We start from the raw sequence: 109,218 nt of genomic DNA, 5'->3' as shown, positions 1-109,218 counted from the left end.
GGGTACTCCAGCAGCATCGTGGTCAGCGAGCACTTCGTGGTGCGCATACCGGCCGGCATGGACCTGCCCAGCGCTGCACCTATTCTGTGTGCCGGCATCACCACCTATTCGCCGCTCAAGCACCACGGCGTTGGCCCAGGCCACAAGATCGGCATCCTCGGCATGGGCGGCCTGGGTCACATGGGCATCAAACTGGCCAAGGCCCTGGGTGCGGAAGTGACCCTGTTCACGCGCTCCCAAGCCAAGGCCGAGGAAGCGCGCCGCCAGGGGGCCGACCATGTGATTGTCTCCACTGATGCCGAGCAGATGCGCGCCGCTGCCGGCCGTTTCGATTTCCTGCTCGACACCATTCCGGTGCAGCACGACCTCAACCCGTACCTGGAAACGCTGAAGTTCGACGGTGTGCACATCCTGGTCGGCCTGATCGAACCGATCGACCCGGCATTGCACGCGGCCAACCTGGTGATGAAGCGCCGGGTGCTGGCGGGGTCGTTGATCGGGGGGATTGCCGAGACTCAGGAAGTGCTGGACTTCTGCGCCGAGCACGACATCCGTTGCGATATCGAGATGCTGGACATCCGCAACATCAACCAGGCCTATGAGCGGATGATTGCCGGTGATGTGAAGTACCGGTTCGTGATCGACATGGCCACGCTACAGGGCTGATTGATCGGTTGCCTGTACGGGCCTTTTCGCGGGCAAGCCCGCTCCTACACAGGAGCGGGCTTGCCCGAGGTCGGGCCGGTACAGGCAGCAACGATGCAGCCGTTTTACCAGGCCATTGGCTTGTCCCAGCCCTTCCAGAACAACCATCGCCGCACCTCGCTGTGCGCCCCGGTACCGATCTGCCACTCGGGCCGCCCGCTATCCAGCGCAATCACCGAAATAACCCCCGCATGGCTCGCCGCCACCAGCGTTTGCCCGTCGGCGCTGATATCCATCGCACTGATGGTCGAGCCCAGGTAATGCTGCCAATGCTCCGTACCCTCTTCGCCAAACGCCCGCAGGTAGCCATAAGCATCCCCTACGATGTACTCGCCATTGCGCGCAACCCCCGCATACACCCTTGCGCCATCCTGCACCAGCGGGGTACGCGGGTCCTGGCTGTAGTAATCGGTATCCAGCCCGTGCAGGTCTGCCACCCTCACGGCCAGCGTGGCACCGCTGTAGAAATGGCAGGCATTGACGATCAACTGGTCCCCCGCGCGGTTGAACAAGGCAAAGTGCGGGTATTCACTGCCCGGGCCGATGTGCGCCAGCGGCTTGAGTCGTTCGTCCAGAACAAGATGTCGGCTGCCTTGCTCACCCACGACGATCAGCCGGCCATCCGCCGACACCGCACCATGCTCCATGCTCAGCCCCAGGCTGATGTCGTCCGGGTCGGTGCCCTCGGCCAGCTCTTCGAGCACGCGTGCCTGCTGTGGCAGCAGGCGAGTCGCACCTTGAGTGGCCAGCACGAAGATACCTTCGGCGCTCACCAGCAGTACTCGCTGGCCATCGGGGAAGGGGATCAGCGCGGTCGGTGTGGGCGGCAGGTCGAACGGCTCGAACGGGTAACCTGGCGGCAACCCCTCCAGCCCCGTGGGCCAGGCCAGGCGTTGCACTTGCGGGCCGCCCCAGCCATCGGTCACACGCACGCCCTCGGCATTGGCCAGGGCGAAGTAGCGCCGCGCGGGGCAGCGGCCAAAGTGTTCGATGCCGATGACCGGGGTTACCCCATGGTGGTCGATACGCACCACCTGGCCCTTGTCGTAAGGCATGCCGATGCGGGCCAGCAGGCTGCCATCTTCCAGCAGCAGGACATGGCTGATGCCTTGGCCGTGGTCTTCGAGCAACGGTATCAAGGGGTGGTGTGCGGGTGGCCAGGCCTTGCGGAATGCCTGGCGCTGCGGTTCGTCGACGCCAGGGCGGTTGGCTGCCTGCAGGGCTGCCAGCCAGGCATCGAGCAGGTGTTCGGTGGCGGGTGCCTGCGGCTCTTCGAGGTTGTCCCAGCCGTGCGCACGGCCCTGCGCGACGTAGTCGTTGACGGCCTGGGCATAGGCGATGACTGCCTGCTGCCACTGCTGCTGGGGGTGTTGCTTGTCCATGAGCGGATCGGGCTCCTTGTTGCACACGCGTTTCACACAAAGCGCGCATGGTACTCCTTCTGCCTGCCTTGCGGTTGTGAGGCCCCAGCTTGGCGCGTACCATGCCGGGCATTCCTATCCATAACAAAAACGTACGTTGGCAGCCCTGCAAGCGGGTGGCTGGCGTGCGACCTGTTGCCTTGTCTGCGGAGAAGCGGTTTCCACCCATGAACGGACCCATACCCACTCACCTGCCGCCCACAACGGGCAGCGGCAGCTGGCTGAGCGTCATCGCCCTGGCCTTGGCGGCCTTCATTTTCAACACCACCGAGTTCGTCCCGGTGGCGCTGCTCAGTGACATTGGCCGCAGCTTCGACATGAGCACTGCCCAGGTCGGCCTGATGCTGACCATCTATGCCTGGATCGTGGCGCTGGCCTCGTTGCCCATGATGTTGCTGACCCGCAACATCGAACGGCGGCGTCTGCTGCTGTTCGTGTTCCTGGTGTTCGTTGTCAGCCACTTGCTGTCCTGGCTTTCGCAAAGCTTCGCCATGCTGCTGGTCAGCCGCATCGGCATTGCCCTGGCGCATGCGGTGTTCTGGTCCATCACCGCTTCGCTGGCGGTGCGTGTGGCGCCGCCGGGCCAGCAGGCCAAGGCGCTGGGCCTGCTGGCCACCGGTACTACCCTGGCCATGGTCCTGGGCATCCCGCTGGGCCGTGTGGTGGGCGAGGCACTGGGCTGGCGCATCACGTTCCTGAGCATTGCCGGGGTAGCGCTAGCCGCCATGCTGTGCCTGATGAAATCGCTGCCGCTGCTGCCCAGCCAGAACTCCGGTTCGTTGCGCAGCCTGCCGGTTCTGTTCAAGCGCCCGGCACTGGTCATTACCTACTTGCTGGTAACGCTGGTCATTACCGCGCAGTTCACGGCCTACAGCTATATCGAGCCGTTCGCCCTGCACGTAGCGCAGATCGGCGGCGACCGCACCACGCTGTTGCTGCTGTTGTTCGGCGGTGCCGGGGTTTTTGGTTCGTTGTTGTTCAGCCGTTACAGCGAACGCTTCCCGCATGGCTTCCTGGTGGGTTCGATCGGGGTACTCGCCGCGTGCCTGTTGCTGATGTTGCCGCTGTCGGGCAACTTCTATGTGTTCGCAGTGCTGAGCATGTTCTGGGGCGTGGCAATTCTCAGCTTCAGCCTGGCGCTGCAGTCCAAGACCCTGAAGCTGGCGTCCGACGCCACCGATGTGGCCATGGCGCTGTTCTCGGGTATCTACAACATCGGCATTGGCGGTGGTGCGCTGCTCGGCAGTATCGTCAGCAGCCAGATGAACGTGGCGGATATCGGCCTAGTGGGCGGCAGCGTGGCAGTGGTCGGGCTGGTACTGGCCGTTGCCAGTACCCGGCGCTTTCGCGAGGCGTTGACACGTTGAGCCGAGGCCGCTCAGGCCCCTTGCCAGTCAAGCAGAGACTCAGGCCAATACTGCAGCCCATGCTGATATCAACAAAACCCCCGCCAATACCTGGTTGAACACCCGCAATCGCCCCGGTGCCTGCAGCCACCGGGCGCTCCCCACCCCCAACACCGCCCAGGCGGCCATGCTCGGCAGAGCGATCAGCAAGAACACCAGCGCCAGCTGCCACACGGGCAACGACGGCGCGGCAAATACCCCGACCACCGCCACGGCCATCAACCACACCTTGGGGTTCACCACCTGCAACGAGGCCGCACTGAGCGCACTGAAGCCTTGTGCCGTGGCCGCGTGGAGCGGGGCGGCGGCACTGCGCAGCATCTTCCACGCCAGGCTGCTCAGCCACAGCACCCCGGCCCAGCTCATCAGCTGTTGCGCCAAGGGGTAGCGCAGCAGCAGTTCGCCCAGCCCCAGCCCGACGAGCAGCACAATGGAGGCAGCCGCGCCACACGCCGCCACGATCGGCGCCAGGCTTGCGCGCAGGCCCCGGCGGGCGCCATGGGCCAGGATCAACAGGTTGGTCGGCCCCGGGCTGATACTGGACACCAGGGCAAACAGAATGAAGGGCAACAGCGACTCAGACATGGTTCATGGGCTCCGTAACATCGAAGCACCATGCTCGCTGCCCGCCGGCACTCAGTCTGGAAGGTTTGAGCAGCGCCTGCGGTAGTCGGCGGGGGTCAACTGGTAGGCGCGGCGGAACCAGCGCCCCAGGTGGCTCTGGTCGGCAAAGCCCAACGCCACGGCCACTTCGGCAGGTGTCTGGCCTTGGGCAAGCAGGCGCCGCGCGCGGGCCAGGCGCAGCTGGATCAGGTAGGCATGGGGTGCAATGCCGAACGCTGCCTTGAACGCACGCGTCAGGCGGAAGCGGTCGATGCCGCAGGCCTGGGCCAGGTCCTCCAGGCCGATGTCGCGTTCCAGGTTGGCATGCAGGAAGTCCCGGGCGCGCTGTGCGGTCAGCGGCAGGCGCGGGTCGGGGTTGATGCGGCGGCGCCAGTGCAGGTGGCGGGTCAGGCAGGCCAGCAGATCGTCCATGGCCGTTTGCCTGACGATGCGCAAGTCCTGGTGATGCACGGCCCTGAAGGCCAGGGCGGTGGCCCGTGCCAGGCGTTCGTCGTGGCACAGGGTGTCGGCGAAGCTGGGCAGGCTGTCGCCCGGCGCGTGCTCGTACAGCGCGCGCAGCTGTTGGTCGAGCCAGGCGGGCTCCAGGTACAGCGTCGAATAGGTGAAGCCTTCTTCGGTGGGCGCCAGGCCATCGTGGATGTCGCCAGGCTCAAGTAAAAATACCTGCCCCGGCGTGCTGCGGTGGCGCACCCGGCGGCAGTTGAACTGCTGCACGCCCTGCTCGGTCACGCCGACCAGGAAGCTGTCGTGCCAGTGGGGGTCATAGGCATGGCCGACAAAATGCGCACGGACCGACTCGATGCCGGTGTCGGCGTCTTGTTTGAAGTCGATCCAGTTGCTCATGGACGTGTACCGTGGGGTAAATGGCTACCTTAGCGCAACGCCCCCGGCTCAGTCTGGAACGATTGTGCAGCCGTTGGTCAGTGCCCGGGCGCGCAGGGCCTCGAAGCGTTCGCGTAGCCACAGGTGCAATTGCGTCACGGCAGGCGTGAGCTGCTTGCGATGAGGGCAGACCAAGGCCAGCGGGGTAGGCTCGCCGATCAATTCGGGCAGGACGATTTCCAGTTCACCTGCCGCGATATTGGCGCTGACATCCAGCCACGACTTGTAGACGATACCTTCCCCCTGGATGGCCAGGCGGCGGATGACGTCGGCATCGTCACTGACCAGCGGCCCACGCACCTGCACGGTGCGGTTACCCAGCTGCCACTTGTCGTACACCCGGCTGTGCTGCATGTACAGCAGACAGGCATGCTGCTGCAGCGCGTCGGGGGTAAGCGGGCGGCCGTGGCGGGCCAGGTAGTCGGGCGAGGCCACCAGCACGCGGCGGTTCCATTCGGCCAGTGGCAGGGCGATGTAGTTGGCATCCTGGTTGAGGCCATAGCGGATGGCCACATCCACAGGGTCGCGGTTGAGGTCGGCCATCTGGTCGGACAGGAAGAAGCGCAGTTGCAATGCCGGGTGGTCGCGGCGGAAAGCGCTGAGCCAGGGCAGCAGCATGTTGCGGCCCATGTCGGAAGGGGCCGACACCTGCAGGGTGCCGCGCAGGCTATTGGGGTTGCCATGCAGATCTTCATGGCCCTGGCGCAGGCTTTCCAGCACATTCAGCGCGGTTGGCAGGTAGCGCTCGCCCTCGGCGGTCAGGCGCAGGCTGCGGGTGGTGCGGGCGAACAGGCGTACATCCAGGTCGCGTTCCAGGCGTTTGATCGCGGCCGCCACCTGGCCTGGCAGCAGGCCTGCTTCATGGGCAGCGGCAGTGAAGCTACCCAGCACGCTGCTGCGGGCAAACAGTTCGAGGTCGGTGATGCGCAGCATTTTCATTCCAGGGATGAAAGTGTTGTTACATTGTGCCGCTTTTTCTTTTTTGCTGGAAAGATAAGATGCCCGGCAAACCCATTGTTCACTCCGGAGTTGTCGCATGGATACCGTATCGCTGGCCAAGCGCCGTTACACCACCAAAGCTTACGATGCCTCACGCCGCATTCCCCAGGCCACTGTCGATGCCCTGCTCGAACAACTGCGCCACAGCCCGTCGTCGGTCAATTCCCAGCCTTGGCATTTCATCGTCGCCGACACGGCCGAAGGCAAGGCCCGCCTGGCCAAGAGCACTGCTGAGGGTTATGCCTACAACACGCAGAAGCTTCTCGATGCCTCGCACGTGATCGTGTTCTGCACCCGTACCGAGATGACTGAAGAACACCTGAACGCCGTGCTCGATCAAGAGGCCGCCGATGGCCGTTTCCGTGATGAGCAAGCGCGCGCCGGGCAAAACCAGAGCCGCCGCCACTACGTCAACCTGCACCGCTTCGACCAGAAGGATGTGCAGCACTGGATGGAAAAGCAGACCTACCTGGCGCTGGGTACTGCCTTGCTGGGTGCGGCGGCGCATGGGCTGGATGCCACGCCGATCGAGGGCTTCGACAGCAAGGTCCTCGATGCCGAACTGGGCTTGCGTGAGCGTGGGTTCACCAGCGTGGTGATCCTGAGCCTGGGTTACCGCAGCGAGGCGGATTTCAACGCCGGGCTGAACAAGTCGCGGTTGCCGGCATCGCAAGTGTTCACCTTCCTCTGAAGTTTTTGGGGCCGCTTTGCGGCCCTGGCAACGCTGGCGGTCAATCTGGCAAAGCCCTGGCTTCGACCGCCCGACCCGGCAAACTGGCAATGACCCGGCATATACCGCATACTTGTCGGCAAATGCCGAAAAGGAGCATGCCATGCTTGCCGAAGTGCTTCGCGACAACGGTTATCACGAGTACCGGGCGCGCCTGCAGGCGCTGCTGGACATTCCCGAGCTTGCCAGCGACTTCGAAATTCACACCCGCATCACCGATGGTTTTGCCGCCACCTGGTTGGTGAAGCTGACCGAGCGCGGTGTGCTCACCCCGGTGGAGCGCGACCAGATCATTCCGCTGCGCACCCTCAAATCCCGTATCGAGCGCGACCAACCGCTGACCGTGGATGAGAGCGATCGGCTGTTCCGCTCGGCCCACATCACCGCCATGGCCGAGGCCGTGTTCGGTGAAGCGGGCAAGGCCAAACGCTGGCTTTCCAAGCCCAAGGAACGTTTCTCGGGGCTGACGCCGATGCAGATGCTCACCACCCAGCAAGGCACCACTCAGGTCGAAGAAATGCTGCTGCAGATTGCCGAGGGCTATGGCCTGTGATTTTGTGGCGAATCAGCGCCTATGCAGACTTGAGCGGTACGGGGGGCTTGCGTGTAAGTGGCCGCTGGCACCAGGCGGGTCGGCCGGTGGTGTATGCCGCCACCAGTCCTCCCGGGGCGATGCTGGAAGTGTTGGTGCACCTGGAGATCGACCCCGAGGATTTCCCTACCACCATGCGCTTGCTGCGCATCGAACTGCCTGACACGGTTTCCCAGGCGCAGTTGCCCGCTTTGCAGCCCGGCTGGTCTGCCCAGCCTGAGTTGACCCGTACGCTGGGCAATCGCTTTCTGGATGACTGTTCGGCATTGCTGCTGCCGGTGCCAAGCGCGATCATGCCCAGCACCACCAATTACCTGTTCAACCCACGGCACCCGCAGGCGCAGAGCGCGAAAATCCAGGTTGAGGATTTCACGCCGGACAGCCGCCTGTTCTAGTGTGGTGTTTCTGAAACACCACACTAGGGCGTGGTCACCACAGTGCGGCCGATGCTGACGCCAGCACCCGGCCAAACACGTCGAGTGCCTTGTCCACGTCCGCCTCGGTGCTGAAACGGCCGATGCTCAAACGCACACTGTTGCGTGCCTGACGCTCATCCAGCCCCAGTGCCAGCAGCACGTGCGAGGCAGCGTTGCTCGCCGAGTTGCAGGCCGAGGTGGTCGACAAGGCCAGCTCGCCGGCCAGCGCCGCGCTGTTGAAGCCCTTGCTGTCGATGCACAGGTTCAAGGTATGGGGAATGCGTTGCTTGGCGCAGCCGTTCAGGGTAATGCCGGGCATGGCCAGCAGGCCTGTGCGCAGGCGTCTTGCCATTTGCTCGAGGCGCTGGTGTTCGCTGTCGCCAGGTTGGCCGGCCAAGGCAAAGGCACTGCCCATGCCCGCTATCTGATGGGTCGCCAGGGTGCCGGAACGCAGGCCCTGCTCATGGCCGCCGCCGTGCATCTGCGCACGCATCAGCACGCGGGCGCGCGGCCCGACATACAGCGCGCCGATGCCTTTTGGCCCGTAGACCTTGTGCGCCGAAAAAGACATCAGGTCCACGGCCATCGTATGCAGGTCGATAGCCAGCTTGCCCACGGCCTGCGCGGCATCCACGTGCAGCAGGGCACCGTGGGCACGCACCTGCTCGCCGATCGCGGCAAAGTCGGTGACCGTGCCCAGTTCGTTGTTGACCGCCATCAGCGATACCAGGCGGGTGTCAGCGCGCAACGCTGCCTGCACGCTTGCAGGCTGGATCAGGCCATCGGCATCCGCTGCCAGGCGAGTAACGGCCCAGCCCTGGCGCTCCAGTTCGGCCACGGTGTCGAGCACGGCCTTGTGTTCCAGCTGGCTGGTGATCAGGTGTCCGGGCTGGCCGATGCCTTGGGCAATACCCTTGAGCGCCAGGTTGTTGGACTCGGTCGCTCCCGAGGTCCATACCAGCTGCTCGGCGTGCGCGCCGACGCACTCGGCGACTTGCTGGCGCGCCTGCTCCACGGCGTGACGTGCAGCCTGGCCGAAGGCGTGGCCGCTGGAAGCCGGGTTGCCGAAGTTGGCCTGGTTACCCAGGCAGGCGAGCATGGTTTCGATAACCCGGTCGTCGACGGGGGTAGTGGCGGCGTAATCGAAGTAGAGTGGGGCGCTAGGCATTGAGGGCGGGTCCGTGTCAGTGGCCGTGAAATCGGCGATCATTGACGTAAGCGTACCTGCCTACAGCGGTATTTTTTTCGTTTCCCTCAGGTCGATTCGCGATTATTTTAGAAAAAAATTCTCTATAGAAGATTTTTCATGGAATTTTCTACTTTGCCTGGTGAGGGGCCATCAATGGCAGCTCACCGGCACCTTCAGGCGTGCTCCAGAGCCTTTTCTTCCTCTGCCACCACGCGCTCGCACAATTCGGTGATCTGTTCGCGCATCCAGCGGTTGGCTGGGTCCTGGTCGGTGCTTTCATGCCAGTACAGGTGCGTTTCCAGTGCAGGGACCTCCACCGGCAGCGCCTGATAACGCAATTGATGGCGACGGGCGAAGCGCTCGGGAACCGTCATCGCCATGTCGGTCTGCTGCAACACCTGTGACGCCATCAGGTAGTGTTGCGAACGCAGGGCGACCTTGCGTTGAACACCCATCTTGCCCAGTGCCAGGTCGACGTAACCCAGGCCGTTGCGGCGGCTGGAGATATGGATGTGGGTCATGCCCAGGTAGCTGTCGAGGGTCAGCTTGCTGTCGGCCAGCGGGTGACCCTGGCGCAGGGCGCAGACATAGCGGTCCTGCATCAGTTTGATGTGGCGCACCTGCGGGTCGGTGTTCAGTGGCGCGTCGATGGCAAAGTCCAGGCGGCCGGCCGCGAGTTCCTTGGTGGTCTCGCGGCGCTTGCACAGGAAACTCTCGATCATTACCGCCGGCGCCAGGCGGCGCAGGCGCTGGAACAGCGGCGGCAAGATGACCGCCTCGGTCAGGTCGGTCATGCTGATGCGGAAGGTCTTGTTGGCCTGCTGCGGGTTGAACGTGCGGCTTTCCTGCACCGATGTCCGCAACAGCGCCAGCGCGTTGCGCACAGGGCCGATGATGTTCTGCGCCATGGGTGTGGGCACCATGCCTTGCGCGGTACGCACGAACAGCGGGTCATTGAAGGTTTCGCGCAGGCGCGACAGGGCATTGGACACTGCCGGCTGGGTAATGCCGACGATCTGCCCGGCGCGGGTCAGGTTGGCTTCGGTGTAGATCGCATCGAACACGATGAACAGGTTGAGGTCGACCTTGCTAAGGTTCATGGGCGCCGCTCTTTGTTGGAATTATCGGCCGATCATATATCGGTTATGAATGTTTATACACGCGGAAAATAGACTAGGTGGATGGAGCAATGCTGCTCTAGGCTCTGGCCCACGTACTCCGAACTGTGAAGGTAGCCCAGATGGATTTCGCCTATTCGCCCAAGGTCCAGGCACTGCGCGAGCGTGTCACTGCGTTCATGGACGCTTATGTCTACCCCGCCGAAGCCGTGTTCGAGCGCCAGGTCGCCGAGGGTGACCGCTGGCAGCCCACTGCAATCATGGAGGAGCTTAAAGCCAAGGCCCGCGCCGAAGGGTTGTGGAACCTGTTCTTGCCCGAGTCGGAATACGGCGCTGGCCTGAGCAACCTGGAGTACGCCCCGCTGGCAGAGATCATGGGCCGCTCGTTGCTCGGGCCGGAGCCGTTCAACTGCTCCGCGCCGGACACCGGCAACATGGAAGTGCTGGTGCGCTATGGCAGCGAGGCGCAGGAACGCCAGTGGCTGGAGCCGCTGCTGCGCGGCGAGATCCGCTCAGCGTTTGCCATGACCGAACCGGACGTGGCCTCCTCGGACGCCACCAACATGGCTGCTACCGCCATACGGGACGGTGACGAGTGGGTGATCAACGGCCGCAAGTGGTGGACGTCCGGCGCCTGCGACCCGCGCTGCAAGGTCATGATCTTCATGGGCCTGTCTGACCCTGAAGGGCCACGCCACCAGCAGCATTCCATGGTGCTGGTGCCTACCGACACGCCGGGCGTGAAGATCGTTCGCCCGCTGCCGGTGTTCGGATATGACGATGCGCCCCATGGTCATGCCGAAGTCCTTTTCGAGAATGTGCGGGTGCCGTACGAAAACGTGATCCTTGGCGAAGGCCGCGGCTTCGAAATTGCCCAGGGCCGCCTGGGTCCAGGGCGTATCCACCACTGCATGCGCTCGATCGGCATGGCCGAGCGCGCACTGGAGCTGATGTGCAAGCGCTCGGTGGAGCGTACTGCTTTCGGTCGGCCACTGGCACGCCTGGGCGGCAACGTCGACAAGATCGCCGACTCGCGCATGGAAATCGACATGGCCCGGCTGCTGACGCTCAAAGCGGCCTACATGATGGACACTGTCGGCAACAAGGTGGCTCGTAGCGAGATCGCCCAGATCAAGGTGGTGGCGCCGAACGTGGCCTTGAAAGTGATCGACCGGGCTATCCAGATACATGGTGGGGCAGGGGTAAGCGGCGATTTCCCGCTGGCCTACATGTATGCCATGCAGCGCACCCTTCGTCTGGCTGACGGGCCGGATGAAGTGCACCGGGCCGCGATTGGCAAGTACGAAATTGGCAAGTATGTGCCGGTGGAGATGTTGCGTAGCGGGCGGTGAACGCGTCAGCCTGCGCCGGCCCATTCGCGATCAAACCCGCGCCTGCAGTGATTGCGCAAAGTCCTGCAACTTGTAGGACGTATCTGAATTTTGGCTGAGGCCACTTGAATCTCCCTTGCTGGTGATAGGTTTCCAACCTGAATCAAGTACAGGGAGTTCATATATGCGCGTCAATCTAGAGGGGAAAGGTCAGGCGGTAGATGGCGATGTCACCACAACGGGTGCTGTCTGTATTGCGACGGGGGCCGGCTATCTAGACGAAGGCCGAATGGTGCTCCGTGAAGGCGACCACACCACGCCATGCCCTCTTTGTGGGCAGGCGGGAACTGTCGCCGAAGGTGTGGATCACTTTATTTCAGATGGCCAGCGGGTGGCTATGGATGGTGCGTTGGTTGTCTGTGGCTGTTCGCCGGGCACCAACCGGGTAGTCGCGCCCTTGTATGAGGCTCCGCCCTCCATGCACTCCATTGCAGGGCGTGCCAATACCCACGCTGCCGAGCTGTCACCCACCTTCAACCCCGAGCGCTTCTCCCAACCGGTAATAGGTGCACTGCCTGGTTCGCTGGAGCCTGGCTTCTACGTGGTTCCACGACGCATGTCGTTTCCCCAGATACTGCTTCAACTGGCCGGTCACGATTCCACGTTGCCGGTCTCACGGTTACAGCGGCTCAATCCCACGTATGCGCAAGGGTTCAAAGCTGGGGAAATCTTCGTTATCGGTGATCCTGACAATGGAAATGCCTGCACGCGCGAAGAGGGAGAGCTTATGGCGGCTGCGCAGCATGCGCGGCGTGCGCTGGAGGCACTCGACTACGTCGAAGCGGATTTCATGATGCAGCACCAGGCCGAAATCGCCGGCTTGCTCAGCAACGCCAGTCTGTCCATGGGCGTGGGCAAGGACATGCTGGATCAAGGCTTGAAACAAGTAAGCGATACCTTGACCAGCATCGAGCAATTGCACCAGCGTGAGTTCATGCACCATGGCCATTTGAATAGTCCGGGTTTCTTCGCCGAGCGCAGGCGGTTGTTGCAGCAACTGGATGGCCAGTTGAAAGCGGCGTTGCTTAATAAGCAACTGAATCTGGGGAGCTATGAGCGGCTGAAGAAGAGCTTGAATATCTCTACCAAGAGCCTGGTGCACCATTGGTCGAAAGCGGGCGGACCGGGGCAGATTCCGGGGTATGCGACACATCTTGAGAAGGTGGCGCGGTTAAGTAAGTACCTGCAATACGGAGGGTATGCAGCGATTGGGCTGGGCGGGACCTCGTCTTATCTGAAAGTAAAAGAAGTCTGTCGGGCCGGGGAGACTCGTGCTTGTCGAAAGGTTCGGTTTACTGAAGCGGGAAATTTTGTAGGGGGTCTAACGGGAGGGTTGGTAGGTGCCTCTGGTGGAGGTGCTGCAGCAGCTGCGTTATGCGGTATTTTTGCGGTGGGTACCGGTGGGTTTGGTGCAGTGTGCGGGATTGCGATCGTTGGCGCAGCCTCTTCTGCAGGCGCTATTGGTATTGGCGCCCTCGGAGAGCGGACCGGTGAACTCCTTCATGAGGTGACTGATGATTGACTTTGACAATTGGTCCCCATTGTTGCAGATAGGATTCCTGATTGCGCCTTTCGTCCTAGGCCTTGCGGGGATCGCTATCAATGTGAAAATTGCTTTGTCGAGTGATTTTGATGTCGCCCTTTCAGCGATCACGAGCAACCCCTATCTTGAGCAGATGAAACCCGTATGGGGCGGACGAAACCTAAGGCATCGATGCCTACTGATGAGTACAGTAAGCGCTTTGGTCACATTCCCAAGGTTACATTCACGCCTCGGATGGTTGAACGAAGCGGAGCTTGACAATTTTCCCCCAAAGTTGAGGCGAGATATGGGAGCAGCCCTTTGGTTGATCTTGATTGCCTCACTTTGGGGAGCGGTTGGTTACTTCATCATCAAGCAATGATTGCAACTCAGACCCGTAACTGTGGGTCATTCTTTTTTTGTCCCGTTGTTTTCTTATCGTTAGCTGCTTTTTCTATCGTCTTGTCGTCTTTATTCAACGTCTGCCCCCGCGTCTTGATCAACGAAATCACCACCCCACCCAGCAACAACCCGAATGTCACGCCCAACGACAGCAGCGCCGGCACCTTGCCCACCATGCCGTGGTAGAAAATCTTGCAGCCAATGAAGATCAACACCAGCGCCAGTGCGTACTTGAGGTAAACGAACCGGTGCATCAGCGCCGCCAGCGCGAAATACAGCGAGCGTAAGCCGAGGATGGCGAAGATGTTGGAGGTGTAGACGATGAACGGGTCCTGGGTGATAGCGAAGATCGCCGGCACGCTGTCGACGGCAAATACCAGGTCGGCCAGTTCGATCAGTACCAGCGCCAGAAACAGCGGGGTGGCATAACGCAGCGCCTTGCTGTGCCCGGCCGGGGTGTGGCGTACGAAGAAGTGCGAGCCATGGATCTGGTCGGTAACCCGCATGTGCCGCCGCACGAACTTGAGGATCGGGTTGTTGGCCAGGTCTGGGCGGCTGTCTTCCTTCGACAGTGCCATTTTCACCCCGGTAAACAGCAGGAAGGCACCGAAGATGTACAGGACCCAGGCAAAGTTCTGTACCAGCGCCGCGCCCACGCCGATCATGATGGCCCGCAGGAACACCACGCCCAGGATGCCCCAGAACAGTACGCGGTGCTGGTAGCGGCGGGGGATGGCGAAGTAGCTGAAGATCATCGCCATGACGAACACGTTGTCCATCGACAACGATTGCTCGACCAAAAAACCGGTGTAGAACTCCAGTGCCGACTGCGCGCCCAACTGGTACCAGACCCCCGCGCCGAACAGTACACCGACACTGAAATAGCCTGAATACAACAGCAGGCTCTCGCGCATTTCAATTTCCCGGTCGTGGCGGTGCAGCACGCCCAGGTCGAGCACCAGCAAACCGATGACGATGGCCATGAACACCAGCCACAACCAGGCGCTGGTACCGAGGACAGGTGTTGTGAGGAATGCTTGCAGAGCTGTCATGAGCCCCTCCTTGAATGTCGACGTTGCAAGGCAACAGTGATCCGACATGGCGGCTTGGCAGCCGTCAGAGGGGCCCGGTATCACATGGGCTTGAGCCTAGACCCGTTTGCCCGTGATGCCGAATGGGGAGCTGTTACATTTCTTTGCCAGTGCAGAGCTCAGGTCCGCAATCCTTTGCTCAGCCCTTTCCCTTCTATTAAGTAGCCCCGGTTATAGCCAAAACCAATCGAAAGCATGAGCTTTGCCAATGAGCCTTCAGCGGGATGATTAGTTAGGATTCTATCCATCAACTGATTCCAACCCCATGAAGGAGCGTCTCTCATGCCAATCATCAACAGCCAGGTCAAACCCTTCAACGCCACCGCCTACCACAAAGGCGAGTTCGTTCAGGTCAGCGAAGCCGATCTGAAAGGCAAGTGGTCTGTCGTGTTCTTCTACCCGGCCGACTTCACCTTCGTTTGCCCGACCGAGCTGGGTGACCTTGCTGACAACTACGCCGAGTTCCAGAAGCTGGGCGTGGAAATCTACGGTGTTTCCACTGATACCCACTTCACTCACAAAGCCTGGCACGACACTTCGGACACCATCGGCAAGATCGAATACCCGCTGATCGGTGACCCGACTCACGTCATTTCGCGCAACTTCGACGTGCTGATCGAAGAAGCTGGCCTGGCCGACCGCGGTACCTTCGTGATCAACCCGGAAGGCCAGATCAAGATTGTCGAGCTGAACGACGGTGGCGTAGGCCGTGATGCTGCTGAACTGCTGCGTAAGGTCAAGGCTGCCCAGTACGTTGCCGCTCACCCAGGCGAAGTGTGCCCGGCCAAGTGGAAAGAAGGCGAAGCCACTCTGGCGCCGTCGCTGGACCTCGTAGGCAAGATCTAAGGTCATGCCCATAACGCGGGCGGTAAGCAGCCGCCAAAGCTGAAATACCTACCGCCCCGTCAAGCGCCCGGGCGACCTCGCCTGGGCGTTTTTGTATCCGAGTTTTGAAAAAGGAATCGCCCGTATGTTGGACGCCACGCTTAAATCGCAACTGAAAACCTACCTGGAGCGGGTCACCCAGCCGATCGAGATCGTTGCTTCCCTCGACGACGGCGCGAAGTCCCGCGAATTGCACGACCTGCTGGTGGAGATTGCCGGCCTGTCGAACCTCATTACCTTCAGCGCGGACGGTACCGATGCCCGTCGCCCTTCGTTCTCGCTGAACCGCCCGGGTGCCGATATCAGCCTGCGCTTCGCCGGCATCCCCATGGGTCACGAGTTCACCTCGCTGGTGCTGGCACTGTTGCAGGTCGGTGGCCACCCGTCCAAGGCCAGTGCCGAAGTGATTGAGCAGATCCAGGCCCTGGAAGGTGAATTCAACTTCGAAACCTACTTCTCGCTGTCGTGCCAGAACTGCCCGGACGTGGTCCAGGCTCTGAACCTGATGGCGGTACTCAACCCCAACGTGCGCCATGTTGCCATCGACGGTGCGCTGTTCCAGGACGAAGTGGAATCGCGCAAGATCATGGCGGTACCGAGTATCTACCTCAACGGTGAAGTGTTTGGTCAGGGCCGTATGGGCCTGGAAGAAATCCTTGGCAAGATCGACACAAACGCCGGCGCCCGCCAGGCCGAGAAGATCAACGCCAAGGATGCCTTTGACGTGCTGGTTGTCGGCGGTGGCCCCGCTGGCGCCGCGGCTGCCATCTACGCTGCCCGCAAGGGCATCCGCACCGGTGTTGCCGCCGAGCGCTTCGGCGGCCAGGTGCTGGACACACTGGCCATCGAGAACTTCATCTCGGTGCAGGAAACCGAAGGGCCGAAGCTGGCCACGGCGCTGGAAGAGCACGTCAAACAGTACGACGTCGACATCATGAACCTGCAGCGCGGTGAAGCGCTGATTCCGGCCGCCGAGGGCGGTCTACACGAAGTGCGCCTGGCGGGGGGCGCTTCGCTGAAGGCCAAGACCGTGATCCTGGCCACCGGCGCCCGCTGGCGCGAAATGAACGTGCCGGGTGAGCAGGAGTACCGCGGCCGCGGCGTGGCCTACTGCCCGCACTGTGACGGCCCGCTGTTCAAGGGCAAACGTGTGGCAGTGATTGGCGGCGGCAACTCGGGTGTGGAAGCGGCTATCGACCTGGCTGGTATCGTCGCCCAGGTGACGCTGATCGAGTTCGACAGCCAGTTGCGTGCCGATGCGGTGTTGCAACGCAAGCTGCGCAGCCTGCCGAACGTCAACGTGATCACCAGCGCGCTGACCACCGAGGTGCTGGGCAATGGCGAGAAGGTGACTGGCCTGCGCTACAAGGACCGCACCACGGATGAAGAGCACGAAGTGGCACTGGAAGGCATCTTCGTGCAGATTGGCCTGCTGCCCAACACTGACTGGCTGAAGGGCACCGTCGAGCTGTCGCCGCGTGGCGAAATCATTGTCGACGCCAAGGGCCAGACCAGCATCCCGGGTGTGTTTGCCGCAGGTGACGTGACTACCGTGCCGTACAAGCAGATCGTCATTGCGGTGGGTGAGGGGGCCAAGGCGTCGCTCGCGGCCTTTGACCACCTGATTCGGACTTTGGCACCGGCGTAAGCCTGTACGGCCCTTTCGCGGTTGAGTCCGCTCTCACAGGACTGCGCAGTTGTTGAAACTGTGAAGATCCCCGTAGGAGCGGGTTTACCCGCGAAGAGGCCGGACCTGCTGGCCAGTCTCCACCCGTCGTTCACCGTTGTCGCCGCTACCGTATTCGCGGGTAAACCCGCTCCTACCACACTGATCGGTGGTGGCCACACATCAGGGGTTGGCCACAGGCCGTCGTGTAGGAGCGGATTCACCCGCGAAGAGGCCGGCCCTGCTGGCCAATCTCCACCCGCCGTTCACCGTTGCCGCCGCCACCGTATTCGCGGGTAAACCCGCTCCTACGCAGATTGGTGGTGGACATACCTCGGGGGTTGGACACAGGCCGTCGTGTAGGAGCGGGTTCACCCGCGAAGAGGCCGGCCCTGCTGGCCAATCTCCAACCGCCGTTCACCGTTGCCGCCGCTACCGTATTCGCGGGTAAACCCGCTCCTACGCAGATTGGTGGTGGACACACCTCGGGGGTTGGACACAGGCCGTCGCGTAGGAGCGGGTTCACCCGCGAAGAGGCCGGCCCTGCTGGCCAGTCTCCACCCGTCGTTCACTGTTGCCGCTACCGTATTCGCGGGTAAACCCGCTCCTACGCAGATTGGTGGTGGACACACCTCGGGGGTTGGACACAGGCCGTCGCGTAGGAGCGGGTTTACCCGCGAAGAGGCCGGCCCTGCTGGCCAGTCTCCACCCGTCGTTCACCGTTGCCGCCGCTACCGTATTCGCGGGTAAACCCGCTCCTACGCAGATTGGTGGTGGACACACCTCGGGGGTTGGACGCAGGCCGTCGCGTAGGAGCGGGTTCACCCGCGAAGAGGCCGGCCCTGCTGGCCAGTCTCCACCCGTCGTTCACCGTTGCCGCCGCTACCGTATTCGCGGGTAAACCCGCTCCTACGCAGATTGGTGGTGGACACACATCGGGAGTTGGACACAGGCCGTCGCGTAGGAGCGGGTTCACCCGCGAAGAGGCCGTCCCTGCTGGCCAGTCTCCACCCGTCGTTCACCGTTGCCGTCGCTACCGTATTCGCGGGTAAACCCGCTCCTACGCAGATTGGTGGTGGACACACCTCGGGGGTTGGACGCAGGCCGTCGTGTAGGAGCGGCTTTAGCCGCGAAAGGGCCGGTACAAGCAAAGCATCAACCCGAGGGTGTCTATGCTTACACGTAAACCCCTCAGGAATCACCCGCATGACCCTGATCAGCCGCGAACCCTGGTGGCTAGTCCCCCCAAAGCCCGGGCAGCAAGAGCAGGACCTGCACTGGGGCTACCTGGAAATCTACGCCGACGGTCGCGCTGTGTTTGTCGACCAGCGCCCCACTGACCGGGAACTGGCCGAGCGCAAGAGCTGCCGCAATTTCCCCGACCCCGAGCCGTGACGGCTCAGCCTTCCAGCTCAGCCAGGCGCGCTTCCAGCGCCGCAATGCGGGCTTCGAGGGCTTCGATGCGGTCTTCTGACACACTGCCGCCAGTGGTGCGCGCGCCGCCTTCCTGCTGCCGTGCAGCGAGAATCGCCTCGATTTCCGCCGGGTCGCCCAAGGCATGGGTGTAGCGGTCTTCACGCTGGCCGGCCTGGCGTGGCAGGTGCAAGGCCAGGTCCCGCGAGATCAGGCGCTCCAGCTGATGCTGGATCTGCTCGGTGTCGTCAAAGTCGTGCAGGCGGTTGCTACGAGTCAGCAGTTCGTTGAGGGTTTGCGGGCCCCGCAGGAACATCAGGCCCATCAGCACCAACTGCGCGGGCACCAGCTCCAGTGCCTTGTCTACCCGATGTTCCCAGCGGTCGGCACGGCTGCCCATCTGCAGGCGGGTCATGCCCTGACCTTCGAGGGCGCGCAATGCCTGGCCGACCTGGCCTTGGGTGAGGTTCATCACCGGCTCGCGGCTGGTCTTCTGGTTGCAGGCCAGGACCAGGGCATTGAGGGTCAGCGGGTAGCTTTCCGGGCTGGTGGCCTGCTTTTCGATCAGCGAGCCGAGAACGCGGATCTCGATGCTGTTGAAGCGGCCTTCACCTGCGGTTTCGTGTTCTGACATGGCCCTGTCTCGTGGCTGGGGAAAGGCCACTAGGGTAGGTAATGCCATCGCGTAAGGCAATTGGGGCCGCAAAGCGGCCCCGGCCCTCTTAGCCGTTGCGCTGCTCTTGAGCCTGGCATGCCGCGGCAGTGAACAGCACATCGGTCGAAGAATTCAGCGCCGTTTCGGCCGAGTCCTGCAGCACGCCGATGATGAAGCCCACCGCAACCACCTGCATGGCAATTTCGCTTGGGATGCCAAACAGGCTGCACGCCAGCGGAATCAGCAGCAGCGAACCCCCGGCCACGCCCGAGGCGCCGCAGGCGCACACTGCTGCCACCACGCTGAGAAGCACGGCAGTCGGCAGGTCCACCTGGATACCCAGGGTATGCACTGCGGCCAGGGTCAGCACGGTAATGGTGATCGCCGCACCGGCCATGTTGATGGTCGCGCCCAGTGGGATCGACACCGAGTAGGTGTCTTCATGCAGGCCAAGGCGTTCCGACAACGCCAGGTTCACCGGGATGTTTGCGGCCGAGCTGCGGGTGAAGAACGCGGTAATACCGCTTTCACGCAGGCACAGCAGCGTCAGCGGGTAGGGGTTGCGGCGGATCTTCCAGAACACGATCAGTGGGTTCATCACCAACGCCACGAACAGCATGCAGCCGATCAGTACCGCCAACAGGTGCAGGTAGCCGAGCAGCGCGTCCAGGCCCGACTGGGCCAGGGTGGAACTGACCAGGCCAAAGATGCCCAGCGGGGCGAAGCGGATGACCACGCGCACGATCAGGGTTACACCCGTGGACAGGTCTTCGACCACGGTACGGGTGGTTTCGCCGGCGTGGCGCAGGGCCACACCCAAGCCGATGGCCCACGTCAGCACGCCGATGAAGTTGGCATTGAGCAGGGCATTGACCGGGTTGTCTACCGCACTCAGCAGCAGGTTCTGCAGCACCTCGGTGATGCCGCCTGGCGCGCTCAGCGTGGCTTCGCTGGTGCTTAGTGCCAGGTGCGACGGGAACAGCATGCTGGCAACCACGGCCACCACTGCTGCGGCAAAGGTGCCCAGCAGGTACAGCCAGAGGATCGGGCGAATGTGGGTTTCCTGGCCGTGACGATGGTTGGCGACCGAAGCCATGACCAGGATGAACACCAGCACGGGCGCAACCGCCTTCAGGGCGCTGACAAACACCTTGCCAAGAAAGGCCAGGTCGCGGGCGATGGCAGGTGCCAGCAGGGCGAGGGCGATGCCGGCGAGCAGGCCAATGACGATCTGAGTCACCAGGCTGGTGCGGTTGAGGATGCGGAGGAAAGGGGTCATGTGCAGCGGTATCTCGGAATCTGGAAAGGGCGGACTTTACCATAGAGCACCTATGGCGCATGTCGGGCCGTGTTCTTTGTCAATCAGGCTTTTGCGGCTACCAGTGAAACAACTCCCGCCGGGCCCCCTCGGTAATCGCCACGATCCCTGGGTGCTTGACCTTGCGCTCCACCGAAATGGCATAGAACGATTCGTGCACGGCCTCGGTCTGCCCGATCAGTTGCACGCCATACTGACGGCACACCTCCTCGGCGATTACGCTGGGCGCTACGAAAATGCCGCTGCCCGACTGTCCGAACGCTTGCATCAAGGCACTGTCATCGAACTCCCCCACGATCCGTGGCTGCACCTGCTGCTCGCCCAGCCACCGCAGCAAGCGGCTGCTTACCACGGTCTCCTGGCCGGGAACCAGCAGCGGAGCATCCTGCAGGCAAGCTGGAAAAGGACCTTCAAGCCGTTGTGCCAGCGCCGGGGTGGCGAAGAAGCTCAGCCCGCACTCGCCCAGCTTTTGGCTGTAGCACTTGATGTCCAGGTGGTTAGGCATGGGGCTGTCGGAAATCACCAGGTCCAGGCGCTGAATAGCCAGGTCTGCCAGTAACCGCTCAAGTTTGTCTTCGCGGCAGTTGATGCGCAGCACCTCCTCCAGGTCCATGGTCGGTGCCAGCAGGCGGTAGACAATGGATTTGGGCACCACGTCAGCCACCCCCACACGAAACAGGATCTGCTCCTGAGGGCCGGCGCGCAGCATGGCTTCAAGCTCGCTGCCGATCTGAAACATCTGTTCTGCATACACCAGGGCCTGGCGGCCGGTTTCTGTCAGTTCCAGCTGCCGGCCGGCGCGCTGGAACAGCTCCAGGCCGTAGGTTTGCTCGAACAGGGTGATCTGCCCGCTAATGGTTTGTGGGGTGAGGTTCAGCTGTTGGCTGGCGCGGGTGATGCTGCCCGTCTTGGCCACGGCCCAGAAGTAATGCAACTGGCGATAGTTAAGCACCGTCGGTCGTTCCGATTCGTAAAAACCGAAGTATATGCCATGAAAATACGAATTTTCCTGAACTATTGCCGTCTCTAGAATGCACGGCTATCAGGCGCCATGCGCCGCCGGGTTATTTCAAGCGAGGACACCATGCTGCAACTCAAATCCATAGGCACCCCGTTGGTGCTGGCTTTGGCCCTGTTCACCCTGGCAGGCTGCGACCAGGCCGAGAAATCCGCCCAGCAGATGCTCGACCAGGCCGCGCAGTCGGCCAAGCAGGCCATCGACGACACCAACAAGGCTGCCCAGCAGGCGCTGAGCGAAGCCATCGGCGGCGAAGGGCAGAAGCCCAAGGATGCCGAGAAGAAAGAAGAAACCCAGGAAATCTGACCCCAACCGCTGCTGCAGGATTTGAACAATGGAATATTTGCTGGAACTCGCCGCTAGCCCAACCGCCTGGGTTGCCCTGGCTACGCTGGTGGCCATGGAAGTTGTACTGGGCATCGACAACCTGATCTTCATCTCGATCCTGACCAACAAACTGCCGGTGGAGTACCGCTCCAAGGCGCGGCGTATCGGTATCAGCATGGCCTTGGTCATGCGGCTGGCCTTGCTCAGCACCGTGGCCTGGATCGTCCAGTTGACCGACCCGGTGTTCGAAGTGTTCGGCAACGCCTTCTCGTGGAAGGATGTGATTCTGATTGCCGGTGGTTTGTTCTTGCTGTGGAAGGCGACCAAGGAAATTCACGAAAACGTCGACCCGCATGGCGCCAAGGAGGAAGCCAAAGTCTCCTCCACGGTGACCCTGGGCTTTGCTGCGGCGATCTTCCAGATCCTGCTGCTGGACATCGTCTTCTCGGTCGACAGCATCATCACCGCCGTGGGCATGACCGAGCACCTGCCCATCATGATTATCGCCGTTATCACGGCTGTGATCGTGATGATGGTGGCCGCCGACCCGCTGGCCAACTTCATCAACGACAACCCGACCGTGGTCATGCTTGCGCTGGGCTTCCTCATCATGATCGGCATGACGCTGATCGCCGAAGGCTTTGGCGCCCATGTACCCAAGGGCTATGTGTATGCGGCCATGGCGTTCTCGACGGCTATCGAGGTCCTCAACATCCTGGCCCGCCGAGCGCGTCTGAAGCGTGAGGCGGCTGAAGGTTGATGTAAAAAAGGGGCGCTTCGCGTCCCTTTCGCGGACAAGCCCGCTTCCACAGGTACCTCGCGTGGCACTGACATTGCGAATACCTGTGCAGCGGGCTTGTCAGTCAGTGGGCTTCGGGAAATCCTGAGGTTAGCTCACCCCGGCATGCCGCCGCGCCCGCCTTACTGGCTGTGGCTTGGCGGGTGCCTGCGGTGGCAGGTGGTGTACATGACGCCGCACGATACGCAGTACACCCCACAGCATGGCGGCTGCGACGCTCAGCCACATGCCTACCAGCATGAGAATTGCCATGGTCAGGCTCATCTGTGCCTCCATCTTTGCGGCAAGCGCTTGATTGGGCCGCGTTTACCTTCCAGACACTGCTTTAGTCTAGCCCTTCGTCTGTGACGTTCCATCGAACAATGGTCTATCTCTAGGGCCGATTCGCTCCAAGGCGCTGTCGGACTATACCCGCGCCGCTGTCGGACCTATGATCGGTGGCCAGAGCCGGGCGCTGCCTGCCTGGCGTTGGAACAAGCGAGTGTCCATGGAGCAACATTCCTTCAAGGCTGCCCCCCGGCGGCTACTGGCTGCCTGCCTGCTGGCTGCCACCCTGGCCGGCTGCGCCAGCGCACCGCCCGGCAACCTCAAGGGCCTGCCGCAGCGAGTCGAGATCAGCAGCGTGCCGTTCTACCGTGGCAACGCCAACCACAGCGGGGCCATGGCGCTGGCGGCAGTGCTGTCGCAGCAGGGGGCGCCTATTACGCCGGGCTTGCTGGATAAGCCGCTCAACCTGCCTCAGGGCGCCGAAACGCTGGATACCGCTATTCCCCGTGTGGCGCGGGACTACGGTAGGGTGGTGTACCCGCTGGACAAGCAACTGGACGCGCTGCTGACCCAGGTGGCAGCGGGCAACCCGGTGCTGCTGCGTTACGAGGACGGTTCGGCCTGGTGGAGCGAGCCGCGCTATGCGGTGTTGATGGGCTATGACCGTTACAAGCAGCGGGTGCTGCTGCGCTCGGGCATGCACCGGCGGCAGGTGATGGCATTCGATGAATTTGCATCGGCATGGGAGAAGCAGGGGAGTTGGGCGGTGCTGGTGCAGCCACCTCGGCAACTGCCGGCCCAGGTTGATCGCCAGCGGTGGTTGCATGCTGCGGATGAATTGGCCAAGGCCGGGCAAGAGATTGCGGCGAAGCAGGCGGTCAATAGCCTGAACGAATAGCGTTGCCTGTGCCGGCTTCTTCGCCGGCAAGCCCGCGCCCACAGGATTTGTGCTTATTGCACAGTCCGTGTGGGCGCAGGTTTGCCGGCGAAGAGGCCAGGCCTGCCTGAATCAGAAGCCCAGGCGATCGCGCAGGCTGTAGTACCAGGCACCGATGGCGCTGAAGGGTACGCGCAGCATCTGGCCACCCGGGAACGGGTAGTGCGGCAGGCCGGCAAAGGCGTCGAAACGCTCTGCCTGGCCGCGCAGGGCCTCGGCCAGCACCTTGCCCGCCAGGTGGGTATAGGTCACGCCGTGGCCCGAGCAACCCTGCGAGTAGTAGATGTTGTCGCCAATCCGGCCAACCTGTGGCAGGCGCGACAAGGTCAGCAGGAAGTTACCGGTCCAGGCGTAGTCGATCTTCACGTTCTTCAGCTGCGGGAAGGCCTTGAGCATTTTCGGGCGGATGATCGCCTCGATGTTGGCCGGGTCACGCGCGCCGTACACCACGCCGCCACCGAAAATCAGGCGCTTGTCGCTGGTCAGGCGGTAGTAGTCGAGCAGGTAGTTGCAGTCCTCGACGCAGTAGTCCTGCGGCAGCAGAGTGCGTGCCAGTTCTTCGCCCAGTGGCTCGGTGGTGATCACCTGTGTGCCGCATGGCATGGACTTGGCGGCCAGCTCGGGTACCAGGTTGCCCAGGTAGGCGTTGCCGGCAACGATGATGAACTTGGCGCGGACCTTGCCCTGCGGGGTATGCACGACCGGGTTGGCACCGCGTTCGATGCGCACGGCCGGGGTTTGCTCATAGATGATGCCACCCAGCGACTCGACCGCGGCAGCTTCACCCAAGGCCAGGTTCAGCGGGTGGATGTGGCCGCCGCTCATGTCGAGCATGCCGCCGATGTAGCTGTCGCAGGCAACCACTTCGCGGATGCGCTTCTGGTCCATCAGCTCCAGCTGATTATGGCCAAAGCGTTCCCACAGGCGCTTTTGCGATTCCAGGTGGCCCATCTGCTTGCTGGTAAGGGCGGCGAATACGCCACCATCTTTCAGGTCGCACTGAATGTTGTACTTGGCCACGCGTTCACGAATGATGCGCCCGCCCTCGAAGGCCATGTGGCCCAGCAGTTGCGCCTGCTTGGGGCCGACGGTGCGTTCGATGACATCAATGTCGCGGCTGTAGCTGTTGACGATCTGGCCGCCGTTGCGGCCCGATGCGCCGAAGCCGACCTTGGCCGCTTCGACGATGCTCACCTTGAAGCCGTTCTCCAGAAGGAACAGGGCGCTGGACAGGCCGGTGTAGCCGGCACCGATGATGCACACATCGGTTTCCACCTCACCCTGCAGCGCCGGACGTGGCGGCACCGGGTTGGCCGAGGCGGCGTAGTAGGACTGGGGGTAGGGGGTGTTAGCCATGCTGCAGGAACCTCGTGTTTTATATTTTTAACGAATGTACCGATGCTATCAATAATAATAAACACCCGCTAGTCGTCTGGTGAAAATCCTTTACGGGTCCCCCCTTAGCCAGCCTCTCTATAAAGAGTTTAAGATTCAGTAGGTTAGCGCGAAAAAAAGTGTTGACAGGGTTTTTGTAATGCGTAGAATGCGCACCACACGACAGGCACATAGCTCAGTTGGTTAGAGCACCACCTTGACATGGTGGGGGTCGTTGGTTCGAGTCCAATTGTGCCTACCAAATCGAAAAAGGGGTGATCCGAAAGGGTCACCCCTTTTTTCATTGTCCATTGCGCGTGTGCCGGAAAACCGCGGTCTGGACGCGAAGCGCCTGCATTCGAAAGTTTTTGATTTTTCTCAAAAAAAAGCTTTACAGGTACGCATCGGGCCACTAATATGCGCACCACACGACAGGCACATAGCTCAGTTGGTTAGAGCACCACCTTGACATGGTGGGGGTCGTTGGTTCGAGTCCAATTGTGCCTACCAAATCGAAAAAGGGCGATCAGAAATGATCGCCCTTTTTGCATTTGCGCCCGAAGCAGCGTGTAACGTTTGGTCGCGGTTCGGGCATACCCCGGCGTGCTAGAATCCGCCCCTTCGAATCTGGAGGTACACGCGTGCGCAAACTGGCTGTGGTAATGGCAGTGCTCGCCCTGGCGGGCTGTGAGAACGAGGTCGAAGGCGTGCACAAGCAGGTGGCCGAACACCTGCACAACCCCAAGACCGCCAAGTTCGGCAACGTGCGGATCGACACCCAGGGCACCATCTGCGGTCAGGTCCGCGGCAAGGACGATGCCGGGCAGTACGAAGCCTACCGCAGCTACGTGGCGATCAAGCGCGATGGCCAATACGACATCATCGTCGACGATACCGGCAACAACCTGCGTATCCGTGAGCTCTGCGGTGGAGCCGACCTGCAGCGCCGTGCCGAGGCGCTGGCAGACCAGCCGGCGCCACAGGGTTGGGACGTGGAAGTGGTGCAGGGCGCCAACATGGGCGCGCTCAGTGACATGACGGCGCGCCTGATCGAAAAGGGTATCCCGTCTTCGGTGGAGTACCGTGACGGCAAGCCGGTGGTGCTGCTGGGGCCGTTCCCCACCCGCGAAGAAGCGCAGGCGCGCAGGGATGAAGTGATGGCCAAGCTAGGTACCGATTCGGTGGTCATCCAGCACGGCGCAGCACGCTAAGCCAGTAAAAGTGGCGCCGCAGTCAAGGCTTGTGTCAGGCGCTGTTCACACAAGTTTGGCTATGCTTGGGGTGGTAGCTGCCAAACGGGGAGGGCCTCATGTCTACACTGGAGCGGGCCATTGCCGTGGCCGCCAGGGCGCATGAAGGGCAATACGATAAGGGTGGGGCGGCTTATATCCTCCACCCGTTGCGCGTGATGATGCGGGTTTCCACACCTGAACAGCGGATTGTGGCGGTGCTTCACGATGTGATCGAGGACACCTCGCTGACCCTGTCCGACCTGGCGCGTGAGGGCTTCGCGCTGAAAATCCTGGCTGCGTTGCTGGCGCTTAGCCGCCGCGAGGGCGAGCCTTACCAGGATTTCGTGATGCGCCTGGGCGACGACCCGCTGGCGCGCACCGTCAAGCTGGCCGATCTGGCCGACAACAGTGATCTCTCGCGCATCCCCTGTCCGGGCCCCGCCGACCTGGCGCGGCTGGCCCGTTACCGGGAAGCCAGCGCCTACTTACAAACGCTGGCCTGAGGATCAACCGCACGCCTTGAGGTTGACCGGCCCCACGAACGCGTTTCCCCGCCCCATCACGCAGGCGACCTGTTGGTTGCGTTGCCGCTCCCAGGCTTGCGGCGGGTAGGTCTTGTTCCAGGCCTCGAAAAGCTGGCGGTCCTGTTTGGACAGGCGCAGGTTGTACTGCTTGCTCATGTAGAAGTAGGTGCGGGCGATCATGCCGCGGATCGACGGGCGCGGCATCACCTTCCTCGCCTTGAAGTCGACCTGGGTCAGGCAGCGGCCATACTGGCCGCGTTGTTCTGGTAGCCAGCCGAAACTGAAGTTGCTGCGGTCGCCGTTGACCTCACCGATGCTTGGCACCAGGTTGTGCAGGTCGGCTTCGGCGCGTTGGTACACTTCGTCATGCTGCGAGCACTGCTTGCGCCCGCCACTCTGCCAGCATTGGCGCTGATGGCCGATCTGCCAGGCGGGTACGATGTGCTCCCACTCGATGCGTGACGCGCGCTGGGCATTCTTGCGCGGGGCATAGCCGCAGGAGGCCAGGTCGACCTTGTTGCCCTTGTATTTACAGCCGCAATAGAACTCGGTCGATTGTGGCGCGTAGAGCTTCCAGGCGACCTTCTTGGCCTCCTGGAAGGTACGCGGAGCGTCGGCTTGAACAAACGGAGCGGTCAGTAACAGGCAGGCTGCTGCGAAAAGCGAAACTCTCATGCGCAGTCAATCTTCCTTCGGTACCGTCCAGAAAATCTGCACACCGCCATCGTCGCGATGGGCGAGGGTGACGTTGTCGTTTTCTGCGATCTCCTGAAGCAGGGTCTCCCAGTCATCCGGGCTTTCCTGTTCCAGGCGGAAGATCAGCGCCGCACGGCTGCGCTGGGCGGTGGGGCTGTTGATGATCTTCTGGATGCGTACACCCAGCTGTTCATAGCTGCTCGGAGTGGCGGAGGCGGTGCTGGACACAGGAGTTTCCTTGTTTTGCTGTATGTGCATACAGTATTTCACTGTAATTAAATTCGCAACAGCTTGTCAGGGGAAATCCAGCGTTGGTCTGTAAGCCATGACACTGTTCTGAAATGTAAACGATGTTCGGGTTAGAGGCAGTGCAAAGCAAAACCTGAAGTGAGACAGGCGGCGACTGAGGCTGCCTGCCTTCTTTATAGCTTCAGCAGGCTGTTGCGCTGGTAACTTTCTTCGCGGCCGTACGGATGTGGGTGCCGTACAGCGTCAGGCCTGTGAAGGCCAGGCCGCCCACCAGGTTGCCCAGTACGGTGGGGATTTCGTTCCACACCAGGTAGTCCATGAGCGAGAAGTCGCCGCCCATGATCATTGCGGATGGGAACAGGAACATGTTCACGACCGAGTGCTCGAAACCCATGAAGAAAAACAGCATGATCGGCATCCACATGGCGATCACCTTGCCGCTCACAGAGGTGGAGATCATCGCGCCGACCACGCCCATCGACACCATCCAGTTGCACAGCACGCCACGCAGGAAGATCGTCAACCAGCCTGCCAGCCCGTATTGCTCGTAACCCAGGGTGCGGGCCTCACCGATGCTGGCAATTTTCTCTCCCACGGCACCGGGGGAAGCATGGAAACCATAGGTAAAGACGAAGGCCATCATGCAGGCGACCGTAAGGGCGCCGGCGAAGTTGCCGACGAACACCAGGCCCCAGTTGCGCAGAATTCCCCTAACGGTGACCCCGGGGCGTTTGTCCAGTAATGCCAGCGGGGTGAGCATGAAGACCCCGGTGAGCAGGTCGAAGCCCATAAGGTAGAGCATTGAAAAACCAACCGGAAACAGTACTGCGCCTATCAGGGCTGAGCCTGTCTGCACTGCGATGGTCACTGCGAATACGGCCGCCAGGGCCAGAATTGCCCCGGCCATATAGCTGCGGATCAGCGTGTCGCGAGTGGACATGTGGACCTTTGATGCGCCGGCATCGAGCATCTTGGTGACAAAATCGGTGGGTAGCAGATAAGACATGGCGGTTCCCTCAACTGCGGGTAATAGGCGGCACCCCCGGAGGGATGCCGAGGGTTGGATGGGTTTACCAGGAACGGTATGGCAAGAACTTGCCATTGAGAGTCAACAAAACCCGGTCGCCTTTGGGATCTTCGATTCGCTCGACATGCATGGAAAAGTCGATGGCACTCATGATGCCGTCGCCAAATTTTTCCTGGATAACGTCTTTCAGGGTTGGGCCATAGACGCCCACGACTTCGTACAGTCGATAGATCAGCGGGTCTTGAGGGATGGACTTGTCCCAACCCTTGACCGGGAAAGCGGTTAAGGTAGCGGCGACTTGATCATCCAGCTCCAATACCTCGCAAAGATGCGTTGCCACTTCCAGCGGCGCGCTGTTCATGCCGTAGCAAACCGATGCAAGCCATACCGGGGCCTTGCCCACTGCGTTGGCAAGATCATCCCAGCTCAGGCCCTTGCGTGCTTTCGCGGCCATGATCAGGTGATGCATTTCAAGTTTGTCCATTATTTCTGCTCCCGCAGTTTTGTTTAAGGTGAGAACACCCATAGCGAGAGATGTGCCAACTTCCAACATTTTGTAACTACCTGATTTTATTGGTTTATTTTTTGGTTTCTGGCGGGGTGTATTTACGAAATTTCGTAAATTACGAACTGTCGTAATATTGTTCACGAAATTTCGTGAAAATCGGTTCGAGGATATCCATCAGTGACAGACACCGTCGCCCTCGGAGTCGCGGCCGACTCCGCCGTTGCCATGCTGTTAATCCACCCGGTAGCTGATCGAGTACTGCAAGCCAACAACGCCGCGCTTGATTTACTTGGCTGCGCCGCAAATGAGCTGCCCGGTCATGCCTTTAGCCATTTTCTGCGAGGGGGAATCGCACTGTGGGTGAGCTTTACGGATGAGGTGCTGACTCAAGGCGAAGCGTGGTCGGACGACCTGCTGCTGGTGGATCTGCAACTGCGGCAAATAGCGGTGGAGGTTTCGGCTAGCGCGGTTGAGGGCGGGAAAATTGTGCTGGCGGTGCAGCGCCGCGACCTTCTGGAGCAGCGCCGTAACCGTGCTGAGGCGCGCCGGCAACACCGTTTGGGCCACGTGGGGTGGGAACGAATCAGCCAGGTGTTCGAGCGCATCCAGCAGCAAAACCGGCTGATTCTTGGTGCAGTTGGCGAGGGCATCTATGGGCTCGATACCCGGGGCCAGACCACGTTCATCAACCCCGCCGCCGAGCGTATTTTGGGGTGGAGTGCCGTCGACATGATTGGCCAGGATGCCCACCATTTGTTCCACCACAGCCATAGCGACGGACGTGCGTTCGAGGTCAATCAGTGCCCCATCCATGCTTCGTTCAGCGATGGACAAGTTCATCGCGTGGACCACGAGGTGTTCTGGCACAAGAGCGGCGAACCAATCGCCGTCGAGTACACCAGCACTCCAATCTTCGAGATGGGAAGGCTGGTAGGGGCGGTGGTGTTGTTTCGGGACATCCGCGAACGACAACGCACTGAAGCGCGCCTGCGCGATGCGCTAAGTGAAGTAGAGCAGTTGAAGACTCGGCTGGAAATGGAAAACCAATACCTGCAGGAGGAAATCAACGCCCACGGCAATCACCACGAGATCGTCGGCGAAAGCCCTGCGGTCAAGCATCTGTTACAGCAGATCGACCTGGTCGCAGCTACCGACGCCAACGTGTTGGTCACCGGCGAGTCAGGCACGGGTAAAGAGCTTGTTGCTCGCGCTATTCATGCCAGCAGCCCCCGGCGCGACCGCCCTCTGATTCGGGTCAATTGCGCCGCGGTGCCCCGTGAATTGTTCGAGAGCGAGTTCTTCGGCCACCTCAAAGGGGCCTTCACCGGAGCGGTCAGCAACCGAGTGGGTCGCTTTGAGTTGGCAGACGGCGGTACCTTGTTTCTCGATGAGGTGGGAGAGATTCCGCTGGAGCTACAAAGCAAGTTGCTCCGCGTTCTACAGGACCGCCAGTTTGAGCCTGTAGGCGACAATCGCACCAGGGCCGTTGATGTGCGAGTTATCGCCGCAACGAACCGTGACCTACGCGATATGGTCGCCCGAGGTGCGTTCCGAGAAGATTTGTACTTCCGCTTGAATGTGTTCCCTATACGCTCGGTGCCCTTGCGGGAGCGACTTGAGGACATTCCTTTGCTCGCCAGCCATTTTCTTGAAAGGGCTAGCCTGGCGTTCAACAAACCGGGCATTCGCATGTCGCTGACCCAAGTCGCGGTGCTTCAGCAGTACGCTTGGCCGGGCAACATTCGCGAGCTTCAAAATGTGATTGAGCGACAGACCATTGTCTCCCGAGATGGTCGCGTGAGCTTTCATGAGGTTCTGGCGCCAAGCGCCCCGTCCAGTGGCCCTGTATCTTCAACTTCACAATGCCCGCCCGAGCCGACTGCCGACAAAGACTGGGAGCGGCAGATGAAGCTGAATGCGATCTCTGTGCTCAAACGAACAGCAGGGAAAGTCTCCGGCGAGGGTGGTGCTGCGCAATTGCTGGGGTTGAAGCCCACAACCCTGGCGTCTCGACTCAAAAAGTGGGGCGTTGATCCGAGAGATTACAAATAGAGCTACTCGCGCAACCCTGAGAAGAAACCCACTGATGCGAGCCCCAGTTGAGTGGCGGCGGGGCGGGGTTGATCTGGAAAAGGAAGAATGGCCGGTGATGTGGGGCACCGGCCATGGGTGGTTGATCAGTACTCCCAGAAGATGCGCTGCAGCTCTTTGCTGTCCTGGGTCTTGGTCATTGCCACCATCGCCAGGATCCGCGCTTTTTGCGGGTTCAGGTCGTGAGCCACGACCCAGTCGTTCTTGTCATCCGGCTGTTCGGCGTTACGCAGTACGAAACCACCCTGGTTGACATGCGACGAGCGGATGATCTGCACGCCGTTCTTGCGCAGTTCTTGCAGCGCCGGGACTACCCGCGACGATACCGAACCGTTGCCGGTACCGGCATGGATCAGCGCCTTGGCGCCGTTCTGTGCCAGCGCCTTGTAGGCGGTGTCGGTGACGTTGCCATAGCCATAGGCAATGTCCACCTGCGGCAGGCTGCTGATCTGCTTGATATCGAACTCGGAATTGACCGTATGGCGCTTGGCCGGCAGGCGGAACCAGTACGATTTGCCTTCCACCACCATGCCCATCGGGCCCCAGGCGCTCTTGAAGGCTTCGGTCTTGATGTTGACCGCTTTGCTCACATCGCGGCCGGACTGGATCTCGTCGTTCATGGTCACCAGCACGCCCTTGCCACGCGACTGTTTGTCGCTGGCTACGGCCACGGCGTTGTACAGGTTGAGCATGCCGTCGGCGGACATGGCGGTACCCGGACGCATCGAGCCGACCACCACGATTGGCTTGTCGGTCTTCTCTACCAGGTTGAGGAAGTAGGCGGTTTCTTCGAGGGTGTCGGTGCCGTGGGTGATGACGATGCCGTCGACGTCCTTGCTTTCAGCCAGCTCGGCGACGCGCTTGCCCAGCTTCAGCAGGTCGTCATTACTGATGCTCTCGGAGGCGATCTGCATCACTTGCTCGCCACGTACATTGGCGATGTCGGCCAGTTCCGGCACGCCGGCGATGAGCTTGTCGACGCCCAGCTTGGCAGCCTGGTAAGTGGCGCTGTTGGCAGCGCTGGCACCGGCGCCGGCAATGGTGCCGCCGGTGGCGAGGATGACCACGTTGGCCAGCTTCTGTTGGGTTTCGGCTTCTTTGGCCGAGGCGCTGGATGGCAGGATCAGCAGCAGGGCGAGTGCGCTTGGGGCGAAGGTTTTCAGTGCGGCATTCATCGTTATTGTTCTCGCTTCCTAGTGAGTTAGTTATTGAGTCGCGCAGGGCTATAGGCATTTTTCGTACCAAGGCGCCACGCGTTGCCTGGGTTGGAGCGGCCTTGCGTTGCAATGGGCTGTGTAGCAGCCCCGACAATGTGTGGTGTTGCACCGAGCCGCGCCTGCCAAGGCGGCATTGCATTCGTAATTCCGAACAGATAAAGGAAAAGGTGTTCGGTTTTTCGGAAAAGGCTGCATAATCGGCCCCAGCAGCACTTTGGCCTCCGAAAGCCAAACGGATTTGACAAACAACGGTCCTGTTACCATAGTTGGTCAACGCAAACGTTTGCGATCCGACAAAAAACACAAGATTCGGAGTCATCGTTCATGAAGCTGCCGTTCCCCGGTCGTCTGCTGGCCCTCGCTGTCATTTCCTCGCTTAGCCTCGCCTTGCCATTGTCTGCCGCCCACGCTGAAGACAAGCCCAAGGTCGCCCTAGTCATGAAGTCGCTGGCCAACGAGTTCTTCCGCACCATGGAAGACGGCGCCAAGGACTACCAGAAAACCCACGCCGACGAGTTCGAGCTGATCGCCAACGGCATCAAGAACGAGACCGACACTGGCGAGCAGATCCGCATCGTCGAGCAGATGGTCAATGCCGGCGCCAAGGCGCTGGTGATTGCCCCGGCTGACTCGAAAGCACTTGTGTCGGCGGTGAAGAAGGCCATGGACCAGGGCGTGGTGGTGATCAACATCGACAACCGTCTGGACCCTGATCTGCTCAAGAGCAAAGGCATCAGCGTTCCCTTCGTCGGCCCCGACAACCGCAAGGGCGCGCGCCTGGTTGGCGATTACCTGGCCAGCCAGAAGCTCAAGGCCGGCGACCAGGTGGGCATTATCGAAGGCGTGCCGACCACCACCAATGCCCAGCAGCGTACCGCCGGCTTCAAGGACGCCATGGACGCCGCGCAGATGAACATCGTCTCGGTACAAAGCGGCAATTGGGAGATCGACAAAGGCAATGCCGTCGCCGCCTCCATGCTCAACGAATACCCCGACCTGAAGGCCTTGCTGGCCGGAAACGACAGCATGGCACTGGGCGCTGTGTCCGCCGTGCGTGCCGCTGGCAAGGCCGGCCAGGTGCAAGTGGTGGGCTATGACAACATCAATGCCATCAAGCCAATGCTTGAAGACGGTCGCGTGCTTGCCACCCTCGACCAGGCCGCCAGCCAGCAGGCGGTGTATGGCATTCAGGCGGCGCTGAAAATGGTCAAGGGCGAAAAGCCTGATGTGGATGCCGACAACGTCATTCAGACCCCGGTCGAACTCATCACCAAGAAGCCCTGATGCTGCCAGGAGAATCGGCCATGCCTGCATCGGCCAATGAAGTGGTGCTTGCCGCCAGCGGCCTGGGCAAGACCTACGCCCAGCCCGTGCTCGGCGAGGTCAGCCTGAGCCTGCGCGCCGGTGAAGTGCTGGCCCTGACCGGCGAGAACGGCGCGGGCAAGAGTACGTTGTCCAAGCTCATCAGCGGCCTGGAGGTGCCCACCACCGGGCACATGACCTACCGTGGCCAGGCCTACGCGCCCGGCAGCCGCAGCGAGGCCGAACGCCTTGGTGTGCGCATGGTCATGCAGGAGCTGAACCTGCTGCCGACGCTGACCGTGGCGGAAAACCTGTTTCTCGACAACCTGCCCAGCCGTTTCGGCTGGATCAGCCACAAGCGCCTGCGCCAGCTGGCAACGGCCGCCATGGCTCGGGTCGGGCTCGACGCCATCGACCCGGACACCCCTGTCGGCGAGCTGGGCATCGGCCATCAGCAAATGGTCGAGATTGCCCGCAACCTGATCGGTGACTGCCATGTGCTGATCCTGGATGAACCCACTGCCATGCTCACTGCGCGCGAGGTGGCGTTGCTGTTCACCCAGATCGAGCGCCTGCGCGCGCGCGGCGTGGCCATCGTCTATATCTCGCATCGCCTGGAAGAGTTGCAGCGGGTGGCCCAACGCATCGTTGTGCTGCGCGATGGCAAGCTGGTGTGCGACGAGCCGATCCAGCGCTACAGCAGCGCCGAGCTGGTCAACCTGATGGTCGGCCGCGAGCTGGGCGAGCATATCGACCTGGGCCGACGGCAGATGGGTGCACCGCTGCTCAAGGTCGACAAGTTGTGCCGCGGCGACAAGGTGCGCGAGGTGTCGTTCGAAGTCAGGGCAGGGGAGATTTTTGGCATTTCCGGCCTGATCGGCGCCGGCCGTACCGAGCTGTTGCGCCTGATCTACGGTGCCGATCGCGCCGACAGCGGCGGTATCGCGCTCGGCCAACCGCCGCAGGCGGTAAACATCGACTCGCCCAAGGCTGCAGTGCGGGCCGGTATCGCGCTGATAACCGAAGACCGCAAAGGCGAGGGCCTGCTGTTGACGCAGTCGATCAGCGCCAACATTGCATTGGGCAACCTGGGCGCGGTATCGCGGGCCGGCGTGCTCGATGGCGAAGCGGAAAAAGCCTTGGCCGAACGCCAGATCCAGGCCATGCGCATTCGCAGTGCCGGCGCGCAGCAGGTGGTGGGTGAGCTGTCTGGCGGTAACCAGCAAAAAGTGGTGATCGGCCGCTGGCTGGAGCGCGATTGCCAGGTGCTGCTGTTCGACGAACCCACGCGTGGCATCGATGTGGGCGCCAAGTTCGACATTTATGGCCTGCTGGCCGAGCTGGCGCGCCAAGGCAAGGCCTTGGTGGTGGTGTCCAGTGACCTGCGAGAACTGATGCTGATATGCGACCGCATCGCCGTGCTGTCCGCCGGCCGCCTGATCGACACTTTCGCGCGTGATCATTGGAGCCAGGACCAGTTGCTTGCCGCCGCCTTCGCCGGTTATCAGAAACGTGACGCGCTGCTGCATGACGCAGCCCCCAGGATGGATGCATGAAAACCACCCCGCTCAACAACCAGGAAGCCGCCCCCGTGCGCCGCAGCGGTACCTACTTTGGCCTGGGCACCTACCTGGGCCTGGCTGGCGCCTTGCTGGCGATGATCGTGCTGTTCTCGTTCCTCAGCAGCCACTTCTGGTCGTATGGCACCTTCAGCACGCTGGCCAACCAGATCCCGGACCTGATGGTGCTGGCGGTGGGCATGACCTTCGTGTTGATCATCGGCGGCATCGACCTGTCGGTGGGCTCGGTGCTGGCGCTGGCCGCCTCCACGGTGAGCGTGGCGATACTCGGCTGGGGCTGGGGCGTGCTGCCCTCGGCGCTGCTGGGCATGGCTGTGGCCGCATTGGCCGGCAGCATTACCGGTGGCGTCACCGTGGCCTGGCGCATCCCGTCGTTCATCGTCTCGCTTGGTGTGCTGGAGATGGCCCGTGGCCTGGCCTACCAGTTCACCGACTCGCGCACCGCCTATATCGGCGACGCCTATGCCTGGTTCTCCAACCCGGTCGCCTTTGGTATTTCGCCAGCGTTTATCATCGCCTTGTTGGTGATCGTGCTCGCCCAGTTGGTACTGACGCGCACGGTGTTCGGCCGTTACCTGATCGGTATCGGCACCAACGAAGAGGCCGTGCGCCTGGCCGGTATCGATCCGCGCCCTTACAAAGTGCTGGTGTTCGCCCTGATGGGCCTGCTCGCCGGCCTGGCCGCGCTGTTCCAGATCTCGCGGCTGGAAGCGGCCGACCCCAATGCCGGCTCTGGCCTGGAGCTGCAGGTCATTGCCGCCGTCGTGATCGGCGGCACCAGCCTGATGGGTGGGCGTGGCTCGGTCATCAGCACCTTCTTTGGCGTACTGATCATTTCCGTATTGGCCGCCGGGCTGGCGCAGATCGGTGCCAGCGAGCCGACCAAACGCATCATCACCGGGGCGGTGATCGTCATCGCCGTGGTGCTCGACACTTACCGTAGCCGGCGCGCAGGCCGGCGGAACTGACACCATGGCAACTATCAAAGACGTCGCGGCACTGGCGGGTATTTCCTACACCACCGTGTCCCATGTACTCAACAAGACCCGTCCGGTCAGCGAACAGGTGCGGCTGAAAGTGGAAGCCGCCATCATCGAACTGGATTACGTGCCCAGTGCGGTGGCGCGCTCGCTGAAGGCGCGCAGCACGGCCACCATCGGCCTGTTGGTGCCCAACAGCGTCAACCCGTACTTCGCCGAACTGGCGCGGGGTATCGAAGACGCCTGCGAGCGCAACGGCTATTGCGTGATCCTGTGCAACTCCGACGACAACCCGCAGAAGCAGCGCAGCTACCTGCGCGTGCTGCTGGAAAAACGCATCGATGGCCTGGTAGTGGCCTCGGTGGGCCAGGACGACGACCTGCTGCAGAGCCTGGCCAGTGTGCGCACGCCAATGGTCATCGTCGACCGTGAGCTGGAAGGCGTCGATGCCGACCTGGTGCGCATTGACCACGAGCAGGGGGCGTACCTGGCCACCCGGCATCTGCTGGAGCTTGGTCATCGCGACGTCGCCTATATCGGCGGCCCCGCCGAAACCGGGGTTACCCAGCTGCGCCTGAGCGGCTTCCGCCGTGCCATGGCCGAAGCCGGTGCGCCCGTGCCGGGCAGCCGTGTACTGCACTGCGACTTCACCAGCCCGGGTGGCCATGCAGCGGCGGCGCAGATGCTGGAAGGCAAGCGGCCCTCGGCGATTTTTGCCGGCAACGACATGATCGGCTTTGGTGTGCTGCGCGCTGCAGCCGAACGCAATATCAGCGTACCCGGCGAGCTGTCGGTGATCGGTTTCGACGACATCGAGCTCAGCCGCTACGTGTACCCACCACTGACCACGGTGGGCCAGTCGATCCGCGAGCTGGGCGAGAGCGCTGCCTCGTTGCTGCTGACGCGTATCGCTACGCCCCGGCAAGGCGCGGCGGAGCAGCGCATTGTCGCCCCGCGTATCGTCTTGCGTGAGTCCACCGGGCCGCGTCCGGACCTGTTCAATGATTACCGCTAACGCTAAGGAAACGTCATGAATGCCAAGGTTGTGGTGGTTGGCAGCCTCAACATGGACCTGGTGGTCCGCGCCCAGCGCCTGCCACGGGCTGGCGAAACACTCCCCGGCGATAGCTTTTTCACGGTGCCGGGCGGCAAGGGTGCCAACCAGGCTGTGGCAGTGGCGCGGCTGGGCGGCAGCGTGGCGATGATCGGCAATGTAGGGGATGACGACTACGGTCGGCAGCTGCACCGGGCCTTGTATGTCGAGGGGATCGACTGTCAGGGCGTCAGCACCTGTCCAGCCATGTCCAGCGGTGTGGCGCTGATCACGGTGGATGCTGCCAGCCAGAACTGTATTGTCATCATTCCCGGCGCAAACGGCTTGCTGACGCCGCAGTCGGTGCGGCGCTTCGATGCGTTGCTGCAGGCTGCCGAGGTAATCATCTGCCAGTTGGAAGTGCCAGCCAGCACCGTGGCCTGGACACTGGCCAGAGGGCACGAGCTGGGCAAGCAGGTGATCCTGAACCCAGCACCCGCTACCGGCCCCTTGCCAGCGGACTGGTTTGCGCATATCGATTACCTTACCCCTAACGAAAGTGAGGCCGAAGCCTTGACCGGTGTGGCGGTGACCGACCAGGACAGTGCCCGGCGCGCAGGCGAGCGCTTGCTGCAGCTGGGGGCAGGCAAAGTGATCATCACCTTGGGTGCGCAAGGTGCCTTGCTGGTTACTGCCCAAGGCCATCAGCACTATCCGGCGCCGCACGTGCAACCGCTGGACACCACCGCTGCCGGCGATACCTTCATCGGTGGCTTTGCTGCCGGCCTGGTGCGTGGGCTGGAGGAGGGGGAGGCGATCGCCTTTGGCCAGCGTGCTGCAGCATTGTCGGTTACCCGTGCCGGTGCCCAACCGTCGATTCCCTATCTGGCGGAGCTGACGCCATGAAGAAAACCCCGCTGTTGAACGTTGCCCTGTCGCGGGTCATTGCCGGTATGGGGCATGGCGATATCCTGGTGATTGGCGATGCCGGGCTGCCGGTGCCGCCGGGTGTGGAACTGATCGACCTGGCCATTACGCCTGGCCTGCCGGACTTCGCCAGCGTGCTGCGGGTGGTGCTGAGCGAACTGCAGGTTGAGCGGCATGTGCTGGCTGAAGAAATGCAAAAAGTGGTGCCGCCCGCGCTGGTCGAAATCGAGCGACTGAAGGGCAAGCTGGGCAAGCGCGAATGGCTGACCCATGAGGATTTCAAAGTGCTGTCGCGCAGTGCTCGTGCGGTGGTGCGTACAGGCGAGTGCCAGCCCTACAGCAACATTGCCCTCATCTCCGGCGTCACCTTCTAGCCGCTTCCACAAAGGACGTCGGGCTGTGTATACGCATGATTCATAGGCAACAGGAGTGCCACCCATGCTCAAGTCCCTGCTACAAGGAGTCGTCTTCATGGCCGCAGCCTCCACCCTCCAGGCCGCACCCATCGACCTGATCATCGACACCGATCCCGGCGCCGACGATGTGGTGGCGCTGTTTCTGGCCATGGCTTCGCCCAACGAACTCAGTATCCGCGCCATCACCACCGTGGCCGGCAACGTTCGCCTGGACAAGACCTCGCGCAATGCCCGCCTGGCCCGCGAATGGGCGGGGCGCGAAGACATCCCGGTGTACGCCGGTGCCGGCCGCCCATTGGTGCGCACGCCGATCTACGCCGCCGACGTTCATGGCGAAGAAGGCCTCTCCGGCGTACAGGTGCACGAGCCGAAAGCGCCCCTGGCCCAGGGCAATGCCGTGCAATACCTGGTCGATACCCTCGGCGCAGCCAAACCGCACAGCATCACCGTCGCCATGCTCGGCCCGCAGACCAACCTGGCCCTGGCGCTGATCCAGCGCCCGAGCATCGTCAAAGGCATCAAGGAGGTGGTGGTCATGGGGGGAGCGCATTTCAACGGCGGCAACATCACCCCGGTGGCGGAGTTCAACCTCTACGCCGACCCGCACGCCGCCGAAGTGGTGCTGGCCAGCGGCGTGCAGCTGACCTACCTGCCGTTGGATGTCACGCACAAGCTGCTGACCAGTAACGCCCGCCTCAAGCAACTGGCAGCCGTGAACAACCAGGCCAGCAAGCGCGTGGTGGATATCCTCAATGCCTACATCACCCACGACATGGACGTGTATGGCATACCTGGCGGCCCTGTGCACGACGCCAGCGTCATCGCTTACCTGTTAAAGCCCGAGCTGTTCAGCGGCCGGCGTATCCACATGAGCATCGACAGCCGCGAAGGGCCCACTTTCGGCCAGACAATTGCAGACTGGTACGGTGTGCTCAAGCGGCCGGCGAATGTGCTGTGGGTGGAGCAGGGTGATGCCCAGGGGCTGTTCGACCTGCTCAGTGCCCGTCTGGCGCGATTGGAATAGCCGCGTGCGGCGCGTAGCGCTCGAACACCTGGTCGATGAAGCTGCGTGCCGCCTCGGCACCGTTGTCGCGCACCAACAGGTCGATGGCGATCAGCAGCAACTCTTCCGGTGTGCCAGGGCTGTACGCGCTCTGGCCCTCGGCCCATTTGACCTTGATATCGGCATCGATGCTGTGGGTGCTCATGAAAAGCTCTCGCTAGGGGCCCGGAACGAAGGAGGAACACCTGACCCTGGTGTTCGATGGAGGCGGGATGCGCTCCACTTCTTGCAGCAAATCATGGCTTTGCGCCGGTGACCGTGCGGGCTAAGCATATGGCAAACACAGCACGTTGTGCAAAATCCGGTCACGATTGCTTTTCGCCTCGCTGCTGCAGTTCAGGCAGACTTGACCGGTTTTGCAACAAATGATGAGCGGAGCTGTCGGATCAGGCAGTTCCCGGACCGATTTAGGAGGCTTCATGTTTCGTACCCGTGCTTACCTGGCAACTCTGGCTGTGGCTGCTGTCCTGGCGGGTTGCAGCACTGGTGGCAATGCTGATGGCGGTGGTGCGCCGGCCGCGTCAGCGGGCAACGATGGCCGCTGCGAAGCCAGTGGTGCCGACTTTGCCATGGGCAAGCAGGCCAGCGCCGAATTGCTGGAGCAGGCACGCAAGGCCAGCGGCTCGCAGATGGCGCGCATTCTCAAGCCGCACGACGTGGTCACCCTGGAGTACCGCTCCGAGCGCCTGAACCTGAACGTGGACGAGCAGGGCAGGGTAACCCGCGTCAACTGCGGTTGATGCACGCGGGGGCAACTGCCTTGCGCAAAATGTGAAAAGCCTGCGCGGTCGCCTGTAGGAGCGGGTTCACCCGCGAACACGGGCGAAGCCCGTGCCATTCACCCTAAAGTCTGTTTCGCAGGCAATCCCGCCCCTTCAGATGATGCATCACCCATAAAAAAACCCGCCACAAGGGCGGGTTTTTTTACAGCTATCCGAATTACTCCGGACGAACCTGTGCAGCCTGCATGCCCTTCTGGCCGCGCTCGGCGACGAAGGAAACAGTCTGGCCTTCTTTCAGGCTCTTGAAGCCGTCAGATTCGATGGCTTTGAAGTGTACGAACAGGTCGTCGCCGCCGCCTGCTGGGGTGATGAAGCCGTAGCCTTTCTCATCATTGAACCATTTGACGGTGCCTTGTTGGCGATTGGACATGGGTGAATCTCCAGAACATTTAGTTTTTTCAGTGGTGCAATGCGGCCGAGGCTACGGAGCACGGGATACATCATAGTCTAATTCTGCGCATCTAGCGCCTTTTACCTTCGCAGGATATTGATCCAGCTCAAAGAATGGCTGGCCATCACCGGCTTTAAGGTTTCAGCTCTTCGGTGCGCAGGCCTGTTTCACCACCGACTGCGCCTTCTGCATCAGCTTGGCGTCAACGCCGTCCTTGCTGTCGAGGTCGGCAATCTCGGCGTCGGTGAAATTCTTTTTGATGGCTTGCGCGCCGCAGTCGCAGTGTTTTTTCGCGGTGGCAGCGTCAACGCCCTGGCCGCTGGCCACTTGCGTGCACTGGGTCATGTAGGCGGCCTCCTTCCCGGCTGGGAAGTTGCCGGCGTTCGCAGCCACGGGCAGCAGCAGGGCGCCAGCGGCCGCCAGGGCCAGAAGAGACGGAACTCGCATCACCAGTTACTCCTTGGGTTAAGGTCTCATCAAGAGTAGGTTGCTTCCCAAAGTCTGAGCGGTATTTTTCCGCGTTAGTTCACCGCTGCGGTGCAATTTCCAAATATTTCTGCCTGGGGTGCAACCCGCGTGCTAGCATGCTCGGCTTGCAGTCGCGCTGTTGCCGGCTGCAGCTATCTTTTTTCTTTCCAGTCACTCTGGTTCGTCCCTGACAAGCCGAAAGGCTTCTGCCACTGTGGGGCAGGCTTCCTTTTACCGGAAGGCAGGTCGGATCTTGTACTGGCTCATCCCAACCCACGTGACCTTTGGTAGGGGTCACCACTAGGAGAGGAGGCGCCATGCCCGTTATTACTCTTCCCGATGGCAGTCAACGTTCGTTCGATCACGCCGTATCCGTAGCCGAAGTAGCCGCTTCCATCGGCGCTGGCCTGGCCAAGGCCACCGTTGCCGGCAAGGTCGACGGCAAGCTGGTCGATGCGTGTGACCTGATCAGCAACGACGCCACCCTGCAGATCATCACCCCTAAAGATGAAGAGGGACTGGAGATCATCCGTCACTCGTGCGCCCACTTGGTTGGCCACGCCGTGAAGCAGCTGTACCCGACCGCCAAGATGGTGATCGGCCCCGTCATTGACGAAGGCTTCTATTACGACATCGCCTACGAGCGCCCCTTCACCCCAGAAGACATGGCCGCCATCGAAAAGCGCATGATGGAGCTGATCGAAAAAGACTACGACGTGGTCAAGAAAATGACCCCGCGCGCCGAAGTCATCGATGTGTTCACGGCCCGTGGCGAAGACTACAAGCTGCGTCTGGTCGAAGACATGCCGGATGAACAGGCCATGGGCCTGTACTACCACGAAGAATACGTCGACATGTGCCGTGGCCCGCACGTGCCGAACACCCGCTTCCTCAAGGCATTCAAGCTGACCAAGCTGTCCGGCGCCTACTGGCGTGGCGATGCCAAGAACGAGCAGCTGCAGCGCGTGTACGGCACGGCCTGGGCTGACAAGAAGCAGCTGGCTGCGTACATCCAGCGCATCGAAGAAGCCGAAAAACGCGACCACCGCAAGATCGGCAAGCAGCTCGACCTGTTCCACCTGCAGGAAGAAGCCCCGGGCATGGTGTTCTGGCACGCCAACGGCTGGACCGTCTACCAGGTACTCGAGCAGTACATGCGTGGCGTGCAGCGCGAAAACGGCTACCAGGAAATCAAGACCCCGCAGGTTGTCGACCGCATCCTGTGGGAGCGTTCCGGCCACTGGTCCAACTATGCCGAAAACATGTTCACCACTTCGTCGGAAAGCCGTGACTACGCGGTAAAACCGATGAACTGCCCGTGCCATGTGCAGGTGTTCAACCAGGGCCTGAAAAGCTACCGCGACCTGCCGCTGCGTCTGGCCGAGTTCGGTGCCTGCCACCGTAACGAGCCGTCCGGCGCACTGCACGGCATCATGCGCGTGCGTGGCTTCGTACAGGACGATGCGCACATTTTCTGCACCGAAGATCAGGTGAAGAAAGAGGCCGCCGACTTCATCAAGCTGACCCTGGACGTGTACAAGGACTTCGGTTTCAGCGACATCGCCATGAAACTGTCCACTCGTCCGGCCAAGCGTGTCGGTTCCGAAGAGTTGTGGGACCGTGCTGAAACAGCACTGGCCGACGCCCTGAACGAATCCGGCCTTGAGTGGGAATACCAGCCGGGCGAGGGTGCCTTCTACGGCCCGAAAATCGAGTTTACCCTGCGCGACTGCCTCGGCCGTAACTGGCAGTGCGGTACCCTGCAGTACGACCCGAACCTGCCAGAGCGTCTGGATGCCAGCTATATCGCCGAAGATAACAGCCGAGTTCGCCCGGTCATGCTGCACCGCGCCATCCTCGGTTCGTTCGAGCGCTTCATCGGCATGCTGATCGAGCACTACGCGGGCGTGTTCCCGGCGTGGCTGGCCCCAACCCAGGCGGTGATCATGAATATCACCGACAAGCAGGCCGATTTCGCCCTCGAGGTTGAGAAATCTCTGAACGGAAGCGGTTTCCGTGCCAAGTCGGACTTGAGAAATGAGAAGATCGGCTTTAAAATCCGCGAGCATACTTTGCTCAAGGTCCCGTACCTTTTGGTTATAGGGGACCGCGAAGTCGAAACGCAAACCGTCGCTGTGCGTACTCGCGAAGGCGCAGACCTGGGCTCCATGCCCGTCGCCCAATTCGTTGAGCTGCTGACACAAGCGGTTTCCCGGCGTGGTCGCCAAGAATCGGAGTAATGACTATTAAGCGTGAAATGAGAAACGATAAGCGTGCTGTACCGAAGGCCCCGATCAACGAGAATATCTCGGCCCGCGAGGTTCGGTTAATTGGCGCAGACGGCGAGCAGGTTGGCATCGTCTCGATTGATGAAGCGCTGCGTATCGCTGATGAAGCGAAGCTGGACCTGGTAGAAATCTCTGCAGACGCGGTACCACCCGTCTGCAAGGTCATGGACTACGGCAAGCACCTCTTCGAGAAGAAGAAGCAGGCTAACGAAGCCAAGAAAAACCAGAAGCAGATCCAGATCAAAGAAATCAAGTTTCGTCCAGGGACGGAGGATGGGGATTACCAGGTAAAACTACGCAACCTGGTACGTTTCCTTACCGATGGGGACAAGGCCAAGATCTCTCTGAGATTCCGTGGTCGTGAGATGGCCCACCAGGAGCTGGGCATGGAGCTGTTGAAGCGGGTCGAAGCCGACCTCGCCGAATACGGCACCGTTGAGCAGCATCCGAAGATGGAAGGACGCCAGCTTATGATGGTCATCGCCCCCAAGAAAAAGAAGTAATCTCCCGGGCACGGCAGGCCTGATGATTATGTGTAATTTTATCGAATGCGGAGTTCCAACATGCCAAAAATGAAAACCAAGAGCGGTGCTGCGAAGCGCTTCCTGAAGACAGCTTCGGGCTTCAAGCACAAGCACGCTTTCAAGAGCCACATCCTGACCAAAATGTCGACCAAGCGTAAGCGTCAACTGCGCGGTGCCAGCTTGCTGCACCCGTCCGACGTCGCAAAAGTCGAGCGCATGCTGCGCGTTCGTTAATTCTGGTTAAGATAGAGGAAGTTACTCATGGCTCGTGTTAAGCGCGGCGTTATCGCTCGTAAGCGTCACAAAAAAATTCTGAAACTGGCTAAAGGTTACTACGGTGCACGTTCGCGCGTATTCCGTGTAGCCAAGCAAGCGGTCATCAAGGCAGGCCAATACGCCTACCGCGACCGTCGCCAGAAGAAGCGTCAGTTCCGCGCACTGTGGATCGCTCGTATCAACGCCGGTGCCCGCACCAACGGTCTGTCCTACAGCCGTCTGATTGCTGGCCTGAAAAAGGCTTCGATCGAAATCGACCGTAAGGTTCTGGCTGATCTGGCAGTGAACGAAAAAGCGGCGTTTGCTGCGATTGTCGAGAAAGCTAAAGCCGTTCTGGCTTAAGTACCCGCGACAATCACCCGGCGGTGCTAGCGCTGCCGGGCATTGAACGTCATCGATAGGGGAAGAGCCTTCAAAGCTCTTCCCCTATTTTCGTATCTGGAGTCTGTACATGGAAAACCTGGATGCGCTGGTCTCCCAAGCCCTAGAGGCCGTGGAGCGCGCTGAAGACATCAACGCCCTGGAACAGATCCGGGTTAATTATCTCGGCAAGAAGGGCGAGCTGACCCAGGTGATGAAGACCCTGGGCAACCTGCCAGCCGAAGAGCGGCCGAAAGTCGGCGCGCTGATCAACGACGCCAAAGAGCGCGTCACCGTTGTGCTCAATGCCCGCAAGGCTGCCTTTGAAGAAGCCGAGCTCAGCGCTCGCCTGGCTGCCGAATGCATTGACGTCACCCTGCCAGGCCGCGGCCAGGCCACCGGTGGCCTGCACCCGATCACCCGTACACTCGAGCGCATCGAGCAGTTCTTCACCCACATTGGCTACGGCATTGCCGAAGGCCCAGAAGTGGAAGACGACTACCACAACTTCGAAGCGCTCAACATCCCCGGCCACCACCCGGCGCGGGCGATGCACGATACCTTCTACTTCAATGCCAACATGCTGCTGCGTACCCACACCTCGCCGGTGCAGGTGCGGACCATGGAGTCCACCCAGCCGCCCATCCGCATTGTGTGCCCGGGCCGCGTATACCGCTGCGACTCGGATATCACCCACTCGCCGATGTTCCACCAGGTCGAAGGCCTGCTGATCGATCGCGATATCAACTTCGCCGACCTCAAGGGCACCATCGAAGAATTCCTGCGCGTATTCTTCGAGAAAGAACTGGCGGTCCGTTTCCGCCCATCGTTCTTCCCCTTCACCGAGCCGTCTGCAGAAGTCGACATCCAGTGCGTGATGTGTTCCGGCAACGGCTGCCGCGTGTGCAAGCAAACCGGCTGGCTGGAAGTGATGGGCTGCGGCATGGTGCACCCGAATGTGTTGCGCATGTCCGGCATCGACCCAGAAGAGTTCCAGGGCTTCGCCTTCGGCATGGGTGCCGAGCGCCTGGCCATGCTGCGCTATGGCGTCAACGATTTGCGTCTGTTCTTCGACAACGACCTGCGGTTCCTAGCCCAATTCCGCTAGGCCCAATCGACGCAACTTTCAGGAGAACAGCATGAAATTCAGTGAACAGTGGCTGCGCGGTTGGGTCAACCCGCAAGTCTCCCGTGACGAACTGGTCGCCCGCCTGTCCATGGCCGGCCTCGAAGTTGACAGCGTTACCCCCGCTGCCGGCCAGTTCAGCGGCATCGTCGTGGGCGAAATTCTCGCCACCGAACAACACCCGGACGCCGACAAGCTGCGCGTGTGCCAGGTAAGCAGCGGTCAGGAAACCTTCCAGGTTGTGTGCGGCGCCCCTAACGCCCGCCCAGGCATCAAGATCCCGTTCGCCATGATCGGTGCCGAACTGCCAGGCGACTTCAAGATCAAGAAGGCCAAGCTGCGCGGTGTCGAGTCCTTCGGCATGCTGTGCTCGGCTGCCGAACTGCAGATCAGCGAAGAAAACGACGGCCTGCTGGAACTGGCTGCCGACGCTCCGGTTGGCGAAGACATTCGCACGTACCTGAGCCTGGATGATGCCAGCATCGAAATCGGCCTGACCCCGAACCGCGGCGACTGCCTGTCCATCGCCGGCCTGGCCCGCGACGTCAGCGCCCTGTACGACACCCCGGTCACCCGCCCGGTGGTGCCAGCCGTAGCGGCCACCCATGACGAAGTGCGCCCGGTCGAAGTCAGCGCCCCGGCTGCCTGCCCGCGCTACCTTGGCCGCGTTATCCGTAACGTCGACCTGAGCAAGCCAACCCCACTGTGGATGGTGGAGCGCCTGCGCCGCAGCGACGTTCGCAGCATCGACGCCGCCGTCGACATCACCAACTACGTGATGCTCGAACTCGGCCAGCCGATGCACGCCTTCGACCTGGCAGAAATCAACGGCGGCATCCGCGTGCGCATGGCCGAAGAGGGCGAAAAGCTCGTCCTGCTCGACGGCCAGGAAGTTGCCCTGCGTGCCGACACCCTGGTCATCGCCGACCACACCCGCGCCTTGGCCATCGCCGGCGTCATGGGGGGCGAGCACAGCGGTGTGAACACCGAAAAAACCCGCGACCTGTTCCTGGAAAGCGCCTTCTTCGAGCCGATTTCCGTCGCCGGTAAAGCCCGTTCCTACGGCCTGCACACCGATGCATCGCACCGCTACGAGCGCGGCGTCGACTCGCAACTGGCCCGCGAAGCCATGGAGCGCGCCACCCAGTTGCTGCTGGACATCGTTGGCGGCGAAGCCGGCCCGGTGGTCGAAGCGGTCAGCGAACAGCACCTGCCACAAGTAGCCCCGGTCACCCTGCGCGCCGAACGCATCACCCAGATGCTTGGCATGGAAATGGACCCAGCCCAGGTCGAGCAGTTGCTCAACGCCCTCGAGCTGACCACGACCAAGAGCGGGGAAGGGCAGTGGACCGTCAGCGTACCAAGCCACCGCTTCGACATCAGCCTGGAAGTGGACCTGATCGAAGAGCTGGCCCGCCTGTACGGCTACAACAACCTGCCGGTACGCTACCCGCAAGCCCGCCTGGCCCCACAGGGCAAGCCGGAAACCCGCGGTGACCTGCCGACCCTGCGCCGCCTGCTGGTTGCCCGCGGCTACCAGGAAGCCATCACCTACAGCTTCATCGACCCGAAACTGTTCGAACTGTTCAGCCCGGGCGTAGAGCCGCTGCTGCTGGCCAACCCCATCTCCAGCGACATGGCCGCCATGCGCGCCTCGCTGTGGCCGGGCCTGGTCAAGGCACTGCAGCACAACCTGAACCGCCAGCAAGACCGCGTGCGCCTGTTCGAAAGCGGCCTGCGCTTTGTCGGCCAACTGGGTGACCTGCAGCAGCAGCCAATGATTGCCGGCGTCATCACCGGCAGCCGCCTGCCAGAAGGCTGGGCCAACGGCCGCGACGGCGTCGACTTCTTCGACGTCAAAGCCGACGTGGAAGCCCTGCTGGGTTACTCCGGCGCCCTGAGCGACTTCACCTTCAGCGCCGGCAAACACCCAGCCCTGCACCCAGGCCAGACCGCTGCCATCGAGCGTGACGGCAAGCTGGTCGGCTACCTCGGCGCCATCCACCCGGAGCTGGCCAAAGCCCTGGGCCTGGACCGCCCGGTGTTCCTGTTCGAGCTGGTGCTGGGCGACGTGGTCGAAGGCCGCCTGCCGAAATTCAGCGAACTGTCCAAGTTCCCGGAAACCCGTCGTGACCTGGCTTTGATCGCAGGACGTGATGTAGCTTCTAGCGCGGTGCTTGAATTAATTCGTGACAATGCAGGCGAATGGCTCACAGACCTCAGGCTGTTTGATGTGTACCAAGGTAAAGGCATTGATCCTGATAGAAAAAGCCTTGCCGTCGGCTTGACCTGGCAGCATCCATCGCGCACTCTTAACGACGATGAGGTGAACACTACCCTGCAAAACATCCTCACCTCGCTCGAACAAAGGTTGAACACCACGTTAAGGAAATAACGGCATGGGTGCTCTGACGAAAGCTGAGATGGCCGAAAGGCTGTACGAGGAGCTGGGGCTTAACAAGCGTGAGGCCAAGGAGCTGGTCGAGCTGTTTTTCGAAGAAATTCGGCACGCACTTGAAGAGAACGAGCAGGTCAAGCTGTCCGGTTTCGGCAACTTCGACCTTCGCGACAAACGCCAGCGGCCGGGCCGTAACCCCAAGACAGGGGAAGAGATCCCGATCACCGCACGGCGCGTCGTCACCTTTCGTCCAGGGCAGAAGTTGAAGGCCCGGGTTGAGGCCTATGCTGGAACCAAGCCATAACGACGAACTGCCCCCCATACCGGGCAAACGCTACTTCACCATTGGTGAAGTGAGCGAGTTGTGTGCCGTAAAGCCACACGTGCTGCGGTATTGGGAGCAGGAGTTCGACCAGCTAAACCCTGTGAAGCGGCGAGGGAACCGGCGGTATTACCAGCGGCAGGACGTGCTGATGATCCGCCAGATTCGAGCGCTGCTGTATGACCAGGGGTTCACCATTGGCGGGGCGCGGTTGAGGCTCTCCAGTGATGAGGCTAAAGATGAATCCAGCCAGTACAAGCAGCTGATTCGGCAGATGATTGTTGAGTTGGAGGATGTGTTGGTGGTTTTGAAGAAGTAAGCTGGGTTTCTGATGAGTGGAAAATTTTTTGAGAAAAAGCTTTCATTTATCAGAGGGTTAGGGTAAATTCTTCAACGTTCTCGGCAAGATTGAGAACATGCTTCAAAGCCCAGTCGGGGCGTAGCGCAGCCCGGTAGCGCACTTGCATGGGGTGCAAGGGGTCGAGTGTTCGAATCACTCCGTCCCGACCAAATAACTCCAAAAAATCCAGTCACTTAGCGGTGACTGGATTTTTTTATGAGCATCAGAAATTTCACTGATCGGAAAAATACCCCTACTTATCCCCCCACCCGAGAAATCGCCTGCGTTTCTCTGCGGAGGTCATTATCGGCCAGTCGAGCAGATAGGCGGACTGATTGTGATAAGTGCCGCGGAAGCGGCTTTTGTATAATTTTTCGGGTGGAGTGTTCCCGGATATGTGGTCGAATCTCTACGCTTCCGCCACTAATCCTCATTAAAGCCCTGATTTTTCAGGGTTTTTTTGTGCCTGGTCGTTTTTGGTCCCCCATTTGGTCCCCCATTTTCAGGTCGGCTTTCTATGGTGCTGTGCGGATAGTGGTGCACATGCTGACCCAAAGCCCCGGCTGGTATGCTGGGCTGTGCTTGAGAGATTTGAGTATTTCTCTTGCTTAGCTTACTAGTCAGTCATGTTTGGTTTCGCAGAAAAATCACGCAGCACTAGAAACCAGAAGAGGATGCGTGAGCGCTGGGCGTTGCTAGCTCGTTCTGAATCGATGCCTCGCTTTCATCAGACTTGAAAGGCATTACCCCGCGTAGGCCACGCCGCATGCGGTTTTGAATGCAGATCCGCCCGAAATGGTTCGGTTCCTGACAGCCAAACACGCATACTCAAAAGGTTGCGCTCACCATCGGTGCTCACGCGGCTATTTTGACCTCGACCGTAGTTATGTGTCGGCCTTCCGCGCCTTGGCGTAGGGCGAGCCGATCAACGGTAAGGCCAAACACCCTGAATTGGATAATCAAAATGCACGACACGCTCAGCGGTCTCGCTGAAGTGGCGCAAACCATGAGTTGCACAGTAAGTCATGATCGAGTGATAAAGCGTGCACCTAGAAGCTTGGGAGCAGGTCACCTGAATTCCGAGATCTGCTGTTTAGTGACACGCAAATTTTCTACAAGAGAGTCTATCGAGTCAAATTGACTTCATTCTTGACTTTCATTCATGCACGAATCCATCGTGCACAACGGCTGCGAGTCTTCGATTAAGTACTGTTGCGCTCGCATCGGTTAACTATAACATGATGGCCACTTGATATCTGTGGCTGGTTCGTCCATGCTCGCTTCCTTGCTTGCGGGTTGCCAAAAAAAGGCTCTGGCTATGTATGGTGCGAAGGTGTCACGGAGATGTTTTTGATTGCTGTTGAGCATGCTCTGCATGGAAGTTATCGGGTCTGAAACGCATTTTATATCTTAATCGCGGCAGTTGGGGCTGTACCAGTATGGGCTTTAACAAAAAAGAAGAACGGAAAGATCTTCATTCGGGGAATCTAGAGGATCTTTGGGAAGTACTTTCAAATTTTGAGCTTCAGCGGATCAAGATGTACTGGCTATCAAAGATAGCTTTGGTGCGGGATAATGGAGTCTATCTGCTTGCGCTGATAGCCGTAGTTCCTATTCTATTCGTGACTGGCGCCGTAATCGTGCACTTTCAGTATGGCATAGATCTTCCTTGGTTTGACGTTAAAAATGCCGGTACTGCAGCGCATTGGGGGCAGATCGGAGATTTTGTTGGTGGAGTGCTCAATCCATTATTAAGTTTTGCAGCGCTAGTAGCGGTTATATATAGCCTAAGAGTTCAAAGTAAAGAATTGGCTCTTGCAAGAGACGATGCTAAGGAAAATCATAGAATCCAAGTTCAGCAAAGCCAGATATTCGAAAGGCAAAATTTTGAGTCGGTTTTCTTCAGGCTGTTGGATGTTCACTCTAGGCTGGTTAATGACTTGCAAGTAAGTGTGAGTGAGTACGGTGTGGATGGCAGGGAGGCAAGCAATATTTATCATGGTGTATTGGCTTTTGATAAGCTTGCGGAAATGTATTTTCCACAGCCATATTCAGGATTGACAGTCGCTCGCTACGAACAGCGGTTTGATACTAATAGTGCGAATATGCAAAAGTACTATAGTAGTAGGCTTGCTCATTATTGCAGAAATCTCTATCAGATAATGAAGCATGTAGATGGTTTTGGGATGGATGCATTGCGAGTTTCAAAGCCAAGCTCTAGGGCAAATTTAAGGGCGTGGATTGATAATTATATCTCTCAAAGGAAATATGCGAACATGCTTCGAGCTCAATTGAGCCCGAGCGAATTGCGAGTGATTTTCTTAAATTGCTTATCTGTCCAGGGTCACGGCCTTAAGTATTATGTAGAGCGCTTTTCTTTACTTAAGCACATGGATCTTGAAGTGTTTGGAGATCACTCGGAGGTTCCTTTTAATCTGTACAATGAAATGGCATATGCAGGCTATGAAAAGATTGATGGCTTTAAGCTCAGGGCGCATTTAAGTACGAAGCGGTAGATGCTGCGTTCGGGCTAATAATTAGAGCTAAGTGGGGCGTGCAGTATATGCTATTGATGCTTGCGTTAAGTTAGGCTGGTCCCTTTTGTTCATGCAGCATTAAGGTCTTCGGCTTTTCTCACGCCTCCCTCGCATCTGTGCTTGTGGACAAGTCTTGAGTTAAATTGAGTGCAAGGCTTGAACCTTTGGGTGGCGTCTTGTTATGTGAAGTGTATTGAATCATTATTTTAGGGTTGTGGTGTTAAATGATGTATTTCTGATTGCTTAGAAGTCGAAACATGACTGCTTTGTGGGTGGTGTTGTCATTTTAGGCCTGATCTGCAAAATCCCTAGTTGTGGTACTTTTTGCCTAGATCGCTATAAATTATCTCGAGAGATTCTTCGGATTCAGCATATGGCCAAAGTTCTTTGAGTGCTAAAGGCTGCTCGACGGCCAAGAGGTAGGCGAGAATTGATACCGGCTGAGACCAAAAAATATTAGAGTCTAAGCGAGATTTTATCCTTTCTGTTATGTATGCTCTATCACCTAGCAAATGGCGGACATTATCCAGTGTGTCCTCGTTGATGACGTCGGATAAATTATCAAGGACCAACATATTGAACTTTTGATCCTTAAATTTTGAAGTGGTTATTGTTGAGTCGTAAATATCCGTTAGCTCTTCGAGAAGGCTACCTCGGATTTTAGATTCTGACTCAAGTATGTTCATGGTTTCACAGAATAAGTGGTCCGCCGTTTCAATCAATGCTGCGCTGCTTGAAACAAATCTTACCGCACGAGTAGGGGCTTTCCAAGAGCTTTTATAAATACTATCATGAACAACTTCTGCATAGGCATGCTGCATCAGTGTTCGGATTTGCAATTCGCAGCAAGTTGTTTTAGATATTTTAGATCCTCCCAGCTCTAAGTCTGTTTTTGGACGAATCTCAAAGTGATGTGATTGATATCCAAATTTGTCTGGCGCCTCTTCATATTCTTTTGAAGTGTCTCTTGATTTTTGAATTTCCCATCCGGATGTTGCGGTTATTGCCTGGCAGAGTATTTCTACATCGGCTGATAATAAGCAGACTGCTCGGACTCCGACTAGGTCGGTCATTTCTTGTAGCGGGTTGGTATAAGACTTTCGCGCAAGTTTCCCTATTGCGGAATCTATATCCTTCACTCGTAGTGATAATATTTGTAACTTTATGTCATGATCTTTTGAGATTCGTTTTATACTTTTTTTAACGAGCTCTCCCCAAGCTTTGAGGCCGGGTTGAGCAGCTGAAAGATGTTCTTTAAACTGCTCAATTTTCATTACTCTTGGCTCTCCACGGCGCCCTTAATTCTGACGTTAGTGTAGCCGTTCTCTTGGCCCAGTGTTTGAACATGATCTCGGAAATCTAAATCTGCGGGTACTTGGATTTTTACTCCTGTACTAAAATCGACACGACGAGGCCGCCGCAGCTTGGACTTGATGTAGGCAAGATCTTTGACCATGGCTGTTTCTGGAAGGCCTTTGGCAGTCATCACCGCGATATACTCGGGTTTTATCTCGACTGGCATATGCTCTGCAGCGAATGTAGAAACAGACATTGTGCCCTTATTGCTTCTGAGCTCAGATCGCAAGGCCTCAATCAACTCAACTCTTTCTGGCTGTGGTAAGGGTAGTGTGTTGATATAGGTCTTGGTTTCTTCATAGAACTTCCGGGTCTGATATTTTGATGATTTCAAAATATTCATGCCTAGGAACGCGTTGTAAAAATAAGCAGCAGCTGCTTTTGTTTCTGTGCTGGTAAGTAAATGGTCAAAAAGGAAAAACTTATAGTTATCTAGTTTGTACAGGCTCCCAATTGGAGGTTCGTAGGATACTTCTACGCTGACACCAATTTTATAGAGGCGCTGAGTCTGTGAAAGTAGCATCTTTTTAATTAGTGTGAGGCTCACTGATCCATTTTTTTCAACAATATTGAAGCCCTTGTCCGTTTCTGCTTTGATTGCTGCGAGGAATGGGTGTTGGTGCTTTCCGACTTTACCAGTGAGCACAATTAATACGCCGCCGGGCCATTTGGGATTTGTCTGTGCCTCTGCGAGGTCGGCTGCGATGACTTTTGAAATCTCTACAAATCTTGCTTCGTTCGCTCGAATTGCTTCAGCCGATTTTTGCATGAACGACGAAGAATCAATTTTATCAGCATTTATCTCAATTCCGTGAGAGTTGCTGCCTAATGCATCAGTGATTCGTACTTGAAGAAGATCTTTGGAGTCGACGTCTAGCTGGATCAGCTCTTCGGAAAGCTGTGGAGGAACGAGTACGCCATCTTTGGTTCTGGCGAAGATTGTATGCGCGATCATCCTTTCTATTGAAAGCGCCTCAAAAATGAATTTTTCCATGATATCCCAAGTGTTGGCTAATTTTTCTTTTGGTCTTGAGCGAAAACTAACTGGGCTCAAGTCGGCCACCCCATCGCCAGTGCTTGGGTGTGGTAACCGGCTATTAATATAGTGTGCTTTCAATCAGGAGGCAATAAGTAAGTCGGTCTCGTTGTCGAAAAGTTTACGCTGCCCATCTTGCGAGCCAAGTCGTGGATAAGGTGCACCGTTGGTAGGGATGTGTTGTTAGGTAATAGTAACGGCTCGTACGTCTGCTGATTTTTGCAACGATTGTGGTTTGGTTTGTGGTTGGGCGTATGTGGCGCGCGCTTGGTGCATTTGGAAATGCATGATTAGTTTTTCTCGTGATTTGTCACTCACTTCTGCGATGCTGAGTTTGGTTTTTGAGGTGTTGTTTTTAATTGGCGTGTTATTTTTTAGGCTGACGATAATATCAAGTGCGGATTATTATTTGGGATTGCACTTGCAATGCTTATGCCGTTCTGAAGCAGATAGCCATTGAGTGATCCGGATTTGCGTCGACCTTTTACCACACAGGTCCAGATGTTTTGGCCGTTCGGCTGTCTTTTATGAACTTCCAACTTCTCAAACTGGCGTTGGACCCAGCGCCAGATATCACTCTCGGTATCTCTACCGACCAATTCTGGATGCTCGGCCGCATATCGTTGGAAAATACCTGGCGAAACCAGAAAAAATGTGTCGTTGACTGTGTGAATCTTGGCCCTGCTGTCGTTGATCACTAAGCGATGACTGTGAACCCCTTGGCGCAGCCACTCAAGAAAGGCCAGCCCCACCGCATTCTCTGGTGGAGCAGTGGCGGATCGCGTCTTTTCAGCGCCTGATCCACTCTCGTGTTCGCCCGGTACTTGCAACATTTCTATTAGATCGTCGAGGTAGTCGAATTTCTGATCTCGCAGCACGGCAACGGGTTGATTAACTTTTGGTGCCGCTGGATGCCGATCCGGAGATAGTTCGTTTGTTTCACCGGTCGTTAGGGAACCGTCGATTAACGGCTCAACCTTGCCGCTGAAGCAGTCTGGCCGGGGCTCATCGGCCCAAATCAGGCCCGGCCGCAGGCGAAGAAAGGTAAAACGATACTGCCAGTCCCCGTCTGTGACTGCGGCGCTCCACACCGCTTTCCCTTCACCTGTCGCATCCACCAATCCATGTGATTGCAGCTCATCGAACAAGGCGATATTGGAGGAGGGAATACCGTCCACCGATTGAGCCAGCAGGTAGGCACGCAGTTTGTCGGTCGCGGTTTTGCTGACCAGCCACAGATGATCCGCGGTGAGCCAGCCGGCAGCCCCAGGCTGGTTGAGCTTGAACTCGTTTTTGACCAGGTGGCGTAGCCCCATCAGCAGGTGATGCTGCAGCGAATGTTTAGGTGCCTGCAGTGCTTTGGTGGGGTTGGCGCCGATGTTCTGTGCCGTGGATACCCGGTCGGCTTGCAGGACCAGCTCTCCGAGGGTGCCGGCGTGCTCGTAGTGGTCGGCCAGCAAGGAGAGCAATTGTTTCCACAGTTCAGGGTAACTGCTGAGCCAGTCAAGTAGCGCGGGCGTCAAGATCTGCGTATACAGCAGCCCGGCGGCGGCACCGTGTAGCTGGTAGTCCCGGTCGGTATTGTAACGGAAGCGGTAAGGCTGGTTCATGGGGCCGTGCCAGGGGTGCCAGCGTTCACCATTCTGGTACTCCACCTGGACATCGACGGCAATTTTACCAACGTCATGCAGCAGGGCGCCGTAGGCAATGGCGGCGCTCCAGGCATCAGCCTGCGCAGCTTGGTCTTCCGGTGCGGCACCACTGGGGAGTAAGTAGGACTGGCGTAACTTCAGGCTGCACGCCACCAGTTCCAAACCGTGGTCGAGCATGCCACCTGGATAGGCATGGTGATGGCTCTCACTGGCCGGTAGTTGCTGTACATAGGTGGCGTAGCGATGAATCGGTTCGAGGTAGAGTTGTTCGAACTGTAGCGGGGAGAGGGCCGTGTATTGCCAGATGCGCTCGAGTAGCCTTTTCCGGTGGCTGGCAGCAAGCAGTGATTCCGCCGTTAGAGGTTGATGAAAGCCCACGACGGCGGGGGTGGTTTCTTCGGGAAGGCCTTTTTGCGGTTTGAACCACCAGCATCTCATCGCAGTACCTGCCTTGCGTTCAAAAGGTCCTTTTGCCTTTTCGGATAAGTCTCTTACCCTTGCGCCCCCTTCCATTGACACCATTACCCTTTACCGCCTTTGCCTTTTTCGCGAGTGCGATAATCCGAAGTGTGGCGCATCGGATTAGCCGGTCGATCGGCATAGCCGACCCTTTCGAGTGGGGGTAGACTGACCGGCATCATTTTTCTGAGCTGGGGCGCTGATGACGCTGAGTGATGCTGTATTGATCGTGTTGCTGGCGGACCGAATTCATGGCACAGATGCTGCCATTCGGTCTGCCGCCAAGCGCTGTGCGAAAAAGTTGCCGCGCAGCCAGCGCGACATCTTGTTCAAGATTGGCAGCAGCGGGGCGCCTCGCGAAGTGGTGGCGCATCTCTGTCAGAACTTGGCTGACTGATCTGTCACAGAGTTTTGCAATTAATGCGCATTAAATGACTCTTAGATTGGGAATTAATACTCGGATATTGAGTGTGTCTCAGTTATTATGCATTCACATGTCTCATACCTAGGAAAGATCTCTCATGTCCAAACTTGCTGAATTCAAAGCACTGGAAGCGCAGCTGGCCGCGCAACTTCAACAGCTGGATGCGATGAAAAACGATTCCGGCCTGAAGCAGGAGATCGAGTTTGAACAGAAGCTGAAAGCCTTGCTGGAAGAGTACGGCATGAGCCTGCGCCAGGTGATCACCATTCTGGACCCGTCCAAGGGCGTGAGCGTGGGTGCCGCAAGCGTGTCGAGCGGAGCTCAGCGCAAGCCGCGTGAAGTTAAGCGCTACAAGAACCCGCACAGTGGCGAGGTCGTGGAAACCAAGGGTGGCAATCACAAGATCCTCAAGCAGTGGAAGCAGGAACACGGCTCGGATACCGTTGAGAGCTGGCTGCAGTAATCGACTGCGCATTTGCAGCGGCCGATCCACGGCGCTGCAGGCAAAACAAAGGCCCCAAATCGGGGCCTTTTTGCTGGTTAAGGGAAATTACGCCGTGAGTCGCTGAGTCGCTTCTATGGCGTGGTCGGACTGCAGTGCCAATAGGTATTCCGAGGCCTCACGGGCTTGGCCACTGGCGCGGAAGATCGCGCGCTTGTCTTCCTTGAGGATCTTCAGCCAGGAGGCCAGGTACTCCTCGTGGCGCAATTCTCCCTGGGTGGCGGTCAGTGCGCAGAGAAACGCTGCGCCCATTTCCGCGACCAACTCCTCGAAGGCATAGGCTGCGGAGCCGAACGCGTGCCCGCCGGTGATGCCGTCGCGGTTCAGGCGCGATCGATGACCCGACCAGTGAGTCAGCTCATGCAGGGCCGTCGCGTAGTAGCTGCCGACGTCTTCGAACTGGGCCTTGGTGGGCAGCTGGATGCGATCGCGTAGCGGCTGATAGAACGCGCTATCTCCATAGCAATGCTCGATCTGCGCGCCGCTGGCTAGCAGCAGCTGCTCGGCCGGGGCATGGTCGATGAAGGCGGGCGGCTCGGTGAGCTCATCAAGGACTGGCTGCTCGTCAGGCATGCCTTCGGTCTGCTCGATGTTGAACAGGCAGTGCGTGCGCAAGAGGGCGAACTGCACCATTTTGATATTGCCCTGGTCATCGCGAACGACCTGGCCGTCTTCGTCGTGCGCCTCCTTGCTCATCGGTTTGTACAGCACCGCGAGGGTGGATTGCTCGCCCTTGCGCACATGGCCACCAGCTTTGCGTGCCTGGTTGAAGGTCAGCCAGCGATCCTGGGTGAAACCTCGCAGGCGCGCCTCGGCCCACAGCAGTGGAATGTTGATGCCGGCGTAGGGCCGTCGGGTGATGGCGTTGATGGGAAAAGGGGAGTCAGCACTTGAACCGGTGGTGGTCCAGGGTTTGATCCAGGGGATCACGCCTTGGCTCAAGGCGCTGACGATCTTGTTGGTGACATCCAGGTAGATATCGGACATGGCGTTCTCCGGGCGTGTAGGGGGAACGCTGCCCAGCCGGGAAGGGTTCCCGGTGGGGTAGTGAGGCAGTAGCGGTGTTGACAGGGTCAGAGGGCGGCGATATCGACTACGATTTCGCCGGGCAGCCTGATGAGCAGAAAAACCGGGCCGCAGTGTGGCGTGATGCGAGCCAGTTGAAGCTGCGGCAAGTGAGCAGATACCGAAGTGCCGTTGCGCCGCGAGTAGTCGAGTTGCAGCTCAATGGGGCAGTGTGAGGTACGCGGTACCGAGTTCAGTACTCTGTTGAGCAGGTCTGCCAAGCGCATGGCTGACTGTCCAATCGGTTCCTCGCCTGTGGCAGGTGCAATGAACTGCTGCCAGACACCTGGGCTCAGTACCACCGCATCGGAAAAGCGCTTCATCCTGGACATTGGGACCTCCGCGTAGCTGATCCCGCGACACCTCATGTGAGGTTCGTGCGTGGACTTGCTCAATCTGAACAAGGCATTGAGCAGGGGGCGTCCATCTATTAAACCGCGCTTGGACGTGAGGTCAATCTCCGATCTACACCTCATATGGAGGGCTCTATCCAGGGAGTTCCAGCGAAGACTTCCGTCCTTGGACTCCTGACAAACGGCGATCTTCAACCGACTGAAAAAGGATGCGAGAGGCGCCCAGAGAGGCCGGTTAAGGTGCCGCTCTGGGAACGCGTGGAGCTCGCTTCTGCGTTCAAGACTTGCCTGCGGGGTCAACCTCGGCGGCCAGGTACAGGTGGGTGGACGTGGCCTCCACCACCAGCGATCCTGCGGTACCGCGAAGGCTGGCGAGGACAGGATCATCAATGTCGAAGTACTCGGCAAAATCGTCGCCGCCGAATTCATCGCGGGCGCGATTCCACCAGGTGTCGAAGTCGTCGACGTTGGGGTTGCAGCCAGTGGCATAGGCCACGCGTTTGCGGCCACCGCCATCCGGCTTGCTTTCGCCAATCTCGGACATGAGGTAAACACCGTGGTCCTTGACCAGTATCAATCTGCAACCATTGATACCGGCCTCGGCCAGCACGGCGTGAAGTTCAGTGCCTGTGAAACGCAGCATGATGAGATCCTCCAGAGGGTGCGGAGGAACGCCATCCCGTGTGGGAGAGTTCCCAGCACTGGAATGGATGTGAGTAGGGTGCAACGAAAACGCAGGTTCAGTGAACCCGGGGGAGTAGAAAGCGTTCATCACCGGGGAACGGTGACCATGCGAGCTGCCGAACGCGTATCGCATTTTGGGGTAACCATCACATGTGTGACGTAGCCTCCAAGGTTATGGCTACCTGGGGTGCTGGAAAACCAGCGATTGCACACTTGATTTACCAAGCGAACCGGCACTGCGTCAACGGTGCTTTTCGGCGAAGGCAATGTTCCCTATCCATTGAGCGCCACCGGCGATAATCCGCGTTGTCTAAGTGATCAACGGTCATGGAATTCAGCGACAGAGGAGTAAGCTAAAGCTTGGATCCAAATTAGCGGTAGCGGCTGGACCGCGTGCGCGGTTATAGGTAAGGGAGGCAATCAAATGTCGACTCAAGCATCCTCGGCTTCTGGCAGCACCGGTATCGGCAAGCATCTTATTCGCGCTGCGGTTGGTGCTGGTCGAGTGGTGAACAGATTCGAATCCACGGTTTTGAACTCCCGCGTTTTGGCCGCCGTGCCGTTCAAATATCGCAAAATTGGCTTTCAGGTAGTTAAGTTGATCCTGATGCTCGTCGTTGCTTCAGTTGCGATATCTCTCGCGCTCGGGATGCTTGCTTTATGGACCATTGCCGCGCTGCCAATCAGTACTGAGAGAGAGCCCCGGATCCATGAAATGAGCCACCCTCGACATCATCTTAGATTCCCAGAAATGTACGACGATAACGGGGCCCCCAGGTGATTGGTTACTTGAGTCTGCGGGCACCGGACATGATCTGTGAAGATCCCTTTTCTGCTTGTACCTGAGCACCTTCTGATCCCCGGGTGAGGAGCGTTTGCATACCGCTGCCCACGTTGTATCCCGCCCAACTCATGACGCCGAGGAAAAACATCGGCAGCACTACGAACATTGCACCCATCACGTACTCGATCACCTGCGCGGTAACTGTCCCGTCCATGAGGCCTGCTGTCGGCAATGACAACAGCGCCTGGTCTGTGACCGATACCTGGTTGTACAGAGTTTCCAGCATGCTCGAGTCGATCCAGCGCGCGAGCTCCCACCAGAACGTCAGCATGTGCAGCGTGAACAGTGCGAACGTGATCGTCATGAGCGCCTTGAGCTGGTAAGTGCTGATCAGCAGCACCAGCGGCAGACTGATGATCGTGCCCATGATCAGAAAGGCCTGGACCATCGGCAATGCCGCGCGCAGCGCATTCATCGCCGGGAAATTACTAAATGAGCCGAGGGCCAGGCCGGTGTTGGTGGCCAGGTTGTTCAGCCCTTGCGTCAGCGAACCGCCACGGGCGCTGCTGCCGTAGTCCTGGAACACTTGCCCAGGCGCCATGCTCAAAGACTGCTGCCGTGGACTCACCAGCTCGCGTAAGGTGGCGTCTTCGACTTCTGTAGAAGTGTGCCCCGTCAGCCAGCCCCGCAGCTGCGAGAGCAGCGATGGATCAACCTCGGCCACCAAGCGATCGCGCAGTCCGATTGTGCCGTCGCTCCACCACTGTTTGCAGGTGGGGTAGCCGGCGCCGCTGTCGAGTTTGGGCAGGGAGGTGTCTCGGGTCTCGTCGTACGGCCAATCGGCCCTGGGCATTCGCGAGCGATCAATATCGTAGTAGCCCGGTGTGTTGAGCAGGTAGGTCGAGCCTATCCAGGACGCATCGTAGCTTTGCGACTCGTCCAGCTCGGGCCGATTGGTGAACAGCCGCGAGCGCGAAAAGCCGTAGCAGTCTCGGGTGAAGTCGGCGACTTCCTGCAGCAGTACCTGGTCGTTGATCCGCGAGCTGTCGATCTCCATGCGCATCGCCCGGATGTCGGGTGCGCAGGGAATCGACGCGGTCGCTGCGGCGGTAATGCCTTTGCTCATGGCATGCACGAGGAACCACCACACCGGCACGTTTGCTGACTTCTCGCCGATGGTATTGAAGGTCGTGCCCCAGGCCGTGTCGGCAGGCCTGGCCATGGACACCCCACAGCGCTGGCTCGCGGCATCGTCGAAAGTCACGGATGAAAGGCTCAACGGGAAGAACGGCATACAGCCGAACAGAATGACCACGTAGCTCATCCACAGCCGGTTCTCTACGCGAGGGATCGACAGCAGGCCCTTATTGCCCTCGTCGGCACCCTGTTGGCGAGCTGATAGCCATTCCTGGAGGATGATCGCACCGAAAGGGGCGGCGAACAGCCCGGTGTCCGCCAAGGTGTTCCAGATGCCGTTGTTGATGATCCAGGCCAGCAGCGACAGGTAGTACTCAAGGTAGCTGTTGGTGCTCATGTTCATGGCTGCACCTCACACGCGAGACAGCTCGACCAGGATGATCGAACTGAAGCCGATCAACCCCAGACGCTTTAGCCGTTGCTGGTCCACAGGCGTAGCTCGCATACGCAACGCTGCGGCCCAACCGGTGAATATCAGGGTGTACAGCAGGGCGCGCCACCACGCGAAGTAGGCGGCAGTTGCCCGCGTTGGTGCGAGCCCATCCAGTTGGGCAGCGGGCAGTTGTAGTGCCATCCAGGCAATCAGCAACATGATCAGCATGGTGCCGAGGATCAGCAGCACTTGGGCGATCATGGACCTCACAGAAATCGGCATCATGGCGTGCTCCTTTCCTGGTCAGCCCGACGCAGTCGGTCCGGCTCCGGATCGCGCTGATCAATACTGCGCGAGGCGTCGGCGCCGCCGGCGTGGCGATCAAGGACCAGGCTGGCGGTATTGGTGGCCAGCGACTGGCGTACCTGCAGCTCGGTTTGCAGCAGGCGGATCTCCCGTTCCAGGGTTTCGACGTTGCTGTTGAGGGCGGTGGTGGCGGGCTGCGCCGATGCCACGTTCGGTTCGTGGCTGCCGGCGAACAGCGTGCGCTGTAGCAGCATCGCCTTGTAGATCACGCTGGACAGCGCGGTCTCACTGGCCAGGCGCCGGGCCAGCAAGTTCTGGTCGGGGTCATCGCGCAGCCCCTCGATGACGCCGCGAGAGACCTGCAACAAGGGGCTGGAGACCTTGCTGAGGTTCTCTGGGGTAGGCTGGTCGGCACCCGAGACCATGTGCTGCAGGCCTTCCAGGTGTTTCGTGTAGGTTTCCTGGATCAGCGGCGACAGGCCCGTACCGGCGGTTACACGCAGCGTCTCGCAGTCATCGCAGGTTTCCACCTCGGTTTCACCGAGCACCCGTGTCGCCCATTCCGAGGCCTCCTCGGGGCTCGACCAGGCTTGGCAGATGGCGCCATTCTGGCAGCCCGAACCGACGGCCGAGGTGTCCTCGACGGATCGGTTGTGCAGCAGGTTGTAGCCGGCCTTTACCACATCCGAAGTCACCCGGATGGGTTGCTGTCCGTTACCTCCGGCTTTCTGCCCACCGACCCAGCTGACGCCGTTGTTGCCGTTGTTCGACTCGGTATCCTTTACCGCCATTACGGCATCGCCGCCGGACTGCTCAAGGTTGTGCTGCATCTCCTGGTTCTGGGCCAGCGCACCCCATCCGGCCTGGTCGACCTTGTCGGCCATTTTTGCCGCCATCGCTTGGCAGGTGAGCTTGGAACGATCGAAGTCGATGCGTCCCTGCAGCACGCCATTACTCAGCAGCTCATACAGCCCAGGGTTGGCGCGCTGGATGATCATCGCCGGCAGCGACATCACCGCTTGTGTGGCGTTCTGGATGACGTTGCCCATGATCTGCTGGAAGCCCTGGGTGGTACCATTGAGCTGGTTCTGCAGGGTGTTCGAGAGGTTCATGTTTCCGCACATCATGTTGGCCCGCCAGGACATGCCGACGCCGAGGCCGTTTGGACGGTAAAGCGAGGAGGGCGCTCCTGCCGCGGAGCCGCCGCCGATGGTGTACATCACGCGGTCATCCAGGACCTGGGCTTGGTCACCGAGGTGGTAGCCGTTCTCTGCGGCATGGCCTGCGGCAGACACAAGGAAGCACACCAACCCGAGCGCGAGGTTTTTCATCACTGGCCTCCATCAAAGTCGATGCTGAACAGAAACGTCTGACCCATACGCTGGCAGCAGCGGTAGGGCCGCCACAGCGACCAGGCATAGGCGCCGTCGGCGCTCTGGATCGTTGGGCTGGGGAAGATGACGCAGGTGTTCTGGATCACCGGAACCAGCAACTGCCAGCGGTGGTTGTCGACGTTGTTCTCCATCACCGGCTGCGGCGGCCAATAGCCGGGAGCCGGTATCGGCTGCAGCGGAAGATAAACGTGCGGCTGGCCGACGCGGGTGATGAAGTCGCTGGCGCGCTGGGCCATCACGGCAGCCGCCTTGAAATCATCAGGTTGCACCAGAAAACCGTGGCGCGGATACACGCTGCCCCACATGTCTCCGAGTGCCTGGTTGCCGATCTCGCGCATCCCCGGGACCAGTGCCTGTGGGTAGACGGACTCGGGGATCGCCTGGCGCCACGCCAACGGGTCGAGCGTGCTGAGGTAGTAGGGCGCAAACGGCACGGCTCCGCTTGGGCAGGCATATCCGAATGTATGCGCGAGAGCTGTGAGGGCTGCCCCGCCGGGATGGCCAATGCCGTCGACATTCTTGAACCTGGGCAGGTTATCGCGCTGCGGCGAAGGCGTGATCAGGTTGCCACCCCCTTGCGACGCCGGCGTCGGCATCGACAGCGCGGACATCTCGCTCCAGGGATTGGCGCCCGTGTCGGCATAGCTCGATATCACCAACTCGGGAATGAAGTGACGGATCTTCGGTGAGGTGCGCACCGTGCAGCCGAAGGGTGTGCATAGCAGCCAGTAGCAGATTCCGACGACTCGGTACTCCAGGCACTGCAGCGACCCGACGGAGGCGATGATGGTAGGCGTGGTCAATGCCAGGCACTGCTCGGCGGCGACCAGCAGAGCTGCCGCGGTGAAGGCTCGGCCACGGCGAGCCGTTCTGGGTTTAGGCGCTTTGCTTCGGGTGAAGGCGGTGACGTTCATGGGAAACGCTCGGCAGGTGGCAGCGGTGTGCATCCGTGCGCCAAGTTTCAGCATCCCGGATCCGGTGCTGGAGGAGGGCGGACAAACCGAGTCCGGGGTGATCGGTTTCGTCGGGCGCTCGATTTAGCGGCGCGAGATGAGCAAAATGGCGAAGGAGTACAAATGTGCTCTTTTCTAATTTTTACTAAGCAGAAGGGCTCGGATAGCCCTGACGGTGTCGTTCACGAGATGCCGCGCAGGCGATCAATCTCCGCCGCGACCTGCAGGGCGGCTTCCAGCTCGGACTGCTGGTGCTCTTCCATCAATCGCCAGCGCTGAGCTTTTTCCTCGGGCTCGGTCATGGCCAAGGCGAGGTATAGGCTCGGTGGTACCGCGCGGAACAGCGTCTCTAGGTTCTTCGACAGGACGACGCCCTCGGTGTACTTGCCCGAGGCCTTGCTTGCGGAGAGCAGCAGCGCTTTCTGCGCCGGCGTGAGTTTCTTGAAGCGGGCTATTTCCTCAATTTCCGCTGGCGGCATGTTTAAGCAGATCCACCATTCGATCATGTTGAGCATGGTCTGCGCCGCGTCGGGCAAGTCGGCCATGTTCTGCGTTGCCAGCCAGAACCAGGCACCGAGCTTGCGCCACATCTTCGTGCCCTTGACCACGAAGGGTGCCAGCAGCGGATTCTTGGTAATTATGTGGCCTTCGTCGGTGACCATGATGATCGGTCGTCCCAGGTACTGATCGCGCTCAGCGATGTTGTTTACCGTGTTCATCAGGCTGATGTAGCTGATCGACATCTGCGCCTCGTAACCCTCACGGGCGTACGTGGCGAGGTCGACGATCGTCACGTCGCTCTCCGGCCAAGGTGTGCCGGGCCGGTCGAACAAGGCACCTTCGAAACCCTGGCAGAACAGGTCGATCGACTCGGCCATCTCCTGCGCTCGCTCGCGGCGTTTGTCGGGCAGATGGGTGTCGCTGGCGACCTTACGCAGGGCATCGCGGACATGGCGGGTCAGCACCTGCTGCTCAGTCGTCGCGCAATGTCGGGCGGCGTCGAGGATGCACTCGCGGATCAGACTGCGGTCTGCTCGGGTCAGGCGCGCCTCTTCCTTGGCTTCGCCGCCGGTGATCATCAGCCGCGCGGTAATCTCCAGCTCGCCCAACACATCGCGCTGCTCGTCACTGTCCGGCGCGGCCTCATCCAGATCTTCAGTCGACAGGCTGGCGACCTGGTCTGGATGTTCAATTAGGCGCCGGGCATGGGCGAACGGCGCCAGGCTCACATCGCTGCCCGGTTTGAGCTGAACCTTGTTGATGGACAGCCCGAGGGTGGCGAAATAGTCACCCTGTAGACCAAAGGAGTTGCCCGCCTCGACGATAAACAAACGTGGCCGGTACACGGCCATGACCTGCATGAGGATTGAGACCAAGGTGGCCGACTTGCCGGCGCCGGTCGGGCCGAACAACAGCAGGTGGCCATTCATCGAGCGGTCGAAGCGTGACAGCGGATCGAACGACAGCGGCGCACCGCCACGGTTGAAAAAGGTGATGCCCGGGTTGCCGGTACCGATGCAGCGACCCCAGAGCGGCAGCAGGTTGGCGACGTGCTGGGCAAACAGCAGTCGGGTGTACCAGTTACGTGTGTCCCGCGCCGGGTTGTAGGCCATCGGCAACCAGCGTAGGTAGCTGTTGCACGCGGCCACTTCATCGCCCTCGCGCACCGGCTGCAGGCCGGCACCTAGCAGCACGTTGGCAGCCTGGACCGAACGCTGGCGCAGCTGCTGTTCATTGGCGCCGCGCAAGTACAGCGCCAACGTGCCGCGGTACAGCTTGTGCTGGCGACCAATCAGCGCGCGGGCCTCTTCCACGTCCTGGCGTGTCTGGGTCGAGGCGAGGTTCTCGCCGATGGCTTTGCGCGCCAGACGATTGAGCTGCTCCTCGAGCACATCCTGGGGTGTGATCACCAAGGTCAGGCTCATCACCGCCTGCTCGGGCAACTGATCGAACAAGGCGTTCAACGCTTCGCCCTTGCGTGTTTCACCGGTCAGCTGGCCGATATGCGGTGGCCTGCGTAGCTTGTCGACCACCATCACGGCGTGGGGCTGTTGATCGAAGTACCACAGACCCTGCTCGCTATCGGAGCGCGGCTCTTGAAAGAACAGCCGCTCGGCGAAATCGTGGTCGAACGGCAGCGGCAGCTCCTCGCCGTCATCCCCTTCCGGATAAGGCACACGTCGATAGAACGCGGCAGGCGTTTCTTCGGTGAGGGCAGGGGCCGGGTTGAACCAGGGCAACAACCAGGCGTAGAAGTCGCGCCCGGTCAACCGTCGAGGGCTGACCCCGCAGGCCTGCAGCGAGGCCACCAAGCGGTCGCAGGTGCGGCTCAACAGCTGAACCGGGTTCTGCCCATCCTCGTCAGCCTGCTCCCCGAGCCAGCGATAGACCACCAGGCGAATACGCCGATTGCTGCCGCGCCACGGCAGGTGAGACACCACATGGTCGTCGAACAGCCCGCCCGGTTTGCCGACGGCGTCGAGGTGACGCTGCATCGACGCGAGGAAAGCCTCGGTGAACGGCGTACCTCGCGCGCGCGGCGCGATGTAGCGCTCCAGGCGTTCAAGGTACGGGGCAAAATCACTGTCGTCCTGGCAGAAGAACTGCACCACCCAAGGCGCCTGATCGAGCTCGTCGAAGCTGTCCTGCAGCGCATCTTCCAGGGCGTCGCGTGCCGCCATTAGCCACTCGGGCTCGCGGCCCTCGGTGCCGATTGGTTGCAGCTCGAACACGGCCCCCACGGAACGGTTGTCATCGAGCAAAAAGCACTGCTCATCTTCGAGGTATTCGACCCAGGGCAGGTGGTCGGCGAAGCTGGGGTTGTGCGCGTACTGGGCGGCCTCATCGGCCAGCGTGGCGCGCCGACGCTGCGCCTCGCGCCAAGGCCTCCAGCGTAGCGGGTCGCGACTCGCGTCATCGGCCATCACAGATCGTCCAGGCGCTCGCCGGGCAGCGCGTACTCGACCTTCTCGTACAACGGGAATACGGTCGAGTAGCCAGGCACCGGTGCCTGTTGGGTACCGGCCAGGTGCGGGTAGACGTACATGACCAGGTCTGGGTTAGGCAGACGCGGAAACTGGGCACGGATTTCGTTGGCCGCAGTGCGCGTATAGGCGCTCTGGTCGTTCATCAGGCGCTCGGGATCCAGCACCGGGCGACGCAGTTCGCCCCGCGCCTCCAGCAGCTGTTGCTGAGTACCGACCGAGCCACCGCCGTTCCAGATATCAAGCATGGTGTGATCGCCATGGGGCAGCATTTCCTCTTTGCTGGTGGAGCAACCGGCCAAGTGCAGGCCGAGCAGCAGGCTAATCCAGATCCAGTACCGAAACGGATGGGCTTTCATGGTTCACTCTCCGGCCTTTTGGTTCGTAATCGATGCTGATTTCGTGGTCCAGGTGCAGAGCCACCTTGGCCCCAGGGGGCACGTAGATGGCGGCGAAGGCTTCGCCGTAGAGCTTGTTGATCCACTCACGGATGTCGCCAATGCCACCGCTGATCACCGAGTTCAGCGCGCTGTTGCCGCTGTTCTGGCTCAAACCCAGGCTGCCGCTGGCCGAATTAATGAAGGAGGTGTTGGTTTGCTCGCTGCCCAAGGCCGCGGCGAAGCCGGCGCCGGCCGCAGTGATCAGACTCTGGCTGCCCAGGTACTGCTGGGCGTTGGAGCGGCGCTCACCGGAAATGCAGGGGATGCCGTAGGGGTCGGAAATGTAGCCCAGGCCGCCGCGGATCTTCTCGGTGTCAGAGGTCTGGGTGCTGCTGCGATTGCGGCTGACGACCTTCTGCGGCTGCGGCACCGTGCGAACGGTGCCGTCGCCGAAGACAAAGGTGATCGACTCGACCTGACCACGCACGCAGGACAGCGTCCAGTCACCCGCAGCGGTGCCGCTCATTACCGCGCCGACCACGTCCGGCAGGTCGATGCCGTTGGCAGTGAGGTTGTCTGGCCCCACCAGCACCTTGAACGGATAGGGATCGTTCACTGTGCCGTCCACCGGCACCCGGCCAATCAGCGCGGTCATGGCGATCGAGCCCATCAGCGTCGAATTCTCGGGGATGGTGTAGACGGGGCGGGCACCTTCGGTACGGTCCTGGGCGTTCTCCAGGTCACGTTCGCCTTTGGCGACGGCACGCAAGCGATCCTGGCCACGGTCGATGGCGTTGTCGTCCAGACCGTGCAGATCCTTGAACTTCGAGGTCAACGACGACAGCGGTCCCTCGGCTTTGCCGGTGTTCTCTTGGCCGGCGCGGGAATTCGATGGTTCGATCCACTGCACCGCATCTGCCGGTGCCTGAGGGCCTGCAAACTGCTGCTCGTCGCCTGGCTCAAGACCGAAGCCCGCAGGAACATCCGACTTTACGGCGGGCTTACCGGTGAGCTGATCCTTGAGCCTGGAGAGTAGCCCCTGGGTCTCGCGGTGCTGTTGCTCGGCCTTCTGCCGTGCATCGTTGGCCTGCTGGCGCTGTTCGGTAACCTGTTGGGTGACACTGCTCAGCGTGCTCTGGATGCGCGTATCGATATTGCCTTCGCGCGTGCGCAGCCGGTTGTTCTCGGTCTGCAGGGCATCGTTGCCTTTCTTCAACATCTGCATTTCGCTGCGCATCGCTTTTACCTGGCCGATCAGCGTGGCCACGGTGTCGCGTGGGGTGTCGCCGGCGATGCCCAAGGCTTTGGCCTGTTCCGCGCTGAGCGTGGCATTCTCCGGATCGTGAGTGGGCTGGCCATCCGGCGCGGTCACCCAGGACTTGATGATGATCAGCACGATGCCCAGCAGGACCGCAGGCACAAACCATTTCAGCAGGCCGTTAGCTTTCATGATCGGCAGCCTCCGGTTTTGGCGGGGGCAACAGCAGCGCGTGCTTCAGGTCGCCGCCGCGGGTGACGAGGTATGCCACGGTGGTGTCTTCAGGCGTACCGGTGAGACCTAGGTCCGCATGCTGGAAGGTTGCGGCGTACAGCGTGGCCTGTAGGTGACGCGGGTCCAGCGCGACCTTGCCAGGACCGCGGTTCACGATCTTTACCGCCGTCACCCAGTAGTCGCCCAGCCGCCAGGCCGCGAGTGCCTTGATCGAAACCCGCTCGGTGGGCAGCAACGAACTGAAAGCAACGGCGTCGCTTAGCGGCACCCGTCGCACACCGGGCAGTGGTGCCACGGTACGCAGGGGCGCATAGAGGTTCTGCGCCGCATAGCGGGTGAGCACCACAGGTACCGGCGTAGCTGCCGGTGCCGCCTCCTTCGCAGCTTCCACGCCCGGTACCGAAGCCTGGCCCACGATCCTGACCGGCTCCAGTGCCTCGCTGCCCTCGAGCGCCTCGATGTCGATCAGGATGATGTCACCTGACTTCACCGACTGCAGTTGCAGCCGGGTAGGGGGAAGGGTTTCAGCGGCGCGCAGATAGACCGTGCCGCCGACGGACTGCACGCGCAGCTTGCCAGCGATCGCACTGGGCAGCCCGACACGCACATCCTCATCCAGCATCAAGACCCGCTCCTGGCCCACCGTAAGCGGTACGGCCAGCGGCAGGCGGTCCCAGTATTTGACCTCGATCGCACCGACTGCAGAACACCAACCTGCGGCAACCGCCAGAATCATGATCAAGACACGCATCATCCCGCACCTCCAGGCAGCGTCAGTTTCTGCGGTGTGCCTTCGTAGCAGTCCAGGGCCAGGCCCCACTTGTTGTGCTCGGGGTCGACGTCGAAGCGCACCACACGCAGCGGGTAGCGCACGACGACGCGTTTCACCGGCTCGGCGGCGTAGTACTCGTCGGCATTGAGGTCGAGTTTGACCAGCCAGCTGTGCTTATCCAGCTGCTTCACGCGCAAGTCGGGATCGTCGCTGTAGCCGCGGCCCAGCACCTCGTACACCCCGCGCACCCGGCCGCGCAGTTCGCCGGCGGCCTTGCGGTACTCGAAGTCACCGTCGAAGAAGGTCTTGCACGCCGGTGTCAGGTAGGGCTGCAGAGCAAAGATGGCACGGTGGTAGTCGACCTCACCGTCGGTTGGCCAGCGGTTGAGTTGGCCGAAGATGTACAGAGCGAAGCCGTAGATGTTTTCCGGGGGTACATCCCACCACTTGCGCGTACTGCCGGAGCGCAGATCGGGCGGCACATGAATGGTCAGCTCGGAGGGTGCGGACTGCCAGCCGTACCACAGCCCGCAGCACAGCAGTGCCAGGATCGATACGGCCAGACGCAGGCTGAAGATATGCGCCTGCTGCGCGTCGACTTTGTTGCGGAAGCGGCTCATTCAACAGCCCTCACATGTCGACGTGTACGGCGGACGGTCCAGGGCCCCGAATGCAGGATCAGCTGATGAGTGCCGATGCCCCAGTGCACTGCCAAGTGCCACTGTAGACGCCGGTACAACCAGGTTTCCGGCCGGGCGCGCTTGGCTCGGCGCATCAGCTTGCCGCCGCCCAGCAACACCAAAGCCATGCAAATGAACATGCAGGTGGGGAGGGTAGCGATGGAGGCGGTGGCCACCGCCAGCGGCGCACCGAGAATCACACCTAGCCCTGCGCCGACGATCAGCGCGACCCACATCTCGTCGTTGGTGAGCCCGCGAAGAACGGCCGGGTCATGGTTGAGGCGCTCCGGGAGGAAGGTCAGCGTTCCGTCAGGCAGAGTGGCTGGGGAGTCGGACATGATGACCTCACAGGATCGTCGCAGCTTTGGTGAGGAACCACAGGATCACCACCACTAGCAGCGCGCCGACGCCGACCACCGCGCCGAGATCCTTCCAAGTCTTACGCTGGTTCTGCACGTCGGCGTAGACGGTGAGCGAATGCCAAGCCACGCCGAGGAAGGCGAGAGTGGCTATCAACAGGCCGAGCAGAATGCCGCCGTCGTAGGCGTAGTTCTTGATGGTGTCGATCAGACCCGAACCTTCGCCGCGAGAGGGCGCTTCCATGGTCGGTAGGTCAGCCCAGGCCAGCGTCGAGCTCAGCAGCACTAGGCTACCGAACAGGACTTGCGGACAGGATTTCCGGAACAGAGCGAGCGGGCGATGGCAACGACGGTAGAGGTTCATAGCAAGGACTCCTGATTACGACAACATGAAAAACATCAGCACGATCAGGGCGAGGACCAGGCGCAGCGTGCTGCCACCGAGCGCACCGAAATTGAGGTTGCCGGCTGCCCACCCGCGGTAGCCGGTCCACAGGGCCCAGCTACACCAGAGCAATGCGAGCACGAGCACAGATGAGCGCCACAGCACCGAGCTGAGCTGCGGGGTGAACCCGGCAACGGCAGAGAACGCGTTTAATTGGGCGTCAGTCATGCTCATCGGAAGGACTCGAGTTAGCCGCTTCAGCCCGGTAGTCACCAGTGAACTCGACCAGATCGGCAGGCTGCGCGCGGGAGGGCGACAGGTAGTTGTGGATTCCTTGACGCATACGCTCGAGGTCCGCAGCGAACCTCGGATAATCGAAGCGATAACGGGGCCCTGCAGCATCGACAGATCTGCTGCTTGCGCTCTTGGCCAATAGCTCGATGGCGGTGATCTGCCGCTGCACCAAGCCCAGACTTGAGCGCTCGCGTACGTCTTGAGCCGCAGCAGAGAGCGTTACAAAACACGCAAGGAGCAATGTGTAGGGAATAGGAGTCATGATTAAATCCAGCCGGGTAACTGGCTTTTACCTTGAAGGCGCAGGCGGGTTATTGCATGACCAAAAGGGATTTTCGGTCATTCACATTCGAGGAGCAGGGGTGGATGCAGGGGGGGGGCGGTTTGCCCTTACGCAGGTTGACTACAGCAGCTAAAGCTCCAGGTATGTTGGGTTGCACATGAATCGGTGCTTGCGTTTGTCGGCTGCTCCGACTGTTCGAGTGACCTTGGTCGTTGTGTTCCTCCTCCAGTCACACTGGGTAATAGATTCGGTTTGGAAAGTAAAGCTTTCGTCAGAAAAGTATGATATTAAAATGCCTTTACGTTGCAGATTAACACGGAGGGTTTATGGCGTATCGAAATAAAACTTACGTCGCTTTCGCAAGCGAAGACATTAACTTGTATCGGCTCATGGAAGCATGGCGCGAGAATGATAAGATAGACTTCGATTTTTTTGATGCTCACGATCTATTCATTTCGAGGGATACAAGTCAGCGGGAAACGATTAAGCGAAATCTTCGCCAGCGTATGAAAAATGCAAAGCAGGTTGTCTTGATTGGCAGTCCAGATGCCAAGAGGAAAGGCGGGGATGGATATTCGTTTTTGGCTCACGAGCTTGAGCTAATTGTGGAGTTTGACTTGCCCGTTGTGGTGGCGAATAAAGGCGGCAGTCGCGAAATTCAACGAGCGTTAATACCGACTCCCCTGCTGAATGCGGACTACTATACAATGTCAGTTTCGCTGCAGCCAGCTATAATAAAGTTTGCGCTGGATGAGTATGTCCCAGCGTTCGCCCAGAAGGTGAGAAAAGGTCCGCATTATTATCCGGCGGATATTTATAAGAAGCTTGGTATCTAGCGGGCAGGTGGAAAGTTATCGCTCCGGCAGAGGTTTTAATCTGCCGGATCTTAATTAATCTTGTGTTAGGTTACAAACCGTTCCTGGCGGACTTTATGTCAAGTAAATTAATTTGACTAATTTTGTCTTTGTGAATTATTATGTTGAGCTTTGCTGGGTGCTTGAAGCGCATCTCGCTTATTCTAAAAGTCCAGAGCATGATCTTTAGTAGTTCTTCGTCGCTTATATTTCGATGTTCTTTAATGCGCGTGATGCCCGATCCGAATATTGGTGTTGAAACGCTTTGCTGTGCGTACACTCTATTGACGTTGTCCCAGAATTTTATCAAAAACCCTAGGTACTCAGGCATCGTTAAATAGGCTTGGTTGCGGTCGTTGAATTTTGAGAAGGCTGCAAGAAGAAAATCCTCGTACACACATATAGTGCCTATGTCGTATCTCTGTTTCTTTCCAGTTGCCCTAGTTTCGTTTAACTCTAAGATTTCACACTCGTCGAATCGATAGGCGGTCAGATGATTTTCAAGGTCTACTAATGCTTTTGGTAAGTGCCTGTCTATGAATATTCCGTTTAAAGAGCTGTGAGAGATTATTTCGTCGTCAACTTGTGTATCAAAGTACTCGTTAAAGGCGATCGCTTTAAGGCCGGGTTGCTTGAATATGTCGCCTACTTTTACGATGACTGTTGTGCTTTCTATCTTTAGTTCTACTTCGGTTAGGTTGTTAGATGTCCACCAAAAGTAAATATAAATTAAAATCAAGAATGCCACACAGGCGATCCCCGCTGTGACCTTTCCAGTTTCAGGTATGGTTACGAAAATTAGTAGTAATGACAGCGCTGTGCCGGTCGCGGCGAGCGCGCCCCAGAATCTCTTGATTATCCGCTGATCAAAAAAGCCTATTTGACTCATCCTGATGCTCCTAGCGTCGCAGGCGGTTATTAGTTTATGGGTGAAGTCAGAATGAGATCCAGTCACGATTAGGAAAAGCGAACGCACTCGCTCAAACCCTCTAAGGTTTCACTTCTTGTGTCGACGCCAAATGCTTCAAGAAATTTCCTCGCGAAAATATCCTTGGGGCCTTCTTTTCCCTCCTCTTTATTCATTATTCTAGAGATGGAGCTAACAAATAAGTCGGAAATTTGCATGAGTGGAGATATGCTGGAGTCTTCCGCCTCAACTATGTCAACATACACGTTTCCTTGGAAGATGTTGCTGGCAGCATTTTTCAATTGTAATTCTATTTCCATTAGCGCAAGTTTGTCTTTTGACGCTTCTTCTGCATCCTTTCTAAATTGCAGGTTTCGTGGGAGAATGGCTCGGCCAGATTTGTTTTCTTCGGTAATTCCTTGGATTACCATATGGTAAAATAGCTTATTGAGCGTGTCGTCGACATTGTAAAGGCCGCTACGATTTACTCCGAGGCCTTTGAATGAGATTGAGGAGGAGTTCTGTACGATAGAGCCAAGCAGCGCCTCGTAGGCTTCGAGATTCCCCTTGTTGATTTCTTTAAAATGCATTTCGCCTTTGAATCCTATCTCTGCCTTCTTCCTGTTAATGGCGGCAGTGATCTTCATGGTTTCGTAGCTTCTTAAAATCCAAAGGCTACCGACTAATAGGTACTTTCCGGTTTTTCCGCTCTCATCGGCATAGATGCAATATACTGGGTGCGAAGGTCGGACCTCAAGAGCACGCTGCTTTTCTTCCTCTTCCAGCTTCCCTCTGTATTTTCTAACTTCAGGTGATGCAATGAATAGACCCAGTATGTTTTGTACCACCGCTCTGGCGCGTGCTATAGAGTGCAATCTCTGCAGTTTGGGGTAATTTTCAAATGAAATATCACCCCCGCTATAGAGGTCGGTTTGGAAAGTCTTCCAATAAATGATTTGGCACTTGATGTCAGAGTCTCGGGCCTGAGGATAGTGATTAAGAATCCACGCAACTCTATCGGTCACACGCGTCGGGCTGTTACTGGCGATTGCAGAAAGTACCCGAATTTTTTCGGACTCTTTGTCGCGATTTTTTCTTTCTGACGCAATTAGAAGCGCTTCCTGCTCCGCACCTTCCTCTTCTTCTTGTGAAATGACAGCAATGTCGTTCATGTGAAGTCCCTTTACTAATCGAGCGTTGGCGATATGCCAGCATTGCCCGAGAGTGGTTGTGTAGTCAACTCTCAAGAGGTGGTGCTGGTCGCGCGTAGATAACCTGCGATCAATGATAGGGAGCCGTGGTTGTGCCGTCGGTGTGGCTACTGCTTGTTTTGCCTCAACCGTGTACGTTCTAAGGCGTTGATTTTAAATAACATATTTCGGCATTCGCCGAGGTGGGCAGTCAAAGGTATTTTTTGAATGTAGTAGCAGTGATGGCCACCATGATGCCAAGTAAAATGGCGCATGGCAGCAGCACCCAGATGGGATTCACCGACCAGGGCAAGGATAAGTAGATCACCCAGGGGCTGACCACCAGCGGCAGTAGTGTCCGCTTTGCTCGGTGGTAGACGAAACTGCTTTCGCGGCCTGCTCCGAACTTACGCAGGTCGCGACGCATCAAGCCATCGATCGCGCCGGTGATCACCGCGAGCAAGAACAGTGGGGTGGCCAAAGTGAGTACGGCCAGCCGCACTGCGAAAGTGAAGGTCGTGAACAGGGCTGCGAGCAGGTAGTCCTGCATCACAACGTAGACTTGCGCGAACTGCCCCTGCATTGAAGGTTCCTGACTGAGCAGTTTCAGCTGGGTATCAGATGTCGCCCATCCAGACCGCACTACGATCCAGTCGTTCAGGTGTTCGAGTACCTTGACGGTCGCTTGCGCCGGCTCTTGCACGAGCAATGACTTCTTGAAGTGATCGCTGAGCCAGCCTAGCTCGCTCAGCCACATGGCATGGCTATGGTGCCAGCCCTGCTCGGACCAGAACCACAGCATGCCCACGAATTCCAGCACAATGGAGAAGATCAGCGAAGCGAACAGCAGGCCGAGTAGCCGCAGACACAGTTCGAGCATGCCGAAGATGAGTCCCGGACTTCGTTGTGGAGGCGGTGGGCTGTCTGGGGCAGTCGGCATATGGGCTCCACAGTACTCGGTTGCTCACGGCGCGCAGATTAGGAGTGCCTGCGCCCTTGTGGAGGCATCTCGGGATCAAAATCGACCGTCGGCGCACCGCCAGCGCTGCTCCACCAACTCCCCGCATTGGCGTTGTAGGACTCGCGCATGCGCGCGGCCAGGGCCTGCAGATCCGCCGGCATCGCATCGTCGCTAGCCGACTTCGGTAGCGGCATGCGCACCTTCCACAGCTGTCCTCCCTCCTGGAACGAGAACATCTGGCCCTTGGGCAAGGCGATGATGTGCGCGGGTTCAATCAGTGGTACCGAAGTGGTGGTGACCCGATCCTGCGAGGAGGAGGTGAAGTCGGTGCGGGCGTCCGGATCGGCGGTGTCCGTCGCGCCGGAGACCAGGGTGCGGGTCTGCACGTTGACCTTGGGCAGTTGTTTGGTCAGCAGTTCTGCGGTCGCGGTTTCCCGCACGCGAAGCATCTGCAGGGTGTTGAAGTTGCCGATGACCTGGCCGGCCTTGGCCCGGTTGCCGATCCGTGCCTCGATGTCGCTCAAGGTCTGGGTGTAGGCGGTGACCTGGATACCGGCGCCACCACCCTTGTTGATCAGCGGAATGAACTCGTCGCCCATCAACTCGTTGAACTCGTCGGCATGCAGATTGATCGGCACCTTGTCCGCAGCGCTGGAGGAGCCTGGCAGGCCATGATCGATGCCATGCTTGTAGATGTGGCCAGCTACGGAGACCAGGTCGGCAAACATCGAGTTGCCGACGGCAGCGGCAACTTCAGCATCGGACAGCGCGTCCAGGCCGACGTAGACGATGCCGCGTTTGCGGATGACCTGCAGCCAGTCGAAGATCGGCCTCGGATCGTCGAGGTCGGTGTAGTTGGGGGCGAGCAACTGTGCGGTCTTGCCGCTGGTGAGTTTTTCCAGCAGCGGCAGCAGCGAAGCCACGATCTTGTCGAAGTAGGTGCGGTCGTAGCGCACGGCCGAGCGCAGGCCGTCCATTACAGGATCGAAAATGCGCTTGGCAGTCAGGTATTGCTCGATCGCCACCACGCGCTTTTCCCGGCCAATCATATGCCGTGGGATGTTCTTCTCGTTCAGGCGGCCTTCGATCTGCACGATCGCTTCCCAGGCCTGAGGATCATGGCGGGCGAAGAAATGCTGAGCGTACTCGATGAACAGCGCATCGATGTTCACCACGTGCCGCTGGATCTGCAGGTAGTCAGGGCGGCGGCCGAGCTCGATCAGCGCCCGGGCGATGATGTTGACGAAGCGCCAGGCAAACTCGCGAAACGCCGCCGAGTTGCCTTCACCGCTGAGCTGGCCAGCGATGCGGGTGGCGACTTCCGAAATGCGGCCAAAACGACCGATGGCGTTGTAGCGGGCGGAGATCTCCGGCCAGCCCAGGTGGAACACATAGAACTCACGCTCGCGGCCGGCGCGCCGCGCCTCCACGTACATGCGCTTGAGCAAGTCGGCATCGCCCTTGGGGTCGAAGACGATCACCACCTCCTGGCTGGTTCGATGGATGTCCTGGGTGATGTACACCTCGGCCAGGCGCGTCTTGCCGACCCGGGTGGTGCCAAGTACCAGGGTATGCCCGACGCGTTCGCCCAGCGGTAGGCTGGCTTCTTGCTCCTTCGGCTCGACGCCATGCAGCAGTGGCGAGCCACCCACCGGTGGCAGTGGCCGCACCGGGTTCAATGGGCTGTCCCAGGCGGTCAGGCGGGGCAGCAGCGACAACCCGGGTGGAGCCTTCTCCAGCAAGTGCTCCATCCGCCGTGCCCACTGGTGGGCCGCCGATTGATTGACATAGCGGGCCAGCGCCGGGTCCTGCGCCTCGAGCAGACGCTGGGTGTGCAGGCGGGTCCAGCGAAAGCCGCGGCCCATGAACAGGCGCTTGCCGCTCACCGGAATCTGGCGACTGGTCAGCGAATAGCGCGGCAGGCGGCGGATGTTGCGTCGATAGCGCAGGACGATCCGTGCCTCATTCAGCCGCTTCAGGCCGATTGCAGTGTAGGCCAGTGCCATGCCGGCCCCCACCTCGGGCGACAGGGCTACCGCCCAAGGTGAGTGCAGACATAGGGCGCCAGCACCCGCGCAGATACCCACGGTGTATAGCTCCACCGCAGGACGCAGCAGAGACTCCATCGCATGTTCGCCCATGATGCACCCTCACTGTTCCAGGCCGGTGGGCGTGATCAGCACCGGGTAGTGCTGCAGCTCTAGGCGTTCGGCGATGTCGTCACCACTCACCGGCCAGATGTTCAGTCCCGGGGCTGCCGCCTGGATACGTCGCAGCGCCTGGGCGTCGGTAACTTCAACGGCTAGACCGCTGGCGCCCAGCTTCTGCAGCGTCTGCGCATGCTGGGCCAACCATTCCAGAGAAGCGGCGTCGTGCCCGACCAGGAACAGCGGCGTGAACCCTGGCAGGCTCAATGCCCTTGGCGACACGGCACCGGGTGAAAGGCGTGTACTGTGTATGGGCAGGGTCCAGGTCAACGCGCGGGGATCGGGCAGTTGGCTGGGGGCCGCGAGCGCGCCAACCGTCCACCACAGGCAGGTAAACAGCGTTATCCAGCACCGATGGGTCATGGCTGCGGCCCTCTCGGATAGGACACGACTGCCTGCACACGCTGCCAGTGCTGGCTGAACTGTCGGCGGTAGCGCGCTGCAGGTTTACCGCCGGCAGGGCGGTGATAGCGGCCCGCCGCCACGACCCAGTCACCGCTGTCGGCGTAGTGGGCGCGCAGCAGATCTGCCGTCACGGCCAGGTTGGCGCGTGGATCGAGGGCCTCGCAGGCACTGTGGTAGCGGTCCGGGTGGTAGCCGAGGTTGGTCTGCCCGAGCCCGACATCGATGCGCTTCGGATCGTGACGGACCAGCGCTTGTTTGAGTGCGGCACACGCCTCATCACGGCGGGCGAAGCGCAGCGATGTGCCGGCGACATTCAGGGTCCAAGGCCAGGGCATTAGGTGACCCCGCAGCGGCGTACCGCTCTCTTGCAGGGCGATGGCGAACAGCACGGAGGCGGGGATGCCGGCGCGCGCGGCTGCCAGTTGATACGCAGGCGGCGGCAGCGCTCCCGCTTGAACGGCCGCGGCACCGGTCAAGGCCAGCGCTAGGATCACTCGATACGCTGCCATTTTCCGTCCACCTGCTGGAAGCGCGCCGGCAAGGGGCGGCTGGCACCCAGGGCGAACCAGCGGCCGCGGTCATGGTTGAGGGTGACCTGGCCACTGCTGACCTGGGCGGGGGTAATGCCCGCGCCACGTGCCCACTGGCGCAGACGCCCGTCGTCACCTTGGCTGCCGACCAGGTACACATCGAGGTGCGTACCGCCACGCAGCCATTGCTGGGTGCTGGAGACGCAGGGCGGGCAGCGTTCCTCCACAAACACGGCAAAGCGGCCAGCAGGCGTAGCCGCTGGATCATCGGCCATGCCCTGTACGGGCAGCATCCCAGGTAACAGGCGTGCCCAGGCGGCGGTGTAGGCCTTCTGGTAGGCCAGCTCGCGCTCGGCACGTTTGGCTTCGAGACGGACCTGCAACTCGGCGTAGCGCTGCCTTTCCTGGTCAGAGTCGGCCTCTACGCCGAGGGTGGTGAGCGGATCGAGTTGCGGCGACCAGTAGTGGCGGGGCCCAGCCTGCAGGCGCTCGAACTTGGCCCACTCATCATCGGTTAGCCCCCAGGCCTTGGCCCGAGCCGTATCGGATACCTGCCGATCCAGCAGCGTTTGTTCGCTGAACTGCGGGGCTGAGTCGACCAGTTTTGGCGCGCTCAACGCCAGTTCTGCGAATAGGCAGCCGGGAAGCAGGATGAACGAGAGAATGGAGAGCCGAGTCATACGCACCTCTTCACGGCAGTGGCAGCGTGCGGTCGCCATGCCCAGGAATGTGGAATACCACCTGGTCCGCACGGATCGCACGCAACTGCCAGCTGTTAAAGCTGTCTCCCGGTTGCAGCAGGTGCACGGTTGTCAGCGAATGGGCGCCGACCGGCAGGGCAGCCACGAACCTGACGTCACCTCGGGTCTCGATACCCAGCAAGGTGAAGGGCGGTGTCAGCGCCTTGGCCTTGGCTTTTTCACCGATGGAGGCCTGTGGCTGCGTGCTGGCGGCCGCAGACACAGAAGGGCGGGCCGACAGTCTCTCTAACGTCGCCTCTGCCGCGGCCAGCCGTTGTTCCAGCGCTGTCATATCGGTGCTGCTTGAACCTGGCGGTGCCGCCTGGAGCGTCTTGAGCGAGGCGGCCAGCTCATCCTGCTGCTGGCCGAGGGCGACCTGCGCCGTGGTGTGTCGACTTTGCGCCTCGCCCAGCGCCACGACCTGCGGCTGTAGCGTCGTGAGCTTGTCGGCCAAAGCATCGATATCGCGGCGCAGGGCTGGCGTTGGATCCGCCGGGGCATTGCGGGCCGCAGCTTGAAGCTCGGCCAACTGTTGGTGATGGTTGTACGTTTCGGCGGCGAGCACCGCGGCGCCCAGGCACAGGGCACCGACCACCAGCGCCTGAAAATGGAGGACCTTCATGGCGCAATCTCCAGTGTGGAGAATGGAGGTGCAGGCGACGGCACGCGCAGGGCGTAGCACACGCTCCGCTCGACCGGATCGATCTCGAGTCGCCAGGCCGGGCCGCCGATGATGGTCAGGGCGTCCAGCAGCGAGATCGGTCCGAGCTGATGCTGTACCGCGGGCAGAGGGCGACGGAACAAGCGATCCACCGCTGGGCTGTCGGCACACAGCGCGTAGCCCGAGCGGTGCAGCACGTGACGTAGGGCTTCACCGACGGTGGCATGCAGGGCTGGCGAGATCTGCACGTTGACCAATTGATACAGCGGCTGGCGCTGCTCCACCGTGGGACGCGTGGTGACCAGGGTGTAACGGTCCTGGCGGACCCAGGCCGGAAGCTGGGTTTTCGGCTTGGGCGATGTCGCCGGCAAAGCGGGTGGTGCTGCGGGTGCAGGAGCCGGAGGTGGGGTGCTGCAGCCAGCCAGGGCGATCATCAGACCGAGGGTGGGAAGTAGGGATGTGTGCATGACCGAGTCTCGACAAATGTTGCCGATACCATGGCGAAGGCGCGAGGCGAGTCCCCACTGGAAAACCGAATCTGTCGAGCTAGTTTTTCTGTCAGCCACCACAAAAAAGGCGCCCGGGAGGGCGCCTTGGTCATTCTTCGGTGAATAGCGGTAGCTCCGAGAGCGGTGCCGCGTCAGGGTCAAAGATCAGCAGGCGGATGTCCGCCTGGCCTGCTAGTAGGAGCAGCTTGAGTAACACTGGGGGAACACGGTCAGCGAGCATCCGCCCACTGACCTCGTCGGCGCTGCAGGGGCTGCCCCGGGCTTCAGCTTCTGTTGCCCAAGGCGTCGAATAGAGTTTGCAGCCGACGGCATGGCTGGCGTTGAGTTCGAAGCACTCGAAGAAGCCCGCCGGTGAATTGCACCAAGCGCGCACCTGCAGGTACTCGAAGTCGTCTGCGGGCAGGTGGGCGCTGCTGATTTCCCAACTGCGGCTGTAGTGCCCGGTGGCAAAGGACAGTTGCTCTATCAGGTTACGCGCGGCTTCCACGTTGCCGAGGTCGCCGATATGCATCGAGCGTCCGAGCTGATTGCCCATGATCTGGTAGAGCACTGTGTTCACCAGGCCATCGGCCGGGCAGCGCATGCGCAGAAACTCGGGTACGCACACACCGTCGGTGATCACCGCGACGTCGTCATCGAACAGGCACGGCTGCAGGTTGATGGCTTCATTGGGCAGCTCGTTCTGAGCCGGGTGCAGTGCGCGGTAGCACGGTGGGCAATCGTTGGCATAGCTGATCTGCAGGACACGCTCGTAGCGCAGGTCTTGGAAGCCGCGAAGAAACGGATTGGGCAGGGAAGGGTGCATGGTGGTTCTCCGAAAGCGCCGAGGTCACCCCGAACGGGCGGTGACCTCAAGGGCAAGGTGGGCTGTCAGATCCAGCCGTATTCGGCCAACGAAAGCGGAGTGCCTTCGCCGACGATGATGTGGTCCAGGACGCATACCTCAACCAGGGCCAAAGCCTCAGTCAGGCGGGTGGTGAGCACCCGATCGGCGCCGCTCGGTTCCGAGCAGCCGGAGGGGTGGTTGTGGCTGAAGATCACGGCGGCGGCATTGTGTTCGAGTGCCTTGATCACCACCTGGCGGGGATACACGGAGGCACCGTCTATGCTGCCGGTGAAGAGGATGTCGAAGCTCAGCACACGGTGGCGCGAGTCGAGGCAGAGCAGGGCAAACACTTCGTGGTGGTAAGGGGCGAGTTGCAGTTTCAAGTAGGCTGCGGCATCGGCGGGAGTTATCAGCACCTCGCCGCGCTGGAAGTGACGTTGGTCCAGCAGCTGCAGGGCCTCGGTGATCAGCGCATCCTCACGGGCGCGTTGAGCCAGTACGGGATCGAGCGGCTCGACGAGGTTCAAGGTGGTGTTCATGGGCAATTCCTCGTGGCTGATGGAGCGCCCCCTTGGGGCTTGCCCCAGGCTGGTTTAGGTGTGTGATCAAAGGCGCGTGAAGCGATTCCGAGTGCCGTGCAGGGGGCTTTGGCAGACTTCGCACGGTTGCGTGGAAAAGGCCTCGATACCGGCGCCGGTATGCGGATCGAAATCGGCGCTCAGGGGCAGCAGGGCCTGCAGTTGTAAGCGCAAGTGAGCGATGCGGTGTTCGACTTCAGCCTCGCTGTAGTACAGCGACAGCGCACTGAAGTCGTCGTAGGCGACCGCCTGCAGGCAGTCTTCACAGAGCCAGAAGCTTTCCATGGCGACCTCCGACATGAAGGTACAACAGGCGCTCATAAGAGCGCCTGCTGCGGGCGGCCAACCTGCCTTAGGCAGACTGACGTGCGGCAGTGGATTTACGTGCAACGGGTGGGGTTGGCTGGCCTTGGTCAGCGTCACCCTCGCTGCTCGCTGTTTCCGATTCTGCTGCTTCAGCAGCCTCAGGGGCGGCGGCAGCGTCGGTCCGAGCCGGCGCACGGTAGCTGAACTGACCGTCGACCTTGATCCACTCGATGAAGATCAGTCGGCCTTTGAGGCTGGCGCCGGGTTGCCCCTTGCGTTCGCCTTTCTCGTACATGAACGGATCGACCCAGAGGTCACCGATGCGAAACGCGATAAGGACCTTGCGTTCGGCTTGGACGTCTTCCAGGTGTTCACGGATCAGCCGGTCGGCTTCACCGCTGGCGACCTTGCAGTCGAAGCGTGTGTACTCGACGTCGTCCGAGGCACCGTGCAGGGCAGCGATGTCACAGGCCATGAACGCTTGGCCGCGGCGAACCGGGACTTCGCGGACACGGTTCAGGTAACCGATGCCTTGGGTGTGCAGGTTGAAGTAGGTGGTGGGGGCGTTATTGCTTGCAGTAGTCATGATGAAGCTCCTGTTCAGCAGAAACGCGGACATCCACCGGCCCTGGCGGCTGGTGAGTTCCGCAAGGGGAGGTGCAAACACATGGTCGGTTGAGAAGGCGCTCATCACCGATGGGGCGGTGACCGTGCGAGCTGCCGAGCGCGAGTCGCACTTTTGGGGAGAACCACCCGAAGCGGGCGTAGCCTTGAAGGTCCTGGCTACCTGGGTGCTGTCAACGACAGCGAGGTACAGGTCATCTATAAGACGCTGCAAAAGGCCCGTCAACCGTGGTTTTCAGGCGGTCTGGGCGGGCGGAGTCGGGTGGCTTTCGGTGGATTCTCGGCGACGAAAAAATAGCCCGACGGTCATCAGGCTAGGAGGAGTTGGACCACCCTTGACCCGGCGATGTGGCACCGAAGTCCGTCGCAGAACTCCACTGCCGATCCACCTGGATCAACCGACCCTTGTCGTGGCCTGGGTCGGAATCAACTGGCACGCATCCGCGCACAAAAGGTGCCCAGTGTTTCGCCGGCGGGCACCGGAGCTGAGCATCGTCGCCGAAGCGGATGACCCCTAAGGCTTGGTACAAGCCGCACGGGTCATCCACCTGGGGGACTTGGAACGCTGAGAAGTCATCCGCAGATGTGCTGAAGTGTGGCTCCGAACTCTAGGAGTCTGACCGAGCTGCCCGGAGCGAATCGGTCTAGGTCGCCAAGCGGCGAGGGGCCAGATCACTACACCAGCGCTGTGGTGTGCCGTCAAGTCATGTGTTTTTCGCCCGCTTGGTCTTGGCCAAAGCTTTAGTGCCCTTGCACTCGGGGTAGCGGATGCACGACCAGAAGCTGCCGGTGCGACCTTTGCGCTGGCGCATGGCGCTGCGGCAAACCGGGCAGAACGGCCCCTTGCTGGGGGGCGGGCGCAGGGTGAGCGTGGCGTTACTGCGCACCAGTCGAGTCAGCCATTCTGCCTGCTTGGCGAGAAAGGTCTCGACGCTCAGCTGGCCCGATTCGATGCGGTCCAGCGCCTGCTCCCACAGCGCGGTCATGACCGGGTCGGCTACTTCTGGCGGCACCGCTTCGATCAAGGTATGCGCCGCGGCGGAGGCAGCCAGGCTGCGTTTCTTCTTGGTCAGGTAACCGTGATCGATCAGGCCCTGGATGATGGCCGCGCGGGTGGCCTCGGTACCGAGCCCGCAGCTCTCCTTGAGCTTCTGCTTGAGGCGCGGCTCGGCCACCTGGCTGGCGATAGTTTTCATGGCTTTGATCAGGGTGCCTTCGGTGTAGGCCTTGGGTGGCAGCGTGCGCTGTGCGTTGAGCGTGGCGTCGACCAGCGCCACCGTCGTGGATTCACGCAACGTCGGCAACCGCTGCACCGGTTCGGCCGGCTCGTTGCCGTCGGCCTCGTTGATCATCGCCTTCCAGCCGCGAGCCAGGATCTGCTTGCCGCGCGCCACCAGTTGGTCTGCCTGGCTGTGTAACTGCGCCTGGGTTTTCAGGTACTCGTGCTCGGGCATGAACTGCGCGAGATAGCGGGCGCGAATTAGCGTGTACACCGCCAGCTCGCGCTCGGAGAGCTGCGTTAGGTTGAGGGTGACGGCGGTGGGAATGATGCCATGGTGCGCGGTGACCTTGCTGCTGTTCCAGGCGCGGGAGCGGCGACAAGGGTCGACCTCCTTGAGGACTGCCCCCAGCGAAGGCGCGGCGGCGGCCAAGGCGTGGAGCACGCGCGGCACCTCATCGAGCATGCTCTCCGGCAAGTAGCCGCAGTCGCTACGCGGATAGGTCGTCGCCTTGTGTGTTTCATACAGGGCCTGGGCAGTGGCCAAGGTCTCCTGTGCACCGAGTCCGAGCTTGGCCGAGCAGATTTCCTGCAGTGTGCCCAGGTCAAACGGCAGCGGCGGGCCTTCGCGCACGCGCTCGACTTCGACACTGTCGATCTGCGCGCTGTCGGCTTGAGTGAGGCGCCTGAGCGCCTGCTGCGCAGCGTTTTCGTCGATGCAGCGTCCAACCGCATCGCTGACGGCGGCGGTGGGCTGCCAGCGCGCTTGAAAACGGATGCCGTCCTGCTCCAGGTGTGCATCGACGGTCCAGAACGGTTGCGGCACAAAGCTCGCGATCGCCCGGTCGCGCTCGACCACCAGGCGCAGGGTGGGCGTCTGCACGCGTCCCACCGGCAGCAGACCATCGAAACCGGCGCGGCGGCCGAGCAGGGTGAACAGCCGACTCAGGTTGATGCCGACCAGCCAGTCCGCACGGGAGCGGGCGAGGGCACAGTGGTACAGCGGCAAGGTCTGCTCTCCCGGACGCAATGCGCTCAGGGCTCGGCGGATCGACGACTCATCCAGCGCGGATAGCCATAGGCGCAGAATCGGCCCCTGGTACTGGCAGCGTTCGAGAATCTCCCGGGCGATCATCTCGCCTTCGCGGTCGGCATCGGTCGCGATCACTACTTCGCTGCAGGTGCGCAGCAGCTGGATGATGACTTTGAGCTGGCCAGCAACCTTGGGCTTGGGCACCAGTTGCCAGCGGCTGGGAATAATCGGCAGGTCATCCAGCGACCAGCGCTTGTAGTCGCCGTAGGCTTCAGGCGGCGCGGTTTCCAGCAGATGACCGACGCACCAGGTGACGGTGAGGTTTTGACCCTTCAGGCAACCATCACCGCGGCGGCAGGCCTGCAGCACTCGGGCGATGTCGCGGGCTTGGGATGGTTTCTCGCAGATGAACAGGCGCATACGCGGGCCCTCTCGGTGGGTACCGACAGGGTGAGGGTGTAATCGCGGAGCGCTAGGGTAAATCCGAAGGTGCCGAGCTCATATCGGCGGAGGGGCATTACTTGCGTTGCGCAAGGTGGCTCGCCAGCGCTTTCAGAGACTCCAAGGCGAATTGCTTATCCGCATCATCGAGCTCCTTGATGATCGAGTTGATCTGCACGCCCAGGTCCTGCGGCCGAGGGCTGATCGCGAGCAGCAGCTCATCGGCGGGGCAGCCGTATAAGTCGGCCAACTGCAGCAGCTTGGAAACTGAGAGCTCAACGAAGCCACGCTCCAGGCGCGACACCGCTTCGCCAGAAATCTGCAGATGCTCGCCGACCTGTGTCTGGGTCAAGTGCCGGGCACGACGATACTTCGCCAACTGGCGACCAATGTGATGTGGGCTAGGCTCTTTCACGGGCAATGGGGGCGCTCTCCAATTCGACCCATATGGTCGAACAGCACCCCAAAGATATGAACGGCTCAAAAGGTTGACTAACAACCCTGTGGGGCGTATCACCGAAAAAAGCTGGATGACCCGACCGTCACCACGGAGGCAACAAACTTGCACGGATCCCACCAGAGTGAGGCAGATGCGCTAGCGATCAAGGCCTATGAGCTGTTTATGGCCACCCATCTGGAACCGGACAAGGAGCAGGCTCGCGCCCGGCTGATTGCTTGGCTTCAGGAGAGTCCGCTGCACTGGCGGGCGTTCCTTGCCCTGGACCAGTATTTGGCGGAAGTGAAGCAAATGCTGGAACATGAGCGGCATAGGAGTGCCAGGCGAGAATGAAACATCGGCAGCAGCCGGTGTTGCCCGCTGAGCTGACTGTATGGCTCCAGCGATGTCGCGCTGCGGGCGCCAATTCCACTGAGTGCCACGCACTTATCCGGACTTGCGTGGCGCTTTCTTGCCACCCCCCTTGCGTGAAGTGCTGGCGTTATCGTTGGCTTTCTCGCGCATGGTGACCGAGGCCAGGCGGTGCGGCAGAATACCGATGCGCCGGGCCTCCACCTTGAACGTCACGCGGGCGTTGTCCTCGCTGTCCTCCCATTCCTCCTTGACCGTGCGCCCTTCAACCAAAACGCGCATGCCTTTCTGGTACAGCGTGGCCCAGTGCTCGGCGTCGCGGTTCCAGAGCTCGACGGGCGCCCAGTAGCCGCCGCGATCCTCGTAGCCGCCTTCGCGCGGTACCGGGTTGTCGAAGTAGACATTCAGCCGCAGCAGGCGCCGCGGCTCATCCGGATTGGTGTTGAACTCCTGATACTCCGGCACGCTGCCGATGTTGCCTTCACCAACAAACAAAGTACTCATGCGGGTTACTCCTCGGTGGGGGAACGGGTTAGGGCGAGCTCGGCGGCCTCGAGCTTGCTGGCGCCAGTGATGGCCTGGCGATACAGCGACTGCAGGCTGCTCATCTGCAGGTTCAGCACCACGCGGTTGGTCTCTAGCTGATACAGCGCCTGCCGCAGTTCAGGGTGTAGCCGCGGCTGAACCAGCGTCTCCTGCCACACCTGCACGCCCATGCGCAGAAAATCCGGGCTGCGCCAGCGCAAGAATTCAGTGCCCGTCGCGCTGTGCTGGACGACCAAACGCAGATCCAGAAACGAGAAGGGTGGTTGGGCCATGATCGCCAACATTACCGCCATCAACTCGGCGACTTGGGTGCGCAGGCGCAGGATCGTCTCGGCGAACTGCTGCAGCTCCCCCTTACCCTTAAAAGGCTTTAAAAGGCCTTTTAGGGAGGCACCTTGTGCAAACTCGCGATAGGCATCGGCTGACAAACGCCGGGCAATGGCTTCGGCCAGGGTCATGCCTCACCCCCGTCGTTCGCGGTGTCCGCTGTAGGCTGCTCCTCGGCTTCCGGCGGATTCGGGCCTTCGATTTCGGAATGCGCGTTGTTACGGGCGATCGGTGGGGCGAATTGTGAGCGGCGTGTCCCTTCAAGAATGTCCTGCGGCAGGGTGCCGAACTTGTCGATGGCTTCGCGGGCGCGGGCGTTGTTGGCGGCCATGTCGTCGCGGCTCACCCCGGCCAGGCGGTAGCGCTGCGCCAGGCCGAACAGGCTGCGCAGCAGATGTGCGCCGCCATCGATCCAGGACTCCATGTCGCCCCGGCCGATCAGCGCTGTGTGGTGGGCGAGCAGTACCCGCCGGACCAGGGTGTCGTAGTCGGTGAGCAGGTAGATCGCGAGAAAGCCCAGCTGGCTGCCGATGAACAGCGGCAGGGTGACTGGGTGGATGTTGAGGTTGTCACCGACGTCGACTTGCGTGGGCAGGGCCCGTTCCACGCGGCTCATTTGCTGCGTCAGCGTGGCCATGTCCAACCTGGCCTGCAGCAGCTTTTCCTCCAGCTGCAGCATGAACCAGTCGGCGTATGGATCGCCCTGGCTGCTGGCGTGCTTGAGCAGGTTGGTGACGCTGATGTAACCGGGCATGCCCAGAATCGGGTGTACCCCGTCGCGGCCGCTGCGCCCCTGCCACAGGCGTGCCGCATGGTGGGTGTGCAGGGTGAGGGTGATGCTGCTGCGCAGGGAACCCAGGTTGAGTTGGTAGTGATCGACCATCGCCAGTACCTCGCCGTCGGAATGACGCCGACGATGGACCGATCCTTGGCTGGCGATGCGGATCTACCTGAAGGTGGATTGCTCGCATTTTCCCGAGAGTGGATCCCCCTGGAACCGATGGCATCGACATTAGATCCACCGAGTTCCAGCCCTATGTAGCCGCAGTGATCCCTCGGCAGCGTTGTTTCAGTTCCTCCAGGCAGGAGAGGGCAAGTGGCGACGCGGTGCGCTGACCGCGGCGCTTGGATCGCTCGCGGGGCGGTTGCTCCGACGCAGGCTTGGTTGTGCGTGAGGGAGGGGTCGAGGATTTCTCTTCCTCGGTACGCGCGGCCCACAGGGTGAACTCGCCCTGGCAGGCGCGCTTGATCAAGCCCATCAGGTAGGCGACGGGTTTTCGGATCTCACCGCGGGCGCAGCGCACCGCCGCTTCATTGATCACCGCTTGTTGCTGTTCCGGCTCGAGCTGACGCATCGCCTGGGAGGCCATGCGCCGCTCGTTCGGGTTCAGCGGTAAATCTTCGGGCCATCGCGCACGACCAAACTCCACCTGCCCCAGTACCGTACTTTTTTTGCTTTGGTCTTTCTGTACTGTACGGCCAGCGTCGGTATTCCGAACCACAGGCAAATCCGGTGCATTGCCGCAGGGTTCGGGATCTGTTGCGCCAGCCGGAGAATTCCGAACGAGGTCGAGTGCGCCAGGTTCGGAATCCTTTGCATCTGATTCATCGCTCATCAGCGGCAGTGTTTGCTGGTGGACCGGCGGCAGCGAGCCGAGCCTGTCCTTGTCGAGCTGGGACAGCTGGGGGTCGGCCTGGATCTCGGCGATCACATGCTGCGCCACGTCTCGGACGCCTTTGGTGGCATGGGAGAGGTTCTGTCGTAGCAACGCCGCGTAGCCGCTGTCCAGCTCCAACTGTTCGGCTGCGGTCAACGGATCGCCGTGCAGCACATAGACGCAACCGCGCAGGCAGCCGTTGGCATCGCGTGAGCGTTCCACCAGACTGAGCCAGCGAGTGGTGCGCAAAACGTTGAGTGCGCGGGCGATGGTTTCGCGTGAGGCCTGAGCGCCGCAAGGACTGGTGGCCAGGTAGGGCTGCAGGTCCTGATAGCGTGGCGTCTTGACCTTACGTTCGGTGATCAGCCAGCGCAGGACCTGCCAGGTATTACGTTCCAGTGGCGTCAGCCGGCGGTCCAGCAGCAAGGTCTGCGGCAGCGGGTTGTTGTCGCCGTAGTAGATCGTCCGCACCGCGGGCTCCTCGGTGGGGACAGCCAGTTTGCCGTTCGCCGCGTACCACTCATTTCGGCGCCGAAGGGCGTCGTAGCATTGACGCACCACGTCCTGCCAGTCGACCTCGTAAAAGCTCAGCATGGTGTGCCTCCGTACAGTTCGATCTGTTGCCAGACCAGGGTCAGGCTGATGTGTTGTTCCTCGGCCAGCATCATCATGGTGTCCAGCGGATCGTTGTCCGGATCCTCCGTGCGCAACTGGCTCCAGCGATTCCACACGGCATGCTCCTGCACTTCACTGAGCTGGACTGGCCGACCGCGGTGCGTCTCGATCTTCAGCACACGGCGGCGCAACGCGGTCTCCGAATGGTCCAGTCCGAAGCAGCGGTACATGATGTTTGAGCTCGCGCCCAACTTGAGCGCCCGGTTGATCAACCGCTCGTTCTGTTCGTCGCGTTCGGCCTGGACGATCAGGCGTCGCAACACGGTGATGTCGACCTTCACTTCGACCCAGGCGATTGACGAGTGCGCCAGGTGGGACAAGGTAGTTGGCGGCAGCGACTGCAGCACCTCAATGTCTTCATCGGCCAGACCTAGGGCCTTGCAGCGCTGTAGGCGGCCATGGCGCAGCTCATGCAGCACCTGGTTCAACATGGCATGGTTCAATAGATTGAAAGTCTTGCTCATGAGGTGGCTCCTCACGTTATCGAGTGGACGACAGCGTCAGTTCGATCAACTGTCGGGCGTGGCGGATCAGCGTGAACAGCTGCTCCAGCTGAGCATCAGGAAGTCGTTCAAGGCCCACCGTCAGGGCTGGGCGGTCGGTGAAGGGCAGGTCGTAGACGCCGATCAGCAGCTGACCAAACAGTGCTGCCGGCAACTGCTGACGTTCCTTCCAGGCCACGTCGTCCTGCAGGCGCAGCAGGGCCGAGAGCAGCAGCTGGATACCGGTGTGCCGCGAGCTGAGTCGCTCGCCATGACCCGGTGAAAGGGTGAAGCCCAGGCCGTCCAAGAGGGGGCTGACCATGTCGCCGGCGTCTGCGTAAGCGGCAAGGTCGGCAGCGAGGGCGGCGCATCTCGCGCGCAAGTCGCTGATATCGTCCAGTGGCTCGGGGCGTGAGGGTGCCGTGTCAACCGGGCTCGGAGTATCCTCGAGCTCTTCCAAGGGCTTGTCTTGCAACGGTTCGTCACCCAGCGCCTGGCGTATTTCGGGTAAGCGTGGAGCTTGCCGTGGCAGGAGCGTTCCACCAGCTTGTTTGGGCTCGGGATTGGACACCGCGGTCGACGTATCCGATGGACGTTCTGGTGTCAACGAGGGGACCGGAGGCTCGCCAGCTTGATTTTTTGGAGGGACCTGAGTGCTGTCCGCTGGAGGCAGTGAGGGACGTTGCCCCTGATGTAGTTCTAGTGCCAGCAGACGAGGTGTCTGCTCCAGGCTCACTGCCATCCTGGCAATCAATTCGTCCTGCAGCTCACTCAAATCGAGCTCGGGCTTTTCACCGTCGAATGCTGACAGCGCTTCAAACCACAGCAGCGGGAACTGCTCGGGGCTGCCGAAGTACTGGTTCCAGATCGACTCTGTCCGCCGTCGCAAGCTGATGAGGCGCCCGATGGCAGGTTTGCCCAGGCCCGCATACAGTTTCTGCGGGATGACGGGGAGCAGGTGCTCGAGCGCGTCGAACATGCGACTGATGTGTGACTGCGAGATGGGATAGCCACCCTCACTCAAGCGCGTCGCGAGCTCACGCTGGGTGAGGTGGGTATCGCCGAGCTGAAACATGTCCTGGAGCTTCGCTACCGCGAGAGCCCGCTCGATAAACGTCAACTGGCCGTGCAGGTCACTCTCGGCCAGGTGCCCAAGCAACGTATGCGCTTCCGAATGCCAAGGGCGGAACAGGCAATGGATACGGAAGAAGCGCTCTTGGCGCGTTTCCTGCCAAAGTTCACCGAGAATGCTCAGACGAGTGTTGCCGCCGTTGCGGATGACGAAATGCGACTCATCGGGGCGGCGGGTGATGGCGGGCGGCTGATCCAGGCCGCGCTCGCGAATTGAAGCCTTGATATCGTCATACAGTGGGTTGCGCACCACACGCGGGTTCAGCTCGTAGGGCCGCAGTTGCTCGAGACTGACCACCATCGGTGTATCGCCAACTGGGGCCGCCGCTAGGTCGCGTCCGTGCTTGTGCGGAAAGTGCGCCTGCTGCAGTTGGCGTGTGATGTCTTCGGAGGTCGGCGGCTTCATCACTTATTCTCCGGTCAGCCGCGACGGATCAACTGGTGCTCGGCAGTGGCCGGGCGACCAGATGCAGGCGCGGCAAGAGCACCGAGCTGCTCGGCCCATTGCGGGAACAACTCAATGGCCAAGCCGCGCATGATCTCGGCGGCACAAGGGCTGCGGCTGCCGGGCGGTGGAACTGGCTCTACGCGGTGCACAGGCAGGCCGAGCGAGGCGGCATTGGGATAAGCCACGCGGTCGGGGAGCAGCGAACGGCAGACGCTGACATGGGTATCGTCCTGAAAAGAGGCTTGCAGGCTTTGCATGATCAAGCGCGTATCACGGCGATTGGCGTTGACCTGGTTGAGCAACAGCTTCACCGACGGCAAGGCAACGCCCAAGTAGCGGTAGGGCTCCAGCTCTTCGAATAGGCCCAGCGTTCCGCGACGCAGTTCGCGCGCGGCAAGCATTTCTGGAAGGACCGGGCACAGAGCGCAAGCGGAGGCGAGGATGACCATCTCCACCACTACGCTGCGTGCGCCTTGGGTGTCGATGATCAGCACATCGTAATGATCCTCGAAGGCGGGCAGGAGGTTGCGCAGGCGCAGACGGCCATCGGCCGCGTGCAGCAGCAAGGTGCTGATGTGTCCGGCGCGGTCGTTGGAGACGATCAGGTCTAGGTGCTGAATAACGGTCGTCGAGACTATCTGCTCCGGCGCTGTGAGTTGCTGAGCGATCAGCTCGTAGCTTCCGGCGTCCTTGGCATCGCACAAAGCGTAATAGCTGGACAGCGTCGGTTGGCTGTCCAGATCCAGCAACAGAATGCGAAGGCCAGCATCGGCGAGCACACCGCCCAGGTTGGCGGCGACGGTAGTTTTACCCGCGCCGCCCTTGGTCGAGATCAGCGAGAGGACGTCCATGGTCAGTCTCCCGTGGACAGTCGGTCCTGGACCCATTGTTCGATCTCCATTGAGTCCCAACCGACGGCGCGCATACCGATGCGCCGGCATTGCGGGAACTGGCCGGCCTTCATCAGGTTGTAGATGTGCGAGCGTTTGAAGCCGGTTTTCTGCTCCACTTCATCGCGGCGCATGATGTGGCGGTCGGCTGGCAGAGGGGCAAGGTTGGTCGGTTGCATGATGTCACTCCGTAGCGCCGGGTGGCGCGTGGTGGGAAGTGACAGTCAGTGAAGGTCGGAAGAGGGTAAAAAACATTGTCAGGCAATGCCCGGCATCGCCTGACAATGCGGCGTCAGCCCCGTTTTACCTGGGCTATAAGACGGCGCGCGTCGGCAAATCGCCGATCAATGGTACTTTTGCTAAGGCCATCCACTCCTGGGAATCGCAGCAGAATGGCTTGGACCAACTCTGCCTGGCTGGGGTAGATTGACTGAACCTTGCCGTTTTGGTTTTTCCCGAGCGTGGTCATGAGCATCGCGCCGATCAGCCTGTTCTGCATGGCTTCAGACGTCTCGGACGGGATGCCAAGTGATTCGAGTCGCACTTTTAGCTTGTCGTTGAGCGTGGTGAGCGCCGCCACTTCATCAGCGGTGACAGCATAGGTTTGCTGCAACTGCTGAAGCGTACTCAGGGCAAAGTCGAGCTCGGCTTGTTTCGCCAGATGCGCAGTCAGGCTTACGCATCCTGAGTGATCAACATCTTGGGAAAACAGAAAGGGGGGTTTCTGATCTGGCAGGCTGCGTAGGAACCAGAGCAGGAGATCGGCGCGCCGAACGGAGTAGTACACCCGGTGAATGTGACTATCCGACGTAATCGGCTGCCCCAGGTAGGTTGCGGGCAATTCGCCGCTGAGAATGGCGTCGTAGATGCACTCGAGGTGTTCGAGCAGACCTGGCCACTGTAAAAAATGCTTTCGTAGGCTGCTAGGGTGGGAAAACTCTACCTGCAGGATCTCTTCTTCATACTCTGAAAGGCCACACCACAGAATCGCGGCGTCGATCGGATGGTACGAGCTTCTTATCGAGATCATGGCACACAGCCTCCTGCTGCGTTCGTCCTAGAATCGCTGGCCGGGGCTGCTGTGCTGCGCCTCTGTCGAGCGAGCCAGATTCCGAAGTCGGTTTCGGATCCAATGAAAGTGACATCGCCACTTTCAATTTGTTCTGCACGCATTTTTTCATTGCGACAGGTTTTGACGTTCTGGACGCGAACGTTCCGCCTGCCAAAGCATGAGTGCGCCAGTGTTGAGCGAGGACAGTTGTTAAGTCTTCAAAGGCGCTATCAGGTGTGCACCGTGTCTGCTGAAAAAACGTGTTGCATATTGCATTATCCGCGACATCGGCCACGTACTGCGCGTCAGACAGTACTTGAATTACGGCATGCTCGGAGTCGGCAATCGCCAACGAGATGGCGCCGTTCGGCGATGTCAAGCAAACGGGCCTTGGCCGCGGAGGACCTCGCTACGCCATCGAAGAGTATCTTGAGTTCAAGTACAGGTGCCTCGGTGGCGTTGATCGCTGAGGACTGGCACAGGGGGGCAGGTACTGCCCCCTTTTAGGTCGGTTCGTTTTTTATCGTTTTTGTCCTAGGCGGTGACCACGAGTCGGTGTCTTTGGTGAAGCAGATCACTGATAAGATTCGATTGAACCTGTTTCTCCGTTGATGCTATGGATATAGTTACCGAGTCGCGGTTGGCCATCGCCATCGAGCGTGAAGGCGGTACCATTCACAACAATCTCCCCCTTAGCAGCAGGCGGATAAAGTGGCACTTGTGAAGCGATACGAGGCGGGTGGGGCCTTGCGGTGAAACGCTCATGTATTTCACAAGCAAGGCCCTCGATCGAATCACTGGCCGATGAACTGAGGAGGCCGGCGCTCTGCGAACGCGGTGAGCCCTTCAGTGAAGTCTCTGCCTTCGCAGGCTTGCTTGCGCAGCTCGGCAATGCGCTCCATCACATGAACCGGTACCGGCTGCATGTCCTCAAGCATGCGCAGTTGCTCTTTCACTGATTGCACCGCCAGAGGTGCTTTGGTCGCCACAACTTGGGCAAACTCAACGGCAGTCGACTCCAGGTGTTCTACGTCGACCAACTTGTTCACCACCCCAAATTGGGCCGCCCGAATGGCGTCCAGCTTTGAGGCGGTGAAGAACATTTCTTTGAGCAGGTGGATCGGCAGATTGTTGAAGAAGCGCAGCAAACCGCTGGTGCTGTAGGGGAGGCCGATGTTCGCCGGTGTCATGGAGAAACTGGCGTTCTGATCGGCGATAACCATGTCACAAGTCATCGCGAGATCCACCGCACCTCCCCATGCGGAACCACCGACCATCGCAATGACCACGCCCGGGTAGGTGCGGATGTTCCGGAGCACTCTTTCGAGGGGCTTGTCGTATGCGATCGGGTCGCGGTCGTGGCTGAGCTCCTGGATGTCATGGCCAGCACTCCAAACACTTTGTCCTGGTTCGCTGCCGATGATCACCACGGGGACACGCTCTGCCGCGAGCGCTGCCAGGCTCTCCTCGAAGAGGCTGAGCAGTTTTGCGCTGAGCGCGTTACGTCTGGCGGCGTTGCTAAAGGTGAGTCGAGCAATGCGCTCATCCACCATTTCTACTTTCACGAATTCAGTTGGGGTGTCGGTCGTTGCCATGATCTGACTACTCTCTGGATTTGTTGTAGGGCGGGTCAGCCTTGGAAGGCCGCTTTCGAGGTCAATAGGGAGTCGATGGTTGATGGGTCAATACCGGCCTCACGCAGCACTTCGATCGTGTGCTCACCCAGCAGTGGTGGAGCACGGTGCACCTCGGGTTCTTTGTTGCCAAATACGGGCGTGATCACCTGGCGTACCGGCCCGAGAGAGGGGTGTTCGAGCGTGCGGGTCAGCTTGCAGTGCTGCACCTGTGGGTCTTCGAACACTTCGTCCAGCGTGTTGATTGGGCCTGCCGGCAGACCGGCATTGATAAAGACTTCAGTCCATTCTCGCTTACCCCGGGTTTTCAGGCGCGACTCCAGGATCTGTTTGAGTTCGTCGCGATTGGCGACCCGGTCATCGTTGGACAAGAACCGAGAATCTTTTGGCAGTTCTTGCAAGTCCAGCAGGTCGCACAGGCGCTCCCACATCGCAGTCGTGATAGGAGCCAGGTTCAACGGGCCATCCTGAGTTTGGAAGACGCCATACGGGGCGATGACAGAGTGGGCATTGCCGGTGCGGCGTGGTATGTCACCAACGCTCAGGTACCGCTGGCCGTGGACGCTGAGTAGGCCAACCAGGCTCGACAAGAGTGAGGTGCTGACATGTTGCCCACGACCGGTATGTTCGCGCTCTACCAATGCCGCCAAGACTGCCATGGTGAGCCACATACCGGACGAGAGATCGCCGATCGCTGTCCCAGTCCGAGTCGGGTCACCATCCGGATAGCCGGTGAGGCTCATCAAGCCTGAGTAACCTTGAGCAATCTGATCAAAACCAGGCCAATGGCTCATCGGGCCGTCAGTGCCGAATGCATTGATGCTGCCCATGACAAGGCGTGGATTGCGGGCACTCAGCGTGGCGTAATCGAGGCCCATGGCTTCGGCGGTGCCGGGTTTGAAGTTTTCCAGGAGGACATCGGCGCAGTCGACGAGCTTGTGAATGGCGGCCATGCCTTCTGGGGTGCGGAAGTCCAGGCAGATCCCGCGCTTGTTACGGTTGCAGGAGAGGTAATAGGTGCTGACACCGCGATCGAATGGGCCCCAATCACGGCTCATGTCACCCTTCGGGCCTTGCTCAACTTTGACCACATCAGCCCCGAGATCGGCGAGAGCCATGGCACTGAAGGGCCCAGACAAGGCACGGGTGAGATCTACAACCTTGATCCCTTTTAAAGCTTGCATGTTATTACCCTCATTATTCTTGTGGGATTAGGTGGTTGACCCTGCACAGGCTTCAAATGTGAGCGGAACGAGTAAGGGCTAAGCAGCTTCGAGCGGGTGGCCTGGGTAGCGGCCTAGTAGGGTGGTGACCCTCATGAGGCAACTTGGGGCGCTGCTTGTGGCAGACCTGTGCGGAGGTCGTGATCTCAGTCTATGAGCCGTTTGCCATAGGCTTCAAATATGATATTCCTCTAGAAAGATCATAAAAATGTATGGCAGGGGGTGAGTATGGATCTTCGGCAGCTTCGCTATTTTGTCCGTGTAGTCGAGTGTGGAAACATCACCCGAGCTAGCGAAGGTCTGCATATTGCTCAGCCCGCGATCAGCCAACAGATCAGAAACCTCGAGGAAGAGATGAGCATGAAGCTCCTGGAAAGGAGTGTTCATGGTGTCGAGCCGACTGCAGCAGGACGGACGCTCTACAGGCATGCTATCGAGTTGCTACGGCAGGCTGACGCCACTCGAGAGTTACTCTTGCAGGATGCGGAGTACCCGCAAGGTAGGGTTAGTGTTGGTATGCCCTCCAGCACCGCACGCATGCTCGCTATGCCACTGGCGCGCATGATTCGAAGCAAGTTTCCCGGGATCAAGCTTGAGCTCTTCGACGCTCCCAGTGCTGACATCGAAGGTCTCATCACCACGGGGAGGGTGGCCATGGCAGTCATGGTCGATGCCGTGGAAACCCGGGGCATCGCCACACAACATCTGCTCACTGAGCGTTTGTACTTGATGTCGTGGCCAGAGCTTCAACTTCCTGACACACCCATCTCCATTGAAGCGCTGTCCAGGCTACCTCTGGTGCTCCCGTGCGCGCCCAATGGCATACGGAGCAGAGTCGAATTCGCTCTTCAGGAGGCTGGTCAAGCATGCCAGGTGGAGTTTGAGGTCAACTCAACAGACATGCTGCTGCTGGCGGTGAAAAATGAACTGGGGGTTACTGTTCTGCCATGGGCGGCAGCGCAGGATAACCTGGAACCTGGTCGGATCACGCTAAGGGAAATTGACCATCGGCTCTTCGTGCGTGAGCTGTCCCTTTGCTGGCATGAAGCAGGCGTTCAGAGCAACGCGGTCGACAAAGTGCGGCAAACCATTGTGTCGCTTTTCGCCGGCTTCAAGGAAACGGGTGGGTGGTCGGTGTGATCCAAATGGCCCAATAGCCATACGAAATTCTGATGAATGATCATCGAAAAGCTTTGGGGTTGAGTAATTTTTTTTGCATGCTTAAAGTGCATTTGAGCCTTCTGCGCCCTGGCTTGGGGCGCCATGGCGCTAAGTGAATTAAGGAAGGAAAAGCCCCCTTCAAGGCAGCATTGAGCGTTTAGCTGATTCCATCGTAAAAAGTGATCGCTTCATCATTAAATGCTAGTAGCGCCCCTATAGACCTGGGCTTAGATTGGAGACCGCAAGGTGAAAATAAATCCAATCTAAGCAACCTGGCTGTTCGAGGCTCGACTCAAAATGAAAGCGAATGAAAACTATAAAGTGGCCGCTGCTCATGTCGCTCCTATCTACCACGATACTCAAAAGACCGTAGATAAAGCCTGCTCCATCATTGAGGAGGCTGCGCGAAAAGGCGTGCAGTTGATCGCTTTCCCTGAAACGTTTATCCCTGGTTTTCCTGTGTGGGCTAACGTCGGGGCGCCAATCCACACGCATCGCTACTTTGAAGCACTTACCCAAGGGGCGATCAGGCTGGATGGCCCGGAGATCCAGCAGCTGCGTCGTGCCGCTCGCAAGCACGGCATCATCGTTTCCATGGGCTTCAATGAACTGGCCTCGGCCAGCAGCACCTGCATGTGGAACGCCAATGTCCTGATCAACAATGACGGGGAGATCATCGGACATCGGCGGAAGCTGGTACCTACGTTCTTCGAAAAACTCGTGTGGGCCAATGGCGATGGAGCGGGGCTACGAGTTGCCGATACGGATGTGGGTCGAATCGGCATGCTGATCTGCGGAGAGAACAGTAATCCTCTGGCACGCTACTCCATGATCGCTCAGAACGAGCAACTGCATATCTCTACCTATCCTCCGCTCGCCGTCATGCGGCCTTTGTCTGAGGCCGGTGGTTATGACCTGGAGCAGGCGATTCGCATCCGGGCAGCTGCTCACTCATTCGAAGGCAAAGTTTTCAACATCGTAGCGTCAGGCTACTACGACACGACCATGCGCAAAGAGCTTGAGGGTATGGGGGATGAGGTGCTCGAGCTCTTGGACAAGTCCCCGAAATCCGTATCGATGATCCTGGGGCCGGATGGCAACGTCATCGGCGACACCTTGTGTGATACGGAAGGTCTCTGCATCGCTGAGATCAATTACTCGCCTGTCGCTGAGCTGCGGCGACTGCACGACGTGGCGGGGTACTACAACCGCTTCGATATCTTCCGTTTGGAAGTGAATCGGGTAGCACTTGAGCCGATCCACTTTGTTGAAGGCCAGTCGACTCCGTCAGCAGGGCAAGAGCAGTTTGATTCCCGCCTGAAGTCTATTCAATCGTTCGTCGAGTCGAGTGAGATGGAATCGCTGTAACTCAGCGAAATAGCTTCCTCTCATCTATTCATAATGATATTTTCCTGGCCACGTTGCGTGGCCGAGGAAGAGGAGGAGTCATGTCTGATTCTTTGTACTATCCGTATGGCTTGAATACCCAGGTAGGCCCTAAAAAAAAGGGTGGTATGCATTTGATTATGGCGCTGATCGTAAGTGCCTTTTATTCGGTGTTTGTAATTCTCTGCGTTGCATTTCCAAGAACACTGACGTACGAAGTTTTTCCGGGCGGCGGCAAAAACTGAGTGCAACACCTGACCTTTCCGGTAGGGTGTTGCCATGTCTTATCACGAACTCAGCGTTGAAGAACGCTCCGATATCCAGGTCAGTCTGCTGCGTGGCATGAGCCAGCGCGCCATTGCCCGAATGCTCAACCGCAGCCCCTCAACGATCAGTCGCGAGATCCGTCGCAATCGTGATGCCCGGGGTGAGTACACCACCCAGCATGCCCAACAAGCCATGCGCGATCGTCGATTGCCCTGCCGGCCCCGGCAAAAGCTGGTGCCCGGCAACGAATTGTTCGAGCTGGTCGCCCACCTGCTGCGACAGCGCTTTTCTCCCGAGCAGATTGCCGGCAAGCTGCGAACCATGAAATCCCCAAGCTTCGAAGACGCCTACGTCTGCCGCGAGACGATCTACAACGCGATCTATGCCCTGCCGGTCGGCGAACTGCGCAAGGAGCTGATCATCTGCCTGCGGCAAGGCAAAACCTCCCGCCGTCCGCGTTCTGGCGGCGTAGATCGCCGTGGCCAGATCCCGGACATGGTCAGCATCCATGTGCGTCCGCCGGAGATCGAGGATCGCGTGATGCCGGGACATTGGGAGGGCGACTTGATCAAGGGCAAAGCCAACGCATCGGCCGTGGGTACGCTAGTCGAACGCACCAGCGGCTACCTGATGCTGGTGAAGATGCAAGACGCGACGGCGACCTCGGCCGTGGAAGGCTTCAGTTCGGCGCTGAACCATATGCCGCTGGCGGCCCGCAAGAGCATGACCTACGACCAAGGGCGGGAGATGGCGCGTCACGCGGAAATCACCCAGAAGACCGGGGTGGCAATTTACTTCTGCGACCCGCACAGCCCCTGGCAGCGCGGCAGCAATGAGAACATCAACGGACTGATCCGCCAGTACCTGCCCAAGGGCACGGATCTGTCGGTGTGCAGCCAAGAGCAGTTGGATGCGATTGCCTACGAGTTGAACATCCGACCGCGTAAGCGCTTCGGTTTCAAGTGCCCCATCGAGGTCATGACCGAGCTGATGGCCAAGCATCACGAGGCTCCCGCCTCAATCCAGTAACTGTGTTGCACTCAGCTCCTGCAACCGCCATAATAAAGCCGAAATGAACGAGGTTTGGACGTCTTGGCTCAATGCGGAAACCCTACCGGCTCGAGCTACCATCGGCGTGTCTGATTTGGGTGACAATATTCTCGTTGAAGTCGTTGTAACTGCAGCTAAGTGCCAATAATGAATTCCACCCCATTCTAACTGCAGCGCTTCGCACTGCCGTTGAGAGAGCAATCATGAGTTCGACCGATAAGCATGTTGGAGTCATCGGAGCGGGAGTCGTCGGTGTTTGCACTGCGTTGATGCTTCAGCGTCGTGGTTTCAAAGTCACGATAATTGATCCAGATCCGCCAGGTGAAGGCGCGTCGTTCGGTAACGCTGGCTGCTTCAATGGATCATCTGTTGTTCCCATGTCTATGCCCGGGATGATTAAAAATGTCCCAAGCTGGCTCCTAGATCCGATGGGCCCACTTGCCGTTCGTTTCAACTACTTGCCAAATATAACACCTTGGCTTGTCAGATTTCTGCTCGCGGGTAAGCGCGCTAAAGTTTGGGAACAGTCCCAGGCGCTTAGAAGCCTCATCGGTTCTACCGTTCCTTTGATTAAGTCGTTGGCGAAAGAGGCGGGTGCTGAGCATCTTCTGCGACACGAAGGGCACCTCTATGTGTATCGATCCGAATCGGCCTTTGTCAAAGATCGCGGTGGTTGGGAGCTCAGGAACGCCAACGGAATATCAACTCAGACTTTGAGTGCCGAAGAGCTACGTGAGTTTGATCCAAGCATTTCCAGCGCTTATACCAAAGGCGTCCTTATTGCGGAAAACTCGCACACGACAAATCCACATGAGCTAGTAACTTCAATTTTTCGAAAAGTTCTAGAAAATGGCGGTCAATTTCTGTCCGCTCGTGCGACTGGCTTTGCTCTAAACGGGGAACAGTTAATAGGAATTGAAACCACCTCTGGCGTGGTGTCAGTTGACGCTGCGGTAGTCGCAGCCGGTGCACACTCCAAACCGCTCACTGAAATCCTGGGGGATAACATTCCGCTTGATACTGAGCGCGGTTACCATCTTCTCATTCGTGATCCTCTTGTGGTGCCCAAAATACCTACCACGGACGCCGAGGGAAAATTCATTGCTACACCAATGGATACCGGTTTGCGGATCGGGGGAACTGTGGAGTTTGCAGGGCTGCAGGCCCCACCCAATTGGAAGCGTGCGGACGTGCTGTATATGCATGCGCGAAATCTTTTTCCAGGGCTTTCTTCGACTAGACCGGAAAAAAATATTACCAAGTGGATGGGGTTCCGTCCGAGCATCCCCGATTCATTACCGGTAATCGGTCATTCCCGACGTTGCCAAAATGTCATCTATGCGTTTGGCCATGGGCACTTAGGAATGACGGGAGCGCCGATGACAGCGATGTTGGTTTCTGACCTTGTGGCAGGCGAAAAGACAACAATTGATATCTCACCTTTCTCACCTGCTCGCTTCAATCTGTTTGGAAGGATTCAGTCCCACCAAATGTATTGAGTTCCTCGTCTGCTCCGAGTCGGTGAAAGGTTAACTGTTTACGAAACATGAGGCATTCATGACTGATATTACAATTGTTAATACGAATAGCGCGCCTCAGCCTTTGGGGCATTACAGTCAGGCGGTCAAGGGTGGGGGGTTAATTCATATATCTGGCCAACTCCCCATAAAAGTTGATGCCCAAGGTATCTATGAAGCAGCTCCTTTTGCGGAGCAGGTTGACCAAGTACTGGGCAATCTTCTTGCGATTCTAAATGCGGCAGGTGCTAGCCCAGATAATGTGCTGAAGGTAACGGCTTATATTGTTGGGGTGGATCAGTGGGGTGTTTTCAACGCTGCATTTTCGAGAGCGTTTGGAAGCGCGAAACCTGCCCGCTCTGTAGTGCCCGTTCCAGAATTACACCATGGCTTCCTCATCGAACTGGACGCCGTTGCAATTGATCCGTCAAACCATATTTACAAATAGTCAAAAGCGGTGGAAGAGATGATTATTCCGACGATTCAAGACATGCTTGAAGCACGGGAACGGATCGCCCCGTATGTGCATAAGACTCCAGTTCTCACATCACGCTTTATCAACGATCTGGTAGGCGCAGAGCTGTTTTTTAAGTGCGAGAATTTGCAAAAAGCGGGAGCCTTCAAAGCTCGCGGTGCCTCGAATGCAGGGCGGCCGCGAAAACTGAGTGCAACACCTGACCTTTCCGGTACCGTGCTGCCCCTATGTCCTATTCCGAACTCAGCGTTGAAGAACGCGCCACCATTCAAATCGGCCGTGCCCAAGGGTTCAGCCTACGCAAGATTGCTTGCTTGATCACCCGATCCCCTTCGACCATCAGTCGCGAGCTGCGCCGCAATCGAGATGCCTGTGGCAGCTACTCGGCCCGCGTGGCCCAGCAGCAGATGCAGGCCCGCCGCCAACGCTGTCGACCGAAACGAAAGCTGTTGCCGGGTAGCGAGCGCTTCAAGTTGGTGGCCCACATGCTGCGTAAGCGTTTGTCTCCCGAGCAGATTGCCGGCAAGCTGCGCAGCATGACCATACCCAACCTCAGAGACGCCTACGTCTGTCGTGAGACGATCTATAACGCGATCTATGCCTTGCCGGTCGGCGAGTTGCGCAAGGAGCTGATCGTCTGCCTGCGCCAAGGCAAGACGACGCGCCGGCCGCGCTCTGGTGGCGTGGATCGGCGCGGCCAGATCCCTGAAATGGTCAGCATTCATGTGCGCCCGCCAGAGATCGAAGACCGGCTGATGCCGGGGCATTGGGAGGGCGACCTGATCAAGGGTAAGGCCAACGCCTCGTCGGTAGGCACGTTGGTGGAGCGCACCAGTGGCTACCTGATGCTGGTGAAGATGAACGACGCAACGGCGACCTCGGCGATGGAGGGCTTCAGTGCAGCGCTTAATGGCATGCCGCTGGCGATGCGCAAGAGTATGACCTACGACCAGGGCCGGGAGATGGCGCGACATGCCGAGATCACCCAAAGAACCGGCGTGGCGATCTACTTCTGCGACCCGCACAGCCCCTGGCAGCGCGGCAGCAACGAAAACATCAACGGCCTGATTCGCCAGTACTTGCCCAAGGGGACTGACTTGTCGGTACACAGCCAAGAGCAATTGAATGCCATCGCCTTGGAACTGAATATGCGCCCCCGTAAACGCTTTGATTTCAAGTGCCCGATCGAAGTCATGGGCGAGGTGATGCAGGAAGCCTTGGTTATGCGGCATGATGCTCCAGCTTTAATTCAATAACCGTGTTGCACTCAGCTCCTGCAACCGCCGTTGCCTATTTTTTTTGGTGGGCATCTTTGGCCTAGGTCGATGCTCTGCGGGTTACGTCAGTCCTTCTTGAACTGGCAATTTTTTCTAACCGCTTATGCAAAGCCATCACAACCTTCAAAGCAGGAGTTGTCCGTGGCAGCTCGAAAGCCGACAGCTTACTTGAAATGGACAACAAGTTGCTTGGCAAAACTGGTATCAGATCGCCGGGTTACCAGCAGTCGGTCGGCGATACTCCTTTCATCTACCTTAACGCCAGCGACACCTACATTTTCGGTCAGTTGGTGGCAAGCAATTTCGCCCAGCCAGCGAAAAGGTCTGGCACACCCGTTATGACTACGACTTCGCGACATTGGGTATGCCTTGCCTGAGTTTCAGCGTGCACTACAACCTTGGTCATGAGGTTGCCCCACAGATCATCAGCGAGCCCAAGGTGGCGAGTTTGAGGGCCGCTGGCGATGACGGCCATGAATGGGAGCGCGATACTGACCTGATCTACACCGTACAGAGCGGGCCGTTACGTCACCTGTCGCTGCGCTGGCGCAATGCCGTGAGCCGCGCCACATTTACCGATGATGCCGACGAGAATCGGTTGATCGTCAGTTATCAGGTCAAGTTCTGATACGTTTTACTCGGCTATTGCTCTGGTGACATCACGAACGGGTGGAGTTACCGGGCATACCCATTCAAGTCTGCATTTGCATCAGGCATCCCGAGTTCGGCGCACTGGCCAAGGTTTCCAGCTGAAGTGCGTGGCGGGCACTGGTAATGAACAGGGTGGTGCCTTCCTCCCCGCCAAAGCACAGGTCGGTCGGGCTCGGCACCGGCAACCCGATCATACGGTCCAGGTTGCCCTCGGCATCGAAGCGCGCCAGGCTCCAGCCTTCCAGTTGTGTGGTCCACACCCCCCCTTTGCCATCCAGCGCGAGCCCGCCCAGGCTGCCGCCACCACGGGGCAGTGAAGCCAGCCGGCGCACGCTGCTGCTGCCCGGTTGCAGCAACAGGATGTCCCCGGCCTCAGGTGCCAAGGCATAAACCGCGCTGCCCTTGGCATCCCAGCGAAAGGCACTGACCGGCTCCGGCAGTGACCAGCCATGGCGCAGCTCGCCCTCGGCGCTGAGTTCGCCGATCAAGCAACCATTGCCACTTTTGGCGCACGCCCACAAATTGCCGGACGGGTGTGTGGCCAATGCCAGCAGGCGGCTGCCGAGCAGGTCCTGGCGGGGATGCTCGTTGCCTTGCCAGTCGATCAATGACCAGCCCCCGGCCTGGGCCACCAGTAGGCCGTCGGGGTGCAGCTCCATGCCGCGTATCGGCAGGTCGAGGCGAGTCAACAAGCGACTGGACTGGCCGTCCCAGCAATGGATGGCCGGCGCCAGGGTGTCGGCCCAGTACAGCACGCGCTGGCCCGCGTGCCAGCGCGGGAACGCGCCGTGAAACGCCCAAGGGCCGGGCAGCACGCTGAGCTCGCCGGCAGCGCGTGGGGTGGCGTCCGGGCGCAGCTGCTCACCGACCCGGCGCGCCGCGTCAGCCAGTTCCGGGCCGAGCAGGGTCAGCCGCTCCAGTGTCAGGCGGTAGGCGGGTCCGGCCACGCTCAGTGCCCCGCGCACCAGGCCCTGCTTGTCGACGATCGGCGCGGCGACGCAGCGGATGCCCAGGCGAATTTCCTCGTCGTCGAGGGCGTAGCCACGCACTTGGGTAATCTGCAATTCGGCCAGCAGACGGCGGCGGTCGGTGATGGTCAGCGGTGTCAGTGGCGTCAGCACCAGGCCCTTGAGGATTTCGTCGCGGGCCGAAGGGGAGAGGGCGGAGAGGATCGCCTTGCCCTGGCCGGTGCAGTACACCGGCTTGCCTTGGCCAAGGCTGGCGGCCGAGCGCTGTGTGTGGGCGCCTTCGCAACGCTCCAGCGACAGCACTTGATTGCCATCGAGCACTGCCAGGTAGGAGGTTTCGCCGGTGAGGTCGCGCAGGGCACGCAGCTCGGCGCTGGCGGCAGCCACCAGGTCCGGTTCCAGGTAGGCGTTACGGACCATCTCCAGGTAGTTGAAGCCCAGGCGATAGACCTTGCGCGTCGGGTCGCGGCGGATCATGCCGCGCTCCACCAGCGTGGCGATGATGCGGTACAGGGTGGTGCGCGGCAGCGGCACCTGCTCGGCCAGCTCGGCCTGGCTGATGCCGGTGGCGGTTGCGCCAATGGCCTGGAGCACGTCCAGGGCCTTTTCCAGTGCGGCGGTGCCTTCACCTGTTTTCATTGTTTGTTTCCCACCTGTTGGAACTCGACTGCCTGAGTACCGATTCTGCCCCTTTTCCTCCCAGTTTTCCGCCATAGAATCGGCCTCAACAGGGCTTGCAGTGAACGCATGTTTCATATGTTGGGAATTTGCCCTGGCCGCCCATCGGATGAACCCGCGAGGAGAACCTACAACAATGTCCGTCATCCACAACTACGCCGATGCCCATGAGAGCGTTTCCGGTAAACAGGTCGTCGTCAGCGACGAAGTACTGGCCAAGCTCGCCACCTGCAGCAGCGGCTCGCTGACCACCCAGCTGTTCAAGCGCGGCTTCCGTCAGCCAGCCCTGGTCGGCCTGCGCGCCATGTGCCCCGATGCCAAGCCATTCGCCGGGCGTGCCTTCACCATGCGCTTCATTCCCGCCCGTGAAGACATCGACACCTATTCGACCATGACCACCAAGCCCAACGATGACAACCTGCAATGGGTGGGTGTGGAGCAGATCCAGCCGGGCGACGTGCTGGTGATCGACAGCCGCAACGACCCGGCTGCCGCGTCGGCAGGCAACATCCTGGTGACCCGCCTGCTGGCCCGTGGCGCCAAGGCCATCGTCACCGACGGCGCACTGCGCGACGGCAGCGAGATCGCCGCCATGCGCCTGCCGGCCTATGCCCGTGAGATCACCGCGACCACGCGTATTTCCTACCACCATGTGGCTGACCTGCAGGTGCCGATCGGTTGCGCCGGCGTTGCCGTGTACCCGGGCGACATCATCGTCGGCGATGCCGATGGCCTGACCGTGGTCCCGGCGCACCTGGCCGAGGAACTGGCCGAAGTGTGCAGCGTGCAGGACGACATCGAAGGCTACCTGGCCATGCGCATTGCCGCCGGCGAAGCGCTGTGGGGCGTGTACCCGCCAAGCCCGGCGTCGGTGTCCGACTACCACGCCTGGGTCGCCGCCGGCCGCCCGGCCATCCCTTCGATCATCGACCGCGAGGAGGGCTGAGTCATGGCCGAGCACAAGCATGCACAACTGATCCGTCGCTACTTCGACGCCTGCAACGAAGGCGACTACGACAAGCTGGTGTCCTGCTTCACCCCGGACGCGGTGCACTACTTCCCCTCGGGATTGCCGGAAATCCCGTGGCGCACTGCCGACACCATCGCCCGCAAGTGGGTCTGGTGCGTGGAGAACTTGGGGTCGCAGTGGACCATCGAGAAGATCCTGGTCAGCCACGACAGCAACGAAGCGGTGATCGAGTGGACCCACTGGAAGAGCAAGCTGGGCACGGCCTTGCGCGGTGACGAGTGGTACGTGTTCGACGAGCAGAGCGGATTGATCAAGGAGATCCGCGCCTATTACGCCTCGCCGGCCGAGAAGGACGTGGTGATCAACGAGCTGGTCGACTTCGACTATGTCGGCCGGGGGTATCACCTGGAGCCGAAGGCGCGTTAAGGCCACTGGCCTCTTCGCGGGGCAAGCCCGCTCCCACAAGGGCCGCGCTGTACCTGTAGGAGCGGGCTTGCCCCGCGAATGGCCGCACCGCAATTTTTGAAGGAGTGCCCCATGACCACCCCGCAAAACCCGAATTTCGCTGCCATCGACGCAGTCGTCGCCCAAGCGGCCGCCGCCGCCGACTTCTGGGTCGATTCCAGTGCCACCCAGCGCGCCACCCTGCTGCGTGGCCTGGCCGATGCCCTGGAACAGCAGCAAGCCGAACTGGTCGTCATCGCCGACCGCGAAAGCGGCCTCGGCGAAGCCCGCCTGAACGGCGAAGTGGCCCGCACCGCCTTCCAGCTGCGTGGCTTCGCCAGCGAAGTGGAAGCCGGTGTGCCGTACCGTCAGGTCGATGATCACGCCATTGCCGGTGCTCCACCTGCCGGCCGTCCACGCCTGACCCGCGTGCAGCGCCCGCTGGGCCCGGTGGCGATGTTCTCGGCCAGCAACTTCCCATTCGCTTTCTCGGTACTGGGCGGCGATACCGCCTCGGCCTTGGCCGCCGGTTGCCCGGTGGTGATCAAGCCGCACTCCGGTCACCCGGAGCTGTCCCGCGCTGTGTTTGCCTTGGCCGCTGGCGTGGTCCGCGCCCAGGGTCTGCCGACAGGCCTGCTGACCCTGGCCGAAGCGCCCAATCGTGCCGCCGGCACCTACCTGGTCCAGCACCCGTCAATCGCTGCCGTGGCCTTCACTGGCTCCTATCAAGGTGGCAAAGCCTTGTGGCAGGCCGCTAATGACCGCGAACGCCCAGTGCCGTTCTTCGGCGAGCTGGGTTCGATCAACCCGCTGGTGGCTTTGCCGGCTGTGCTGGAAAAAGACAGCGAAGCCTTGGCCAAGACCTTGGCTGGCTCGATCACCCTCGGCTGCGGCCAGTTCTGCACCAGCCCCGGCGTGATCGTGCTGCTCGACTCACCCCACAGTCAGCGTTTCGTCGCCCAGCTGGCCGAGGTCATTGCGCCGATTGCCACGCACCGTATGCTCACCCCGGGCATGCAGCAAGGCTTCGAGGCGGCAGCTGCCACGGTAGCTGCTAACGCCGCAGCAGTGTTCGCCCCGCAGGCCGATGGCGCTGGCCCGGCGCCACGGCTGTTCGCCACCGATGCCGCATCGTTCATTGCCAACGCTCACCTGCGTGAAGAAATGTTCGGCCCGGCGGCGCTGATCGTTACTGCGCATTCCGTGGCCCAGGCGGCCGAGGTGCTGGACGCCATCGGCGGCACCCTGACCACTACCCTGTGGGGCCTGGACGCCGACAGCGCCGACAACCGCCAGTTGCTGCGCGCCGCCCAGCGAGTGTCCGGGCGCGTGCTGTTCAGCGGTGTGCCGACCGGCGTTGCCGTGTGCCACGCCCAGCAGCATGGCGGGCCATGGCCGTCGTCCACCGCGCCACAGTCCACTTCGGTCGGTTTTGCCGCCATCGAGCGCTTCCTGCGCCCGGTGGCATTGCAGGACGCACCGGACTGGGCACTGGGCTGAGGAGGGCAGGGCGATGATGCGACATATCGTGCTGTTCCG

General features: G+C 60.0%; 119 protein-coding genes, 3 tRNA genes and 1 pseudogene (2 of these 123 running past the window's edge). 57 read left to right on the top strand and 66 right to left on the bottom strand.

The features are described from left to right. On the top strand, window positions 1-666 hold the 3' portion of the coding sequence (calA, locus tag AC3RCM_RS17665; protein WP_010953379.1) for a vanillin reductase. The gene continues 387 nt to the left of window position 1, outside the view; 666 of the gene's 1,053 nt are visible here — the last part of the coding sequence; its start codon lies off the left edge, out of view; the stop codon is at window positions 664-666. Window positions 667-770: 104 nt separating this feature from the next. On the opposite strand, the gene AC3RCM_RS17660 is transcribed toward calA, so the two are convergent. Next, on the bottom strand, window positions 771-2,087 hold the full coding sequence (locus tag AC3RCM_RS17660; RefSeq protein WP_064492453.1) for a YncE family protein: 1,317 nt from the start codon (window positions 2,085-2,087) through the stop codon (window positions 771-773). A gap of 206 nt (window positions 2,088-2,293) precedes the next feature. Between AC3RCM_RS17660 and AC3RCM_RS17655 the strand changes: the two genes are divergently transcribed. Further along, window positions 2,294-3,493 (top strand): sugar transporter, encoded by a 1,200-nt coding sequence (locus AC3RCM_RS17655; protein WP_064492454.1) that lies wholly within the window; start codon window positions 2,294-2,296, stop codon window positions 3,491-3,493. A 39-nt stretch (window positions 3,494-3,532) separates the two neighbouring features. Here AC3RCM_RS17655 and AC3RCM_RS17650 read toward each other — a convergent pair whose 3' ends face one another. The 3 genes from AC3RCM_RS17650 to AC3RCM_RS17640 are packed head-to-tail and all read right to left on the bottom strand — an operon-like array spanning window position 3,533 to window position 5,971. After that, window positions 3,533-4,117 (bottom strand): LysE family translocator, encoded by a 585-nt coding sequence (locus tag AC3RCM_RS17650; protein WP_064492455.1) that lies wholly within the window; start codon window positions 4,115-4,117, stop codon window positions 3,533-3,535. Window positions 4,118-4,168: 51 nt separating this feature from the next. Beyond that, the gene (locus tag AC3RCM_RS17645; RefSeq protein WP_064492456.1) at window positions 4,169-4,999 is read right to left on the bottom strand and encodes an AraC family transcriptional regulator; all 831 of its coding nucleotides are present in this window, start codon (window positions 4,997-4,999) and stop codon (window positions 4,169-4,171) included. A gap of 48 nt (window positions 5,000-5,047) precedes the next feature. Beyond that, window positions 5,048-5,971 (bottom strand): LysR family transcriptional regulator, encoded by a 924-nt coding sequence (locus AC3RCM_RS17640; protein ID WP_010953383.1) that lies wholly within the window; start codon window positions 5,969-5,971, stop codon window positions 5,048-5,050. 103 nt (window positions 5,972-6,074) lie between these two features. Between AC3RCM_RS17640 and nfsB the strand changes: the two genes are divergently transcribed. The 3 genes from nfsB to AC3RCM_RS17625 all read left to right on the top strand — a co-directional run bounded on the left by nfsB (window position 6,075) and on the right by AC3RCM_RS17625 (window position 7,754). Next, window positions 6,075-6,728: an oxygen-insensitive NAD(P)H nitroreductase gene (nfsB, locus tag AC3RCM_RS17635; protein WP_014591578.1), complete on the top strand. Its 654-nt coding sequence runs from the start codon at window positions 6,075-6,077 to the stop codon at window positions 6,726-6,728. A gap of 142 nt (window positions 6,729-6,870) precedes the next feature. Next, window positions 6,871-7,320, top strand: a complete 450-nt coding sequence (locus tag AC3RCM_RS17630) for an Xre family toxin-antitoxin system antitoxin (RefSeq protein WP_003250525.1) — start codon at window positions 6,871-6,873, stop codon at window positions 7,318-7,320. Next, entirely contained in the window at window positions 7,317-7,754 is a 438-nt protein-coding gene (locus AC3RCM_RS17625; protein ID WP_003250527.1) for an RES family NAD+ phosphorylase, read from the top strand. Before AC3RCM_RS17630 ends, AC3RCM_RS17625 begins: the two co-directional genes overlap by 4 nt. A gap of 34 nt (window positions 7,755-7,788) precedes the next feature. Here AC3RCM_RS17625 and AC3RCM_RS17620 read toward each other — a convergent pair whose 3' ends face one another. Both AC3RCM_RS17620 and AC3RCM_RS17615 read right to left on the bottom strand, forming a co-directional pair. Next, complete coding sequence (locus AC3RCM_RS17620) at window positions 7,789-8,943, bottom strand: cysteine desulfurase family protein (RefSeq protein WP_492629038.1); 1,155 nt, start codon at window positions 8,941-8,943, stop codon at window positions 7,789-7,791. Window positions 8,944-9,137: 194 nt separating this feature from the next. Next, window positions 9,138-10,064, bottom strand: a complete 927-nt coding sequence (locus AC3RCM_RS17615) for a LysR family transcriptional regulator (protein ID WP_010953387.1) — start codon at window positions 10,062-10,064, stop codon at window positions 9,138-9,140. A gap of 140 nt (window positions 10,065-10,204) precedes the next feature. Between AC3RCM_RS17615 and AC3RCM_RS17610 the strand changes: the two genes are divergently transcribed. From AC3RCM_RS17610 to AC3RCM_RS17600, 3 genes are all read left to right on the top strand, one after another. Further along, window positions 10,205-11,434, top strand: a complete 1,230-nt coding sequence (locus AC3RCM_RS17610) for an acyl-CoA dehydrogenase (protein WP_492629037.1) — start codon at window positions 10,205-10,207, stop codon at window positions 11,432-11,434. Window positions 11,435-11,597: 163 nt separating this feature from the next. Next, window positions 11,598-12,995, top strand: coding sequence for a PAAR domain-containing protein (locus AC3RCM_RS17605; protein ID WP_064492458.1), 1,398 nt, complete (start codon window positions 11,598-11,600; stop codon window positions 12,993-12,995). Beyond that, window positions 12,988-13,377, top strand: coding sequence for a hypothetical protein (locus tag AC3RCM_RS17600; protein WP_064492459.1), 390 nt, complete (start codon window positions 12,988-12,990; stop codon window positions 13,375-13,377). The genes AC3RCM_RS17605 and AC3RCM_RS17600 overlap by 8 nt, the downstream gene beginning before the upstream one ends. A 7-nt stretch (window positions 13,378-13,384) precedes the next feature. Here the strand turns inward: AC3RCM_RS17600 and AC3RCM_RS17595 are convergent, their stop codons facing one another. Then, complete coding sequence (locus AC3RCM_RS17595) at window positions 13,385-14,449, bottom strand: TerC family protein (protein WP_064492460.1); 1,065 nt, start codon at window positions 14,447-14,449, stop codon at window positions 13,385-13,387. 321 nt (window positions 14,450-14,770) lie between these two features. On the opposite strand from AC3RCM_RS17595, the gene ahpC reads away from it, so the two are divergent. From ahpC to AC3RCM_RS17580, 3 genes are all read left to right on the top strand, one after another. Next, window positions 14,771-15,334, top strand: a complete 564-nt coding sequence (gene ahpC / locus AC3RCM_RS17590) for an alkyl hydroperoxide reductase subunit C (protein WP_003250537.1) — start codon at window positions 14,771-14,773, stop codon at window positions 15,332-15,334. 124 nt (window positions 15,335-15,458) lie between these two features. Beyond that, window positions 15,459-17,021, top strand: a complete 1,563-nt coding sequence (ahpF, locus tag AC3RCM_RS17585; protein ID WP_409322514.1) for an alkyl hydroperoxide reductase subunit F — start codon at window positions 15,459-15,461, stop codon at window positions 17,019-17,021. Window positions 17,022-18,245: 1,224 nt separating this feature from the next. Continuing rightward, window positions 18,246-18,434 (top strand): hypothetical protein, encoded by a 189-nt coding sequence (locus AC3RCM_RS17580; RefSeq protein WP_003250541.1) that lies wholly within the window; start codon window positions 18,246-18,248, stop codon window positions 18,432-18,434. Between the two features lie 4 nt (window positions 18,435-18,438). On the opposite strand, the gene AC3RCM_RS17575 is transcribed toward AC3RCM_RS17580, so the two are convergent. The 3 genes from AC3RCM_RS17575 to nhaR all read right to left on the bottom strand — a co-directional run bounded on the left by AC3RCM_RS17575 (window position 18,439) and on the right by nhaR (window position 21,377). Beyond that, window positions 18,439-19,086, bottom strand: a complete 648-nt coding sequence (locus tag AC3RCM_RS17575) for a YceH family protein (RefSeq protein ID WP_104887383.1) — start codon at window positions 19,084-19,086, stop codon at window positions 18,439-18,441. An 88-nt stretch (window positions 19,087-19,174) separates the two neighbouring features. Further along, window positions 19,175-20,386: a serine/threonine transporter SstT gene (gene sstT / locus AC3RCM_RS17570; RefSeq protein ID WP_064491376.1), complete on the bottom strand. Its 1,212-nt coding sequence runs from the start codon at window positions 20,384-20,386 to the stop codon at window positions 19,175-19,177. Window positions 20,387-20,483: 97 nt separating this feature from the next. Next, window positions 20,484-21,377 (bottom strand): transcriptional activator NhaR, encoded by an 894-nt coding sequence (gene nhaR, locus AC3RCM_RS17565; RefSeq protein ID WP_004573709.1) that lies wholly within the window; start codon window positions 21,375-21,377, stop codon window positions 20,484-20,486. Window positions 21,378-21,509: 132 nt separating this feature from the next. Here nhaR and AC3RCM_RS17560 point away from each other — a divergent pair, with 132 nt between their 5' ends. Together AC3RCM_RS17560 and AC3RCM_RS17555 are read left to right on the top strand one after the other, a co-directional pair. Further along, window positions 21,510-21,749, top strand: a complete 240-nt coding sequence (locus tag AC3RCM_RS17560; RefSeq protein WP_003250549.1) for a hypothetical protein — start codon at window positions 21,510-21,512, stop codon at window positions 21,747-21,749. A 28-nt stretch (window positions 21,750-21,777) separates the two neighbouring features. Further along, on the top strand, window positions 21,778-22,530 hold the full coding sequence (locus tag AC3RCM_RS17555; protein ID WP_003250551.1) for a TerC family protein: 753 nt from the start codon (window positions 21,778-21,780) through the stop codon (window positions 22,528-22,530). Window positions 22,531-22,659: 129 nt separating this feature from the next. Here AC3RCM_RS17555 and AC3RCM_RS17550 read toward each other — a convergent pair whose 3' ends face one another. Next, window positions 22,660-22,833: a hypothetical protein gene (locus tag AC3RCM_RS17550; protein ID WP_196766183.1), complete on the bottom strand. Its 174-nt coding sequence runs from the start codon at window positions 22,831-22,833 to the stop codon at window positions 22,660-22,662. 166 nt (window positions 22,834-22,999) lie between these two features. Between AC3RCM_RS17550 and AC3RCM_RS17545 the strand changes: the two genes are divergently transcribed. After that, window positions 23,000-23,734: a peptidase C39 family protein gene (locus tag AC3RCM_RS17545; protein ID WP_003250555.1), complete on the top strand. Its 735-nt coding sequence runs from the start codon at window positions 23,000-23,002 to the stop codon at window positions 23,732-23,734. A 111-nt stretch (window positions 23,735-23,845) separates the two neighbouring features. On the opposite strand, the gene AC3RCM_RS17540 is transcribed toward AC3RCM_RS17545, so the two are convergent. Next, window positions 23,846-25,129, bottom strand: a complete 1,284-nt coding sequence (locus tag AC3RCM_RS17540) for an NAD(P)/FAD-dependent oxidoreductase (protein ID WP_003250557.1) — start codon at window positions 25,127-25,129, stop codon at window positions 23,846-23,848. A 203-nt stretch (window positions 25,130-25,332) separates the two neighbouring features. On the opposite strand from AC3RCM_RS17540, the gene AC3RCM_RS17535 reads away from it, so the two are divergent. From AC3RCM_RS17535 to AC3RCM_RS17520, 4 genes are all read left to right on the top strand, one after another. After that, window positions 25,333-25,409: transfer RNA gene (locus AC3RCM_RS17535), tRNA-Val, on the top strand. A gap of 171 nt (window positions 25,410-25,580) precedes the next feature. Continuing rightward, window positions 25,581-25,657 (top strand) — tRNA-Val (locus AC3RCM_RS17530). Window positions 25,658-25,788: 131 nt separating this feature from the next. Further along, window positions 25,789-26,358, top strand: a complete 570-nt coding sequence (locus tag AC3RCM_RS17525; protein ID WP_014591568.1) for an SPOR domain-containing protein — start codon at window positions 25,789-25,791, stop codon at window positions 26,356-26,358. A gap of 98 nt (window positions 26,359-26,456) precedes the next feature. Then, a complete protein-coding gene (locus AC3RCM_RS17520) occupies window positions 26,457-26,882 on the top strand; it encodes a hypothetical protein (protein ID WP_064491377.1) in 426 nt (141 codons plus the stop codon). A 3-nt stretch (window positions 26,883-26,885) separates the two neighbouring features. Here the strand turns inward: AC3RCM_RS17520 and AC3RCM_RS17515 are convergent, their stop codons facing one another. The 4 genes from AC3RCM_RS17515 to cynS form a co-directional block, all read right to left on the bottom strand. Continuing rightward, a complete protein-coding gene (locus AC3RCM_RS17515) occupies window positions 26,886-27,578 on the bottom strand; it encodes an endonuclease (RefSeq protein ID WP_064491378.1) in 693 nt (230 codons plus the stop codon). 6 nt (window positions 27,579-27,584) lie between these two features. Further along, window positions 27,585-27,827 (bottom strand): DUF1654 domain-containing protein, encoded by a 243-nt coding sequence (locus tag AC3RCM_RS17510; RefSeq protein ID WP_004574330.1) that lies wholly within the window; start codon window positions 27,825-27,827, stop codon window positions 27,585-27,587. A gap of 202 nt (window positions 27,828-28,029) precedes the next feature. Next, window positions 28,030-28,854, bottom strand: a complete 825-nt coding sequence (locus tag AC3RCM_RS17505; protein WP_064491379.1) for a formate/nitrite transporter family protein — start codon at window positions 28,852-28,854, stop codon at window positions 28,030-28,032. Between the two features lie 64 nt (window positions 28,855-28,918). Continuing rightward, the gene (gene cynS, locus AC3RCM_RS17500) at window positions 28,919-29,359 is read right to left on the bottom strand and encodes a cyanase (protein WP_003250631.1); all 441 of its coding nucleotides are present in this window, start codon (window positions 29,357-29,359) and stop codon (window positions 28,919-28,921) included. Between the two features lie 201 nt (window positions 29,360-29,560). On the opposite strand from cynS, the gene AC3RCM_RS17495 reads away from it, so the two are divergent. Then, window positions 29,561-31,435, top strand: coding sequence for a sigma 54-interacting transcriptional regulator (locus tag AC3RCM_RS17495; protein ID WP_064491380.1), 1,875 nt, complete (start codon window positions 29,561-29,563; stop codon window positions 31,433-31,435). 125 nt (window positions 31,436-31,560) lie between these two features. Here AC3RCM_RS17495 and AC3RCM_RS17490 read toward each other — a convergent pair whose 3' ends face one another. Beyond that, window positions 31,561-32,649: an asparaginase gene (locus tag AC3RCM_RS17490; RefSeq protein WP_003250634.1), complete on the bottom strand. Its 1,089-nt coding sequence runs from the start codon at window positions 32,647-32,649 to the stop codon at window positions 31,561-31,563. 366 nt (window positions 32,650-33,015) lie between these two features. Here AC3RCM_RS17490 and AC3RCM_RS17485 point away from each other — a divergent pair, with 366 nt between their 5' ends. From AC3RCM_RS17485 to AC3RCM_RS17455, 7 genes are all read left to right on the top strand, one after another. Next, complete coding sequence (locus AC3RCM_RS17485; protein WP_064491381.1) at window positions 33,016-33,975, top strand: sugar ABC transporter substrate-binding protein; 960 nt, start codon at window positions 33,016-33,018, stop codon at window positions 33,973-33,975. Between the two features lie 20 nt (window positions 33,976-33,995). Beyond that, window positions 33,996-35,549 carry a sugar ABC transporter ATP-binding protein gene (locus AC3RCM_RS17480; RefSeq protein ID WP_064491415.1) on the top strand — a complete coding sequence of 518 codons (1,554 nt, stop codon included), beginning with the start codon at window positions 33,996-33,998 and terminating at the stop codon, window positions 35,547-35,549. Next, complete coding sequence (locus AC3RCM_RS17475; RefSeq protein WP_492629036.1) at window positions 35,546-36,541, top strand: ABC transporter permease; 996 nt, start codon at window positions 35,546-35,548, stop codon at window positions 36,539-36,541. Before AC3RCM_RS17480 ends, AC3RCM_RS17475 begins: the two co-directional genes overlap by 4 nt. Before the next feature lie 4 nt (window positions 36,542-36,545). Further along, a complete protein-coding gene (locus AC3RCM_RS17470; RefSeq protein WP_064491382.1) occupies window positions 36,546-37,568 on the top strand; it encodes a LacI family DNA-binding transcriptional regulator in 1,023 nt (340 codons plus the stop codon). Between the two features lie 15 nt (window positions 37,569-37,583). Then, window positions 37,584-38,492, top strand: coding sequence for a ribokinase (gene rbsK, locus AC3RCM_RS17465; protein ID WP_409263524.1), 909 nt, complete (start codon window positions 37,584-37,586; stop codon window positions 38,490-38,492). Next, window positions 38,489-38,887 (top strand): D-ribose pyranase, encoded by a 399-nt coding sequence (gene rbsD, locus AC3RCM_RS17460; protein WP_003250646.1) that lies wholly within the window; start codon window positions 38,489-38,491, stop codon window positions 38,885-38,887. Before rbsK ends, rbsD begins: the two co-directional genes overlap by 4 nt. A 64-nt stretch (window positions 38,888-38,951) precedes the next feature. Beyond that, on the top strand, window positions 38,952-39,953 hold the full coding sequence (locus AC3RCM_RS17455) for a nucleoside hydrolase (protein WP_274139080.1): 1,002 nt from the start codon (window positions 38,952-38,954) through the stop codon (window positions 39,951-39,953). On the opposite strand, the gene AC3RCM_RS17450 is transcribed toward AC3RCM_RS17455, so the two are convergent. Beyond that, a complete protein-coding gene (locus tag AC3RCM_RS17450) occupies window positions 39,925-40,137 on the bottom strand; it encodes a hypothetical protein (protein ID WP_003250649.1) in 213 nt (70 codons plus the stop codon). The two genes, AC3RCM_RS17455 and AC3RCM_RS17450, sit on opposite strands and share 29 nt — an antisense overlap. A 274-nt stretch (window positions 40,138-40,411) precedes the next feature. On the opposite strand from AC3RCM_RS17450, the gene AC3RCM_RS17445 reads away from it, so the two are divergent. Further along, window positions 40,412-40,732, top strand: a complete 321-nt coding sequence (locus tag AC3RCM_RS17445; RefSeq protein WP_049587634.1) for an I78 family peptidase inhibitor — start codon at window positions 40,412-40,414, stop codon at window positions 40,730-40,732. A gap of 199 nt (window positions 40,733-40,931) precedes the next feature. Here AC3RCM_RS17445 and AC3RCM_RS17440 read toward each other — a convergent pair whose 3' ends face one another. Further along, entirely contained in the window at window positions 40,932-41,144 is a 213-nt protein-coding gene (locus AC3RCM_RS17440; RefSeq protein ID WP_003250656.1) for a cold-shock protein, read from the bottom strand. 162 nt (window positions 41,145-41,306) lie between these two features. Then, window positions 41,307-41,612, bottom strand: coding sequence for a hypothetical protein (locus AC3RCM_RS17435; RefSeq protein ID WP_012052881.1), 306 nt, complete (start codon window positions 41,610-41,612; stop codon window positions 41,307-41,309). Between the two features lie 338 nt (window positions 41,613-41,950). On the opposite strand from AC3RCM_RS17435, the gene thrS reads away from it, so the two are divergent. From thrS to AC3RCM_RS17385, 10 genes are all read left to right on the top strand, one after another. After that, complete coding sequence (thrS, locus tag AC3RCM_RS17430) at window positions 41,951-43,873, top strand: threonine--tRNA ligase (RefSeq protein WP_019751949.1); 1,923 nt, start codon at window positions 41,951-41,953, stop codon at window positions 43,871-43,873. Next, window positions 43,873-44,424 (top strand): translation initiation factor IF-3, encoded by a 552-nt coding sequence (gene infC, locus AC3RCM_RS17425; RefSeq protein WP_012052879.1) that lies wholly within the window; start codon window positions 43,873-43,875, stop codon window positions 44,422-44,424. Before thrS ends, infC begins: the two co-directional genes overlap by 1 nt. Window positions 44,425-44,484: 60 nt before the next feature. Then, complete coding sequence (gene rpmI / locus AC3RCM_RS17420) at window positions 44,485-44,679, top strand: 50S ribosomal protein L35 (protein WP_003250667.1); 195 nt, start codon at window positions 44,485-44,487, stop codon at window positions 44,677-44,679. 27 nt (window positions 44,680-44,706) lie between these two features. After that, on the top strand, window positions 44,707-45,063 hold the full coding sequence (gene rplT / locus AC3RCM_RS17415) for a 50S ribosomal protein L20 (protein ID WP_003250671.1): 357 nt from the start codon (window positions 44,707-44,709) through the stop codon (window positions 45,061-45,063). Window positions 45,064-45,172: 109 nt separating this feature from the next. Continuing rightward, window positions 45,173-46,189, top strand: a complete 1,017-nt coding sequence (gene pheS, locus AC3RCM_RS17410; RefSeq protein WP_003250674.1) for a phenylalanine--tRNA ligase subunit alpha — start codon at window positions 45,173-45,175, stop codon at window positions 46,187-46,189. Between the two features lie 31 nt (window positions 46,190-46,220). Next, window positions 46,221-48,602: a phenylalanine--tRNA ligase subunit beta gene (gene pheT, locus AC3RCM_RS17405; protein ID WP_064491386.1), complete on the top strand. Its 2,382-nt coding sequence runs from the start codon at window positions 46,221-46,223 to the stop codon at window positions 48,600-48,602. A gap of 4 nt (window positions 48,603-48,606) precedes the next feature. Continuing rightward, entirely contained in the window at window positions 48,607-48,909 is a 303-nt protein-coding gene (ihfA, locus tag AC3RCM_RS17400) for an integration host factor subunit alpha (RefSeq protein WP_003250679.1), read from the top strand. Continuing rightward, entirely contained in the window at window positions 48,890-49,246 is a 357-nt protein-coding gene (locus tag AC3RCM_RS17395; protein WP_003250681.1) for a MerR family transcriptional regulator, read from the top strand. The genes ihfA and AC3RCM_RS17395 overlap by 20 nt, the downstream gene beginning before the upstream one ends. Before the next feature lie 114 nt (window positions 49,247-49,360). Continuing rightward, window positions 49,361-49,437: transfer RNA gene (locus tag AC3RCM_RS17390), tRNA-Pro, on the top strand. A gap of 1,269 nt (window positions 49,438-50,706) precedes the next feature. Beyond that, the gene (locus AC3RCM_RS17385; RefSeq protein ID WP_103469204.1) at window positions 50,707-51,783 is read left to right on the top strand and encodes a putative phage abortive infection protein; all 1,077 of its coding nucleotides are present in this window, start codon (window positions 50,707-50,709) and stop codon (window positions 51,781-51,783) included. A 329-nt stretch (window positions 51,784-52,112) separates the two neighbouring features. Here the strand turns inward: AC3RCM_RS17385 and AC3RCM_RS17380 are convergent, their stop codons facing one another. The 3 genes from AC3RCM_RS17380 to mobH all read right to left on the bottom strand — a co-directional run bounded on the left by AC3RCM_RS17380 (window position 52,113) and on the right by mobH (window position 56,286). Next, a complete protein-coding gene (locus AC3RCM_RS17380) occupies window positions 52,113-53,078 on the bottom strand; it encodes a GTP pyrophosphokinase (protein ID WP_103469203.1) in 966 nt (321 codons plus the stop codon). Next, entirely contained in the window at window positions 53,078-54,223 is a 1,146-nt protein-coding gene (locus tag AC3RCM_RS17375) for a nucleoid-associated protein (RefSeq protein ID WP_146050474.1), read from the bottom strand. Before AC3RCM_RS17375 ends, AC3RCM_RS17380 begins: the two co-directional genes overlap by 1 nt. A gap of 347 nt (window positions 54,224-54,570) precedes the next feature. Further along, window positions 54,571-56,286: a MobH family relaxase gene (mobH, locus tag AC3RCM_RS17370; protein WP_103469201.1), complete on the bottom strand. Its 1,716-nt coding sequence runs from the start codon at window positions 56,284-56,286 to the stop codon at window positions 54,571-54,573. 223 nt (window positions 56,287-56,509) lie between these two features. Between mobH and AC3RCM_RS17365 the strand changes: the two genes are divergently transcribed. After that, on the top strand, window positions 56,510-56,704 hold the full coding sequence (locus AC3RCM_RS17365) for a DUF7740 domain-containing protein (protein ID WP_103469200.1): 195 nt from the start codon (window positions 56,510-56,512) through the stop codon (window positions 56,702-56,704). Window positions 56,705-56,828: 124 nt separating this feature from the next. Continuing rightward, window positions 56,829-57,194: a histone-like nucleoid-structuring protein, MvaT/MvaU family gene (locus AC3RCM_RS17360; protein WP_103469199.1), complete on the top strand. Its 366-nt coding sequence runs from the start codon at window positions 56,829-56,831 to the stop codon at window positions 57,192-57,194. An 87-nt stretch (window positions 57,195-57,281) separates the two neighbouring features. On the opposite strand, the gene AC3RCM_RS17355 is transcribed toward AC3RCM_RS17360, so the two are convergent. The 3 genes from AC3RCM_RS17355 to AC3RCM_RS17345 all read right to left on the bottom strand — a co-directional run bounded on the left by AC3RCM_RS17355 (window position 57,282) and on the right by AC3RCM_RS17345 (window position 59,294). After that, window positions 57,282-58,220, bottom strand: a complete 939-nt coding sequence (locus AC3RCM_RS17355) for an ArdC family protein (protein ID WP_103469198.1) — start codon at window positions 58,218-58,220, stop codon at window positions 57,282-57,284. 86 nt (window positions 58,221-58,306) lie between these two features. Then, window positions 58,307-58,630, bottom strand: a complete 324-nt coding sequence (locus tag AC3RCM_RS17350) for a hypothetical protein (protein WP_232099723.1) — start codon at window positions 58,628-58,630, stop codon at window positions 58,307-58,309. A 298-nt stretch (window positions 58,631-58,928) separates the two neighbouring features. Continuing rightward, on the bottom strand, window positions 58,929-59,294 hold the full coding sequence (locus tag AC3RCM_RS17345; RefSeq protein ID WP_019099029.1) for a DUF3085 domain-containing protein: 366 nt from the start codon (window positions 59,292-59,294) through the stop codon (window positions 58,929-58,931). Window positions 59,295-59,759: 465 nt separating this feature from the next. On the opposite strand from AC3RCM_RS17345, the gene AC3RCM_RS17340 reads away from it, so the two are divergent. Further along, complete coding sequence (locus AC3RCM_RS17340; protein ID WP_103469197.1) at window positions 59,760-60,116, top strand: GNAT family N-acetyltransferase; 357 nt, start codon at window positions 59,760-59,762, stop codon at window positions 60,114-60,116. Window positions 60,117-60,120: 4 nt separating this feature from the next. Here the strand turns inward: AC3RCM_RS17340 and AC3RCM_RS17335 are convergent, their stop codons facing one another. Genes AC3RCM_RS17335 through AC3RCM_RS17320 form a run of 4 tightly spaced genes read right to left on the bottom strand, consistent with a single transcriptional unit; the run spans window position 60,121 to window position 64,303 of the window. Then, window positions 60,121-61,659 (bottom strand): conjugal transfer protein TraG N-terminal domain-containing protein, encoded by a 1,539-nt coding sequence (locus tag AC3RCM_RS17335; protein WP_103469196.1) that lies wholly within the window; start codon window positions 61,657-61,659, stop codon window positions 60,121-60,123. Between the two features lie 9 nt (window positions 61,660-61,668). Beyond that, on the bottom strand, window positions 61,669-61,974 hold the full coding sequence (locus AC3RCM_RS17330; protein WP_103469195.1) for a hypothetical protein: 306 nt from the start codon (window positions 61,972-61,974) through the stop codon (window positions 61,669-61,671). Further along, the gene (locus tag AC3RCM_RS17325) at window positions 61,971-63,326 is read right to left on the bottom strand and encodes an integrating conjugative element protein (RefSeq protein WP_103469194.1); all 1,356 of its coding nucleotides are present in this window, start codon (window positions 63,324-63,326) and stop codon (window positions 61,971-61,973) included. Before AC3RCM_RS17325 ends, AC3RCM_RS17330 begins: the two co-directional genes overlap by 4 nt. Then, a complete protein-coding gene (locus AC3RCM_RS17320; protein WP_103469193.1) occupies window positions 63,326-64,303 on the bottom strand; it encodes a TIGR03756 family integrating conjugative element protein in 978 nt (325 codons plus the stop codon). Before AC3RCM_RS17320 ends, AC3RCM_RS17325 begins: the two co-directional genes overlap by 1 nt. Here AC3RCM_RS17320 and AC3RCM_RS17315 point away from each other — a divergent pair. Further along, the gene (locus AC3RCM_RS17315; protein WP_256127447.1) at window positions 64,302-64,430 is read left to right on the top strand and encodes a hypothetical protein; all 129 of its coding nucleotides are present in this window, start codon (window positions 64,302-64,304) and stop codon (window positions 64,428-64,430) included. The two genes, AC3RCM_RS17320 and AC3RCM_RS17315, sit on opposite strands and share 2 nt — an antisense overlap. Before the next feature lie 94 nt (window positions 64,431-64,524). On the opposite strand, the gene AC3RCM_RS17310 is transcribed toward AC3RCM_RS17315, so the two are convergent. Genes AC3RCM_RS17310 through AC3RCM_RS17270 form a run of 9 tightly spaced genes read right to left on the bottom strand, consistent with a single transcriptional unit; the run spans window position 64,525 to window position 71,950 of the window. Next, a complete protein-coding gene (locus tag AC3RCM_RS17310) occupies window positions 64,525-67,266 on the bottom strand; it encodes a conjugative transfer ATPase (protein WP_103469192.1) in 2,742 nt (913 codons plus the stop codon). Beyond that, entirely contained in the window at window positions 67,266-67,685 is a 420-nt protein-coding gene (locus AC3RCM_RS17305) for a TIGR03751 family conjugal transfer lipoprotein (protein ID WP_103469191.1), read from the bottom strand. Before AC3RCM_RS17305 ends, AC3RCM_RS17310 begins: the two co-directional genes overlap by 1 nt. Beyond that, window positions 67,648-69,156, bottom strand: coding sequence for a TIGR03752 family integrating conjugative element protein (locus AC3RCM_RS17300; protein ID WP_103469190.1), 1,509 nt, complete (start codon window positions 69,154-69,156; stop codon window positions 67,648-67,650). The genes AC3RCM_RS17305 and AC3RCM_RS17300 overlap by 38 nt, the downstream gene beginning before the upstream one ends. Further along, window positions 69,146-69,952 carry a TIGR03749 family integrating conjugative element protein gene (locus AC3RCM_RS17295; RefSeq protein WP_103469189.1) on the bottom strand — a complete coding sequence of 269 codons (807 nt, stop codon included), beginning with the start codon at window positions 69,950-69,952 and terminating at the stop codon, window positions 69,146-69,148. The genes AC3RCM_RS17300 and AC3RCM_RS17295 overlap by 11 nt, the downstream gene beginning before the upstream one ends. Beyond that, the gene (locus tag AC3RCM_RS17290; protein WP_103469188.1) at window positions 69,949-70,590 is read right to left on the bottom strand and encodes a PFL_4703 family integrating conjugative element protein; all 642 of its coding nucleotides are present in this window, start codon (window positions 70,588-70,590) and stop codon (window positions 69,949-69,951) included. Before AC3RCM_RS17290 ends, AC3RCM_RS17295 begins: the two co-directional genes overlap by 4 nt. Continuing rightward, entirely contained in the window at window positions 70,587-70,988 is a 402-nt protein-coding gene (locus AC3RCM_RS17285; RefSeq protein ID WP_103469187.1) for a TIGR03750 family conjugal transfer protein, read from the bottom strand. Before AC3RCM_RS17285 ends, AC3RCM_RS17290 begins: the two co-directional genes overlap by 4 nt. Window positions 70,989-70,995: 7 nt before the next feature. After that, entirely contained in the window at window positions 70,996-71,373 is a 378-nt protein-coding gene (locus AC3RCM_RS17280) for a TIGR03745 family integrating conjugative element membrane protein (RefSeq protein ID WP_103469186.1), read from the bottom strand. 15 nt (window positions 71,374-71,388) lie between these two features. Then, a complete protein-coding gene (locus AC3RCM_RS17275; protein ID WP_024717928.1) occupies window positions 71,389-71,628 on the bottom strand; it encodes a TIGR03758 family integrating conjugative element protein in 240 nt (79 codons plus the stop codon). After that, on the bottom strand, window positions 71,615-71,950 hold the full coding sequence (locus AC3RCM_RS17270; RefSeq protein ID WP_103469185.1) for an integrative conjugative element protein, RAQPRD family: 336 nt from the start codon (window positions 71,948-71,950) through the stop codon (window positions 71,615-71,617). Before AC3RCM_RS17270 ends, AC3RCM_RS17275 begins: the two co-directional genes overlap by 14 nt. Before the next feature lie 347 nt (window positions 71,951-72,297). On the opposite strand from AC3RCM_RS17270, the gene AC3RCM_RS17265 reads away from it, so the two are divergent. Beyond that, window positions 72,298-72,807: a TIR domain-containing protein gene (locus AC3RCM_RS17265; RefSeq protein WP_103469184.1), complete on the top strand. Its 510-nt coding sequence runs from the start codon at window positions 72,298-72,300 to the stop codon at window positions 72,805-72,807. Between the two features lie 70 nt (window positions 72,808-72,877). Here AC3RCM_RS17265 and AC3RCM_RS17260 read toward each other — a convergent pair whose 3' ends face one another. The 15 genes from AC3RCM_RS17260 to AC3RCM_RS17190 form a co-directional block, all read right to left on the bottom strand. Further along, on the bottom strand, window positions 72,878-73,801 hold the full coding sequence (locus AC3RCM_RS17260; RefSeq protein ID WP_247726823.1) for a macro domain-containing protein: 924 nt from the start codon (window positions 73,799-73,801) through the stop codon (window positions 72,878-72,880). Further along, a complete protein-coding gene (locus tag AC3RCM_RS17255; RefSeq protein ID WP_103469182.1) occupies window positions 73,783-74,904 on the bottom strand; it encodes a DUF3800 domain-containing protein in 1,122 nt (373 codons plus the stop codon). The genes AC3RCM_RS17260 and AC3RCM_RS17255 overlap by 19 nt, the downstream gene beginning before the upstream one ends. Before the next feature lie 229 nt (window positions 74,905-75,133). Next, window positions 75,134-75,862, bottom strand: a complete 729-nt coding sequence (locus AC3RCM_RS17250; protein ID WP_103469181.1) for a TIGR03747 family integrating conjugative element membrane protein — start codon at window positions 75,860-75,862, stop codon at window positions 75,134-75,136. A 38-nt stretch (window positions 75,863-75,900) separates the two neighbouring features. Then, window positions 75,901-78,024 carry a type IV conjugative transfer system coupling protein TraD gene (gene traD, locus AC3RCM_RS17245; protein WP_492629035.1) on the bottom strand — a complete coding sequence of 708 codons (2,124 nt, stop codon included), beginning with the start codon at window positions 78,022-78,024 and terminating at the stop codon, window positions 75,901-75,903. Window positions 78,025-78,033: 9 nt separating this feature from the next. Then, complete coding sequence (locus tag AC3RCM_RS17240) at window positions 78,034-78,453, bottom strand: integrating conjugative element protein (protein WP_103469179.1); 420 nt, start codon at window positions 78,451-78,453, stop codon at window positions 78,034-78,036. Continuing rightward, window positions 78,450-79,004: a lysozyme family protein gene (locus tag AC3RCM_RS17235; RefSeq protein ID WP_103469178.1), complete on the bottom strand. Its 555-nt coding sequence runs from the start codon at window positions 79,002-79,004 to the stop codon at window positions 78,450-78,452. The genes AC3RCM_RS17240 and AC3RCM_RS17235 overlap by 4 nt, the downstream gene beginning before the upstream one ends. Next, window positions 78,986-79,705 carry a TIGR03759 family integrating conjugative element protein gene (locus AC3RCM_RS17230; RefSeq protein ID WP_103469479.1) on the bottom strand — a complete coding sequence of 240 codons (720 nt, stop codon included), beginning with the start codon at window positions 79,703-79,705 and terminating at the stop codon, window positions 78,986-78,988. Before AC3RCM_RS17230 ends, AC3RCM_RS17235 begins: the two co-directional genes overlap by 19 nt. Before the next feature lie 10 nt (window positions 79,706-79,715). Next, the gene (locus AC3RCM_RS17225; protein WP_103469177.1) at window positions 79,716-80,387 is read right to left on the bottom strand and encodes a hypothetical protein; all 672 of its coding nucleotides are present in this window, start codon (window positions 80,385-80,387) and stop codon (window positions 79,716-79,718) included. Further along, on the bottom strand, window positions 80,384-80,893 hold the full coding sequence (gene pilL2 / locus AC3RCM_RS17220; protein ID WP_177410016.1) for a PFGI-1 class ICE element type IV pilus protein PilL2: 510 nt from the start codon (window positions 80,891-80,893) through the stop codon (window positions 80,384-80,386). The genes AC3RCM_RS17225 and pilL2 overlap by 4 nt, the downstream gene beginning before the upstream one ends. Window positions 80,894-81,023: 130 nt before the next feature. Continuing rightward, a complete protein-coding gene (locus AC3RCM_RS17215) occupies window positions 81,024-81,740 on the bottom strand; it encodes a DUF5983 family protein (RefSeq protein ID WP_103469176.1) in 717 nt (238 codons plus the stop codon). Between the two features lie 65 nt (window positions 81,741-81,805). Then, window positions 81,806-82,300 carry a JAB domain-containing protein gene (locus AC3RCM_RS17210; RefSeq protein ID WP_103469175.1) on the bottom strand — a complete coding sequence of 165 codons (495 nt, stop codon included), beginning with the start codon at window positions 82,298-82,300 and terminating at the stop codon, window positions 81,806-81,808. A gap of 66 nt (window positions 82,301-82,366) precedes the next feature. Next, window positions 82,367-82,624, bottom strand: coding sequence for a hypothetical protein (locus AC3RCM_RS17205; RefSeq protein ID WP_103469477.1), 258 nt, complete (start codon window positions 82,622-82,624; stop codon window positions 82,367-82,369). A gap of 67 nt (window positions 82,625-82,691) precedes the next feature. Next, complete coding sequence (locus AC3RCM_RS17200; RefSeq protein WP_103469174.1) at window positions 82,692-83,231, bottom strand: STY4534 family ICE replication protein; 540 nt, start codon at window positions 83,229-83,231, stop codon at window positions 82,692-82,694. Window positions 83,232-83,973: 742 nt separating this feature from the next. Then, window positions 83,974-85,941, bottom strand: a complete 1,968-nt coding sequence (locus AC3RCM_RS17195; RefSeq protein ID WP_103469173.1) for a DNA topoisomerase III — start codon at window positions 85,939-85,941, stop codon at window positions 83,974-83,976. 97 nt (window positions 85,942-86,038) lie between these two features. Beyond that, window positions 86,039-86,383: a helix-turn-helix domain-containing protein gene (locus AC3RCM_RS17190; RefSeq protein WP_102689183.1), complete on the bottom strand. Its 345-nt coding sequence runs from the start codon at window positions 86,381-86,383 to the stop codon at window positions 86,039-86,041. 141 nt (window positions 86,384-86,524) lie between these two features. Here AC3RCM_RS17190 and AC3RCM_RS17185 point away from each other — a divergent pair, with 141 nt between their 5' ends. Continuing rightward, window positions 86,525-86,752 (top strand): hypothetical protein, encoded by a 228-nt coding sequence (locus AC3RCM_RS17185; protein WP_103469172.1) that lies wholly within the window; start codon window positions 86,525-86,527, stop codon window positions 86,750-86,752. 93 nt (window positions 86,753-86,845) lie between these two features. Here AC3RCM_RS17185 and AC3RCM_RS17180 read toward each other — a convergent pair whose 3' ends face one another. From AC3RCM_RS17180 to AC3RCM_RS17130, 11 genes are all read right to left on the bottom strand, one after another. Then, the gene (locus AC3RCM_RS17180) at window positions 86,846-87,274 is read right to left on the bottom strand and encodes a single-stranded DNA-binding protein (protein ID WP_103469171.1); all 429 of its coding nucleotides are present in this window, start codon (window positions 87,272-87,274) and stop codon (window positions 86,846-86,848) included. A gap of 5 nt (window positions 87,275-87,279) precedes the next feature. Further along, the gene (locus AC3RCM_RS17175; protein ID WP_103469170.1) at window positions 87,280-87,774 is read right to left on the bottom strand and encodes a DUF3158 family protein; all 495 of its coding nucleotides are present in this window, start codon (window positions 87,772-87,774) and stop codon (window positions 87,280-87,282) included. Next, the gene (locus AC3RCM_RS17170) at window positions 87,771-88,526 is read right to left on the bottom strand and encodes a PFL_4669 family integrating conjugative element protein (RefSeq protein WP_103469169.1); all 756 of its coding nucleotides are present in this window, start codon (window positions 88,524-88,526) and stop codon (window positions 87,771-87,773) included. The genes AC3RCM_RS17175 and AC3RCM_RS17170 overlap by 4 nt, the downstream gene beginning before the upstream one ends. A gap of 151 nt (window positions 88,527-88,677) precedes the next feature. Beyond that, window positions 88,678-89,895 carry an STY4528 family pathogenicity island replication protein gene (locus AC3RCM_RS17165; RefSeq protein ID WP_103469168.1) on the bottom strand — a complete coding sequence of 406 codons (1,218 nt, stop codon included), beginning with the start codon at window positions 89,893-89,895 and terminating at the stop codon, window positions 88,678-88,680. Continuing rightward, entirely contained in the window at window positions 89,889-90,440 is a 552-nt protein-coding gene (locus tag AC3RCM_RS17160) for a DUF2857 domain-containing protein (protein WP_103469167.1), read from the bottom strand. Before AC3RCM_RS17160 ends, AC3RCM_RS17165 begins: the two co-directional genes overlap by 7 nt. 16 nt (window positions 90,441-90,456) lie before the next feature. Continuing rightward, window positions 90,457-91,995, bottom strand: a complete 1,539-nt coding sequence (locus AC3RCM_RS17155; protein ID WP_103469166.1) for a ParB family protein — start codon at window positions 91,993-91,995, stop codon at window positions 90,457-90,459. A gap of 14 nt (window positions 91,996-92,009) precedes the next feature. Continuing rightward, entirely contained in the window at window positions 92,010-92,888 is an 879-nt protein-coding gene (locus AC3RCM_RS17150; protein ID WP_103469165.1) for a ParA family protein, read from the bottom strand. Window positions 92,889-92,890: 2 nt separating this feature from the next. Next, window positions 92,891-93,106, bottom strand: coding sequence for an AlpA family transcriptional regulator (locus AC3RCM_RS17145; RefSeq protein ID WP_103469164.1), 216 nt, complete (start codon window positions 93,104-93,106; stop codon window positions 92,891-92,893). Window positions 93,107-93,219: 113 nt separating this feature from the next. Continuing rightward, window positions 93,220-93,957: a hypothetical protein gene (locus AC3RCM_RS17140; RefSeq protein WP_103469163.1), complete on the bottom strand. Its 738-nt coding sequence runs from the start codon at window positions 93,955-93,957 to the stop codon at window positions 93,220-93,222. An 815-nt stretch (window positions 93,958-94,772) separates the two neighbouring features. Further along, complete coding sequence (gene scpB, locus AC3RCM_RS17135; RefSeq protein WP_103469162.1) at window positions 94,773-95,573, bottom strand: methylmalonyl-CoA decarboxylase; 801 nt, start codon at window positions 95,571-95,573, stop codon at window positions 94,773-94,775. Between the two features lie 35 nt (window positions 95,574-95,608). Beyond that, window positions 95,609-96,796, bottom strand: a complete 1,188-nt coding sequence (locus AC3RCM_RS17130) for a CaiB/BaiF CoA transferase family protein (RefSeq protein ID WP_103469161.1) — start codon at window positions 96,794-96,796, stop codon at window positions 95,609-95,611. A 267-nt stretch (window positions 96,797-97,063) separates the two neighbouring features. Here AC3RCM_RS17130 and AC3RCM_RS17125 point away from each other — a divergent pair, with 267 nt between their 5' ends. The 10 genes and pseudogenes from AC3RCM_RS17125 to AC3RCM_RS17080 form a co-directional block, all read left to right on the top strand. Continuing rightward, window positions 97,064-97,975 (top strand): LysR family transcriptional regulator, encoded by a 912-nt coding sequence (locus AC3RCM_RS17125; protein ID WP_103469160.1) that lies wholly within the window; start codon window positions 97,064-97,066, stop codon window positions 97,973-97,975. 318 nt (window positions 97,976-98,293) lie between these two features. Beyond that, window positions 98,294-99,364 carry a carbon-nitrogen hydrolase family protein gene (locus AC3RCM_RS17120; RefSeq protein ID WP_103469159.1) on the top strand — a complete coding sequence of 357 codons (1,071 nt, stop codon included), beginning with the start codon at window positions 98,294-98,296 and terminating at the stop codon, window positions 99,362-99,364. Between the two features lie 80 nt (window positions 99,365-99,444). Then, window positions 99,445-99,627, top strand: coding sequence for a hypothetical protein (locus AC3RCM_RS17115; RefSeq protein WP_492629034.1), 183 nt, complete (start codon window positions 99,445-99,447; stop codon window positions 99,625-99,627). Window positions 99,628-99,661: 34 nt separating this feature from the next. Further along, window positions 99,662-100,678, top strand: coding sequence for an IS30 family transposase (locus AC3RCM_RS17110; RefSeq protein WP_008435491.1), 1,017 nt, complete (start codon window positions 99,662-99,664; stop codon window positions 100,676-100,678). 43 nt (window positions 100,679-100,721) lie between these two features. Beyond that, a complete protein-coding gene (locus AC3RCM_RS17105) occupies window positions 100,722-100,847 on the top strand; it encodes a Rid family hydrolase (protein WP_104882137.1) in 126 nt (41 codons plus the stop codon). A gap of 55 nt (window positions 100,848-100,902) precedes the next feature. Continuing rightward, the gene (locus AC3RCM_RS17100) at window positions 100,903-102,198 is read left to right on the top strand and encodes an NAD(P)/FAD-dependent oxidoreductase (RefSeq protein WP_104882138.1); all 1,296 of its coding nucleotides are present in this window, start codon (window positions 100,903-100,905) and stop codon (window positions 102,196-102,198) included. 58 nt (window positions 102,199-102,256) lie between these two features. Beyond that, the gene (locus tag AC3RCM_RS17095) at window positions 102,257-102,664 is read left to right on the top strand and encodes a RidA family protein (protein WP_218277891.1); all 408 of its coding nucleotides are present in this window, start codon (window positions 102,257-102,259) and stop codon (window positions 102,662-102,664) included. 18 nt (window positions 102,665-102,682) lie between these two features. Beyond that, entirely contained in the window at window positions 102,683-103,009 is a 327-nt protein-coding gene (locus AC3RCM_RS17090) for a pyridoxal-phosphate dependent enzyme (RefSeq protein ID WP_256600136.1), read from the top strand. Beyond that, window positions 102,919-103,947: an IS30 family transposase gene (locus tag AC3RCM_RS17085; RefSeq protein ID WP_039615380.1), complete on the top strand. Its 1,029-nt coding sequence runs from the start codon at window positions 102,919-102,921 to the stop codon at window positions 103,945-103,947. The genes AC3RCM_RS17090 and AC3RCM_RS17085 overlap by 91 nt, the downstream gene beginning before the upstream one ends. Window positions 103,948-104,311: 364 nt before the next feature. Next, window positions 104,312-104,596: pseudogene (locus AC3RCM_RS17080) on the top strand (OprD family outer membrane porin); the annotation flags it as partial. A 64-nt stretch (window positions 104,597-104,660) separates the two neighbouring features. On the opposite strand, the gene AC3RCM_RS17075 reads toward AC3RCM_RS17080, so the two are convergent. Beyond that, window positions 104,661-106,226, bottom strand: a complete 1,566-nt coding sequence (locus AC3RCM_RS17075) for an IclR family transcriptional regulator domain-containing protein (RefSeq protein ID WP_103469155.1) — start codon at window positions 106,224-106,226, stop codon at window positions 104,661-104,663. A gap of 175 nt (window positions 106,227-106,401) precedes the next feature. Here AC3RCM_RS17075 and AC3RCM_RS17070 point away from each other — a divergent pair, with 175 nt between their 5' ends. The 4 genes from AC3RCM_RS17070 to AC3RCM_RS17055 all read left to right on the top strand — a co-directional run. After that, complete coding sequence (locus AC3RCM_RS17070; protein ID WP_103469154.1) at window positions 106,402-107,211, top strand: RraA family protein; 810 nt, start codon at window positions 106,402-106,404, stop codon at window positions 107,209-107,211. Between the two features lie 3 nt (window positions 107,212-107,214). Continuing rightward, a complete protein-coding gene (locus AC3RCM_RS17065; protein ID WP_103469153.1) occupies window positions 107,215-107,661 on the top strand; it encodes a nuclear transport factor 2 family protein in 447 nt (148 codons plus the stop codon). A gap of 111 nt (window positions 107,662-107,772) precedes the next feature. After that, entirely contained in the window at window positions 107,773-109,179 is a 1,407-nt protein-coding gene (locus AC3RCM_RS17060; RefSeq protein ID WP_103469152.1) for an aldehyde dehydrogenase (NADP(+)), read from the top strand. Window positions 109,180-109,192: 13 nt separating this feature from the next. Beyond that, window positions 109,193-109,218, top strand: the beginning of a protein-coding gene (locus AC3RCM_RS17055; protein ID WP_103469151.1) for a Dabb family protein. Its footprint extends 268 nt past the window's final position; the window shows 26 of its 294 coding nt (coding positions 1-26); its start codon is at window positions 109,193-109,195; the stop codon falls past the right edge of the window.

It is taken from the genome of Pseudomonas sp. GW823-FHT05G12, from assembly GCF_058795575.1.
This window is presented reverse-complemented; position numbering and strand designations above follow the sequence as displayed.

Coding starts and splice junctions, on each gene's coding strand:
- AC3RCM_RS17355 (WP_103469198.1), bottom strand. CDS start 58,220: ATGTCCGATATCTACCTGGATGTCACCAACAAGATCGTCAGCGCCTTG.
- AC3RCM_RS17550 (WP_196766183.1), bottom strand. CDS start 22,833: ATGAGCCTGACCATGGCAATTCTCATGCTGGTAGGCATGTGGCTGAGC.
- pheS (WP_003250674.1), top strand. CDS start 45,173: ATGGAAAACCTGGATGCGCTGGTCTCCCAAGCCCTAGAGGCCGTGGAG.
- AC3RCM_RS17575 (WP_104887383.1), bottom strand. CDS start 19,086: ATGTCAGAACACGAAACCGCAGGTGAAGGCCGCTTCAACAGCATCGAG.
- mobH (WP_103469201.1), bottom strand. CDS start 56,286: ATGAGATGCTGGTGGTTCAAACCGCAAAAAGGCCTTCCCGAAGAAACC.
- AC3RCM_RS17480 (WP_064491415.1), top strand. CDS start 33,996: ATGCCTGCATCGGCCAATGAAGTGGTGCTTGCCGCCAGCGGCCTGGGC.
- AC3RCM_RS17065 (WP_103469153.1), top strand. CDS start 107,215: ATGGCCGAGCACAAGCATGCACAACTGATCCGTCGCTACTTCGACGCC.
- AC3RCM_RS17630 (WP_003250525.1), top strand. CDS start 6,871: ATGCTTGCCGAAGTGCTTCGCGACAACGGTTATCACGAGTACCGGGCG.
- AC3RCM_RS17380 (WP_103469203.1), bottom strand. CDS start 53,078: ATGAAAATTGAGCAGTTTAAAGAACATCTTTCAGCTGCTCAACCCGGC.
- traD (WP_492629035.1), bottom strand. CDS start 78,024: ATGGGCGAACATGCGATGGAGTCTCTGCTGCGTCCTGCGGTGGAGCTA.
- AC3RCM_RS17315 (WP_256127447.1), top strand. CDS start 64,302: ATGGGAAACGCTCGGCAGGTGGCAGCGGTGTGCATCCGTGCGCCAAGT.
- AC3RCM_RS17620 (WP_492629038.1), bottom strand. CDS start 8,943: ATGCCTAGCGCCCCACTCTACTTCGATTACGCCGCCACTACCCCCGTC.
- AC3RCM_RS17280 (WP_103469186.1), bottom strand. CDS start 71,373: ATGAACCTCTACCGTCGTTGCCATCGCCCGCTCGCTCTGTTCCGGAAA.
- AC3RCM_RS17180 (WP_103469171.1), bottom strand. CDS start 87,274: ATGAGTACTTTGTTTGTTGGTGAAGGCAACATCGGCAGCGTGCCGGAG.
- AC3RCM_RS17475 (WP_492629036.1), top strand. CDS start 35,546: ATGAAAACCACCCCGCTCAACAACCAGGAAGCCGCCCCCGTGCGCCGC.
- ihfA (WP_003250679.1), top strand. CDS start 48,607: ATGGGTGCTCTGACGAAAGCTGAGATGGCCGAAAGGCTGTACGAGGAG.
- AC3RCM_RS17325 (WP_103469194.1), bottom strand. CDS start 63,326: ATGAAAAACCTCGCGCTCGGGTTGGTGTGCTTCCTTGTGTCTGCCGCA.
- rbsK (WP_409263524.1), top strand. CDS start 37,584: ATGAATGCCAAGGTTGTGGTGGTTGGCAGCCTCAACATGGACCTGGTG.
- AC3RCM_RS17285 (WP_103469187.1), bottom strand. CDS start 70,988: ATGTCCGACTCCCCAGCCACTCTGCCTGACGGAACGCTGACCTTCCTC.
- cynS (WP_003250631.1), bottom strand. CDS start 29,359: ATGGACAAACTTGAAATGCATCACCTGATCATGGCCGCGAAAGCACGC.
- AC3RCM_RS17250 (WP_103469181.1), bottom strand. CDS start 75,862: ATGCCGACTGCCCCAGACAGCCCACCGCCTCCACAACGAAGTCCGGGA.
- AC3RCM_RS17320 (WP_103469193.1), bottom strand. CDS start 64,303: ATGAACGTCACCGCCTTCACCCGAAGCAAAGCGCCTAAACCCAGAACG.
- AC3RCM_RS17645 (WP_064492456.1), bottom strand. CDS start 4,999: ATGAGCAACTGGATCGACTTCAAACAAGACGCCGACACCGGCATCGAG.
- AC3RCM_RS17295 (WP_103469189.1), bottom strand. CDS start 69,952: ATGATGCGTGTCTTGATCATGATTCTGGCGGTTGCCGCAGGTTGGTGT.
- AC3RCM_RS17210 (WP_103469175.1), bottom strand. CDS start 82,300: ATGAACACCACCTTGAACCTCGTCGAGCCGCTCGATCCCGTACTGGCT.
- AC3RCM_RS17640 (WP_010953383.1), bottom strand. CDS start 5,971: ATGCTGCGCATCACCGACCTCGAACTGTTTGCCCGCAGCAGCGTGCTG.
- AC3RCM_RS17175 (WP_103469170.1), bottom strand. CDS start 87,774: ATGACCCTGGCCGAAGCCATTGCCCGGCGTTTGTCAGCCGATGCCTAT.
- AC3RCM_RS17470 (WP_064491382.1), top strand. CDS start 36,546: ATGGCAACTATCAAAGACGTCGCGGCACTGGCGGGTATTTCCTACACC.
- AC3RCM_RS17365 (WP_103469200.1), top strand. CDS start 56,510: ATGACGCTGAGTGATGCTGTATTGATCGTGTTGCTGGCGGACCGAATT.
- AC3RCM_RS17605 (WP_064492458.1), top strand. CDS start 11,598: ATGCGCGTCAATCTAGAGGGGAAAGGTCAGGCGGTAGATGGCGATGTC.
- AC3RCM_RS17435 (WP_012052881.1), bottom strand. CDS start 41,612: ATGCGAGTTCCGTCTCTTCTGGCCCTGGCGGCCGCTGGCGCCCTGCTG.
- AC3RCM_RS17155 (WP_103469166.1), bottom strand. CDS start 91,995: ATGAAGCCGCCGACCTCCGAAGACATCACACGCCAACTGCAGCAGGCG.
- AC3RCM_RS17090 (WP_256600136.1), top strand. CDS start 102,683: ATGATTATTCCGACGATTCAAGACATGCTTGAAGCACGGGAACGGATC.
- AC3RCM_RS17540 (WP_003250557.1), bottom strand. CDS start 25,129: ATGGCTAACACCCCCTACCCCCAGTCCTACTACGCCGCCTCGGCCAAC.
- AC3RCM_RS17265 (WP_103469184.1), top strand. CDS start 72,298: ATGGCGTATCGAAATAAAACTTACGTCGCTTTCGCAAGCGAAGACATT.
- pheT (WP_064491386.1), top strand. CDS start 46,221: ATGAAATTCAGTGAACAGTGGCTGCGCGGTTGGGTCAACCCGCAAGTC.
- AC3RCM_RS17165 (WP_103469168.1), bottom strand. CDS start 89,895: ATGCTGAGCTTTTACGAGGTCGACTGGCAGGACGTGGTGCGTCAATGC.
- AC3RCM_RS17450 (WP_003250649.1), bottom strand. CDS start 40,137: ATGAGCACCCACAGCATCGATGCCGATATCAAGGTCAAATGGGCCGAG.
- AC3RCM_RS17485 (WP_064491381.1), top strand. CDS start 33,016: ATGAAGCTGCCGTTCCCCGGTCGTCTGCTGGCCCTCGCTGTCATTTCC.
- AC3RCM_RS17150 (WP_103469165.1), bottom strand. CDS start 92,888: ATGGACGTCCTCTCGCTGATCTCGACCAAGGGCGGCGCGGGTAAAACT.
- AC3RCM_RS17335 (WP_103469196.1), bottom strand. CDS start 61,659: ATGAACATGAGCACCAACAGCTACCTTGAGTACTACCTGTCGCTGCTG.
- AC3RCM_RS17290 (WP_103469188.1), bottom strand. CDS start 70,590: ATGAGCCGCTTCCGCAACAAAGTCGACGCGCAGCAGGCGCATATCTTC.
- AC3RCM_RS17230 (WP_103469479.1), bottom strand. CDS start 79,705: ATGACTCGGCTCTCCATTCTCTCGTTCATCCTGCTTCCCGGCTGCCTA.
- AC3RCM_RS17560 (WP_003250549.1), top strand. CDS start 21,510: ATGCTGCAACTCAAATCCATAGGCACCCCGTTGGTGCTGGCTTTGGCC.
- AC3RCM_RS17240 (WP_103469179.1), bottom strand. CDS start 78,453: ATGACCCATCGGTGCTGGATAACGCTGTTTACCTGCCTGTGGTGGACG.
- AC3RCM_RS17195 (WP_103469173.1), bottom strand. CDS start 85,941: ATGCGCCTGTTCATCTGCGAGAAACCATCCCAAGCCCGCGACATCGCC.
- AC3RCM_RS17200 (WP_103469174.1), bottom strand. CDS start 83,231: ATGACTACTGCAAGCAATAACGCCCCCACCACCTACTTCAACCTGCAC.
- AC3RCM_RS17610 (WP_492629037.1), top strand. CDS start 10,205: ATGGATTTCGCCTATTCGCCCAAGGTCCAGGCACTGCGCGAGCGTGTC.
- AC3RCM_RS17170 (WP_103469169.1), bottom strand. CDS start 88,526: ATGGTCGATCACTACCAACTCAACCTGGGTTCCCTGCGCAGCAGCATC.
- AC3RCM_RS17100 (WP_104882138.1), top strand. CDS start 100,903: ATGAGTTCGACCGATAAGCATGTTGGAGTCATCGGAGCGGGAGTCGTC.
- AC3RCM_RS17300 (WP_103469190.1), bottom strand. CDS start 69,156: ATGAAAGCTAACGGCCTGCTGAAATGGTTTGTGCCTGCGGTCCTGCTG.
- AC3RCM_RS17110 (WP_008435491.1), top strand. CDS start 99,662: ATGTCTTATCACGAACTCAGCGTTGAAGAACGCTCCGATATCCAGGTC.
- AC3RCM_RS17140 (WP_103469163.1), bottom strand. CDS start 93,957: ATGATCTCGATAAGAAGCTCGTACCATCCGATCGACGCCGCGATTCTG.
- AC3RCM_RS17225 (WP_103469177.1), bottom strand. CDS start 80,387: ATGAAGGTCCTCCATTTTCAGGCGCTGGTGGTCGGTGCCCTGTGCCTG.
- AC3RCM_RS17085 (WP_039615380.1), top strand. CDS start 102,919: ATGTCCTATTCCGAACTCAGCGTTGAAGAACGCGCCACCATTCAAATC.
- AC3RCM_RS17345 (WP_019099029.1), bottom strand. CDS start 59,294: ATGCTGCGTTTCACAGGCACTGAACTTCACGCCGTGCTGGCCGAGGCC.
- AC3RCM_RS17215 (WP_103469176.1), bottom strand. CDS start 81,740: ATGCACCCTTCCCTGCCCAATCCGTTTCTTCGCGGCTTCCAAGACCTG.
- thrS (WP_019751949.1), top strand. CDS start 41,951: ATGCCCGTTATTACTCTTCCCGATGGCAGTCAACGTTCGTTCGATCAC.
- AC3RCM_RS17440 (WP_003250656.1), bottom strand. CDS start 41,144: ATGTCCAATCGCCAACAAGGCACCGTCAAATGGTTCAATGATGAGAAA.
- AC3RCM_RS17125 (WP_103469160.1), top strand. CDS start 97,064: ATGGATCTTCGGCAGCTTCGCTATTTTGTCCGTGTAGTCGAGTGTGGA.
- AC3RCM_RS17070 (WP_103469154.1), top strand. CDS start 106,402: ATGTCCGTCATCCACAACTACGCCGATGCCCATGAGAGCGTTTCCGGT.
- sstT (WP_064491376.1), bottom strand. CDS start 20,386: ATGACCCCTTTCCTCCGCATCCTCAACCGCACCAGCCTGGTGACTCAG.
- AC3RCM_RS17445 (WP_049587634.1), top strand. CDS start 40,412: ATGTTTCGTACCCGTGCTTACCTGGCAACTCTGGCTGTGGCTGCTGTC.
- AC3RCM_RS17655 (WP_064492454.1), top strand. CDS start 2,294: ATGAACGGACCCATACCCACTCACCTGCCGCCCACAACGGGCAGCGGC.
- AC3RCM_RS17130 (WP_103469161.1), bottom strand. CDS start 96,796: ATGCAAGCTTTAAAAGGGATCAAGGTTGTAGATCTCACCCGTGCCTTG.
- pilL2 (WP_177410016.1), bottom strand. CDS start 80,893: ATGCACACATCCCTACTTCCCACCCTCGGTCTGATGATCGCCCTGGCT.
- AC3RCM_RS17340 (WP_103469197.1), top strand. CDS start 59,760: ATGTCGACTCAAGCATCCTCGGCTTCTGGCAGCACCGGTATCGGCAAG.
- AC3RCM_RS17615 (WP_010953387.1), bottom strand. CDS start 10,064: ATGAACCTTAGCAAGGTCGACCTCAACCTGTTCATCGTGTTCGATGCG.
- infC (WP_012052879.1), top strand. CDS start 43,873: ATGACTATTAAGCGTGAAATGAGAAACGATAAGCGTGCTGTACCGAAG.
- AC3RCM_RS17385 (WP_103469204.1), top strand. CDS start 50,707: ATGGGCTTTAACAAAAAAGAAGAACGGAAAGATCTTCATTCGGGGAAT.
- ahpF (WP_409322514.1), top strand. CDS start 15,459: ATGTTGGACGCCACGCTTAAATCGCAACTGAAAACCTACCTGGAGCGG.
- AC3RCM_RS17330 (WP_103469195.1), bottom strand. CDS start 61,974: ATGATGCCGATTTCTGTGAGGTCCATGATCGCCCAAGTGCTGCTGATC.
- AC3RCM_RS17455 (WP_274139080.1), top strand. CDS start 38,952: ATGCTCAAGTCCCTGCTACAAGGAGTCGTCTTCATGGCCGCAGCCTCC.
- AC3RCM_RS17580 (WP_003250541.1), top strand. CDS start 18,246: ATGACCCTGATCAGCCGCGAACCCTGGTGGCTAGTCCCCCCAAAGCCC.
- AC3RCM_RS17650 (WP_064492455.1), bottom strand. CDS start 4,117: ATGTCTGAGTCGCTGTTGCCCTTCATTCTGTTTGCCCTGGTGTCCAGT.
- AC3RCM_RS17490 (WP_003250634.1), bottom strand. CDS start 32,649: ATGAATGCCGCACTGAAAACCTTCGCCCCAAGCGCACTCGCCCTGCTG.
- AC3RCM_RS17395 (WP_003250681.1), top strand. CDS start 48,890: ATGCTGGAACCAAGCCATAACGACGAACTGCCCCCCATACCGGGCAAA.
- AC3RCM_RS17360 (WP_103469199.1), top strand. CDS start 56,829: ATGTCCAAACTTGCTGAATTCAAAGCACTGGAAGCGCAGCTGGCCGCG.
- scpB (WP_103469162.1), bottom strand. CDS start 95,573: ATGGCAACGACCGACACCCCAACTGAATTCGTGAAAGTAGAAATGGTG.
- nfsB (WP_014591578.1), top strand. CDS start 6,075: ATGGATACCGTATCGCTGGCCAAGCGCCGTTACACCACCAAAGCTTAC.
- AC3RCM_RS17255 (WP_103469182.1), bottom strand. CDS start 74,904: ATGAACGACATTGCTGTCATTTCACAAGAAGAAGAGGAAGGTGCGGAG.
- AC3RCM_RS17060 (WP_103469152.1), top strand. CDS start 107,773: ATGACCACCCCGCAAAACCCGAATTTCGCTGCCATCGACGCAGTCGTC.
- AC3RCM_RS17545 (WP_003250555.1), top strand. CDS start 23,000: ATGATCGGTGGCCAGAGCCGGGCGCTGCCTGCCTGGCGTTGGAACAAG.
- rpmI (WP_003250667.1), top strand. CDS start 44,485: ATGCCAAAAATGAAAACCAAGAGCGGTGCTGCGAAGCGCTTCCTGAAG.
- AC3RCM_RS17145 (WP_103469164.1), bottom strand. CDS start 93,106: ATGCAACCGACCAACCTTGCCCCTCTGCCAGCCGACCGCCACATCATG.
- AC3RCM_RS17660 (WP_064492453.1), bottom strand. CDS start 2,087: ATGGACAAGCAACACCCCCAGCAGCAGTGGCAGCAGGCAGTCATCGCC.
- rbsD (WP_003250646.1), top strand. CDS start 38,489: ATGAAGAAAACCCCGCTGTTGAACGTTGCCCTGTCGCGGGTCATTGCC.
- AC3RCM_RS17515 (WP_064491378.1), bottom strand. CDS start 27,578: ATGAGAGTTTCGCTTTTCGCAGCAGCCTGCCTGTTACTGACCGCTCCG.
- AC3RCM_RS17235 (WP_103469178.1), bottom strand. CDS start 79,004: ATGGCAGCGTATCGAGTGATCCTAGCGCTGGCCTTGACCGGTGCCGCG.
- AC3RCM_RS17115 (WP_492629034.1), top strand. CDS start 99,445: ATGTCTGATTCTTTGTACTATCCGTATGGCTTGAATACCCAGGTAGGC.
- AC3RCM_RS17160 (WP_103469167.1), bottom strand. CDS start 90,440: ATGAGCAAGACTTTCAATCTATTGAACCATGCCATGTTGAACCAGGTG.
- AC3RCM_RS17120 (WP_103469159.1), top strand. CDS start 98,294: ATGAAAGCGAATGAAAACTATAAAGTGGCCGCTGCTCATGTCGCTCCT.
- ahpC (WP_003250537.1), top strand. CDS start 14,771: ATGCCAATCATCAACAGCCAGGTCAAACCCTTCAACGCCACCGCCTAC.
- AC3RCM_RS17555 (WP_003250551.1), top strand. CDS start 21,778: ATGGAATATTTGCTGGAACTCGCCGCTAGCCCAACCGCCTGGGTTGCC.
- AC3RCM_RS17270 (WP_103469185.1), bottom strand. CDS start 71,950: ATGACTCCTATTCCCTACACATTGCTCCTTGCGTGTTTTGTAACGCTC.
- AC3RCM_RS17350 (WP_232099723.1), bottom strand. CDS start 58,630: ATGTCCAGGATGAAGCGCTTTTCCGATGCGGTGGTACTGAGCCCAGGT.
- AC3RCM_RS17105 (WP_104882137.1), top strand. CDS start 100,722: ATGAACGAGGTTTGGACGTCTTGGCTCAATGCGGAAACCCTACCGGCT.
- AC3RCM_RS17275 (WP_024717928.1), bottom strand. CDS start 71,628: ATGAGCATGACTGACGCCCAATTAAACGCGTTCTCTGCCGTTGCCGGG.
- AC3RCM_RS17095 (WP_218277891.1), top strand. CDS start 102,257: ATGACTGATATTACAATTGTTAATACGAATAGCGCGCCTCAGCCTTTG.
- AC3RCM_RS17310 (WP_103469192.1), bottom strand. CDS start 67,266: ATGGCCGATGACGCGAGTCGCGACCCGCTACGCTGGAGGCCTTGGCGC.
- AC3RCM_RS17595 (WP_064492460.1), bottom strand. CDS start 14,449: ATGACAGCTCTGCAAGCATTCCTCACAACACCTGTCCTCGGTACCAGC.
- AC3RCM_RS17205 (WP_103469477.1), bottom strand. CDS start 82,624: ATGGAAAGCTTCTGGCTCTGTGAAGACTGCCTGCAGGCGGTCGCCTAC.
- AC3RCM_RS17075 (WP_103469155.1), bottom strand. CDS start 106,226: ATGAAAACAGGTGAAGGCACCGCCGCACTGGAAAAGGCCCTGGACGTG.
- rplT (WP_003250671.1), top strand. CDS start 44,707: ATGGCTCGTGTTAAGCGCGGCGTTATCGCTCGTAAGCGTCACAAAAAA.
- AC3RCM_RS17505 (WP_064491379.1), bottom strand. CDS start 28,854: ATGTCTTATCTGCTACCCACCGATTTTGTCACCAAGATGCTCGATGCC.
- AC3RCM_RS17600 (WP_064492459.1), top strand. CDS start 12,988: ATGATTGACTTTGACAATTGGTCCCCATTGTTGCAGATAGGATTCCTG.
- AC3RCM_RS17520 (WP_064491377.1), top strand. CDS start 26,457: ATGTCTACACTGGAGCGGGCCATTGCCGTGGCCGCCAGGGCGCATGAA.
- AC3RCM_RS17305 (WP_103469191.1), bottom strand. CDS start 67,685: ATGAAAGCCCATCCGTTTCGGTACTGGATCTGGATTAGCCTGCTGCTC.